Source organism: Terrimicrobium sacchariphilum, from assembly GCF_001613545.1.
Classification (GTDB): domain Bacteria; phylum Verrucomicrobiota; class Verrucomicrobiia; order Chthoniobacterales; family Terrimicrobiaceae; genus Terrimicrobium; species Terrimicrobium sacchariphilum.
Genome location: NZ_BDCO01000003.1, coordinates 626,911 through 742,253, shown reverse-complemented (window position 1 = coordinate 742,253; position 115,343 = coordinate 626,911). Strand labels below are relative to the sequence as shown.

The window sequence follows — 115,343 nt, the reverse complement described above, 5'->3', positions numbered from 1 at the left end:
TCGCTGAGGTAACCTCGCTTGCGAAGCGCTCTGCCATGATCACCTGGCAGGCCGAGGAGCCTATCGGCTCGGCAGCGCTGGCCTCCCTTTTTGCAACCTCGTCCCCCTTCCCTTTCATGAAAACCTACATCTACGAAACCCTCCCCTCTGGCTGCTGCGAAACTCCGAAGCATTACGAGATCAAGCAGGAAGAAGCGGCCCCCGCCCTGACCCGGCACCCCGAGACGGGCGAAGCGATCCGTCGAGTCATGATCGGCGATCAACCGCTGGCCAAGGCGAGCAGCGAGTGCTGCGGAGGGACCGGCTGCTGCTAAGCCACACACGATGACCACCAACGTCGCCAAGCGCCTCGATTTCTTCGAGCGCTATCTCTCCGCCTGGGTGCTCGTCTGCATGGTCGCCGGAGTGACGATCGGCAAGTTCCTGCCCGGTGTCACCGCCGCTGTCAGCCGATGGGAGTTTGGCCAGGGCTCCCACGTCAACATCGCCATCGCCATCCTGATCTGGCTCATGATCTTTCCCATGATGCTGAAGATCGACTTCGGCGGGATTCATGGCGTCTTTCAGAAACCGAGGGGACTCCTCGTCACCTTGTTCGTCAACTGGATCATCAAACCGCTCAGCATGGCTGCGCTGGGCTGGATTTTCATCCAGGGACTTTTTTCCTCCGTCCTCGGCTGGATCGAACCCACCACGGCGGCCAACTACGTGGCAGGCCTCATCATCCTCGCCGCAGCGCCCTGCACGGCCATGGTCTTCGTCTGGAGTTATCTCACCGATGGGGACGGCGCATACACGCTGGCTCAGGTCGCCATCAACGACCTGATCATGGTCTTCGCCTTCGCTCCGATCGTCATGATCCTCGCCGGGGTGAGCGGAGTCCATATCCCGGCGGAGGTCCTCATCACATCGGTGATCGTCTTTATCGTCGTGCCGCTGGCGGCGGGCTGGCTCAGCCGTTTCGCGCTGATCAAGGCAAAGGGTTCGGCGTGGTTCGAGGGCGCATTCCTGCCAAAATTTCGCCCGGTCGCCATCCTCGCCCTGCTTGCCACGCTCACGCTCATCTTTGCTTTCCAGGCCGACAATCTTCTTTCGAACTGGCTGGCCGTCATCCTCCTCGCCATTCCCATCACCATCCAGGTCTACTTCAACTCCGGCCTCACCTACGGCCTGATGCGGCTCTTTGGCGTGCGTCACAATGTCGCCACACCCGGCGCTCTCATCGGTGCAAGCAACTTCTTTGAACTCGCCGTTGCGGTCGCGATCACGCTCTTCGGCCCGACCAGCCCCGCCGCGCTGGCCACCATCGTCGGCGTGCTCGTCGAGGTGCCGGTCATGCTCTCCGTCTGCCGCATCTGCGTCCAAAGCCGCGATTGGTACCAGAGCAAACCCACCCTCTCATGAAACCCACGGTCCTCATCCTCTGCACCGGCAACTCCTGCCGCAGTCACCTCGCCGAAGGCATTCTCCATCATGCCGCCGGTCACCTCGTCAATGTCCAGAGCGCTGGCTCAAAGCCTGCCGGCTACGTCCATCCCAAGGCCATCCAGGTCATGCAGGAAATCGGCATCGACATTTCCGCTCACCGCTCGAAGCACATGGACGAGTTTTTGCAGACGAAAATCGACACAGTGATCACCGTTTGCGGCAATGCCGACCAGGCCTGCCCGATGTTTCCGGGTCAGGTGCATCGTTATCACTGGGGATTCGACGACCCGGCGCATGCCACCGGAACTGATGAAGATATCCTGAAGGAATTCCGGCGTGTCCGGGACGAGATCAAGCTCGTCTTCGAGGCGTACGCAGCCGGTCTTTCCTTCGCCCTCCGCTAGAACGTTTTTCATTATAGGGTCCCGGGACTACCGTCGCCCACTTAACCACAGATCAAGGTGGCTCCCACCCTTGGGAGTACAAGTTTCGGACCTTCAGAAAGCAGGCTGAACTCCTCTTCCCGTAGGAGATTTTGGAAATCTCAAAACACCTTGGAGTAGAGTCATTGATTCAACAGTTTGACCATTATCTCCATTGAATCGAGATCTTTGCAACGGGATGCTTCGGGAGAACACGTGTTTTCCCCCATCCTATGAAATCCCCCTTTGCCTCCTCCCCGGCCATCTACCGCTCGGCATGTGTAGCCTTCAGCCTGCTCGGTCTGTCGCTGACCAACTCCCCGGCGATATCTCTGACGTGGGACCCGAGCGGCAATCAGTCAGGCGTAGGAGGCACAGGAACCTGGGATACGACAAATTCCCAGTGGTTGAGCGCGGGAGTCGATAGCACCTGGCCGGGGGCTGGCAACACCGCTGTATTCAAAGATGCCGTTTCCACAGGAAGCTATACGGTCTCCGTGCAGGGAGGAGGAGTGACAAGCGGCGGCCTGGATTTTCAGAATGGCGGCACATCCACCGTCACCTTGAATGGAGGCGCGGTCACATTCTCGAATGGAGGCTCAGGCGTTACCGTTAAGAACAGTACAAATGCCAGCTCCAATGCCATCATCAATTCCGTCCTCACCGGTAACGAAAGCGTTTCATTTGCGGCGAACTACAACCTTACGCTGGGAGCGGCCAATACCTATACCGGAGCAACGAGGGTCACGGCTGGCAACCTGCGGATCGGTGTCGATAATGCCCTCCCTACTGACACGGCATTGACGATGGCTGGTGGGAACATCCTCATGGGCGGGAAGAACCTCACTGTCGCATCTCTGGCAGGCACAAACTCGTCCAATGTGATCAGAAATCTCACAAACAACTCGACGAGCACGCTAACAGTCAACGGTTCCTCCAGCACATCGTATAGCGGAAATCTGAACAACGGCAATTCGGCCACCCAGATCCTTGCGTTGACCAAGTCCGGCACCAGCACCCTGACCTTGTCAAATACCGCCTCGACATACTCCGGCGCGACCACGATCAATGGCGGCATCCTGAGCATCTCGACTCTCGCCAACGGCGGTGCCAACAGCAGTATCGGCGCTGCCTCGAGTTTAGCCAGCAACTTGATCCTCAATGGCGGCACGCTTCGTTACACGGGAGCAGCGATCAGCACCGATCGTCTCTTCAGCGTAGGCGCGAATGGCGGCACTTTGGACGCATCGGGAAGCGGCGCAGTGACATTTAGCGGAACAAGTGCGATCGGATACAATGGCCAGAGCGGCGAGCGCACGCTCACGCTGACCGGATCCAGCGCAGGCGACAACTCGCTCTCGGTCGTCATCGGTGACAACGGAGGAGCCACCTCGCTGGCCAAGACCGGCACGGGCAAATGGATCCTCGGAGGAGTCAACACCTACACGGGAAATACCGTGGTAAGCAGCGGCACGCTCGTTCTCGCCGACAATGCCGGGATGACATTCGCCATCGGATCCAACGGCGTGAGCAATCAGATCAATGGTACCGGCACCCTGGCTTTGAACGGTGATTTCACTTTTGATCTGACCAGCGCCGCCATTGCCGACGGTAACAGCTGGACCATCGTCACGACCGGAACCCTGGACGAGACCTTTGGCAGCACATTCACCGTCAATGGCTTCACGGAGAATGCCAATGTATGGACGATGAGCAGCGGAAACAATACCTGGACCTTCGCTGAAAATACAGGGGTTCTCAGCTTAAGCGTGGTTCCCGAACCCGGCTCCGTGACTCTCGCGCTGGCGGGACTTGGTCTCCTGTTCCTTGTACAGAGGCTTACGCGGCGCCACGTTTCCTTTCTGTCATAAACCGGCTCCGTCGGTAACAGTCGCGCCAGGTTCGAAAGCGTTTCTTTCCGACCTGGCGCTTTTTTGTAGAAATCGACCAGGGAACCTCCCTCTCACAACGTCGTCAAAAGATTACGTACAAACCCTAGGGAACCAGTTGATCAGGCTCCCACAGGCTCCCTTCCGCCCCTCGTTCCATCAACGGCGAAGGAAACCCGGATACTCCACTCTGGTACATCTTTTTGAAATTTACCATACCGCTGCGATGCAGGCTGCCCTTCTGTTTTTTGCCGGATTGACGCCGCTCCTCGGCGTCTTCGGCGTTATGTTTTTGCTGATCTTCGAGTACCGAAGACGATTCAAAACGCCATTCAGCCAGCATTTACTTCGTCCGCCGGGCGAGTCTCTGCGCCTGAGGATCGACGATCTGAGCGAAAAGCTCATGACCGATGCATTGATCCTGCTTATCTGCTCGATGGTAGTCGGCTTCGGACTCTGGACCGTCTTCAAACATCCTGTCACCGGCGGAGTCACCCTCGCCATCTCTCTCCCTCCCTTTCTCTTCTTTTCGCATCGTCTCTGGCATAGACTTTGTCTGCTCCGCGATTACAACCTCGGCTTTCTCGGTGAACGGGCTGTGGGTGAGGAACTCAACTCTCTCCTCGCCGATGGCTGGAGTGTTTTCCATGACGTGGAATTTGACGAGCATCCCGGGCAGAAGACCTTTAATGTGGACCACGTGGTCGTGGGTCCCGGCGGACTGTTTGCCATTGAGACCAAGACACGTCGAAAACGGGTGCTGAAACCCCACGATCATTCGCCAAATATCGTCGTCTTCGACGGTACCGCCCTGGAGTATCCCTGGGGGCGTGAGGACTTTGGCATCCGGGACGCACGGGAGCGCTCACAGCACCTTTCCCAATGGCTGTCAAAAAGCCTGCAAACGGTATGCTCGTTTCGGCCCGTCCTCGCCCTGCCCGGCTGGTTCGTAAAGCGCACGGGAAAAAGCGACCTGCAGGTCGTGAGTGGACGCGAACTGGGCCAGATCTTCGACGGCCTGAACAAGCGCCCCGTCATGGACCCGGTTACAGTAAGGGCCATCTGCGCCCTGCTGGACCAAAAGTGCCGCGACGTCGGCAAGGACAGGTGATCGCGTAAACGGCCCTAGTGAAAATCGTGAGAGGATGCGGCCACCTCCGGGGGGCGGGCCACGAGCTTTTCGACAGCGGAGGCGAGGACATGAATGACTCCCTTGTGGCGCTGCAGCTTTCCGCGAATGCGTAAAAACCGCTCCTGAGTCACCACCAGCCGGTTTTTCTCAAAAAACGTGGCGTGCAGGATGGCATTGGCTATTCCGGTTTCGTCCTCCAGGCTGACAAAGACCACCCCTTTGCCCGTTCCCGGCCGCTGGCGGCAGATGACCATGCCGGCGATCTCGACCTCCTCGTTGGCAGGACAGACCGGCAGATCGGTCGCAGGCACCGCATCCGGCACCTGATCCCGGAGCAATCGCATCGGGTGCGGTCCGGTGGTCACCCGGGTGTCGGCAAAGTCCATGGTCAGCCGTTCCTCCGGGCTCATCGCCTCAAGCGGCGAGCTTTCCGCCTCCTCAAAGAGCGGAAGTTCGTCCGGAGAAAAGGGAATTTCAATCTTCCAAAGTCCATCGCGTCGATGGGCCACGAGTCCATTCAGCGCGCCGATACGGGCCAGAACACGCAAGGCAGGCGTACCGGGGTGAGCCCGGGCGCGCAGATCTTTCAGGGAGGTGAAGCGCGCTCGCGCATTCTCGTCCGCTATGCGCTGACCGGTTTCCGCAGGCACGCCCCGCACCATGCACAGCCCGAGGCGCAACGCACCATCCTCATCGACGCGGCAAAGCCAGCCCGACTCCAGCACAGAGATGGGCCGCACGCGCACCCCGCGCTGCCGCGCATCCTGCAGGAGCGTATTCTCGCTGTAAAATCCCATGGGCATGTTGTTAAGCAGGCCGCAGTAAAACTCCGGTGCGCGGTGGACCTTCAGCCAGCAGCTCGCATAGGCGATGGTGGCAAAGCTGATGGCGTGGCTCTCCGGAAACCCGTAGACGGCGAAGGACTGGACCGCTTGAATGAGCTGATCCCGCACGTCGGGCTTCACGCCCTTGCATTCCATGGCAGTGCGCAGCTTCACGCAGACCTTGTCCATGCGTTCCTGGCTGCGATGGAAGGACAGGGCTCGCCGCAATTCCTCCGCCTCGCTGCCACTGAAGTCAGCCATCACCATTGCGATCTTGAGCAGTTGTTCCTGGAACAAAGGAACGCCGAGAGTGCGCTTCAGCACCGGCTTGAGCTTGGGGTCGATATAGGTCACTTCTTCCTCCCCGGCTTTGCGAGCCAGGAAAGGGTTCACCATGTTGCCTTGGATCGGTCCGGGCCGGATGATCGCCACCTGCACCACGATGTCGTAAAAGTTCTCGGGCTTCAGCCGGGGCAGCGTTGCCATCTGCGCACGGCTCTCGACCTGGAAAGTGCCGATCGTATCCGCCCGCTGGAGCAGGTCATACACCGCGGGATCATCCTTCGGGAGATGAGCCAGGTCGACCGGCCTGTTTCGCTCCGAGCAAATCGCCAGTGTGTCCTGCATGGCCGACATCATGCCCAAACCGAGAAGATCGACCTTGATGATGCCCATGTCCTCGCAGTCGTCCTTGTCCCACTGTGCGACGACGCGGCCCGGCATCGAGGCATTTTCCAGGGGCACTACGGAGCTGAGCGCCCCCTGGCAGATGATCATGCCGCCCGAGTGCTGGCCGAGATGGCGCGGCAGGCCTTTCATTTGCTCGTAAAGCAGCGCTGCGGTGCGAGCATGCGGATTGTTGCGTCCCACGCCGGAGCGCTCGAGCTGCGACTCAAGGTCGAGCGTATGCGGGAAATCGCCATTGGCGAAGAGACTGGAAAAGCGCTTCAGCGTGCTCTCGGAAAACTCCAGCGCCTTGCCGATCTCGCGCATGGCGCTCCGCCCGCGATAGGTGATGACATTGGCCGTCATGGCCGCACCATGCTTGCCATAGCGCTGATAGACCTCCTGAATGACCTGCTCCCGCCGGGTGCCGCTCGGCAGGTCGAGGTCGATATCCGGCCACGACGTACGCCCCTCGCTCAGGAAGCGCTCGAAGAGAAGATTCGCCCCCACCGGATCGCACACCGTGATGCCCAGGCTGTAGCAGACGGCGCTATTGGCCGCGCTTCCCCGGCCCTGCACGAGGATGTCGTGCTCGCGACAATAGTTCACCAGATCCCAGACGATGAGGAAATACCCGGCAAAGCCCAGCCGGCAGATCAGATCGAGCTCAAACTCGAGCTGACGCCGCACCTTCTCGGAAAGTCCCGAGCCATATTGCCGCCGCGCGCCCTCCATCGTGGTTCGTCGCAAAAACGCCTCCATCGTCTCGCCCTCCGGCACCGGGTATTTGGGAAATTCATATCCGAGATCGTTAAGGCGAAACTCCAGCCGTTCGGCCACGCGCAGCGTATTCTCCAGATACTCCGGGTGATCGGCGAAAAGTCGCCGCATTTCTTCCGGGGCCTTGAGAAACCGTTCGCCATTGGCTGAGAGCAACCGCCCGGCCTTGGACAGCGAGGTGTGATGACGGATACAGGTAAAGACATCCTGAACGCCCCGGCGGGCAGGCTCATGGTACATCACGCCATTCGTCGCCACGATGGGCAGACGGCATCGAGCGGCGACCGCCTCCAGATACTGCTGCCTCCGTTCCTCGCCCCGCAGCAGATGGCGCTGGACCTCCACATAAACATTATCCTGCCCAAAGGCCGCGAGCGCCTTCTCCAAGCGAGCCTCCGAGGCTTTCGCCGCGCGATGTTGGAGGAGGCCGTCGCTCTCACCCGTGAGGGCCAGCAGCCCCGAGGCATAGGCGGGCAGTTCGTCCCAGCGCACGGCGCATTCTGTTTTCGTTCCGCGCAGCTTCGCCTCCGTAATGAGGCGGCTCAGGTTGCGATACCCATTCCGCGTCGCCACGAGCACGGGCAGGATGCAGCCATCCTCCATGGTCAACTCCGCGCCGATCAATGGCTCGATGCCTGTATCTCTGGCCGCCACATGATGCCGCGCCGCGCCGTAGAGCCCGTCCCGGTCGCAGAGCGCCATGGCGGGCAGCTTCAACGCGGCCGCCTGCGCACTCAGTTCCTCTGGACGCGACGCTCCGCGCAGAAAACTCAGCGCGCTGCGGGCGTGCAGCTCAACATACCCGCTCATAGCAGCCCTCCACCCACCATTGACCATCCCGGCGCACGATGCGGTATAGCCCGTCGCCAAGCGCGATGTCCCACTCCTCCTGCTGCCAGGCCGCCGGATCCCACCAATGCCCGGAGAGCCGGTACGGTCCCAGCGCCTCGGTGATGCGCCCATCCGCCAAAGAAGAGGCAATACGAACTGGACAGGAGTTTTTTGTCTCCACGGTCGCAGCAATGGCCGGACGGCAGCGTTGCAGCGGCAGGCCGAGCCATTCGCGGTTCGACTCCCCGGTCTCCTCCGCGTTCCAGGCCACGCGGGGCGCAAGCTGGTAGCTGTCGGGCTTGTGTGTATCCTGAGGAACGGGGAAGCCGACCTCTCTCACCCCGACCAGGGCGCCGATACGCGCCAGCGTGTGTCCGAAGCGGTTCGGATCGCGCAGCCGCGTGCCGAAAAGGCCAAACTGCTGCCGCGTCGGCTCCACCGCCTCGATCTCGAGACTGAGTCCGACCGGCTGCTGAGGAAGAGTCAATTGGTCAAGGTGCGTTTCCAGCGTGCGAAACATCACATCGGCCTCCGAGGTCGGCTCCGGAATGGAAAAGACGCGCTCGTAGGTCTCGCCATCATCCAGGGGCAACCGCAGGATCATCTGCGAGGCCACCACGTAGCGGACCTGCAGACGGGCCGAGAGCTGGTCGACGAAGCGCCGGAGCAAAAACAACAGGGGGGCGGTGGTTTCCACCACATGCTCAAAGTCAAACGCCTCGCGGTAAACCTCAGGCGGTGCGACGAGTTTCAGCGGGCGCTGCGTGCGGCCATTGGCCACGCGCCACATTTCCTCCGCTCCCGCGCCGAGGCGGGCGATCACATCGGCCTTGGGCAGGCGCAGGAACTGCCCGATCGTATGGATGCCCCAATCCTCCAGCACTGCAAGCATGCGGGCATCCGAGGTGAGATGCGAAAGCGGCAGCGGGCCGAGATATTCTCCCCGATCGCGCACCACGCTCACCGCATCCGTCTCGCGCGCGGCGAGGATGGCGACATCTGGCGTGGGAGCGACGCCCACCGTGGCTTTCAACCCCGCCGCCTGCAGGTCCTTCAGTAAATGGTCGCCCTGCGTGTGCCAATCGATCTGGTGCAGCACGCCACGCCAGTCCAGCACCACGATATCCGGCTGCGTGGCCTCGACGAACGGAGAATGCGACAGCGCGATATCCTGCAGCAGGACGGAAAGAGCCGCTTCCTTGGCTGGAAAGATGGAGAAAACCTTCAGTTCCGCACAGCGCGCGAGGGCGAGCGCCACGGGCATGCCCGCCGAGATATCCCGTGCGGCAGCAGGCAGGTTGCGCTCGCAGATGCAGCCGTCCTGCGTGTCGACCACCGCAGCAGGAACGGCCCATAGCTCCTCCCGCCAGCGTAGCGCAGCCTGGAGATGGAACGTCGGCAGATGGACGGCGGCATACATGGCGCGCGTCAGGCGATGTGCAGCGCTCGCTCACCCGGGGCGGCGACACCGCGATATTGGGATTCGGAGAGCAACTCGGCCATCAACTCTTCCCGCGGACGCAGGAGATCGCGCAGGGTCCACTGGCTCCGCGCATGCACGCGCAAACGCGCCGCCGGGATGCAGGGTCGCGCCGTGCAGATGCCCAGGGCGCTTCCCTGTTGCTCCAGCAGGCGCTGAAACCGGTGCCACGTGCTCGCGGGCACCGAGCGCAGTTCCTTCGCCGCGACCATGCGCAGGTCGAGCAGCACCATGGGCAGGTTGCCATCGCGCAAAAGAAGGTCCACCGCCTGAATCGCCCCGGTCAGCTTTTCGCAGCGCACCCAGAGCAGACGGGAAAGAAAATCCTCCGGCACATCGGAGGGGTCAAAGCTGTCGCTCGTATCCACCACTGCCGCAAAGGCCGAAGGCGCGATAAGGGCGTCCAGCATGAGCAGCCCGACGCCTCCCGAGGGACCGGTGATTTCAGTCAAAATTCCCGTCGGGATGGCGGCTCGTTCGACCGGCTTCGGAGCCTGGAGGCCGTGCGTTGCGGCGGGAAACTTCTCCGCCAGCATGCCGCGCAATTGCTCAAAACGGATAATCTTGTCGGACAATGGGTTACAACTTTCACCCTCTTGCCCAAAGGACGGCATGTCAGCTCCCAGCGAGCGGGCCGGAACCTTTGCCGCATCCATCACCTCAACTGTAGGTTCCCGGGCCGTCCGCGCAAGTTCCATAAAGACGCTTTTCACTACACCCGCAGGGGTCGGACATTGCTTGTCCGAGCAGGAGAAAACCGTCGCCGAAAAGATGTCGCCAGCCGCCATTTTCCGCCCTAAAGGAAATCCTCATGCCCACCTATGTCGCCCTGCTCCGCGCCGTGAATGTGGGAGGAACCGGCAAGCTGCCTATGACGGAGCTAAAGGCGCTTTGCGAGGAGGCGGGTTTTCAGGACGTCCGCACCTACATCGCCAGCGGCAACGTGATCTTTCGCAGCCCCTCGGGTGAAAAAGCCGTCCGCTCCGCATTGGAGGAGCGCCTGCTAACCCACATGGGCAAGCCCGTACAGGTCTGCATCCGCACTGCCTCCGAAATGGCAGACATCCTGAAGCGGAATCCCTTCTCCAATGAACCCGGCAATCGCGTAGCAGTCCTTTTCACCGATGCACCCCTGCCCAGCGATCCGGCGGCTGGCGTGACGGGACAGAAAACGGAGCAACTCGCTCTCGGGAAACGCGAGTTGTTCATCTTTTACCCCGACGGCATGGGAACATCACGGCTCCGGCTTCCCGCCGAGAAAACCGGCACCGCGCGCAACATCAATACCGTCGCCAAGCTGGCCGAAATGGCCGCCGCACTCTAGATCACCTCGAGATATTCCCGCGCAGGCAGCGGAGGAAACTTCGCTCCCGGGTGCGTCTGGTACCAATAGGCCACCGAGGCGATGTCATCCTGCAGCGGAAGGTACCGCCCGCCACTCCGCCAGCCGAGCGCCTGAATGGTGACACGCAGGTCTTTGTGAAACCGCACCGGGTCCATGATGTGCCAGCGATACATGCCGAAGCGGGTCTGGGAATTGTACACGCCATCGGGCCGGATCACCTGCGACAGCCCCGCGTACGGCGTGGTGTACTCCTCGTATTGCCGGGTCTCCTTGTTCTCAAAGTTGTACGAGCCACAGAAATAATCCTCCGTGCCCGTGCCGCAGATGGTGGGAAACTCCCGGTCACCATCGAGGTAAAACTTGATCTCCCCCTCGCCCCACCAGCCCGAGTTGTTCACGCCCCAGGCCATGTAGGTGCCGACGTAGTGCCCCCACCCCTCCACGCCATCGAGGATGGTGTAGACCTCCTTGTAGGGCAGTGGATTCACGCGGCGAAATTGCGCATGAAAATACGCCGCCGTCTCCGCGATCTCCTCCAGCGTGTAGTTGATCTGGTAATAGAGCGTCGCCGCGTCATCGGCCAGATTCTCGATCGTGATGCGACAGTGTTTGCGAAAGGGCATCGGCCAGTAGCAGTTGAAGGCGCTGCCGGGATTCACACAGACCGGCTGCGACACCAGCGGCGCGTACTTTCCCCACCCGCAGGCAAAGAAATCGCCCACCGGACACTCGACCGAGGGATGTTCGGACCCATCCCAGTAAATGCGCAGGATGTTCCACCGCCATGAACCGGCCAGCGTCATCCAGATTTGCTGAATCTGCCCCGGCCCATCGACATCCATGATGGTCGTGACGCTTCCCGCCGGGAGAATGATGCGAGGCCGCACCTTCCACCCGCGCCCGAGATCGCGCGCATCGGGATAGTTTTCAACCCAGTGCTGGCCGATTCTCTCCACCTCCGGCTGAGGAATCGCCGAAACCTCCGCCATGCCGCCGCGTCCTTTTTCTCCATAGACATTCTCCGGCGAGATGGACCGGGTTTGCGCTTTGCTCAGAAAGGAGAGGCTGCCGAGGGATTGAGTGAACAAGTTCATGGTTTCTTGGGATTTTTCTTTAAAAGGGAAATCGTCACGGGACGCCCGGGCGCAACCTCGGCTTCGAGAGAGATTGTATTACCATCTCCCAAAACCAGGCTTCGCAGCGAAAGAGTTCCTTCGATCAGGCGCACAGTGAGACGTCCCCGGTCCAAACTGATGATTCCGTATCCGGAGGCGGTGGAGAAGAATGTCTGGAATGACTGTTTCGAAATCTTCGGAGCAAACCAAAGTGTTTTTGTCACCGCCGAGTACCGGAATCCGGATAGCGAGCCGAGCAGGGCAAAGCTGGCGAGAGCCCGGGCGTAGTAGTTGCCGCACTCGTATTCATTCCAGGGATTGCGCACCGCACCGTCGTAGCGGCTGCGCACGGCCTTCACGATCTGGAGCCCTTCACGTACCAAACCGCACTCGATAAGGTGGGACGCCACCTGATACTCGATGCCGGTCCACACCTCATCACTGTAAATAAATGGAAGGGTGGGTTTCCCGCCCCGCGGCCACGAGCAAAGCAGCAAACCCGATTCGCTCCCGATGGCATATCCCGGCCGCTGGCAGTTCGCATGGTCGGATAAGTCTTTACGAAAATTGTACCGATGGATGGAGTACAGGCTCTTGCGAACAAGCTCATCGTCGAGAGGCGTGGATATTCCGTAAATCTGCGCCATCCACGCACCAATTACGCCATCGGAAAGACATCCCTTTCCGTATTGGTAGAGTGGTCCCTCCTTTTTCATCAGACGGAGCTTGGAATCCGACTCTTCCGCCTTGAGGCGTCCGGCGATTTTCTCCAGGAACGACGTGTCGCGCAGTCCGCGGTACTGCACCTTCTGCTCGAAGTACTCGCCGTTGAAGAGCTTTCCCTTCAGGTAACGTGCACTGCGCGAAGCGAGATCGCGGTACTTTTCCGCCCCGGCTGAATCCCCGAGCGCGGCACAGATTTCACTCATGGCGGACAGAGCGCCCGCATAGATTGTCGTGCACATTCCATCAGCGCCCCAGAACTCGATGTCGTAGGTATTATGATGCGGCTCCACCACAGCGCCGATGCGGTCGGGATCCCATTGGTTGATGCAATATTCGATGCTGCGGAGAGCGAGCGGGTATAGTCGTCGCAACCACGCAGTGTCTCCGCTGATCTGCCAGTCGCGATAGAGCTTCATGATGCCGCCAAGCTGCCCGTCGGCTGCGGCATACCAGGTGTGCGGATTAGGGCCGTCTGGCAATGCGGCGCGAAAATTCACGTGTCCTCGCTCATCAATGGACCGCTCCAGTTCCTGCTCGCGCAAGGTGCGCTCGATGGCGGGAAACAAATGTGGAAACGCCTGGGCGTAGTTCCAGACATGTGTACAGCTCCCGTGGCAGCTTCCCTCCATGGTGGCGCTCCCCTCCCAGGCCCAAAGATTGCCGCTGGCCTGCCGGAGCACGGTCGGGGATTTGATAATGGCCAGGTTGGCCGAGACAGCATCCAGCACATAGGGCGGCAGGGAGGAACTAAGCAGCGCATTCTGAAAAGCCACCGTCCTTCGACGCAGTTCCTCATAATGTTCGTGGAGATAATCCACGACATCACGCGCGTCCCGCCAGAGTGAGGAGTAATAGGTGCGCCAACGCGGACTCTCGCCCACCGGATATCCGACCTGCTCGAAGGTCAAGTTGCTGTTGGGAAAATACCAGGTGATGATTACCGGGATTTCCGCCTTTTCCCCGGGACGCAGCCTCACCTTGACTTCCACGGAGCCACCGTTACGCCCCCCTCTCCCCGCGTCCTCCGTGCCATCGTTGGGCTGGAATTTCCCCGTTTCGACCTCCCGCCACAATGCGGAAACTCCGTCGAAAAAGCCGCCCCGTATCCAGGTGGCCTTGATACGCGGTTTGGGTCCGATCACGGTCAGGCTCCCCTCGCCAAAGGTCTCGCTATCCGAAGGCTCGGTGTTGGTAAAATGAACGCCTTTTCCCGGAATCACAGCACACCGGGTCCCTTCATCTTTCGTTGATGCGCCGACCGCCGGGTGAGCAAGATGAAACGAAAACTCACATTCGACAGCCTTCCGGGATGTATTCCGGATGGAATATTCGATCATGGCCGCAGGCACGCTGGAAGCGATCTCATCCAGCGGCACGAATGGACTCCAACCCGTCACCCTGACCTCAACGGGCATGTCTCTATCCGACAAGGTTACTTGCGCAAACGGATACCCGCTCTCAAAACGGCTCTGCCGAAACCTCGGCAATCCCTCGTATCCTCCATGTCGGCAGCCCCGCCCCTGCAAGCCCTGGTCGTAGATTTTCCCTGGCGGAAAGGGTCCTTCGACCAGCCGGGTGACGGGCTTATCTCCCTTGATGTGCAAAAGCGCAAAACCAGCATCGTCCTCCCTGTTCTCATCGGGAAGCGCAGTCGTGGAGGGGCGATTGCGGATCGAAAAATCCTGCAATCCTCCATATCCGTTGAAGCAGATACAGCCTGCGCCGATGCCACCCAGCGGCATTGCCGTCTGGAGAATATTGCGATGGTGAAAAGGAAACAGCGGTTGAGTTCCTTTCTTGGACGAAGCTATGGCCGGAAGGCGACGGGAGGGCATATGTCTCAAAAATGCTGGGTGAAATCTAATACAGATCGAGCGGTCTTGAACATGGAGCCCGCCATGAAATACCTGTAATATCTTACGATCCTCCATGAATCCGTCGGAACTCGCCCATTCCCGCAATCGCCCTTCCGCCTTCCCCGGTATGGGCTTCAAGCGATTCTTCTCTCCGCAGCCGCTCGGCTCAAAGACTGTCAGCGTGCGCGGGATCGGCATTCGAGAGGCTATGCCGGCGTGTCTTGTCGAACGTCCACAGGGAACAGGTGACTACCTGATCATGCTCTTCCATGATGAAGCCCAGATCGGCACCTCCCCGGTCATGCAGCCCACGGACCGCCCGGACACCATGATGGTCTGGCCACCCGGCAAGGGGCAGTTTTATGGCAATCCCCGGCAGGGCTTCGTTCACTCGTGGATTCATTGTGAAGGCCGCCGCATCCGCCAGGCCCTGCGCCAGGCCCGACTTCCGCTGGCGGAACCGTTCCCGGTCGGAAACATCTCGCACTTCCAGCAAACCCTCCTCGATGTCCACGCCGAGGTCGTGTCCTACATGCCGCCCGATGAAATCCTTATCGGAAATCTCCTGGAAAATTGTTTTCGAGAACTCGCCCGCCAGTTGCGGGGAGTCGATTCCGGCATTCAGGTGCCGGAGCGCCTGCTGGCCGTGCATCGTCTCATCGCCGCCGTGCCGGATCACCCCATCACTCTGGAGAAACTCGCCTCCATGGCGGGCATGTCGCCATCGCATTTCTCCGCTCAGTTTCGAAAAACCTTCGGCCTCGCTCCCATGGAATGCCTCATCCAGCATCGAATGCACCGCGCCGCGCATCTGCTTTCCGATCACAACATGACCGTATCGGAAATCGCCCGGCAGGTGGGGTACGAGGATGCCTTTCACTTCTCCAAAACCTTCCGGAAGCACTTTGGATCGAGTCCTCGGGCCATGCGGCAGCACGGGGAAAGGCCTTTGAATTAACGTTTTCGCCGTGGGGTGTCGTATCCCCGGCTTGCCAGAGGGGGCGCAATCGGAGAAAACACACGCCCGATGTCTTCTCTCTCTCTTCTCGTACTCGCCGCAGGCATGGGCAGCCGTTATGGAGGCCTGAAACAGGTCGATCCCATGGGACCATCGGGGGAAACCTTGCTCGACTACTCGGTCTATGACGCCATGCGCGCCGGTTTTGACCGCGTGGTATTCCTGATTCGCCGCGACATTGAGGAGGAGTTCCGGGCCAAGGTCGGCTCGCGCTACGAGGGCCGCATCGATGTGGCCTACGCCTTCCAGCAGCTCGACTCGCTGCCCGGCAGCTTCACTGTACCGGCCGATCGTAAAAAACCCTGGGGCACCGCCCATGCCGTATGGTGCGCCCGCGAGGTGCTTGACGGTCCGTTTGTTTCCATCAATGCCGATGATTTCTACGGTGTCGGTTCGTACGAGGTGCTGGCGAAGTTCCTCCGCGACAAGACGGCGGCCAGCACAGATTACGCGATGGCCGGCTATCGCCTCGATAATACGCTCTCCGATCACGGCTCCGTGGCACGCGGTGTCTGCGAGGTGGATGCGGCCAACAAGCTCACCTCCATCGTCGAGTGGACCGCCATCGAGCACACCGAGGGAAAGATTTTCCAAAAGACCGACAGCGGCGAAAAGACCTTCACCGGCAGCGAGCCCGTCTCGATGAACTTCTGGGGTCTCACACCCGCCGTATTCCCGCAACTCGAGACAATCCTCGGCGACTTCCTTACCGCGAACAGCAGCGACCTGAAGGCAGAGTGCTACATCCCGACCGCCCTCGGCCAGCTCACCGAGCAGGGCAAGGCCACGCTTGAGGTGCTGCCGACGAATGCCCCGTGGTTCGGCGTGACCTACCGCGAGGACAAGCCGCTCGTGACCGAAGCCCTCGCCAGGCTCCACGCGTCGGGCGAGTACCCGACCCCGCTGTGGAAATAACCGCCGCCCGCCGGGCTGTCTCCGAGGCCCGGCTCTACGGCATCCTCGATCTTTCCTACGTCGCCGCCGAGGTCGCGCCCGATATGGCGCGACGCATGATCGACGGCGGAGTGCAGATCCTGCAACTCCGCGCCAAGAACCAGCCTCTGGAGCTCATCGAGCGGCTGGCGAAAGAAGTCGCCGCTCTCACCAGTTCCGCAGGGGTGCCATTCATCATCAACGACCATCCGAACCTCGTGCAATCCACGGGGGCCGATGGCGCGCATGTGGGACAGGATGACCTCGCCGTCGAGGCCACCCGGGGGATCATTGGCAATGTACTCCTCGGAAAATCGACCCACAGCGTCGCCCAGGCGACCGCCGCCGGCGTACAGGATCTGGATTACATCGGGTTCGGCCCGCTCTTTGCCACTCCGACCAAGCCGGACTACACCCCGATAGGCACCGCCGAGATCACCGAGGTGCATCGGTTGGTCCGGCACCCGATCTTCTGCATCGGCGGGGTGAAACTCGAGAATCTCGAGACCGTGCTCGCCGCTGGGGCGAAACGCGTGGTCATCGTTTCCGGCATCCTGCTGGCGGATGATGTCGCTGCATATTGTCGCCGCTGCCGTGCCCTTCTGGACGCCGTGCCGCTGGTCTAGGGAAACTTTCTACCCTGAGAAAGGCGGTTTTTCGGCTTTTTCCACTTGCGCGACGGCGCGAGGCGGCAATTCTCATGGGATGAAATTTCTGCGCCTTTTCCTCCTCACCTTTCTGGCCTGCGCAGCCCTGGCCCAGGCGGAAGTCCAGCGGGAGTACATCGTCGTAAGCGGCGGGCCATCGCTGATCGAGTGGGAAAAGTTCAAGGCGGAACCCCATGACCGCTGGTGGGGCAATTTCATCCGCTCCGCTCGTGTCCGGATTCAGCAACTGCGCGAGCAGTATGGCCCGACCGCCAGGATCACCTGGCTCGTCTATCGTCCTGCCTACGATCGCCGTAGTCAGCAGGACAAAACCGATCTTATCAGCAACATCGTCAGTGTTCGCGACAAGTACAACGTGAACCTCGTCTGGATCAAGTCGGGCCAGGATGTGATCAACTACCTCAATGCCGGTCAGCCTCGCGGTCAGGTCAAGATCGCGACCTTCGACTACTACGGCCACTCCAATCGTGCGTGCTTCATGTTCGACTACAGCAACGAGATCGACAGCGCATCGAAGGGATACCTGCATGAGTCCCAGCTCAGCGCCATCCATCGCGGCCTCTTCACCAAGGATGCCCTCGTGAAAAGCTGGGGATGCTACACCGGCGAGAGCATGAGCAAGCTGTGGCGTGCCGCCACCGGCAAACGCATGATCGGCGCTGTGGGCAAGACCGATTACTCCAAATGTCCGACCAATGGCTGGATTCCCGCTTTGAGCGAAGGCAGCCGCTGGGGCGGCTAGCTCGTCATTCTCAAGTCCCCGGCTGGCGACGCCCCAGCCAGCAGATTCCAAGTGCCAGAGCGCCAGCCATCAGAAATACGGTGGAAGGCTCGGGCACAGCCGTTGGCGTGAGGGTTACCTCCACGGTTTCCCCGCCATCCCACTCCAGGCTGCCAATCCAGAGTGAAACAGATCGTCCATCGAAGGTCACCAAGGAGGGATTGAAACAGGGAAGATCGGATGTCACCGCGATGGAGGCGATTTCCAACTCGGACTCCCCAAACCACTGGATGTCCGACACGAGCATCCGATGATCCTCGGCTCCTCCGCCGGCACCTCCTTCAGGCCCCAGGATGAAGACGATGCTATTGGCCCGCGGCATAATGGCCATATTGTTACCATCGCTTACTGAGGTGCGGTCTGAATCGGTACCAGTCACCAACACGGAAACCGGCCCCCAGTAAAACCCATCCGAAGGTATTTTGCGGGAAATCTCCACGACGGAGCCGATCAGTGTGGCTGCCCTGCCGTGAGGCACCAGCAGCGCCAGCGAGAAAAGTGTCACCAGTAATCGCATAGGGAGGAACGTACGCCCGTTTACAGTGCAAAAACCGCTCGACACACGTCAAATTAAATCCATTGAAAACATATAATCTATCGATATATAAATCACGCACCCCTTTATGAACACCCTCCGCCTTATCTTCCTGGCGCTGCTTTTCTGCCTTCATTCCGCGTCCTCCGCCCCGCAGGAAATCGTCAACGACACCATCTGGCTGGATACTTCGGGGCAGGAAATCATTGCCCAGGGTGGAAGCATGATCAAAGTCGGGAAGGTCTTCTACTGGTATGGCTATGACATCAAAAAGAACGATGTCCGTCTCTATACCTCCTCCGATTTCGTCCACTGGGCCTATCAGGGAATCGTCTATCACGGCAACTCCTGGTACGGGCGGCCAGACGTGCTCTACAATGCTCGTACAGGCCGCTACGTCATGATCACCGAGGGGCCGCGATCGACCGGGCGTAATTGCGTCGTCTTTTTTACCTCCAACAAGGCGGCAGGCCCCTTCGTCCGCCAGGGGATCACCGACATGGTGTTTGGCAATACCATGGGCGATCACTCGGTCTTTAAGGATGCCAATGGCGACGCCTATCTCCTGGCCGTCACCGATCCGACATCCACCAATTACAACGGCGGCATGAAGATCGTGAAGCTCACCTCGGACTACCTCGGCCTGGAATCCGTCGTGGCCGAGTGGAACAACGGAGGCGACCACCGGGAGGCCCCTGCCATTGTCAAAAAGGACGGCTTTTACTACCTCCTCACTTCATGGACCGATGGCTGGCACTCGACCGCTACAAAGTACCAGAAGTCCGCAACGCTGGCGGGAATGGCCTCTGCACCCAAGATCCTGCTGGCGACCAGTCCCTACAGTTCGAACTCCTTCAACACCCAGAACGACTTTATCATGCCGGTGACCGGCGCCCAGGGTACCACGTATGTTTATTGCGGCGACCGCTACAGTCAGCAGACGGGCGAAGGTATCGGCAAAAATGGCTGGTATCCGCTGACCTTCGATTCCGCTGGCACGCCCACCCTCAATGGCGTGCAAAAATGGCGGATCGATACCGAAACGGGTCTTTGGGATATCAAATCGGTCGAAGCCGGAAAGACCTACCGCATCATGAATCAAAACAGCGGCAAGGCGCTCACCGTATCCTCCTCCACCGCCCCTGATGGCACAGGGGTGGAGCAGCGAACCTACAGCGGATTGCTCACGCAGAAGTGGACGTTCTTCCCCATGGGAAACAATCAGTTTCTCGTCCTGAACTCCGATACCGGCAAAGCGCTCGATGTCGCCGGCTCCTCCACCGCCAATGGCGCATTCCTTCAGGTCAATGCAAAGTCCGCCATAACCAGCCAGACATGGGTGGTGGTTCCCACCGGCGGCGCATTTCGCATCACAAACTACAACAGCAGCAAATCCGCCAATGTCTCGGGCAGCTCGACCAGCGACGGGGCAAAGATCGAGCAGTGGACGTATTCCGATTGGGCCAGCCAGAAGTGGATCATCGAAACTCCACCGGCCACGACCTCATTCACCGAAAACAGCATTTACAAAATCGTCAACCGGGGCAGTGGAAAAGCACTCACCGTCACCGGCGGGGGCAGTGCGGATGGAACTCTGATCGAGCAACGCACCTTTGCCGACGCTGACGGCCAGAAATGGGTCTTTCAGCCCTACGGAACGGACCAATACCTCATCCGTAGCGTGCAAAGCGGAAAATTCCTGGATGTCACCAATGCATCCACTGACAACGGCGCGACAATTGAGATCCGCCCCGTGAGTGGAACTGACAGCCAGACGTGGCTCGCGACCAAGTTAAGCTCGGGATATTACCAGCTAACCTGCCTCAAGAGTGGCAAATCCCTCAATGTCTCCGGGAGTTCCACAGCGGATGGGGCCAAGGTCGAGCAGTGGACCTTCGGCAACTGGAACAGCCAGATGTGGTCGATCTCGGCGCTCTAGCCGGACTCCCCCAGAATTATCACCGCTCACTCGCGAGCAGGAGGCTGAATTCCAGAGAGCGCGGGTGAACCCCTTTTCTTTCATCTGCCCGATGGTCGCTCACCATGGTATATAAGGAGATTGCACTCTATCCAGCAAACCGATAGGATACTCGTCCTTTATGAGTCAACAAACGTGTCCGGAGTGTGAAATGAATGACGTATTGCAGCACGCAGACCATTGGGAATGCATGACCTGCGGACACGAATGGGCGCGAGAAGAAGAGGCTCCTGCTGGGCGAATCGTCAAGGACGCCCACGGCAATGTGCTGACCGATGGCGATTGCGTGGTGCTCATCAAGGATTTGCCGCTCAAGGGCGCTCAGGTGCTCAAGGGAGGCACCAAGACCAAGCCCATCCGCCTCGTCGACGGCGATCACGAGATCTCCTGCAAAATCGACGGGATGGCCGTCGGGCTGAAGGCTTGCTTCGTGCGAAAGGCATAGATTGCCCCAACTAGTTCTCCGACCGACAAAACGGTCGATGTCACCGCGATAAATATTGCCAGTTAGCCGCCAGTATTTACGGTGCCGAGCCATGACCCCACGGATATGCGCCCTCGTGCTCGGAGCCAGTGCCGGCCTGGCAATAGCCCAAAACCAGACCTCGATCTTTTCCCCCGTCACGAACTGGAATGGAGCGTACACCCTGTCGGTCCAGCAATATGACATGGGAACGGCTTCCGTGCCGACGCTCCAGTCCTTTGCTTCGGCGTCCTACGGCGACGAATGGGTGGTGCTCGCCGGGCGCACCAACGGGCTCCATGGCTTCACCAACAGCGGCACGGTCAATTTTCCGCCCGCATCGCAAAACACCGAGATCTGGGTGGTTGATCCGGTGACGAAGCAGACGTGGAGCAAATCGCTTTCCTCCTCCGGCCTCAGCGACTCGATCATTAGTAGCCTGTCGGCAACAGCCACCCAGAGTTTCACGCAGGGGAGTACGCTCTTCGTCTCCGGCGGTTACGTCTACGACTCGACCGCGAATAACTTCACCACCTACAACACGCTCACAGCGATCGACGTGGCCGATGTGGTGAGTTGGGTCAAAGGCGAAACCTCCTCTCTGGCCGCGAACAGCGTGCTGCAGACCACCGGAGGGACCAGCAGCAACGGCTCCTACACCGGAGGCTTCTTTGCGGTGACAGGCGGAGAAATGTACCAGACCGGCAGCACGGTGCAGCTCGTCTTCGGACAGGATTTTGAGGGTCCCTACACGCCCGGATCGAATGGCACCTACACGTCGCAGGTCCGCTCATTCACCATCGACTACAATAAAGAAAACGGCACGCTGGGGTATACCGAGACGCAAGTGAGCCCCGGGCCCGGCGATCCCACGCAATTTCGCCGCCGCGATCTGAACGTCGCCCCGTCGCTGTCCAAGAATCCTGAGGGTGGCGCTCCTGTGGCTGGGCTGATCGCGTACTCGGGCGTATTCTACAATGGAGAGGGCGTATGGACCGTGCCGGTGGAAATCGGTGCGGACGGCGTGCCCGTGATGGCCGATCCCAGCAACCCGGCGACCTTCAAACAAGCCATGAGCAACTATGATGCAGCCAAGCTCGGCCTGTATTCGAATGCAACCGGCGAGTTCACGGAATTCTTCTTTGGCGGCATCACCGCCAATACCTACAACCCAACCACCGGGACACTCACATACGACGCGGAGTTTCCCTTCACCTCGCAGATTTCCGCCATCACCCGGGATGAAAACGGCAACTACGCGCAATACTACGCAGGCGGGTTGCCGCAGATCCTCGACTCGGAAGGCAAAGTGATCCTTTTCGGAGCCGAGGCGAAATTCTTTCCGGTTCTCGGCCTGCCGACGTATGACAACGGCGTGATCGATCTCGATGCGCTGACCGACGGCACTTTGCTCGGATATATCTACGGAGGCATCGCCGCAGATGCTCCCAACAACGGCAAAACCGCAGCATCGAACGAGGTCTTCGCAGTTTACTACACCGCAGTACCCGAACCCTCCGCCTTGGCACTGCTCGCACTCGGGCTGCCGCTGGTGTGGCTCCTCCGGCATTCTCGTCAAGCCGTCCGGTAAGGGATCATTTCACTCCCAGCCTCACCCGCGACGACCAATACCAGCGTTGCGGATGAGACCCGAGCCTCTTCCCTGCGATCTCCCGGAGTTGATCGACTCTCAGTTCGGACTCGGTGAAACCAGCCTTGAGCAAAGTCTGCACGTGTCCCTGGCTGAGAAGGAGCCCCACGATGCGGTCGGCATTTCCCTCATCGGTGTGATGGAGGGTGCATTCCCGGACAAAACGGAAACACCCGCTCTCCTGCATGCGAGCCAGGTGACCCGACTTGCCCCATCGCCGGACTTCGGAGGAAACACCTGCCGCTTTTTCGAGCTTGCGGGCGTTCTCCATGCATTCCCGGTAGAGGACGTCCACCTCAGGGGCGGTCGTCACTGGCGGCCAGTCGTAGTCATAGGCCGCAAATATCCCGCCTGTCCGTAAAACACGCGCCACTTCGTCAAAGGTCGGCTGCGGGTCCATCCAGTGCAGGGACTGCGAGCAGGTCACAATATCCGCGGACTCATCCGCCAGCCCCGTCGCATGAGAAAAGCCGAGGCGATATTGCACGCACGGCATCGCCAAAGACCGCGCCTGATTCAGCATGGCTTCGGTCGGATCAACCCCGACCACAGCCTCCGCACGCCCCGACCAATATCGGGTCGATAGCCCGCTCCCGCAGCCGAGGTCCACCACCAGTCGCGGCTGATCCATCTGGAGATACTGCCCCACCAATCCCGCAAGCGCCTCGGGCGGCGATGGCCGAAATTGATCGTAGTGATCGGCAAAGCCGGTGAATCGCTCGATGTTCGCGGTGAAGTCCATGGCTGCCTCCAACCTAGCAGAAAGTGCATGGTACAAAAGACGGCATCCACCGCCAGACTACCCCAGGACCTTGTACCTCGATTGAACAAATCCCGATGGAAACGCCTTTGTGCCGAGGTGCCGAAGCTCGGTATGATCCTCGATCGCTCCAAAGAGCGGCAGCCCGTCTCCGAGTAAAATGGGAATGCGCGTAATCACCAAATCCGCGATCAGCCCCTCGCGGAGAAAGGCCTGAATCACCTGTCCTCCGTCGATGTAGGCATGCTCCCAGCCACGCCCTGCGAGATACTCCGCCACCGCCCTCGGAGGCTGATTAAGAATCGTCACCCTTCCCGCAATATCGGACGGCAAATCTACAGCTGATATAAAACGACTAAGCACCACCACAGGCTTGTCGAAGGGCCACGAGTCGAAGGTGAGAACCTTTTCAAACGTGCGGCGGCCCATGATGATTCCATCCATGCCCGCCAGGAAATCGGCGTAACCGTGGTCTTCATTTTCACCGTCGAGGCGAGCCGCGCTGATTGACTTCTCCTCCAGCCACCCGATATCACCGTCCCTGCGGGCAATAAAGCCATCGAGGCTGGTTGCAATGAACACATGGCCCCTCAAAATATCTTTGTTACCAGCAGATTTCATAACCGAGGCGGGATGTCATGTAGATGCGTGTATCCCATGGGTCAAGCCCCCCTCTTGCTTTTCGAAAAGTGAAGGCATTATCTCTCCGTTACGAAAACAGCCGTTCTCTTTACGGTCTGTCTGACTGGCGCAGCTTTTGCGGAGCCTCCCTCACCAAACCGGAGCAGTTGACCCTGAGCCTCTCCTCAACGCCATCGCTGTCACCAAGCGATGCCTCACGAAAAAATCTCGTCGGAGCCTGGAAAGGCGGCTTTGTTGTCTTTTCAACAAGGTCCCGGCAACTCGCTCTCACGGGAGAACGAGCCCCTGTGGATTTTCCGGGCCCCGGCTATCGCCGCATGCTCGAAAATCCCGAATAACCCCCTGTCGACGCTACAATGTCGACGTAGCCGCCTCGCCGACCTTGCTTTGCCAGCGGGTCAGGAGATGCATCACGACGTTGGCGCCGAAGCGGTATGATGCCTCGAGTGAGTCTCGATTGATATTGCGGAGGTAGACATCGCGCTGGTCGTAGATGGCGGGATTCGTTGCGACATACTGCCCGGCGACATTGCGCCCGAGGTCGATCTTTCCATCCTGATCGAGACCGACCTGCCACATGTCGCCGTAGTCATTGGCCGTGTAGAGGATCGCGACCTCGCCATACATTTTCATGGCATAAATCGGGAGGCGATAGTTGTTCAGACCAGCGGGCATCTGTTTTACGTCCTTAAAGTAGGCTTGTGAATACAGCGGATGGTCAGCAGGAAGCGGCTCGAAATTCTTGTCCACATCGGCCACCACACGGCGCATCTCGCGCTTGAAGGCGAGATCGAAGCGCGACCGCTGTCCCGGCACCGAGCTGTCACCCCAGATACAACCGCCGACCTTGAGATAGGCGCGCAGGTTCTCGACCTCCTTCTCGGTCAACTGAAAGTCACGCGTTCCGGTGAGGAAGATAAATGGCGGGCGAACATTGAGGAGTTCATCGCTATCGAGGCGGATGGCGCGAACGTTGGTGTAGTTGGTCCGTACGCGATCCTTCGTCCAGGAGCTCATAAGATAGAGCAGATTGGGCAGGCTGCCCGCATCGATCTTGCCATTGGAGACTCGCACGGTGGAGTTCCAATTGCCCCCGGAGTATTGACCAATGAAGGCCGTGAAATCGTATTCGGCATGCTTGCCCTTGCCCGGCGTCCCCATCCAGATGCGCTGAGTCTTCGCAAGCTGCGTGAGAACCTCCGGCGTGATCTCGTTCACGGTCGATGGAGCTATGCTCTCCATTTTGGAAATGGCGGCCGGCACCTGGTCGGCGTTCGGCGGAGGAATGTCGATGCTCTTGACAAAAATCGGAGCCTGGGGGTTTTTCTGCTCGCTGAAAATGATGTCTGGCTGATCTTTCGATGGAGCCGGGTTGATCAACTTATCGAGCGACATCTCCTGCTTGAGGGTCGTTTTGTCGGTCGGCGGAGGGCGGACTGCGTCGGCAACCGGCGCGATCGTACCCGTAATCTGCTCCGGCTCGGGTACGACCTTGGTAATAATCACCCCGCCTAGAAGAACGATGATGATGAAGTGGATGACGAGGGAAATGGAGAAGTCGCGCGAGCGGCTGAGCTTGTCGCGAAGTCTCTGAACCAGCGGGGGAAGCTGATCAGTCATGGGCGACGCTTAGCACTCCGGGAATGCTAAGGCAAGCGCCGATTCTTAGCTCGGAAAAAAGCCGGCTACTTTTGCTTGGCCTTGTAAAAATTGATGGCCGTGACCAGATCCACTGCTCGCTGGAGCACGCCATCTCGCAATGGGTTGCCTTTTCCGCGTTCGCGCTGGATGCTCTGGACGGAATCGATCTCGGGGTTGGTATTTGCGACGAGAGCAGCTTCATTCAGCCGCTTGCGTTCGACGTCATAGACGAACTGGCTGACGCCCTTTTCCTTTGATTCACGAAAAATCTGGGCCTGTACCTCGGCAGGCAGGGCAATGGCGACATCGGGTTTCACTCCCTCGGGAAAGATTGGCCCGGCCTCGGGGACGATGACCTGGGCGATGGCCACTCGCAGGACGAGATTGCCCGAGAGTTCATTATCGTAGAACTCTGCGGCACCGCCTTTCGTCGGCGCACCGATGATCATGGCTCCGGCATTCTGGCGCAGCGTGGCGGCCAGTGCCTCGGCAGGGCCGGAGGTGTCGGCATCCGTGAGAACCACGATCACGCCCTGAAAGGCCGGGTCCTGGTTTGACGTAAAGATGCGCTCCTGTTTGGCGCTGGGCTTTTGAACGGTGAAGAGCAGCTTGCCCTTCGCGCAGAACCGCCTGGCCACATCCGCCGCCACCTCGTAGCTGCCGCCGTGCGCCGCCTCGCGCAGGTCGAGAATCACGGCATCGACCTTCTTGGGGTCAAAGCCCGTGAGGACGGCGTCCATCTGCGGAAGCACACCAGCCTCCATCGAGCCGAGCCGGATATAGCCGATATGGCCATCGAGGATCTCGGCGAGAAAGGGAGTGCCTTCATCCTGCTGCCGGGCGCGGGAATCGACCAGCTCCGCCCCTGGATCGAGGCGCCGGAGCAGTCCCTCCAGCAACGCGCGCTGCATAGCGGCCTCGCTGGTTTTTTCCCCGTCGAGAAACTGCCGCTTGATCGCATCGACAGCCTTGGAGACGTCGTCGTCCTTGAGGCTGTTAACCTTCTGCCGGAGGGTCGGGATCGGCGTGGGTGAAGGCGCAGGTGTCGGGCTTTCCGCCGGGGTCGCCGATGGCGTGGGAGCCACTGTTGCGCTCGGAGTGGGTGTGGGAGACTGAGCGAGCAGTGGCGCCGTGGCCACCAACACCAGCGGAAGAGCACGGAGTATCATTTTGCGCCAATGTCACTGCGAAACTGCTTCTGGTCAAAGGCGATTATTTCGCCCGCAGCATAGGCTTTCCGCCGCGCATCCTCCAGGTCACCGCCCAAGGCGCTGACCCCGAGAACCCGACCGCCGTTCGTCACGATGGCCGAGCCGTTATTCTTCGTTCCAGCGTGAAAGACCACCACATCGCTCTGTTCTCCGGCCTTTTCCAGGCCTGTGATTTCCGCGCCCTTGGCGTAGGCCCCCGGGTATCCGCCGGAGGCAAGAATCACACACACTGCCGCACGCTCATCCCATGCGGGCGAGGTTTCCTTCAGTGTGCCATCGACCGTGGCCTCCAACAGGTCGAGCAGATCGGTCTGGAGACGGCGAAGGAGCACCTGGGTCTCGGGGTCGCCGAAGCGACAGTTGAACTCCAGCACCTTCAATCCGTCGGCGGTGATCATGAGGCCCGGGAAGAGCATGCCCTTGAAAGGAATCCCATCAGCCTTGATCCCCGCGACAAAGCGATCGAGCACCTCGGTTTTTACCTTTGCGCGCAGCTCTGGCGAGAGGGTACGCGATGGCGAGATGGTACCCATTCCGCCCGTGTTCAATCCCTGGTCGCCATCAAGGGCTCGCTTGTGGTCCTTGGCATCCGGAAAGAGCACGTAGGAGTCGCCATCGATGAGAGCGTGGATCGAGCACTCGACCCCGGTAAGGAACTCCTCGATCACCACTTTTTTGCCCGCCTCACCGAAAACGAGGAGATCCATCGAGCGATAAACCGCCTCCTCGGCCTCCTCGCGAGTCATGGCAATGACCACGCCTTTGCCCAGCGCCAGGCCGTCGGCTTTTACCACGAGCGGGTATTTTGCCGTCTTGCACCATTCCTGCGCTTCCAGGCTGGAGGTGAACTCCCGCGACTCCGCCGTGGGAATGCCATGGCGTTTCATGAACTCCTTGGCGAAGGTCTTGGAGGATTCGAGCTGGGCGGCGGCCTGTGGTGGGCCGAAGACGCGCAGCCCCCTGGCCTGAAAGGCATCGACGATGCCTGCAGCGAGCGAGTCGTCGGGTCCGACGACGGTAAATCCGATACCCTCGCGCTCGGCAAACTCCACCAACCGGGGAATATCCTCCGCGCCGATGGCGACATTTTCACCGATCTCCGCCGTACCCGCGTTGCCGGGTGCGACGTAGATATTCGTCACGCGAGGCGACTGCTTGAGCTTCCATGCCAGGGCGTGCTCACGCCCTCCTGATCCGATGATGAGAATTTTCACGGTGCGAAAACGAGAATGGTAGGTCCGGGGAGATTGGCTGCGTTGAGAAGGACGGATGGCCCGGTGAGACGATGAACTCCGCCACGTCCGGCGATCCAGGACTCGATGGCCCCAGGAGTTCCCATGGGAACGACGACCTTGGGGTGAAGCTGGTTGATGATGAGGACGCGTTCCTCGTCTGTGAGGTAGGAAGGCTGGCCGACCGGGAGGAAGAGAACGTCAATCTGACCGAGCTGAGCGACCTCCTCACCGGTGAGCGGACCAGGGAGATTGCCAGCAAAACAGAACCGAATGCCCTCCATGGCCCAGGAGAAGACGAGGTTCATATTCTCGCCCTTGGTCGCGTCGGTGTAGGTCGGCACGCCCCGGAAGCGGATGCCCGAGGCATTATTGAGACCCGTCCCGATGGCTCCACGGAAAGCGGTGGGCGTGTTGGTGATGGAGTCCTCGGAGTTAAAGGCAGGTTTCTCCATGGTGACGAGGAGGACGTCAGGAGCAAGGTTGCGAGGGAGATTGGGACCACCCGTCCCGTCGGCATGAGGATTGACGAGGACTTTCAGCCCGATACTGGACGTAAAGAGAAACGTCTGGTTGCCGAGCCAGTCGATGCGGACCTGCCGGGGCGTCGAGGATGGCGCATAGTCACGGCTGCCGCCGCCACATCCAGCCAGGAGCAAACAGAGAAAAAATCCGGCGACACGTCTCATGAAAGCGCAGGAGGATAGAGGCTGTTCTCGCAGGAGGCAAGACAGGCGGCAGGTCTGGCGCAAGAAGGAAATTTTTCATTTGGATGATTTTATCCCTCCAAGGACTTGCCTCCCTTCGTATGCTACGGTGTGTCTTCTGTGATTCGAGTACGCGGCGCCCGCCAAAACAACCTCCAAGGCCTCGATGTAGATCTGCCACTCGGTCAGTTGATCGTGGTGACCGGCCCCAGCGGTAGCGGCAAATCGAGCTTTGCCTTCGATACCCTCTATGCCGAGGGCCAGCGGCGGTATGTGGAAACCTTCAGCCCATACACGCGACAGTTCCTCGACCGCATGGACAAGCCGCAGGCGGACCTCATCGAGGGCATCCCCCCCGCGATCGCAATCGAGCAGGCGAATTCCGTCAAGACCACCCGGTCGACGGTCGGCACGATCACGGAGATCAACGACTATCTGAAACTCTTCTTTCCCCGTGCGGCCCATGCCTTCTGCCCGGAATGCCAGCGGGAAATCCGCACCGAAACGCCCACCTCGATCCTTGAGCAGATTTACTCGACGATGGCGGGCCAGCAGGTGCTCGTAACCTTCGGAATTCCGGTGCCTCCGGGCACGAAACCGGCTGATTTCTTCGATTTCCTCCGCCAGCAGGGCTACCTGCGAGTCTGGCTTTACGGCAAGGTGGTTCGCACCGACGAGGCGCCAGGCATGCCGCGTCTGCCCGCAGTGGTCCCGGTGATCCAGGATCGCATCGCCGTCACGGAGGAAAACCGGAGTCGTCTCTCCGAGGCCATCGAGGCCTCGCTGCGTCTCGGAGCAGGCAAGATTGACGTCCACCCTGTGGAGGGCGGCAATACACTTCCCTACTCGTCGGGGTGGCATTGCGCCCACTGCGATATCACGATCCGCCCGCCGAGTCCGGGACTCTTCACTTTCAACAACCCGCTCGGCGCCTGTCCGGATTGCCGCGGATTTGGCCGGGTGATCGGTATCGACTGGACCCGCGTGATGCCGGACAAGTCGCTCTCCATCGCGGCGGGCGTGGTGCGACCGTTCCAGAGCGGTCAGTCCAAGGAATGCCAGCGCGACCTCATGCGGGCTGCGGCCAAGCGGGATGTCGACGTCCATATCGCCTTCGACGAACTGCCCGAGGCGGACCAGAAGTGGGTCCTTGAGGGCGATGGCGGTAACCCCGAGGAATCCTGGCAGCACGGCGGCTGGTACGGCGTGCAGGGTTTCTTCAACTGGCTGGAGTCAAAAACCTACAAGATGCACATCCGTGTGCTGCTCAGCCGGTATCGCAGCTACCAGCCCTGCCCGACCTGCAAGGGCGGCCGTTTCCAGCCCGAGACACTGAATTATCGCCTGGAACCCGCCCATCGCACTCTGCCCGAGATCGCCTCCACGCCGGTGCGTGATCTGCGCAAGATCATGGCCGAGGTAAATCTGCCCACGGGTGATCCGAGTTCTCTGCTGCTGCGGGACCAGATCGCCTCACGGCTGAACTACCTCGATAGCGTCGGCCTTGGATATCTGACGCTGGATCGCCCCACCCGCACGCTCTCCGGTGGAGAGATCGAACGCGTAAATCTCACGACCTGCCTGGGGGCGTCATTGGTCAATACCCTCTTCGTCATGGACGAGCCGAGCGTGGGCCTGCACCCGCGCGACACCAGCCGTCTCGTCGAGATCATGCACGCTTTACGGGACAAGGGAAACACCCTCGTCGTGGTGGAGCATGAGGAGGCGATCATTCGCGCCGCCGACCATCTCGTGGATATCGGCCCCGGTCGCGGCAGCACAGGCGGCAAACTCATGTACTCCGGCCCGCTGACGAAGCTGCAAGGGCAGGAGTCGCTGACCGGCGATTATCTCTCGGGCAAGAAGACGATCCCGATTCCGGCCAAACGCCGCAAGTCAGTGAAATCGCTCCGCATGAAAGGCATCCGGCATCACAACCTCCAGGGGCTGGATGTCGACATCCCGCTGGGCGTATTCTGCGCCATTACGGGCGTCTCCGGATCAGGCAAGAGCTCGCTCATTCACGACGTGCTCTACCGCAACCTCGTCGCAGAAACACCCGACGAAACAGACGGGCCGGGTTACGTGCGCTCGCTCAAGGGCGATGAGGATCTTGGCGACATCGTCATGGTGGATCAATCGCCACTGGCTCGGAGTCCTCGCTCAACCCCCGCCGTGTACCTCGGCGTTTATGACGGCGTCCGGGAGCTTTTCGGCACGCTGCCAGAGTCGCTCGGCGCCGGGCTTTCGCCGTCGTCGTTCTCCTTCAACTCAGGCAATGGCCGCTGTGAACGCTGCGCCGGTCTCGGCTTTGAAAAGGTCGAGATGCAATTTCTCAGCGACCTTTTCCTGCGATGCCCCGAGTGCGAGGGCAAGCGCTTCCAGCCCCACGTGCTCAAGGTGGAATACAAGGGCAAGTCGATACACGATGTGCTGGAGATGACCGTGCGCGATGCCATCGGTTTTTTCGCAGGCCATGCCCGTATCGTACAGCCTCTGCAACTCCTGGCCGATGTGGGCCTCGATTACCTGCGTCTCGGCCAGCCGGTGAATGCCCTCAGCGGTGGAGAATCCCAGCGCCTGAAGCTTGCCAGCCATCTCGCGGAACGGCGCGAGACTGGCGCACTGCTCATTTTTGACGAACCGACGACGGGATTGCACTTCGACGATGTGGCGCAGTTGCTTCGCGTCTTCCAGCGCCTGGTCGACGAGGGCGACAGCGTGATCGTGATCGAGCACAACCTTGAGGTCATCAAATCCGCCGACTGGGTGGTCGACCTCGGCCCCGAGGCGGGCGACCAGGGCGGCAAACTCGTAGCCGCAGGTACTCCAGAGGACGTGGCAAAATGCGCCGACTCGCATACGGGACGCTTTCTGGCCCAGTTGCTGAACAGCAAGAAAGGCCAGAAGGTTCCCGTCGCCCGGGCCACCACGCCGAAGAAGGCTCTCGACGTCATCCGCGTACAGGGTGCCCGCGAGCACAACCTCAAGAACATCACCGTCGAGATTCCGCGCGAAAAGATCGTCGTCGTGACCGGCCTGAGCGGATCGGGAAAATCCACCCTCGCCTTTGACATTCTTTTCGCCGAGGGCCAGAGGCGCTTTCTCGACAGCATGTCGGCCTATGCCCGGCAGTTCGTCGAGCAGATGGAAAAGCCCGATGTGGATTCCATCGAGGGGCTTCCACCCAGCGTGGCCATCGAGCAGCGAGTGACACGCGGAGGAGGCAAGTCGACCGTCGCCACGGTCACGGAGATCTATCACTTCCTGCGCCTGCTCTTTGCCAAACTCGGCACCCAGCATTGCCCGGACTGCCATGTGCCGGTGGAGAAGCAAACGCTCTCGGCCATCGTCACGACGGTGCAGGGCTTTGCCAAAAAGGGCAAGACGCTGGTCTTTGCTCCCCTGATCAAGGCACGCAAGGGCTTCCACTCCAAGATCGCCCTCTGGGCGGAGCGGCAGGGCATCGACACCCTGCTCGTCGATGGAAAGCTCGTGCGGGTGACAAATTTCAACAAGCTCGAGCGCTTCAAAGAACATACCATCGACGCATTGGTCGGTGAGCTGGATTCCTCCAATGCCTCGGAGATTCCCGCCATCGTACGCCGCGCCATCGAACTCGGCAAGGGGTCCGCCCGCGTGCGGGATTCGAAAGGCGAGTATCACATCCTGAGCTCCGAAATGAACTGCCCGTCGTGCGCCCGTGCCTTCGAGCCGCTCGATCCGAGATTATTCTCCTTCAACTCGCCGCATGGCTGGTGCACGCACTGCCGGGGATTCGGAGTGGTCTGGGAGTCGTTTTCCAAGAAGGAATTCGATTCCGAACTCGAGGCCGAACTCGCAGAGGAACGCAGCCATGAAAATCTCGAGGAAACCGAGGCGCGCCCCTGCCCGATCTGCCAGGGAACCCGGCTCAACGAGGTGGCACGCGCGGTGCATCTGCAAGGCCACACCATCGAGGGCATCACAGGCTCCTCGGCCACGGACGCATTGGAATTGGTTGGGAAATTCAAATTCCGCGGCTCCGCCGAGCAGATCTCGCACGACATCCTCGCGGAGATTTCGCAGCGCCTGAAATTCCTCAGCCAGGTCGGCCTCGATTATCTCACGCTCGATCGCGCTGCAAATACACTGAGCGGCGGAGAGTCGCAACGTATCCGCCTTGCGGCTCAGCTCGGATCGAATCTGCGTGGCGTGCTCTACGTTCTCGACGAGCCTACCATCGGCCTGCATGCCCGGGATAACTCGCGGCTGCTCGATGCCCTGGAAGCTCTGGCGGGGAATGGCAATTCCCTCGTCATTGTCGAGCACGATGAGGAAACCATGCGTCGCGCCGATCACATCATCGACTTGGGCCCGAGAGCGGGAAGCAGGGGGGGCGAGATCGTGGCAGCGGGACCGCTCAAGACCATACTCGCCGACAAGAAATCCCTGACCGGCCAGACCCTGCGCGAACCGATGCGGCATCCTTCACGCGGCGAGCGACGTGCGCTGGATGTCGCGCCGGGTTGGGTGGAATTGCGCGGCGGCAATCTTCACAATCTCAAGGACGTGAGCGTGAAGTTCCCTCTCAACCGCCTTTCTGTCGTCTCGGGCATCTCCGGCTCGGGCAAAAGCACGCTGGTCCGCGGCATCGTGCTGCCTGCGGTCAAGGACGCGCTTTCGCGCTCGTCGCGCCGGAAGCTCCCACTCGATCAGCCGTGGGGTTCGATCACGGGATGCAACGAACTCGGTGCGGTCCTCGAGGTGGATCAGTCGCCCATTGGCAAGAGCTCACGCTCCACGCCTGCGACCTACATCAAGGTCTTCGACGAAATCCGCAGCCTTTACGCCAACCTTCCCGCCTCCCGCATGCGAGGATATTCCGCGAGCCGGTTTTCTTTTAACACCGAGGGCGGGCGTTGTGAAGCCTGCCAGGGACAGGGCGTGATCAAGCTCGAGATGAACTTCCTCCCTGCCGCCTACATGCCGTGTCAGGAATGTCTCGGCAAGCGGTACAACTCCGCCACCCTGGAAATCGAGTACAACGGCAAGTCGATCGGCGACGTCATGGAGATGACGGTGGAGCAGGCCGCGGAATTCTTCGGGTCGCATCCGAAAATCCGCCGCGCACTCAGTCTCCTCAACGAGACCGGCCTGGGGTATCTCAAGCTCGGCCAGCCCTCGCCTACTCTCAGCGGAGGCGAGGCGCAGCGTATCAAGCTGGTCACCCAGCTCACCCGTCGCGCCACATCCACGGCCGAGGAGATCAAGACGACGCGCCGGGGCAAGTCGACGCTCTACATCCTCGAGGAACCCACCATCGGCCTCCACGCACATGATGTCAGCCAGCTCATCCAGGTCCTGCATCGTCTGGTCGATGAAGGCGGCACCGTCATCGTGATCGAGCATCACCTCGACGTCATTGCGGAGGCAGACTATGTCGTCGACGTCGGCCCCGAGGCAGGGGCCAAGGGCGGAAAGGTGATTGCCTCCGGCACGCCGGAAGAAGTCTCCTTCAGCAAGGAAAGCCGCACCGCCCCCTTCATCAAAGAGGCTCTTGTGCAGGGAGGCGACAAACCTGCACCAGTTAAAAAGACAAAGAAAAAGGCTGTGGCGATCTGAGGATCACCACAGCCTTAGAAATACAGAGCTAAATCAACCTAGAGAGTGGGAGCAGTACGGACCTTGCTCTCCCAGCGGGTGAGCAGGTGGATGACCAGGTTCGTACCAAACTTGTAGGTCATCGTGAGCGCATCCACACCCAGGTTGCGGATGTACACGTCGCGCTGATCCCAGATAGCCGGATTAAGAGCCACGTACAGACCAGCCGCGTTCCTGCGAAAATCGATCTTGCCGTTCTCATCCAGACCGACCTGCCACATATCGCCATAATCATTGGCGGTGTAGATGATGGCTACCTCACCGTAGATCTTCATCGCGTAGATCGGGAGCGAGTAGTAGTTCAGGCCGGGAGGCACGTCCTTAACCTCGGGAAAGTACGGGCTCTGCGTAAAGATCGGATGATTCGCAGGTAGAGGCTCGAAGTCCTTGTCCACGTCGGGAATCACGCGCTTCATCTCACGGCGGAAGGCAATGTCAAAACGCGAGCGGAGACCCGGCACCGAACTGTCACCCCAGATGCAACCGCCCATGCGGACGTATTTCTGGAGATTCTCGACTTCCTTCGGAGTCAGGACGAAATCACGCGTGCCCGTAAGGAAAATGAAGGGCGGCTTGACGGCGAAAATCTCATCGCTATCGAGCTTGATCGCTTTGACGTTCTTGTAGTTCGTCTTGATCTTGTCTTTCGACCAAAAGCTCATCAAATACAGCAGGTTCGGCAGACTTCCCGTTTCGATCTTGCCTCCGCTGACCCGGATGGTGGAATTCCAATTCCCGCCATTGTACTGGCCGATGTAGGCGGTGAATTCAAACTCCCGGCTACGACTACCCGTTCCGGAACCCTGTCCCTTGCCCCAGCCACCCGTGAAGGCCTTGATCTGGGAAGCAACCGCAGTCGGCATGCCCTCCGCGCCGCCCGCAGGAGCAGGGGCCGGAGCCGGAGCGCTCGGCGCGTTCGTCGGAGTCGTCACCGGAGCGACCACAGTGGTGGCCATCGAGAAATTCAGCGGGTTGACCGCGGTGGTGGTGATGGTGTTCAGCGTGGACGAGGTCGGCGTGGCAACAGACGTCACGTTAAAGGTGGTTTGCTGCTGTTGCTGTTGCGGCGGCGGCGGAACATTCTGAGCATCGGAGGCTTGGACGAATCCGCCTTCCCCACCCTCGAAATCCGGTGGTTCCTGAACGGCCTTGAACAACACTGTGCCTCCGAAAACGGCGACCAGAATCACGTGCAGGGTAAACGAAATCGCAAAGTCCCGCGAGTTGCTGAACTTATCGATAAATTTTTGAAGGACCGGGGGTAGCTGACCTGCCATGGGAATGGATAACCGTAACGATTCAGAGGCGGCGTCGCAATGCTTTTCGTGCAATCCCACCCCGCTGCAGACGACCTCGACTTGAGAATACGCTCACCTCCGGCTATGAATAGAACATGGGCGATCTGAACAGCCTGAAACTTCGCTGGCTTCACGGCCAGCTTCTCGACGCAGCCTCGCGTCACCTCGCAACCTTTTCCCATGTCCCCCACTCCGCCGCCTGGCAGCCTGCGGTCAACGCCTATCGGTGCGACAGGTGTGTCCGCATCTGCGTCGACCTGGCCGGAGTGGACAAATCGGAAATCGACCTGACCATCGAGCCGGGCCGTCTGCGCATCCGGGGACGCAGATCGTTGCCGGAACCCGCTGCGCCGCATGGGAAAGCCGTGCAGGTGCTGGCGATGGAAATCGACTACGGGCCGTTCGAGCGTGATGTCCTCCTCCCGGCGGGGGTCGACGTCAGCCGGGTGACGGCGGAACAGAAAAATGGCCTCCTTTGGATCGATCTGCCCCTGTCATGAGCACATTTCCTCCTCTTGATCTTCTCTCCAGCGCTGGGGACCAGCCTTCCGGCCAGGAACCGGGAACCGGTAATAACGCAAACGCGGGCAAACCCGCCATTCCGGATACGCTCTCGCTGCTGCCTTTGCGCGGCGGGGTGTTTTTCCCGGGAGCCGTGATGCCGCTCACCATCGAGCGCGAAGCCACGCTGAAGATGCTCGACGAGACCCTGCCTGAGTCAAAGGTGCTCGGGGTCATCGCCCAACGCAGCGAACAGACCGTGGAGCCATCGCCCGCCGACGTCTACGGGATCGGCACTGCCGTGCAGGTGCTGAAATACATCCGCCAGAGCGAGCAGTCTGCCATCGTGATCGTGCAGGGATTGCAGCGTTTCGCGGTGCAGAAATATGTCCTGACCTTTCCCTATCTGCGTGCCGAGGTGCGGTTGCTGGAATCCATTCTTCCCGTTGTCGGGGACAAGGAGGCGGAGGCGGCGACGAACAATCTGAAACAAACCGGGATGGAACTCCTGAGCCTGAATCCGGAAGCACCCGAGCAGTTTCGCCAGATCCTCCAAAGCATCACGGACCCGGGCACGCTGGCCGACTTTCTGAGCGTCAATCTCACCCTCGATCTCCCGGCCAAGCAGGCCCTGCTCGAGGAACTCGACGTCAAAAAACGGGTCGCCGCCGTCCAGAGCGGGCTATCCGCCCAGCTCGAGATCGCCCGCATCCAGCAGCGGCTCCATCAGGACGTACAGGCACAGTTCACCGACGCCCAGCGCCGCGCCTACCTGCGCGAGCAGGTGAAGGCGATCCAGCGTGAGCTCGGCGAGGATGAGACCGGCGCACAGGAACAGACGGACGAACTCCGCCAGAAGCTCGATGAAGCCAACCTGCCTGCCGAGGTCAAGGAACAGACCGACCGCGAGTTGAAGCGGCTCTCGTCGATTCCGAACGCCAGTCCCGAATTTTCCGTGATCGTGAGTTACCTCGAAACGGTGGCGGAATTGCCGTGGAGCAAATTCAGCGAGGACAATCTCGATCTCAACCGGGCGCAGGAGATCCTCGATCGCGACCACTTTGGCCTGACCAAGGTGAAGCGCCGCATCATCGAGTACCTCGCCGTGCGGAAACTCAACCCGACCGGGCGCGGCCCGATCCTGTGCTTCCTCGGGCCTCCGGGCGTGGGCAAGACCAGCCTCGGCCAGTCCATCGCCGACGCGCTCGGGCGGAAGTTTGTCCGCATCAGCCTCGGCGGTATCCGCGATGAGGCGGAGATTCGCGGTCACCGCCGCACCTACATCGGGTCGATGCCGGGCCGCATCATTCAGGAGCTTCGCCGCGCGGGCACCCGCAATCCGGTGATCATGCTCGATGAACTCGACAAGGTCGGCACGGATTTCCGGGGCGACCCGGCCAGCGCCCTGCTGGAGGTCCTCGATCCTCGCCAGAACCATGCTTTTGTGGATCGGTATCTCGACGTGCCCTTTGACCTCTCGCAGGTGATTTTCATCGCTACGGCAAACTATGTTGAGGGCATTCCCGCCCCGCTGCGGGATCGCATGGAGACGATCGAGATTCCCGGCTATACGGCCCGCGAGAAACAGAACATCGCGGCCAAATACCTGGTGCGCCGCCAGCTCGAGGAAAACGGCCTTACGCCGGAGCAATGCGCATGGGAGGATGCCGCGCTCGCCTTTGTCATCGACAACTACACCCGCGAGGCTGGAGTGCGCGACCTTGAGCGGCAGGTCGGCTCGGTCTGCCGGGCCGTCGCTGCGGAGGTGGCGCGTGGCAGGCAGGAGCGCATCACGGTCACGCCCGAGCTCGTACAGGAGTTGCTCGGCCCGCCGCGCTTCGTTCGCGAGGAACATCTGAAAACCAACGCGCCCGGCGTGGTGACGGGACTAGCCTATACCCCGGTGGGCGGCGAGGTGCTGTACATCGAAGCGGCGAAGTTTCCCGGACGTGGCGGTGTCACGCTCACCGGCCAGCTCGGCGATGTGATGAAGGAATCCGTGCAGGCCGCGATGAGCCTCGTGCGTTCGCGCGCAACGCAACTCGGGATCAATCCGACGCTTTTCCAGGAAAACGACATCCACGTGCACGTCCCGGCCGGGGCGGTGCCAAAGGACGGCCCGTCGGCGGGTATCGCGATGTTTACCGCGATTGCCTCGCTATTCCTCGACAAGCCGGTGCGTTCCGATGTCGCGATGACCGGCGAGGTCACCTTGCGCGGACTGGTGTTGCCGATCGGAGGGTTGAAGGAAAAGAGCCTCGCGGCGCTGCGGGCGGGCATCAAGCGGGTGCTTATTCCGGAGTTGAACCGCAAGGATCTGTCGGACATTCCCGAGGAAGTGCGCGAAGCGATCGAGTTCGTTCCCGTCTCGACCGTCGACCAGGTACTGGAAGGGGCGCTGCAGTAGCGCCGCCTAGCCGCGAAGGTGAACGAAGAGCACCACCGCAAGCACGTTGAGCAGACCCGCAAAGACCATGATGAGACCGGCGACCGCGCCCTCCTCTTCACCAATCTCGCGAGCCTTGGCCACGCCTGCACCGTGAGCGCCCATGCCGAAGAAGGCACCTCGGGCAAACGAGGAGCGTAGCGGCAGCCAGCTCATCACGCCTTCGCCAATCGCGGCACCAAAAAGACCGGTGATGGCGGTGAAAGCCGCCGTGAGCTCCGGCAAACCGCCGAGATCCTGAGATACCGTCATAGCGAAAGGCGTGGTGATCGAGCGGGGCAGCAGACTCGCCTGCATCTCGGGCGAGAGATGAAACAGCCATGCCAAGGCCCAGGCTGAGCCAAATGAGATGGCGCTTCCCGCCACCGTGCCGATGAGAAGCAGCACCCAGTATTTGCGAATCAGGGCGCGGTTTTCATGAATCGGAATGGCGAACGCCACCGTGGTCGGCCCGATGAGGGAAACGAGCCAGCTCGTGCCACGCAGATAGTCGCGATAGGCGGTATGAAAAACCACGATCAAAACGCCGCAGAGCACCCAGGTCACAAGCAGGGGCGACAGCCACCAGACGCGGCACGCACGGTAAAGCCGCAAGGCGGCGAGATAAATCCCGAGCGTAACCGCCGCCCAAAGGACGGCCTGGAGTTCAGCGTTCACGGATGGGCTGAAGTCGGAACCCGATCTCCACCACGACGGCCGTGCCGATCATGACGAGGGGGGTGCCAATCAGCACGGCGACAATAAGCTTCAGCCCGGTCATGCTGATGAGTTCGCGATGGTTCACCACCGCCAGCATGGCTGGAGTCAGGAAAAGCAGAAGGTGAGCGAGCAACCCGCGCGCACCGCGACGAAACCAGCGAACCGAAATCCAGCGCAATTCCAGCGCGGCCAGCAGCGCCCCCATGCCCAGCACACTGCCAGGGATCGGAATGGAAAACTGCCGGACCACCGCCTCGCCCAGCGCCCAGATGGCGATGAAGAGGAGGGCCTGCAGCCACCAGTTCCGGCTCAGATGCCAGCGAGCGGTGCGGCAGGTCTTGAAAATCGCGAGCTTCATGACGTGGGTCATTCTGCCCTATTCCCACTCATTCAAAAAATGAATTGATGGAATACTTATTATTCCATATGGGAATTTCATGGAGCTACGCCACCTGAGAATTTTTGCCGAGGTGGTGAAACAAGGCGGATTTTCCGCTGCGGCCAAGACCCTGGGCAGCACACAATCCACCGTGAGCAAGGTGATCCAGCAACTGGAGCATGATTGCGGAATGCCGCTCCTCGACCGCCTGCCCCATGGCATAAAACCGACAGACGCCGGGGAGGCGGTGCTTCAACGCGCCCGCACCATGCTGGCCGAGCAGGAGCGGCTGGAAAGCGAGCTCGCCGCCCGGCGCGGGCTGGAGACGGGCTGCCTGCGCATCGGGGTGCCGCCGCTGGGCAGCGCGACGATCTTTGCCCCACTGATTGCCAAATACCGGAAACAACATCCCGGCATCCGCATTGATTTGCTCGAAGAAGGCAGTAACCGGCTGGAAAGCGCAGTGCAGTCCGGCGAGATCGAGGTGGGCGGCACGCTGCTTCCCGCCCCCGAGTCCTTCGCATGGCAGCCGGTGCGGGAGGAACCCATGATGGCGCTGCTTCCTGCCGGGCACCCGCTCTGGGGGCGCAAAAGCATCGAGTTCTTCGAGCTGGATGGGGACCCGTGCATCCTCTTCGAGCGAGGTTTCGCGCTGAATGCCATCATCGCCTCCGCCTGCCGGAAAAAGGGCATCGAACTCCATGAGGTCGCGCGGAGTTCGCAGGCCGAGTTTATCATCGCCCTCGTGGCGGCGGGACTCGGTATTGCCTTGCTCCCGCGCATCATCGCCACCTCGCACGGCGGGGTGAAAGCCGTACTGATCGAGGATAGCGACCTTCTCTGGCGGCTCGGTTTGATCTGGCGGCAAGGCCCACCTCTCTCCCGTCAGGCACAGAACTGGGTGGACCTGGTGCGCAAGCATTCGTCGCCTGCGGCGTAATTCGCAATCCTTCCGGAAAACAAAACAGCCCCGAGTTGCCTCGGGGCTGCCTGTTAGGTTTTTCGCTTAAGAGCGAGGCGCCGGACTTAGTAGTCCATGCCGCCCATGCCGCCGGGAGCCGGGGCTGCGGGCTTCTCCTTCTCCGGGAGCTCGGTGACGAGCGCCTCGGTGGTAAGGAGCAGACCGCTGATGGAGGCGGCGTGCTGGAGAGCACTGCGGGTCACCTTGGCCGGGTCGACGACGCCTGCCTTGATGAGGTCCTCGTAGTCGCCAGTCGCGACGTTGTAACCGTCGTTGCCCTTGCGCTTCTTGACTTCCTGCACGATGAGAGCGCCTTCCTTACCGGCGTTGTCGGCCAGCGTGCGGAGGGGCTGCTCGATGGCGCGGCGAACGATGTTCGCGCCGATCGCTTCGTCACCCTCGAGGGTGAGCGAGTCGAGAGCCTTCTGAGCGCGGATGAGAGCGACACCGCCGCCAGGGACGATGCCTTCTTCCACCGCAGCGCGGGTGGCGTGAAGGGCGTCTTCGACGCGGGCCTTCTTCTCCTTCATCTCGGTCTCGGTGGCTGCACCGACGTTGATGACGGCGACGCCGCCGGCGAGCTTGGCGAGGCGCTCCTGGAGCTTCTCGCGATCGTAGTCGCTGGTGGTCTCCTCGATCTGGCGGCGGATCTGCGTCACGCGGCCCTGGATGTCGGAGTTCTTGCCTTCACCCTCGATGATCGTGGTGTTTTCCTTGTCGATGGCGACGCGCTTGGCACGGCCGAGGTCTTCGATCGAGACGTTCTCGAGCTTGATGCCGAGGTCTTCCGTGAGGAGACGGCCGCCGGTGAGGACGGCGATGTCTTCGAGGATGGCCTTGCGGCGATCACCGAAGCCAGGAGCCTTGACGGCTGCGACCTGGAGCGTGCCACGGAGCTTGTTGACGACGAGCGTGGCGAGAGCTTCGCCCTCGACGTCTTCCGCGATGATAAGGAGCGGCTTGCCGCTCTTGGCCACCTTCTCGAGAAGCGGGAGCAGGTCCTTGAGACTGCTGATCTTCTTCTCGTGAATGAGGATGTAGGCGTTCTCGAGGATGGCCTCGAGGCTCTCCGCGTTCGTCACGAAGTACGGCGAGAGATAGCCCTTGTCGAACTGCATGCCCTCGACCACGTCGAGCGAGGTCTCGATGCTCTTGGCTTCTTCAACCGTGATCGTTCCGTCCTTGCCGACCTTGTCCATCGCGTCAGCGATGATCCGGCCGATGGTGGCGTCCCAGTTGGCCGAAACGGTGGCAACCTGGGCGATCTCGGAGCTGTCCTTGACCTTCTTGGCGATCTTGCCGAGCTCGGCAACGATCGTCTCGACGGCCTTGTTGATGCCGCGCTGGAGGCTGGTCGGGTTGGCGCCGGCGGTCACGTTCTTGAGGCCTTCGCGATAGATCGCTTCGGCGAGAACGGTGGCCGTGGTGGTACCGTCACCGGCGATGTCGGAGGTCTTGGAAGCAACCTCGCGAACGAGCTGGGCGCCCATGTTCTCGTAGGGATCCTCGAGCTCGATTTCCTTGGCGACGGTCACGCCGTCCTTGGTGATGGTCGGGCTGCCGAATTTCTTGTCGAGGATGACGTTGCGGCCGGAAGGTCCAAGCGTGGCCTTGACGGTCTTGGCGAGTTTCTCGACGCCGCGGAGCAGGGACTGACGAGCGGCTTCGTCGAAAGAGAGTTGTTTAGCTGCCATAATAGGTGCTGGTAATACTAGGGTTGGTTATTGGTGAGGCTTAGCCAATGATGCCGAGGATGTCGTCCTCGCGCATGATCAGGTAGCTTTCGCCGTCGATTTTGACTTCGGTTCCGCCGTACTTGGAGATGAGGACCTTGTCGCCCTTCTTCACGGTGAACTCCACGAGCTTTCCGTCCTCATCGCGCTTGCCGGTGCCGAGGGCAACGACTTCGCCTTCCTGAGGCTTCTCTTTGGCGGTGTCGGGAATGATGATTCCGCCCTTCTTGACTTCCTTCTCCTCGAGCGGGTGCACGAGCACGCGGTCGCCGAGAGGTTTGATGTTAACGTTGGCCATGTATGTAGGTTCGTTTTTGTTGTTTTTTAACAGAATCCCGCTCCGGACAGTCCCGGAGCGGGAGGGTTTGTTAAAGGGTTATGATTGGACTCAGTTCTTTTTCTTGTCCTCGTCCACCATCTCGAATTCCGCGTCGACGACGTCGGCATCCTTCTTGGCTTCGGGCTGGGGACCAGCGGCTCCGCCGTCAGCCTCGGGCTGAGGGCCAGCCTGGGCCGAGGCCTTTTTGTAAAGCTCGGCGCTGACTTCCTGGAACTTCGTCTGGAGCGTGTCGAATGCCTTCTGGATGGCGTCGTTGTCGCTGCCCTTGAGAGCCTCGCGGACGGCAGTGATGGCGTCCTCGATGTCCTTCTTCTGGGCGCCGTCGAGCTTGTCGCCGAGGTCCTTGAGCTGCTTCTCGCACTGGTAGGCGAGGTTATCTGCGTTGTTGCGCAGTTCGATGCCTTCCTTGGCCTTGCGGTCTTCTTCCGCGTGGCTCTCGGCTTCCTTCTGCATCTTGTCGACTTCGTCCTTGGAAAGTCCGCTCGATCCGGTGATGGAGATTTTCTGCTCCTTGCCGCTGCCGAGGTCCTTGGCGGAGACGTTCAGAATGCCGTTGGCGTCGATATCAAAGGTCACTTCGATCTGCGGCGTGCCACGCGGGGCCGGCGGGATGCCGTCGAGGTGGAACGTGCCGAGCTGCTTGTTATCGCGGCTGAGCGGACGCTCACCCTGGAGCACCTTGATCTCCACGCCGGGCTGGTTGTCGCTGTAGGTCGAGAAGATCTGCGACTTGCGGGTCGGGATCGTCGTGTTGCGCGGGATCATCGCCGTGGCGATGCCGCCGGCCGTCTCGATGGCGAGCGTGAGCGGAGTCACGTCGAGCAGGAGAACGTCCTTCACGTCACCCTTGAGCACGCCGCCCTGGATGGCTGCGCCGATGGCGACGACTTCATCCGGGTTCACACCCTTGTGCGGTTCCTTGCCCACGAGCTCGCGAGCGGTCTCGACGACCTTCGGCATGCGGGTCATGCCACCCACGAGAACGAGTTCGTCAATCGTGCTGGCGCTCCACTTCGCGTCGTTCAAGCAATCCTTCACGGGCTTGATCGTGCGCTCAAAGAGATCGTCGGTGAGCTGCTCGAGCTTCGAGCGGGTCAGCTTCTTCTGGATGTGCTTCGGACCGGTCTGGTCGGCCGTGATGAACGGCAGGTTGATCTCAAACTCCTGGGTCGACGAGAGCGCGATCTTGGCCTTTTCGGCCTCCTCCTTGATACGCTGCACGGCGTCGGGCTGCTTGGTGAGGTCAATACCGGTCTCGGCCTTGAACTCATTGATGATCCAATCCATGAGACGGTTGTCCCAGTCGTCACCACCGAGGTGGGTGTCGCCATTGGTCGCAGCCACCTGGAAGACGCCGTCGCCGATTTCCAGAGCGGAAATATCGAACGTGCCGCCGCCGAGGTCATACACGGCGATTTTCTCATCGGACTTCTTGTCGAGGCCGTACGCGAGCGAGGCCGCGGTCGGCTCGTTGATGATGCGGAGCACCTCGAGGCCGGCAATCTTGCCAGCGTCCTTGGTGGCGTTGCGCTGCGAGTCGTTGAAGTACGCGGGAACCGTGATGACGGCCTGCGTGATCTTCTCGCCGAGCTTGGCTTCGGCGTCGGCTTTCAGCTTCGCGAGGATCATCGCGGAAACTTCCGGCGGGCTGTAGCGCTTGGTCTCGCCGCCAACCTGCACTTCGATATGCGCGTCGCCGTTCGAGGCCTCAACGACCTTGTAAGGCACGCGGCTGAGTTCATCGCGCACTTCCGCGAACTTGCGTCCCATGAAGCGCTTGACCGAGAAAACCGTATTCTGCGGATTCGTCACCGCCTGCCGCTTGGCAGCCTGACCGACGATACGCTCACCGCTTTTTGTGAAAGCGACGACGGAAGGCGTCGTGCGCGCACCTTCCGAATTTTCCAATACAACGGGCTCTCCACCCTCCATGACGGACATACAGGAGTTCGTGGTGCCCAGATCAATACCCAAAATCTTAGACATGCCTACCTTTGAGCACGGATCGTTCCAAGAAAACGCATTTCACACATCCCACTCTCGAGTAATATGTTACAGAAATTCACAAGTTATTCAGAAGCGCCAAATTGCGCCATAATGACTCATTTTCGTGTCACACTGTCACACAAAGGTGAGACACAACGCTCCTCGCGCCGGGCTTGCCTCCCCGATGATCTCCTAGAAAAGAAAGCCATGTCCGGGGAACATCGAATGAATACGCCGGAAGGCAAGCGCCTCCTGTCCGCCCTGCGCGGCGCGGACTACGCCCACGCGGGAGAAGAAACCGCCATCGAAATGGCTCTGGCGGACTGGCCGAAAAGTCCCCGACGGCGGATTCTCGACGCGGGTTGCGGACGCGGCGGCACGGCGCATTTCCTCCAAACCAACGGATGGGGCCTCGTCACCGGAGTGGATCGGGACGCTGCCTCGGTCGACCACGCACGGGATAAATACCCGGACGGTACTTTTGCGACAGCAGACCTGACCGATGCGCAAAGCCTGCCGGACGGGCCGTTCGACGGCATCACGATGTTCAATGTGCTGTATGCCATTTCCGATCAGGCGGCGGCATTGAAAGCCCTCCGCACGGTCGCGGCCCCGGGGGCGCAGCTTATGATCTTCGATTACACCGGGACAAGCGGCTACGAGAAGGCCGTCGCCTCGCTTCACCCGGAGTTTGGCCTGTGGCACCCGCCTGTCATGGCCAAAATGTCCGCCACGCTTCAGGCATCGGGATGGAATCTTGTCACGACGCATTCCCTCAACCGCGAGTACGAACGGTGGTATGCCGATCTCGTGTCCCGCTTTACGACGCGGCAGGCAGCTCTGGCCTCGGTGGCCGATGAGGCGATGATCGCCTATGCACGGGGATTCTACGCGAACCTGCTCCATCTCCTCCGCGAGGGAGCGCTCGGCGGAGCGATCTTCCACGCCGAGGCGGCTTGAGGTTCCGCGCTATCCGGCGCGCTCGGCGAGAAATGGCTCCGACGAAAGCACGGCATCCTCATCGGCCTGCCAGGTGCAATCCTCGCAATGGAGGTCTTTGACGCCGACCGCCCACAATGGCGCGTTCCCCCCGGCCATGACCGACCAATCGTGATTTGCCACGGGACGAAGCTCCACGTTTCCGCCCCATTGCTCGTATAGAGCGCCCCGATGCAGCGTGTTGGAAACACGGACAAGCCGTACGTGCTCAATGGCGCCGGGCTCCTCGGCAAAGAAAAGCATACCGTTTTCCCCCTCGGCCTGGATGTCGCGGAAGCTCAGGTTGCGAATACGGAAAAGCGGCAGGTCGTGGCCGAAGCGCACCGCGGAGACGTGAATTGGCTCTCCCCGCCCCCACCAGTTCCCATGAAAGAGCCGGGTCTGGATGGTGCAGTCCTCCACTGTGACGTCCTCGACATCCGCCTGCCGGGCGTAGATGCCGATGCCGCGGTTGGACTCCCGGATATCGAGCCGCTTGAGGCGGATGTTCCGCACAGGATTCTCCCCGTAGCCGATGCGCACCGCCGACGACCGGCTGGTGAAGACGCAGTCGGAAACCTCGATATCCTCGCCTACGCCCTCGATCCCGCTCAGGCCAAAGGCAATCTCACGCTCCCCGCCATGGTTCCGAAATCCTGTGATCGCCACACAGTCGTCGCCGCTCACGATCCGGCAATGGCGGATCGCAGCATGACGGCAGGTGGTCAGGTGAATACCATCGTTATTGGGATGGCGCAGGTCGTTGGCAATGTTCAACCCCTCAAAAACAAGATGCTCGGAGTCCGCGCAATGGATCGTCCAGTACGAGGCTCCGATGATCGTGAGCTTTTCCATCCGCACATCGCGGCACCGGGCCAGGACGATCATGTTGCCCGGCCTCGGCTTCGGCCGGAACGGGCCGTGGACAGCGTCTTTGGTTCCATGGGATAACGCGTTGCGCCTCTGCCAGGTATCGTGCGCCGAGTAGTCGTCATGCCCGCCGTGCAATTCCCCCTCGTGAAAATGCAGCGCACCATTACCATCCAGGATACCTTCTCCGGTGAGCGTGATGCCCTCGGCATCCTGCGCGTAAAGCAATCCCACGCTGCATTCTCCAACCAGATGGTCGCTCAGGTCTGAACTGGCGAGGAGACGCGCTCCCGCGTCCACCTGTAGAGTCGTATGACTGAAAAGTTCAAAGGTCCCGGTGACAAATGTTCCCGGTGGCACGAGCACCACGCCTCCCCCGGCATCGCGGCAGGTAATCGCCGCGGCCTGAATGGCCTGCGTGTTGATGGTCACTCCGTCGGGAATCGCGCCAAAATCCGTGATCGGGAAGGTCTTCATCGAGATAGTTTTCCCATCTTGAGGCCTCGGCGGAGATCGCGCCAAGAGCATCGTACTCTCATTATAGCACAAAGACCTGAGGCGGGAGCTGATACACTTTTTTACAACTCCTTCCTTTGACAAACGCCGAAAATGAATTTGCGTTCAGTATTGTGAATACGGATTCACCCACACCTCCTTCCCGCCGGATTTCGGTCGTTCGACAGAAGGCCAAGGATGAGCAGCGCCGGTGGATCGTGAATGCGGCAGAGGAGGTTTTCAGCGAGAGCGGCTATCATGATGCCTCGTTGACCATGATCGCCCGGCGAGCCGAGATCGCGGTCGGTACGATCTACCTGTATTTCCGCGATAAGTCCGATCTCTACGGCTGCGTGCTGCTGGAGCGGATGACGCAGATGGTGAAAGCCTTTGAATCCGCTCTCACCTCGTCGGAAAGTGCCGCGGAGTGCCTGCGCCGCGGCATTCATGCGCAGTTTGCCTTTCACGATGCGAACCGGACATTTTTCGAAATTTTCCTCCATCAGCATCAAGTCCAGCAGTCGCCACTCCACAAGGAGCACTGGGAGGAAATGGAGGCACTGAAACTCCATAATCTCGGCGTGATCGAGGATTGCATCCTTCGCGGGCAATCCCGGGTTGAATTGAAACCGGGGAGTCCGCGCCTGCTGGCCGTGGCGTACTTGGGCATCACCCTGCAAATGACCCGCCAGTTCATCCGCGAAAACACGGACGCCCTCCTGATCGACTCCGCCGATTTTGCCGCCGATTGCTTCCTGTACGGCGCTGCCTCTCTCCCTCAATGAAGATTCGTATCCCCACTCTCCTTGTCCTCTGCGCCAGCCTGGCCGCGTGCGGTAAACCCGCCGGCCCCAGTTCTCCGGCCAATCCGCCGATCCCGGTCGAGGTTTCAGCAGCAGCTCTCCGCGGCATGCCAGTCGAGATGAAGGCCATCGGCACGGTGGAGCCGATCGCGAGCGTGCAGCTAAAGTCCAAGGTTGCCGGAGAAATCCTGAAGGTGCATTTCGCCGATGGCGCACAGGTGAAGGCAGGCGAACCGCTTTTCAGCATCGATCCACGTGCATTCCAGGCTGCGCTCGACCGGGCCAAGGCCAACCTGGAGATCGCCGAGGCCACAGCCTCCAATGCCACCGAGCAGGCACAGCGTTACACGACGCTCATTCAGCGCGGTGTCGCGTCCAAGGAGCAGACGTCGCAATTCCTCTCCAATGCCAAATCGCTTAAAGCCGAGCTGGCCGCACGGCAGGCCGACATCAATGAGGCGCAGCTTTCCCTCGATTGGACGGAGGTCACTGCCCCCATCAACGGGCGGGCCGGCGCAGCCCTCCTGAAGCCGGGAAATATCGTGCAGGCCAATAGCGACACCCTCGCGGTGATCAATCAGATGCAGCCAATCTATGTCACCTTCTCTCTACCGGAAAACACCCTGGCCGAGGTGAGGGAGTGGATGGCCAAAAACAAACCCGTCGTCACCGCCTACGATCCTGACAACGGCAGATTGCTCGGGACGGGAACACTGGATTTCATCGACAACGCGGTCGATCGCGCCACCGGCATGGTGGCATTCAAAGCAACGTTTCCGAATGAAAATGAAACGCTCTGGCCCGGCCAGTTCGTTGACGTCACGCTGGAGCTGGCCATTCAGCCCCAGGCGCTCGTCGTTCCATCCACTGCGGTCATGGAGGGACAGCAAGGCTCGCAGGTCTTTGTCGTGACGGGCGACACCGTCACCCTGAGAAAGGTGAAGGTGGAGCGAACGGTCGGAAACCTTTCCATCATCCGAAAAGGACTCGAACCCGGTGAACGCGTGGTCACGGTCGGACAACTCCGCCTCAACCCCGGCTCGAAAGTCGATATCAAGAAGCAGCAAAAGGCCGAGGAGGTGCCGGCTGTCGACAAGACCCCGGAGTAGCCTATGAGCATCACCGATCCCTTCGTACGCCGCCCCATCATGACGACGCTCGTGATGGCGAGCATCCTCGGCTTTGGCTCGCTGGCCTACCTCCAAATGCCAGTAAGTGATTTGCCGAGCGTCGACTTTCCGACGATCAGCGTCTCAGCCAGCCTGCCGGGAGCCAGCCCGGAAACGATGGCCTCAGCGGTGGCGCTGCCTTTGGAAAAGGAATTTTCCACCATTGCCGGCATCGAATCGATGACCTCGAGCAGCGCGCAGGGAACGACCACGGTTACCATCCAGTTTGATCTCTCACGTAATATCGACGCCGCGGCCCAGGACGTGCAGTCGGCCATCTCGCAGGCCCAGGGCAATCTGCCCACCGACATGCCGACACCTCCGTCGTTTCGCAAGGTCAACCCGGCGGAGCAGCCAATTCTCCTCCTTGCCGCCTACTCCGACACCCTCCCGTACAGCAAGGTCGACGAATACGCAGACACCCTGATCGCCCAGCGCCTCTCGACCGTGCTGGGAGTTGCCCAGGTGGATCTGTATGGTTCGCAAAAATATGCCGTGCGCGTGAAGGTCGATCCTCGCGAGCTGGCTGCGCGGGGAATCGGCATTGACGAGGTGGAGAACGCCATCAAGGAAGCCAACTCCAAGGAAGCCACCGGCGAGCTCGATACCGGGTCCAAGTCGCGCACGATCGAGACGACCGCACAACTCACCAACGCGGCGCAGTTTCGCGAGCTCATCGTCACCTACCGCAACGGCTATCCCGTACGGCTCAAGCAGATCGCAACGGTGCTCGACGACGTCGAAAACGACAAGAACTTCGGTTGGTACAACGACAAGCGTGGCGTCGTGCTCGCCGTCCAACGACAGCCCGGAGCGAACACCGTCGCGGTGATCGACCGCATCCTGGAACTCCTCCCTGCCTACAAAGCCCAGCTCCCGGGCGGCATGCACCTCGACATTCTCTACGACCGCTCGACCTCCATCCGCGAATCGCTGCACGACGTGGAGTTCACCCTCGTTCTGGCGGTCATCCTCGTCGTCCTGGTCATTTTCATCTTCCTGCGCAACCTTCGCGCGACCCTCATTCCGAGTGCAGCCATCCCGCTGTCGATCATCGGTACGTTCGGGATCATTCACCTCCTAGGCTTCAGCGTGAACAACTTCTCGCTGATGGCGTTGATTCTTGCTGTGGGCTTCGTGGTCGACGATGCGATCGTCGTCCTGGAGAATATCGTGCGTCACCTTGAAAAAGGGATGTCGCCGATGGAAGCGGCGCTGAAAGGCGGCCGGGAGATTGGCTTTACCATTCTCTCCATGACCCTTTCTCTGGCGGCGGTATTCATTCCTGTGCTTTTCATGGGCGGCATTCTCGGGCGACTGCTCAATGAGTTCGCCGTCACCATCGCCGTTGCCATCCTCATCTCCGGCGTGGTTTCACTTTCGCTTACTCCGATGCTTTGCAGCCGGTTCCTGAAACAAGCGCATAGCGAAAGCCGGAACCCCATCTTCCGCTTCTCGGAGGCAGCCTTCGCGAAACTGCAGAACACGTATCGCCGCACGCTGGGAATCGCCCTCAAGCATCACCTGATCGTTTCCCTCCTGGCTCTCGCCATGGCGGCTGGCACGGCATGGCTTTTCATCATCGTTCCCAAGGGCTTCCTGCCCAATGAGGACTCCAGCCGCATCATGATCACGACGGAAGCCGAGCAAGGCGTCGCCTTTGAAAAGCTCGTCGAGATGCAGCAGGAGGCAGCTGCGATCGTGGCAAAGAATCCCGCGGTCGAGGGCTTCATGTCGCGCATCGGCGGCGGCTCGGCCTCCGCTGGAAACAATGGGCGCATGTTTGTGACCCTCAAACCCCGTAGCGAACGGCCACCGGTCGATACCGTGGTGCGCCAGATGCGAAGGGAACTGGCAGGAATTCCGGGACTGAAGGTCTTTCCCCAGAATCCGCCCACCATTCGCATCGGCGGCATGCAAACCAAGAGCCTTTATCAGTTCACGCTCTTCGGTCCCGACCTGAAGCAGCTCTACAGCGCGTCGGAAAAGATGGAGAACCTGATGAGGGATATCCCGGGTATCGTCGACGTAACGACCGATCTACAAATCACCAACCCGCAAGTCCTCGTCGATATCAACCGCGACAAAGCCTCCACTCTGGGAGTAAGCGCGGCGCAAATCGAGCGCGCACTGGGGGGAGCCTTTGGTTCCCGCCAGATTTCAACCATCTACACGCCCAATAACCAATATCGCGTCATCATCGAGGCCAAGGATGATTTCAAGCGCGAAGCGGAGGATCTTTCACGTCTCTACGTGCGATCCAGCCAAGGCCAGTTGGTTGCCCTCTCGGCTGTGGCGAAATTCAAGACCCAGGTCGGCCCGCTGACCGTCCAGCATCTCGGCCAGTTGCCTGCTGTCACAATCTCTTTTGACCTCGCGAAGGGGTACTCGCTCAGCAATGTCGTGCCGCGCATCCAGCAACTCGCCAGGACGGAACTGGGCGAAAGTATTGGCACGCAGTTCCAGGGAACAGCTCAGGCCTTCCAGTCCTCCCTCGGCAACCTGGGACTGCTTCTGATCATGGCGATCATCGTGATCTATATCATTCTCGGCATCCTTTATGAGAGCTTCGTCCATCCACTGACGATTCTGTCGGGCCTGCCGTCCGCAGGCTTCGGCGCGCTGCTGACGCTGCTGCTCTTCGGCATGGAGCTGAACGTCTACGGCTTCGTCGGATTGCTGATGCTCATCGGCATCGTGAAGAAGAACGCCATCATGATGATCGACTTCGCCCTGGAGGCGCAGCGCACAGACAAGATGCCGCCGGAGCGCGCGATCTTCGAGGCGTGCGTGGTGCGCTTCCGCCCGATCATGATGACCACGATGGCGGCAATGATGGGCACGCTGCCGATCGCTCTCGGACTCGGCGCAGGCGGCGACGTGCGCCAGCCGCTGGGTTTATCGGTGGTCGGCGGGTTGATCCTGTCCCAGGTGGTGACGCTCTACATCACTCCCATCATCTATCTGTACCTTGAACGGGTGCAGGGATGGTTCGGAAAACGGCAGCCGAAAAATCCGGCGACGCCCAAGCCCGGCAAGCTGGCGGAGGCGCACTAAAGCGAACTCGTATAGCTCCGTGAGCGGGCCTTGATTCGCTCAAGGAAACTCTCCGCCACTGGAGCGAGCGATCCACGCCAGAAGGCGCCGATGGCCAGCGAGGGAAATCCCGCGAGCGGCAGAACACGGATGTCCTTTGCCGCCATCAGGTCCGGCGTCTGCACCGCGAGTCCGGCTCCCAAGGCACTGCGCACATAAATAGTGACCAGATCCTGGGAACTCGTCTCCATCGCGGTCCGCCAGACCAGCCCTCGCCGGGTCAGTTCTTTTTGGAAAAGACGCGGAAGGAGTTCATGCGGAGGCAGGCTGACCAGGCCGATCTCCCCGGCCGCGCCTGCCTTGAGCAAATCGGCGGCCTTGTGAAACCGCGTCTCGGGCGAAACGAGCAGGCAAAGGGGAAGTTCGGCAAGTACGACGGTGCGGAAACCCTGGGGCAATTTCGACTCCAGCACGGTGATCGCGATATCGGCCTCGTCCTCCTCGATCAGACGCTCCGCTCCGCGCTGGTCGATTTCCTGCAAGCCCACCTTCAGCCCAGGAAAATCGCGCCTCAATTCCGCCAGGATAGCCGGGACATGGCCGCGCATCACCTCGGTCAGACCCGCCAGCCGAAGCGTATCGGTATGAAAACCGCGCACCTCCTCGGCCACCTCGCCCAACCGCCCGAAGAAGGGCCGCGCAAACTCGTACAGCCTCTTCCCCGCCGCCGTGAGCCGGAAGGGACGCCGCTCGAAAAGCCGCACGCCGAGATCCGCCTCCAGCGATGCCACCTGCGCACTCACAGCGGGCTGCTGGATTCCGTAGGGAATATGACGGCAGGCCGCCACGATCCCCTCGTACCGGGCGACGTAATAGAAGAGCTCCAGATGGTGGACGTTCATTTATTGATTAAATCAATATTACTTCATTATTTATCGATTATGTAAATTCAAATCCCGGGCGCATGATCGCCCCATGAAATCACTCTTTCAGAAACCCGGGATGAGCGGCCTGCTCACCGCCCAGGCCCAGGTCGCCTTCAATGACAATGCGATCAAGCTCGTGCTGATCGGTCTGGTGCAGATGCTCCTCCCGCAGGATGGCGCAGCCCGGGTGGTCAGCGCGCTGGCGCTGCTGCTGGTCGCGCCCTTCGTGATTTTTGCCCCGCTGAGCGGCTGGCTGGCGGACAGCTTTCCAAACCGCAAGGTCATGTCGGCCTGCCTCTGGTTTCAACTCGCGGTGATGGGCTTCCTGCTCGTCGGCACCTCGTTCAACTCGCTCGTCATCGCGCTCGGCGCGTTCTTTCTGCTCGGCCTGCAATCCGCCCTCATGGGTCCGGCCCGGCGAGGGTTGGCCAAGGAAGTCGCGGGCGACCAGGTCGGCGAGGCGGTTGGCTGGATGGAGATGACGTGTGTGGCAGCGATCCTCGTCGGCAGCGTCGCGGGAGGCCAGTTGATCGACGGCTTCGCCTCCCATGTGACGCCGTGGATTTCCGCCACGATCTCGACGGTGATCCTGGCGGCGGGCTGCCTGCTCGCGCTCTGGATTTTCCGCAAGGTTCCCTCTCGCAAGGCAGCGAACCCGACGCCCTTCCGTTGGAAGCTGCTCTGGTCGCATGGCAATCTCTTCAAGCTGCTCCGCCGCGATCGCGGCATCTGGCAGGCCGCGCTGGGCGACGCGGTGTTCTATCTGGCGGGCGGCATGCTGATGCTTTCGCTCTCGCAGGTGGGGCGCGAGTTGAATCCCGACGGCCACGGCGCGGCCCGTGCCACGGGCATCATGCTCGCGGTCCTCGGCCTCGGCATCGCGGTCGGCAGCATCGCCGCCGCCCGGGCCAACCGCCACTCGGTCAACGTCGGCCTCGCCCCCGTGGGCGCTCTCGGCCTGGCCATCATGCTCGGCGTGCTGGCGTTCACTCCGGCGGGCCTCGCTTTCCACGTCGTGCTCGGTGTGCTGGGCGTGTTTGGCGGCTTGTTCCTCGTGCCGCTCGGCGCGTATCTGGTCGACCGTTCGCCGGATGCGGATCGCGGCAGCATTCTCGCCGCCTCCAGCATGCTCTCGAGCATTGCCGGCGTGGTCGCGGTGGGCGTGTATTCCCTTACCTCGGGATGGCTCGGCCTCAGGCCGTCGAGCCAGTTCCTCGTCATCGGCGGCGGATTCCTACTCGTGTCGTTCCTCTGCCTGCACCTGGCGCGCCGTGACTTTCTGCGCCTGATGACGCTCCTGATTTCGCGCGGCCACTACCGCGTGATCGCCCGCCATGCGGATCGCATTCCGGCGAAAGGCGGCGTGCTCCTCGTCTGCAATCACGTGAGCTACGTCGACACGCTCATCCTGTCGATCTCCTGCAAGCGTCCGATTCGCTTCATGGCCTATGATGCCTTTTTCAAAACCCCGCTGCTGGGTTCCATCCTCCGTCTCTTCGGCGCGGTGCCGATCTCGGCCACCAAGGCGAAGGATGCGATTCGCACCGCCTCCGAGCACCTCACCGCCGGGGAAGTCGTCTGCATCTTTCCCGAGGGTCAGCTCACCCGCACAGGCTGCCTGATGGAACTCAAGAGCGGCTTCGAGCTCATCGCCCGCCGCGCCAAAACTCCCGTCGTCGTGGCTCATCTCGATGGGCTGTGGGGATCGATCTACACCTTCGCGGGAGGCAAATACTTCTTCAAACGCCCCGAGAGCCTGCGCCGTCGCACGGTTCGCGTCGCCTTCTCCCAGCCGCTCGCGGCGGAGGAAGCCACGACGGAGCGTGTCCGCGAGATCCTGCTTGAGCAGGGAGCCGAGAGCTTTCTTTTACGCGACCAGGGCGTACTCGGCCAGCGTCTGGCGAAGAGCCTCCGCCGGAACTTCTGGCAGGATGTCGTGATCGATCCCGTCGGCGGAAAAACGATGGAACGCGGCACCCTCCTCGTGGCCGCCCAGGCGCTCGCCTCGTCGTGGAAGCGCTCGATCCGCGAGGACCGCGTCGGCATTCTCCTGCCTCCGGGAGTCGGTGGCGCGCTGGCCAACCTCGGCGTGATCTTCGCCGGGAAAGTACCGGTCAACCTGAACCCGACCCTTTCGTCCGCCGCGCTCAGTTCCTGCATCGAGCAGGCGGGTCTCACCACCACGATCACGGCGCATCCCGTCCAGCAGCGGTTTCCCAAGCTGCCTTGGACATGCGATGTCCGATATGTCGAGGATTGCCTGCGCGGGCTGAAGTGGACGGACTATGCCCGGGGCGTCATCCGCGCCATAACCGGACACGTCGACCGTACTGCCACGGAGGAAGCCCTCCTCCTTTTCACCAGCGGCACGAGCGGCCTGCCCAAGGGAGTCGCCCTGACCCATCGCAATGTGCTCGGTAACATGGCCCAGGCGGTGGACACAGGCTTCCTCCAGCCCGGCGACCGCATCCTGAGCGGGCTGCCGTTGTTCCACAGCTTCGGCCTGACCATGGGCCTGCTCTTCCCCATTCTGGCGCAGCGCTCGGTCGTTACTGCGCCCTCTCCGCTCGATGCCGACAAGCTCGCTCAGGCCGCCCGTGAGGGTTTGCCGACCGTGCTGCTCTCCACGCCGACCTTCCTCCGCAGCTACATCAAGCGCATCCCGCGCGATGCCTTCGGAACCCTGCGCCTGGTCGTGACCGGAGCGGAGAAGCTGCCCAGGGAAACCGCGGCAGCCTTCCGCGAGCGCTTCGGCTGCGAGGTGATGGAGGGTTACGGGCTGACGGAAACCTCCCCCGTCGCCTGCCTGAACATGCCTGCTCCGGCGCGCGGCATCGGGGCGGATTCCATCCAGATCGGCAACCGCTTTGGCAGTGTGGGCCGCCTGCTGCCCGGCCTCGCCGCACGCTTCCTCGACCCGGAAACCGAGCTGCCCATCCCGGGAGCTACCGAAGGCGTCCTCGCGCTCAAGGGGATCAATGTCGCCGACGGGTATCTTACGGGCTGCGAAGGCGGGAAATTCCGCGATGGGTGGTTCATCACGGGCGACGTGGCCCGGGTTGATGTCGAGGGATTCCTCTTCATCTCCGGCCGCCTCAGCCGGTTCTCCAAGATCGGCGGAGAAATGGTCTCCCATCTCGCCATCGAGGAGGTGCTCGCCCCAATCATCCCGGCCCGTGCCACCGGTCCCACCCTCTGCGTACTGGGCCGCCCCCATGCGGAAAAAGGCGAGGAGATCGTGCTGATCTCGACCAGCCCCATTGAGCGGGAAACGATCTCCACCACGCTCCGCAGCGCCGGCTTGCCCAACCTCTGGACGCCCCGCGAGGTGATCGTCGTGCCGTCCATTCCCCTGCTGGGCTCGGGCAAGCTCGACCTTGCCTCATGCCGCGAGCTGGTGAAAACTGGGAGCATCGCGTGAGCACGACCTACATCCTCGACGGCATCTGGGGGTGGCACGATCGGTGGGAGCCGATGCGCCGCCACATCGAGAAGACGGTCGGCCCGTGTCGGATTTGGAAATACAACAACTCCGGTCGCGTGTCGCTGGAGACCGTGGCGGCCGAACTCGCAGCGGAGCTTTCCGCCCGGGGCGAAACCTTCAACCTTGTCGGCTACAGCATGGGCGGACTCGTGGCTCGTGAAACGATCCGCCAGTCCCCCGCCCTCCCGCTGCACCGCGCGGCCCTGTTGCATTCCCCGCATGGCGGGTCGCTGGTGGCGCACCTCCTGCCCGTACTGCCCGCGTGCCGGGAGATGCGGCCCGGCAGCGCTTTCCTGCGCCGCCTCGACGCCCACGAATGGCTCCGCCCCACCATGGTGACCTGGTGCGCCGCCGACCTGATGGTCTTCCCCGGAAAATCCGCCTGCTGGAAAAAGGCGAGCCATGTGCTGGAATCCCGCGTCCCTGCCCACGCGTGGCCGGTCGTGTCACGCGGCATCCGGGAAAAGGTCGCTCATTTCCTTTCCGAAAGTTAGCTCCGACCAGCCTCCGGGCGGGGTGACAGAAGTTTTTACCCTCTTCGTTGGACATTTGCCGGGCCGTTAATGCAAAAGGAAAGAGGATGCACGACACGCTCTTACAGGACCTGGCTATTGTGATGATCGCGGCGGCGCTGGCGACAGTGCTTTTCCGCCAGTTCCGACAGCCCGTCGTGCTCGGCTACATCCTGGCAGGCGTGCTGGTCGGTCCGCATACTCCGCCCTTTGCCCTTATCGCCGACGAGCACCGCATCGAGACCCTGGCCGAGCTCGGCGTGATCTTCCTCATGTTTGCGCTGGGGTTGGAATTCAGTTTCCGCAAGCTCCAGAAGGTCGGTGCGACAGCCGTTATCGGTGCGACCATGGAGATCCTCCTCATGATCCTCGTCGGGTACGAACTCGGCCGGGTCTTTGGTTGGAGCCAGATGGACAGTATCTTCCTCGGGGCGATCCTCTCCATCTCCTCGACCACCATCATCATCAAGGCCCTCGAGGGGCTGGGCAAAAAGAACGACCATTTTGCCTCGCTGATCATCGGCATTCTCATCGTCGAGGACATCCTTGCCATCGTCATGATCGCGTTGCTCTCAGGCTTCGCGCGGACAGGCGAGGTCTCGGCTCCGGAGATCGGAATGACGATCCTGAGTCTCGGGTCGTTCCTGGGAATCCTACTCGTTCTCGGCCTGATCATCGTACCGCGTCTGCTGAACTACGTAGCGAAGTTCAAGAGCGACGAGATGATGCTCGTGACCGTGATCGGCCTGTGCTTCGGCGTCGCGCTGATCACTGTGAAACTCGGCTACAGCGTGGCGCTCGGCGCCTTCCTCATCGGCGCCATCATTGCGGAATCGCGTCACATCTACCGCATCGAGACGCTCATGCTCCCGGTGCGGGATCTTTTCAGCGCGGTCTTCTTCGTCTCGATCGGCCTGATGATCGACCCGACGCTCATCCTCAAATATGCGTGGCCCATCCTGATCATCTCGATGGTCGTCATCATGGGCAAGGTCATCGCCTGTTCGCTGGGTACCTTTGTGGCGGGCAATGACGCTCGGACCTCCCTGCGTGTCGGCATGAGTCTGGCGCAGATCGGCGAATTTTCCTTCATCATCGCCGCCCTCGGTCTATCCCTGCGGGTCACGAGCGACTTCATCTATCCGATCGCCGTGGCGGTGTCGTCGATCACCACGCTCACGACGCCCTACCTGATCCAGGCCTCCGATGGATTGGTCGGCTGGTTTGATCGGATCGCCCCCAAACCACTCGTCAAAGGTATGGAGGCGTATTCGCTCTGGGTGGGCAGTCTCACTGCGCGGAGCGGACGCAACATGGAGCGCAAGATCCTGACCAAGCTCGGCATGCAGATCGGGATCAACCTGCTGATGGTCACCGGCATTTTCATCGCGGCGGCCTTTCTGTATCGCACCGTGGTCTCGCAATGGGATCACTTCCCCGGCGGAGTCGATGGAGCCAAAGCTGCCTGCTGGCTGGCGGCCATGCTGATCAGCTTCCCGCTGCTTATCGCCGTCTGGCGCAAGCTGGAGGTGGTGGCAATGCTGATCTCCGAGATCAGCGTCAATACCGCCAAGGCAGGGGCAAGCGCCGCAGGCATCCAGGCCATCATCACCGGGGTCATTACGACAGCGGCTACGATCGGCCTCATCCTGCTGATCCTGCTGCTCAGTTCCGCCGTCCTGCCGTCGCGCAATCTTCTCCTCCTCGCCCTGATCGTCGCGGCGATCACCGGATTTTTCCTTTATCGGGGATCGGTTCGTCTGTATTCCCGCGCTCAATCCGCTCTGCACGACACCTTTGCGGAGGAGGCCGAACCCCTGCCCCTGTCGCCCCATCACGCTCCGGCCCTGCCATCGATGTTGCGCAATGCCAAGCTCGAGACCGTCGCCCTGCCCGGCGGCTCGCCATGGGAAGGCAAGCAGATCCGGGAACTTCAGATTCGGAGTCTCACGGGCGCGAGTATTGTCGGCATCGATCGCGCCGGGGATAGCATCATCAACCCTCCGCCGGATGAGGAACTCACCGCCAAGGACGAAATCCTCCTCATCGGACGGCCCGAGCAACTCGAGGCCGCCCGCCAGTTACTCAGTTCGCTCGAGGAAAAATCCGCCGCCTAGCAGCACGGCAACCAGCCCGTTGCGGCATCGCCAACCGGATGCCGACATCGTTTCGGTCCATCGCTAGCCCCCGCTCGAATTGCATGGAGCGCCCGCGCTTTTCCTACGGGAGAGTCTCGTCACGAAATACCGGCGAGCGGGATCTTCCACGAAGTGATAGAGGCAGGCCGCTGCGAGAAAAAGGGCGCAAAGGTGGACGGCGAAGACCGCACAGCGCAAGCCGATAGATGATTCCGCGAAACGCTCCACGGGAAGGACTACCTTCAGGATCCGCTGCATCGGGGCATGAATGAGGTAGAGAGAGTAGGAAATCGTGCCGAGATAAACCCAGGGAGACGCGGCGAGAACACGTGCGGAGAGACTGCGGGATTCCCCGAGACCAAGGAGGCCGAAGACGAGGGAGGAAAGGGTGAGAATGCCTGTGCCCATTGTGCCAGCGGGAAACCAGCACGCCAGGCCAAGGAGGAGTATGGAAAACATGACCAGTGCGTCAGCAAGTCGGGGATGCCCGCAGAGAGCGCGCAGGAGATGATAGAGCATTGCTCCGGCAAAAAATTCGGTCGAGACGCGGATCAAGGCATGCGGAAGATCGCCATCTGGCGTGGCGAGGCGGAGAGTGGCAATCGCCCCAAAGATAATGACGATCGCCGTAAAAGCACGACGGAGCGGCGAAAGATCTCCGAGACGGTGATGGCAGAGGAGAGCGAGAGGAAAAACTGCGAGGTAGGCGAACCATTCTGCACTGACGGACCATGCGGGATAGTTCCATGAAAGCACCGGCGCTCCCCACGCCTGCAACATGAAAGCTTCGCGCCAGAGAGAACTCGGGGGATACATCTCCGTAGACATCGGCACACCCGCGAAGTTTGCCGCGAGGACGAGTCCAATCATGAAAAAGAATGCTGCCAGATAGGCTGGGTAAATGCGGGCAAGGCGCCGACCGAGAAAATCACGGTAGTCCCTCCAGCGAAAGGGGCGAACGGCCGCGTAAACGTGCATCATGATGAGGCCGCTCAGGAGGAAGAAGAGATCGACTCCGTAATTTCCCGCAGCAATGAGGGGCCGAACCAATACAAGCGGCGGAAACAGAATCTCCCACACGTCCTGGAAGTGCAAGCTGATAACCCAGATGGCAGCAAGGGCGCGAATGCCAGTGAGAGCTGGAAGATCTGCTTTGAGCACGTTCGGAGAAAACAGGAATTGTGTGCCTCGTTACCTAGGGCGAATCGCAAATCAACGAAAGCCATAACATGAAGGCATACGGAAGATCATGGGGAGGCACCCACAGACATCGCCCGCAATGCGGCAGCAGGGCTCCCGGCGACATTCCACCTAGTAGTACACGGTCGGCTGACGGTAGCCGCGAGGCGTTTTGATGCGCCACTTGCCGTCGCCGACGCTCAGAACCTCCACCCTTACGCGAGCGAGACCCTGATGGTAAAAACCAAGCTTCTTGGCCACGGGGGTGGTGACGTCGATGACCCTGTCGCCGATGTACGGCCCACGATCGTTAAGGCGGATAACCACTGAACGCCCATTCTGGAGATTCGTCACCCGTACCGTACAGGGCAATGGCAGCGTCTTGTGTGCACCGCTGCTGCTCCAGAACCACAGCGACTCACCGAGCGCGGTCTTGCCGGGGAAAATCAGGAAGCCCTCGTGGTAGTGTGAGGCGACTCCCTCCTCGACATATCCCACCGCCTCCTGAGGGCTTAGGGGTTCGTAATGATGTCCCCTCACCGTGTAGGGCTTGCACTTATACCCGCTGTATTGCGGGCTGGAACACCCAGCCAGCGCCAGGAACCCCAGCACACATGCCGTCCACCGATATGCTCGAGCCATATTCCTTCGGTAGCAATTTCACCGCCCTGCGGCAAGCTGCGGGCGATCTTTGCCGTTTCTTCACTACAGCGCGTCTGATACCAATGATACGGAATGAGCACACCCCACCTCCCTGCCCCCGATCGCTACGACTCCATGCAGTATCGCCGCTGCGGCCGGAGCGGACTCAAGTTGCCCGCTCTGTCCCTGGGACTGTGGCACAACTTTGGCGGAGTCGATACACTTGAGAACGCCGGGCAGATGATCCTCCGCGCCTTCGACCTCGGGGTGACACACTTTGATCTCGCCAACAACTACGGCCCACCGCCGGGAAGTGCCGAGGAAACGTTCGGCAGCGTGCTTCATAGCAAACTCGCCGCTCACCGTGATGAGCTCATCATCTCGACCAAGGCTGGATACCGGATGTGGCCCGGACCCTATGGTGAATGGGGGTCGCGTAAATACCTGCTCTCCAGCCTCGACCAGAGCCTGAAGCGCATGCGCCTCGACTACGTCGACATTTTCTACCATCACCGGCCCGATCCCGATACACCGCTAGAAGAGAGCCTCGGAGCTCTGGTGCAAGCCGTGCGCTCCGGACGGGCGCTTTATGCCGGTGTGTCCAACTACCCGGCCTCTCTCGCCGCCCAGGCGGCAGATTACCTGCGTGAGGAAAAGGTGCCGCTCCTGATTCACCAGCCGAGCTACAGTATGCTCAACCGCTGGATCGAGGACGGTCTCACCTCTGTCCTTGAAGAAAAGGGCGTGGGCTGCATCCCCTTTTCCCCCCTTGCCCAAGGCCTCCTGACCAACCGCTATCTCGCAGGCATCCCGATGGATTCGCGAGCGGCGCGCCCGACAGGATTCCTTCAATCCAGCGCCGTCACCGAAGAAAAAATCTCCCGCATCCGCAAGCTCAACGACCTCGCGGTCGAGCGAGGCCAAACGCTGGCTCAAATGGCGGTGGCATGGATTCTCCGCCTGCCGGTGGTCACCTCCGTGCTTGTCGGCGCCAGCCGGGTGGCTCAACTGGAGGACACTGTGGCGTCCCTGCAGAAGCTGGAGTTTTCCGCCGACGAACTCTCCCGGATCGAAACCATCCTGCGGGAACCGTAATAACGGCTCCCTCGCGAGGTCACGGGTTGCCCGTGACCTTTCCGTAGTCGAGTCCGGCGTGCTTGGCGAAGGCTTGAAACTCCGCTTCGTGACTGAGCAGGACCGCCCGCAGCACGGCAGAGTCATCAGCCAGCCCCTTGCCTGGAATGTCGTCCGGGATGATGTCGACGTCGTTTAGCAGATACCCGAGACCGAAAACCGTCTCGGTAATGGCCTGGAGATCGCCCGAGGGATAAACTCCGTCGAGAACATCCTCGGCATAGCGAGAAAGAAAACGCGCCTGCTCAGCGAGATGGGGGAAGTCGGGGCTGTTCAGCGTCTCCGCCTTGACCTTGAGAAAAGGGATCTGCCGACGGAAGGCATTCATGCGCCCGGCCGTAACGGTCTGACCGCCGCGAAGAACAAACTCGTGGAAGCTGCTGCTCATCAGACCTGCTTAAGCGGTCGGCGGCAACTCGACAAGCCTCCGTTCACGCTGGCAACTTTCCCGGACCCATGCCAGATTACGCCAAATGACTCGTCTGGCGAATCTCCCCGGGTTCCTGCTATTTCTTCTCGCGGCGGCATCTCTCCACGCCTCACCCATCGTCCGCGAACCAGGGGCGATTTATCTCTCTGATTTCGGAGACAAAACGCTCCGCGTCAACATGACGCAGGCAGCCAAAAGCTACTTCGACATGGGCATGACACGGTATGCCGGCACCCTACGCTACCCGCAACAGGTCCAGGTCGTGGCGGTCGCGGATACAGGCTGCCGGGTGCGTGGCAATGCCCAGCAGGGCGGCGTGGTCGCGTGGGTTTCGTTCGACGATCTGTCCGGCTTGCCAAAAGACTTCCTCGCTACCATGAAAAAGGCAGAAGAACGCCGACTCATGGTGGAAGCTCTCATCGCAAAGAAAGAGGTCGCCATCGGCATGACCTCCGACGAAGTGCGCCGCAGCCTGGGCAAACCTGCAAAAACTACCAAACGAGCCAACAAGGAAGGCCTGGAGGAGCTCTGGGAATACGTGAAGTATGATCTCATTCCCCAGACGACCTACACCCCGGGAGTCACCCAGACCGTCATTCCACCCAATAAGCCCGGCCAACCGGCCAATGTCGTGACGCAGACTGTCATGATCGGAAATACCATCTACGTGAAGGTGCCGGTAGGCACCCTGAAAGTCGCCTTCAAAGATAATCTCGTAGACTCGCTGGATCAGACGGAAGGAACTTTAGTGGGAGCCGGACAAGTTTCGATTGTCACACCGCCACTGAACGTATATTGGTAACCGTTCTTATCCCAACGGCGGGGTAGCCAAGTGGTAAGGCCGGGCTCTGCAAAAGCCCCATGCGTCGGTTCGATTCCGACCCCCGCCTCCATCTTATTCTTTTCAGATAAGGAAGTTCTGAGATCCCTCCCAGAGGGTATCCTTCACTCCAATCTCTTGAACTTGGAGTCGCTTCACAGCGGTTTTCAGGAAAATTTCCGAACTTCTCAGAATGAAACGGGTCACCAGCCAGCGGGAAAAGGTCATGCAAATCCCGCCCTGGCTTGCCGGTGACGGTCAGCCTGAATATCAACCTGATTGGCAAAGCGTTAAAGACTGTACACCTATGGCTGAGCTCCCCAGGAAAACTTCAATTTGGTACGCCAAGAAAGCGCTTTTTGCAGCCTCCCTACTTGCACCAAAAGGGTGACTACCCTATTTTCCGGCGCAACCACCCCCGATCCCCCAGACATCTCGAAAAATATCTTCTAGAGAATCCTCGGGAACAGGGAGAACCCCAATACGCGTCCGCTCCGTTAACCCGTAGAATCACCGCCTCCAGATACCGATGCATTTTATTGACTGGCTCATCGTCATTGTTCCCGTGACCGGGATTCTCTGGTTATCCGTGTACTCGAAGCGCTACGTGCGGGGCGTCGCTGATTTTCTCGCGGCAGGCCGTACGGCCGGGCGCTACGTGCTCTCGGCGGGAGACATGACGTCAGGCCTGGGCATCATCACCCTGGTCGCGCTGGTGGAGGCCAAGTACCAGGTGGGCTACGCGCTCACCTTCTGGGAGTATTTGACTGTTCCCGTGGGCATCATCATGGGCCTTACGGGATTCTGCGTATATCGGTTTCGCGAGACACGCTCGCTTTCCATCGGCCAGTTCCTGGAAATCCGTTACAGCCGCTCTTTCCGCATCATAGCGGCGGGCCTGCGCACAATCTCCGAGATGCTCACCAATGCGATCGGGCCAGCGGTCGCGGCGAATTTCTTCATCTATTTCCTTGGCCTGCCCCACAAGGTCATGATCGCAGGCATCCCGCTGCCGACCTTCGGTCTGCTCGTCGGCTTCTCTTTGTGCCTGTGCATGGTGGTCATCTGGCCGGGAGGACGCATCTCGCTGTTGATCTCCGACGCCTTTCAGGGGCTCATGAGCTACCCGATCTTTGTCATCATCGCCGGGTATATCTTCCTGAAGTTTGGATGGAATGACGCCATCGCTCCCGTGATGATGGATCGAGCGCCGGGCGAGAGTTTCATCAATCCCTTCGACATCGAGAAGCTGCGCGACTTCAACATCTTCGCCCTCTTCGTCACGATCATGGGCAGCATCCTCAATCGTGCGAGCTGGATCGGCAACGATACCTCCAACTGCGGTCGCACCCCCCACGAGCAAAAGATGGCCGGCATCCTCGGCACGTGGCGCTCGCTGTACTCCAACCTCATGCTGCTCCTCGTGGCGGTGATGGTCATCGCCCTCATGGCGCATCAGAAATTCGCCGACCAGGCTCACGGCATCCGCCAGCAACTCAGCCAGAAGGTCGCCGAGGAGGCTGTCGCCGATCCCAAGACCCGTTCGCTTCTCGATGCACGCCTGAGCGCCATTCCCGTTCACCGCCAGGAGATCGGCGTCGACGCGCCGCTTTCCCGCGAAGAGAACATCGACACGCCCTTCATGACCGCCGCCCACGAGACTCTCGCGGGGACGCCGGAAGGAAACCTCCAGTTCCAGAAGTTCCGTACCCTTTATCATCAAATGATGCTGCCGGTCGCGCTGCATAACATCCTGCCCATCGGGCTGATGGGACTCTTCTGCCTGCTGGTCATCATGCTGATGCTCTCAACGGACGACTCGCGCGTCTTCAACGCCTCCTCGACCATCGTGCAGGACGTGATCATGCCGTTTCGAAAAACGCCGTTTACGCCCAAGCAGCACCTGCTGGTCATCCGGCTGGTCTCGACGGGCGTCTGCGTCTTTTTCTTCATCGTCTCGCTGTTCTTCGTCCAGATCGACTACATCCAGATGTTCACCACGATCATGACCGCCATCTGGCTCGGCGGCGCCGGTCCCATCATGATCTTCGGCCTCTACAGCCGCTTTGGCACCACCACCGGGGCATTTTGCTCGCTGATCTTTGGCTCGGGACTTTCCATCGTCGGGCTCTTCCTCCAGCGCAACTGGGCCGAAACCGTCTACCCCTGGCTGCAATCGAATGGATGGGATCTCGCCGTCGGCAATCTGCTCCACACGGTCTCCCAGCCCTTCAATCCCTACATCGTCTGGGAGATGAATCCCGTGAAGTTCCCCATCAACTCCTACGAGTTGTACTTCATGTCGATGGTTATCGGCATCGCCGCTTACGTCATCGGTTCATTCCTCACGCAGAAGCAACCCTACAACCTCGATCGCCTCCTCCATCGCGGCGTTTACGACGTGGCGGGCGAGTTCAAAGCGCCCTTCAAGTGGACGTTCCGCAATGCGCTCCAGAAGCTCATCGGCATCACTCCCGAGTACACCCTCGGCGACAAGGTGATCGCCTGGTCCGTGGTGGGATATGCCATCGTCTATAAGTTCGGCCTCTGTTTCGTCGCCGTTCTGATCTGGAATGCCATCTCCCCCTGGCCGCAGGAATGGTGGAGCACCTATTTCTTCATCACCAGCCTCCTCGTGACGGGCATCGTCGGTATCATCTCTACTTTCTGGTTCTTCATCGGAGGCGTCATCGACATCCGTCGGCTCTTCCGCGATCTCGCCTCACGTGTCGACAACCCGCTCGACAACGGCATGGTCGATGGTCACGTCTCCCTTGCCGACAAGGCCATCTTCGAGCAGCGCACTCACGAAAAACAGGACGACTAGAGCGTCAAGAACCCGACCTGATCGATACCTGGGAGTCTGGACTGGCGCCCAACATGCCATGGTGGCCAAATGGACCGGGTTCAGGGTGAATGAATCAAGACGAGAGGGTGATCACAATGGAACGGTCCACTTATTGCGGCATTAAGTGGATCAAACCAAGCAATGGAAACCCTAAATAAAAGAGACTTTCTTTTGGGGTAGAAAAGTCTATCGACGCGCACCTTTTCGGGAAAAGGTGTGGGGCTTAAGTGGCGCTTGTGGGAGTTTACGCGTCAGATATCGCCCCCCAACGATGATGGACAGGAGATAAGAACGAAATCGGAGCAATAAAGCCCACTGCGCAGGCGGGGAAGAAGCTCAGAGGTTATCGCTTCGGAGGTGCGACTAGACAAATGCGTCTATTCAGGGAACTCAATCCAGATTCCAGCACTTCTCGGCGGCAGGGACAGAAAGCGTCCTTCCCGAACGGAGATAATCTCTCCTGAAAGCCATCACTTATAGGACCCACAGACAGACGATCGCGTTGTCTCTGGAAACGGTCTCCCCGGCATCGTTTCCAGTCTGGAAACTTCTGGAAAGAACCCCCAAAAGAGCTCAAGGCGAGACGTGAAGAGATCTCTCTTCACCCCCTTAAATCTCGATTTATCAGACTTAAGGGGAAATGGGCAGGAGTGGATTCGAACCACTGAAGGCGTAAGCCAGCGGATTTACAGTCCGCCCCGTTTGGCCACTTCGGTACCTACCCGTTTGGGAAAGCCTCCGCGCTGAAGGTTACTACCTCGCCTGTCCGGCGAAGCGCGGTTGGATGGTAATAGACTCTATTATGATCTTTGCCAATGGAAAATCGTTACTATCTGTCGGTTGATTGCTGATTGCCTCCAAAACGTCCAATCCCTCGAGGACTTCCCCGAAAACGGTGTTTTTTCCGTCGAGTTTCGGGAGGGACGTGAGAGCAAAATAGATTTGGCTGCCATTGGAGGCCTTCGCCGGGTTGACGTTGTCGGGCAGACGGGAAGTACCTACGGAGCCACGGACGTTATTGCGTTTGATCTCGGCAGGCACGGTGTAACCCGGGCCGCCTGTGCCGGAGCGGTCATTATCGCCGTGACGGCTGTACGGGTCGCCAGTCTGCACGAGGGCGCCTGGGAAGGCCCGGTGAAAACGCATTCCGCGGTAGAAATTGCGGCGGCAAAGGTCTTTGAAATTTGCCACGGTGAGGGGCGCATCCTGGTCGTAGAGGCCGATCACGACTTGCTGACGCTGCTTTTCCTTACCGATACGGATCTGCATGACCGCAACCTCAGGTCCCAGGGTTTGGGCGTGAGAGGCGGTGAGAAAGCCAACGACGAGCGCGGCAACGATCAGATGGAGCTTCATTCGAGAGTAAGGGGGAATTCAGTCTTTTCCACGCGGCCAAGGCAAGCCCCAGTTTCATCCAGCACTGAGAAAACCTTCTCTTCGGATCGAGTAGAGACATAACCGAGGGCACAAAAAGGCGGGGACGCAGGTGCGATGCTGGTGAGGCGCGCCGTGTTTGCCCCTTGGGAATCGGCCAATTTCCACGGGCGGCGTCCAGACGGAAGGGAAATGTCCCCGTGGAAGAGAGTGAGGATCTCGTTGACTCTTCCAACACTGCGCAGGCGGGAAACCACTTCCTGCCCGACATAGCAGCCCTTATGAAAATCCACAGCAGTGGCATCTAGCCGCGCCTCCTGAGGAAGGGTATCCTCATCGATTTCCGCTCCCCAGGCCGGAATGCCACGGAGGATGCGCAGGCGCTCCACCTCGTCGGCGGAAAACTCCTGAAGGCCTGCGGGCGGCGTGGAGACATCTACGCCTGATTCGCCAAGGCGACTGATCCGCAATCCGTCGCTGGTCGTCCCGATAACATGCCAACCACGAGGGGACTCCATGAGTTCAAAGCTCACGTCGTCGGCGATGGCATATCGCTCGAGGCGGGCGAGCAGGGTCTCCGAGAGCGCGGAGACAGTCTCGATGATGTGAGCATCATCATCCTCCCATATCTGCACGGGAGCACAGATTTTTCCCTTGGCCGTCAACACGAGAGCGCCCAGCGCCGATCCCGGCTGGAGCTTGCGGAGATCGTTGCTCGTCTGGCCGTTGAGATAGCGCAGGCGATCGGCACCCGTCACACGGATGCGACCGAGTCCTGAAAGTGCGAAATACCCTTGCGGGACTGAAAAGCTCGCCTCGTCGGCCATGCTAGCTCTTCGGTCCAAAGAGCGGGAAAATCCCCTTCTTGGGCTGAGCAGCCGCCGGGGCGGTCGCGCCATGATCTGCCTGCGCGCCACCGGATGGGAATGTCCCCTCGGGAATCTCGTGGTCGGAATTGGGAAAGCCGTACTGGCGGGCAAGAACGGTGAAGTCCTCCTCGGCCCAGCCGCTTTGAAGGCCGGACATCGCCGAACCGGCAAATGCCGTGGATGCCGGAAGATCAATGCCGTACTCGGAGGCCATGTTCAGCGCGATCTGCACGTCCTTGAACATATGCTTGAGCGCGAAACTTGGCTCGAAGTTGCCCTTGATCATGCCGGGTAGCTTCATGTTGCCGAGAGCGGAATTGGCGCCGTGTAACTGGAATGCCTCACCGAGTTTGTACAGCGGGATGCCGCTGCGGTCGATGATGGCGAGCGCCTCGGAGTACGCGGCCGTGGAAACCGCGATGATGACATTCATCGCGATCTTGAGAGCCGCGGCCTGGCCGATCTCCCCGACAGGAAGGATCGCCTTGGCATTCACCTCGAGCTGCGGGCGGACTTTTTCCAAGGCGCCAGCGTCTCCGCCGATATAGAAAACAATCTGACCGGCGGCTGCGGCATCGCGACTCCCGGTAAACGGGGCATCGAGGTACTTGGCATGACGCTCCTGCACAACGTGCGAAGCTGCCACCGTCTCAGCCGGGGAGACCGTGGTGTGATTGATCACCACGTGCTCCGGCCCGAGCGCCGGAGCCATCGCCTTGACCGTTTCGAGCAAGGCGGCTCCGTCGGAAACAAAGATTTGGATTTGCTTGGCGGACTCAGCCACCTCCGCCGCCGATGAGAGGAAGTTGGGCTCCGGTCGCGGTGAGCGACTCCACACCCACACCTGATAACCGGCCTTGCGGAGATTTGCTGCCACGCGGGAGCCGATCAGCCCGAGGCCGATGACTCCTACGTTGGGTTTCGCCGAGCGAGCCATTGCTTACGGATTGATGCCTCCGGGGGCCTTGGCTGGATCCACTGTAGGAACTGTAACCGCATCAGCCGGGGCGGCCGGTGCTTCCGGAGCAGGCGGGAGGTTGTTTTCCACCTTGGCACCGTCGCGAAGTCCCTTGATCAGGTTCTGGACCGCTTCACGCTGCTTGTTGCGCTTGAGATAGTTCGTCAGGTCACCCTTCACCTCGTCAAACGAGAGCACCCGGGCCGGCTTGGTATCGGTCACCTTGATAACGTGCCAGCCGAATTGCGTACGCACGGGCTGACTCACCTGACCGACTTTCTGGCTGAAGGCGGCTTCGGCAAACTCCGGAACCATGCGGTCTTTGGTGAAGAAATCGAGATCACCACCGGAATCCTTGGCGCCGGGCTCTTCGGAGTACTGCTTGGCGAGGGCGGCAAAATCAGCGCCCTTCTTCGAGGCGAGAGCGGCGACCTTGGCAGCCTCGGCCTGCTTCTGCTTCACGACATCTTCGGGAGCATTTTCATCGACACGGATAAGGATGTGGCTGGCGCGCACGGAGGCGTCTTCCTTAAACTCCTGCTTGTTGTCGTTGTAGAACTTCTGGGCGTCTTCCGGGGTCACGGCGACCTTGTCGGCGACCTGGCTCTCCACCCAGCGCTGCTGCTGGAGCATTTTCTTGATCGTCTCGTTCACCTTTTCCGGCGACTGGCCGACCTGGGCGAGTTGCTTGTTGAAGTCTTCCTCGGTCGGGAATTGCTTCTTGATCTTGGCCACCTCGGCGTCGACGTCAGCCTGGCTGATCTCCACGCTAGCCGCCTGCTTGGCGATGAGCTTGTCAACGATCAGCTCATCGAGGAGCTGATGATAGCCCTCGATTTTTTGGGCATCGGTGAGGCTGGCGGCATCAACCCCGGAGGATTTCACCGCAGTCTCAAAGGCTTCCTGAAGCTCCTTGAGCGAAATCGGCTCCCCATTTACGACGGCAACCGGGTCCTTCAGACCGAGGGGCGAAACCGGGGCGCTCGCATCCGCGGGAGTCGCGGAGGCAGCCGGGGCGGGGCTGGCAGCCGCTGCAACCGGGGTGGCGGAAGGTGCTGCGGCGGGTTCGGAGGCCGCAGGCTGGGACGGCTTGCAGGAGGTCATGGCGAGCGTGGCGGCGGCGGCCGTAGCCGAGCACAACACGAGGGAGAGGGATTTCTTCATTGAAATGGAGTTCAGTTTGTTTGGCATGCCCAGAAAATCAAGGCGAGTGGAAAATTGAATTTTCCGATTTACACCGTGAGACAGTGGAGCAATTCTATTCGTTCAATCTGCTCACGTGGCGGAACTGGCAGACGCGTACGCCTCAGGAGCGTATGGGGAAACCCTTGGAGGTTCGAATCCTCTCGTGAGCACCACTCCCAGCCGAGAAATTCGGCGGGAGCCCGCCTGCCGGAGGCATCGAAACTCGATGGCGATCCAACCTACGCTTCCACAACAGAATCCCGGCTTTGTCCGCAAGACCTTCTCGGCCATCGCGGGCCGATACGACCTCGCCAATCACCTCCTGAGCGGCGGATTTGATTTTCTCTGGCGCGCCAAGGCCGCCAATCTCGTCGCCGCCACCCGACCGACTCGCATCCTCGATCTCGCGACCGGCAGCGGCGATTTGGCGAAAGCCCTCGCCTCGGCCAATCCCAGGGCAGAAATCGTGGGCGCGGATTTTTGCCTGCCTATGCTCGAGGTCGCGCGGGGGAAAAATGTTCCGGCACTCATCCAGGCAGATGGTTTGAACCTTCCCTTTCGCGACGGAACCTTCGACGCACTCACGGTGGCTTTTGGCCTGCGCAACATGGCCTCCTGGGAAGGCGCCCTGCGCGAAATGAACCGTGTGCTTCGCCCCGGCGGGTTCCTGCTGGTGATGGATTTCTCGATGCCTCCGGTCGCGCCGATTCGCTCTGCCTATCGCCTCTATTTGCACAATGTGCTGCCACGCTTTGCCGCTGCCATCACGGGCAACAAGGAGGCGTACGAATATCTCGGCACCTCGATCGAGAGCTTCCCGCGTGATGAGCAGATGTTTTCCCTGCTCCAGCGCTGTGGTTATCACGGCATGGCCCAGCACCGGCTCTGCCTGGGTATCGCGAGCATCTACACGGCAATCAAAGCCTGACCGGCGCGGCTAGATGTCGTTGGGCCGGGCAACCATGATCCCGGCATCGCTCTTGAAGCGATTCAGGTAGGCGCTCAGCCGGGTATCCACGATCACCTCGCGGGCGTTTTTGGAAGCGTGCATGAAACGTAGCACGCCGCTCTTGTCGCGATAGGCCAGCCCGACATGGGAGGTGTAGCCGTACGGCCAGGTGGTCACGATGCAGATGACGTCCCCGTTTTTCAGATACTTCTCTGCCGCGGGAACCTTCGCTTTTGGCACATAATAAATACCGCGCCGGGAAAGCTGATCCTCGATACGGGCAAGCTCGGGCACAAGCCTGGGATTGGCCCTCAGTTGCTTGCTGGATTTCCAGTCGGCGGACATTTCGCGCATCTCGCGATTGAGCTTGCGGGCCCCCGGCAGATCGGGCGTCACGTCCTTGACGAGTCCGCGGCTTTGATTATCGGCCAGCCATTGCTCCAGATAATGCAGGCGGGAGGTGAAGATGCCATTGCAGCGCCCGCCGCGGTAGCGATCCAGCTCGATCATGCGCAGCATGTCGGCGGCAGAGGGATTGGCTGAGACCTTGAGCGCACGGGCTGAGGCGAGCGAAATCTCAAAGAACGTCCAGCAGTCCATCCCGTTCATGTTCACGCAAGGCGTCTCGATGCGGTCGTCCAGCTCGAGGGTGTAGTTTTTGTACGGCGTACCGACCAGAGCGAGGCCGGCGCGGGTGGTTCGCTCGCCGATGGGCAGGCTGGCCCAGCCCTCGTTCTGCCCTTTTCGAATGAGGTCGTAATACTTGTCCTTGCCGACAAAAACCACGTTCTCCGGGAGGGAGGCGGCTTGTACCGCCGCGACACCGGCCAACAGGAAAAGAGCCGCCACCTTGCGCATTGTCGCACTGATACGGCGGAAAGGCGGATTTCGCAACTGGCGGAATTTCTTCTCGCGGGAGAGTCTTTTTGCTATTGAGCCGCGAATGGACACACCGCCGCCCATCACACCGGGATCGCCCTCCATTCCCCCCACCCCTCCGGCTTCCAGTTCGGACCGGCAGTGGAAGGTGATCATCCACCTCTGCGGTCTTGCAGGCCTGATCGTCCCGAGCTGCGGCAATATCGTGGCTCCGCTCGTGGTGTGGCTGCTCAAAAAGCCGGAATCTCCCGCCATCGACGCAACGGGACGAGCCGTGATGAATTTCCAGATCTCCTACACGATCTATCTCTGGGTTAGCGGCATCGTGATGGTGGTCCTCGGCTGGCTCATCATCCCGTTGATTCTCCCGGTTGCGGTCTTTGTCGCCTGGCTGGTCTTCACCATTCTCGGCGCGATCAAGGCGAGCAACGGAGAGGAGTACACCCCGCCCTTTACGCTGAAACTCCTCTAGGCGCTCCGATGCGAGTGCTCGTCGTGGAAGACGATCCCGGCATCATTGAGGTGCTGGACTATGCTCTGCGCCGGGAAGGCCATGACGTGACCTGCGTATCATCCGGCCTCGAGGCGGTGCGCCGCGCGGGCGAGGCGGAGTTCATCCTACTCGACGTCGGGCTGCCGGATATTGATGGATTTGAAGTCTGCCGCCGGATCCGCCGCACGCTGGAAACTCCGCTCATGTTTCTCACCTCGCGGTGCGAGGAGGTCGACCGCGTGGTGGGATTGGAACTCGGCGGCGATGATTATCTGGCAAAACCCTTCAGCACGCGCGAGCTCACCGCCCGGATCAAGGCGGTGGCAAGGCGCTTCGAGCGTGCCGCAGATCCACCACCTGCCGCGCTCTCGGTGGATCCCGCCACGCATCGCGCCTCCTTCCTGGGCAAATCGCTCGACCTCACGCGCATCGAGTTTGCCCTGCTGGCCGCCCTGCAGGCGGAGCCGGGACGAGTCTTTACCCGTGATCAACTTCTGAACCGCGCATGGCCGGATGGCGGACTCGTCACAGACCGAACGGTGGATGCGCACATCAAGACTCTGCGCAAGAAATTGACCGATCCTGATCTGATCGAGACCGTGCGAGGAGTCGGCTACCGCCTGCGCGAGGAATCCACATGACGTCCGGGCAGCCGGTTTCCAGATTCTGGCGTGCGGTCTATTTTATTCAGCGCCTTATCTCGCGTCTCGCGCCTCCGCTGCACAGCCTGCATTGGAAGATCCTCGCCCTGCTGCTGGTGGCGATCTTTCTGCCGGCGCTCTATTTTCTCTGGCAGGTGCGCCTCGGCATCGAGCGCAGCCATGTGCGCTCCACGGAACGCGGCATGATCGACACGGCGCTCGTCGTGGCAGAGTCACTCGCCTCTTCGGGCAGCGATTCGCTTTCCGATCTCCCGACCGTTCGCGAGATCAACGCCCGCGTCTTCCGTGACTTCTCGCCGGACCTGCGGATCGTGATCTACGACGACGGCGGCAATGTCGTCTGGGATACAACCGGGGCATTTCCCAAAGGCTTGGCTCGGGCGGACGAACGGGACGTACGCAAGGCTTTGAAAGGCGAATACGGCAGCCGATGGATCCGCGATCCTGATCGCAAGACAGTCGTCCTTTTCAGCACGCTTCCAGTCTACCGTCACGGCAACATCATCGGAGCGGTCAGCGTGATCAAGACGACAGCCGATGTCCGCAAATCCATTCTAAGGTCGTTCCAAGATCTTGCCATCCCGGCCGCGATCGCCTTCTGCATGGCGGTTTTCACCTCCTATCTTCTCTCGAGCTACCTCACCGGAGTCATCACTGATCTGGCAGGACGCGCGGAGCGTATTGCGGATGGCGAGGCCGGAGTAAAGTTGGAAACCTGGACCAAGAGCGAACTCGGAGATCTCGCCCGTGCCTTTGAGCGCATGCGTCTGAAACTCGAGGGAAAATCCTATGTCGAGGAAATGGTCGCGACCTTCTCTCATGAGCTGAAAACTCCGCTCGCCGCCATTCGCGGGGCAGCCGAGGTGCTGGAAGACAGTCCGGACGAGTCAACACGCCAGAAATTCCTCCGCAACATCCAGGCCGAGGTCGACCGGCTCACCCAGATCGTTTCCAATCTCCTCGCCCTGTCTCGCATCGAAACCCAGCCAGCGGAAACAGCAGAGACCTCGCTCAACTCGGTCGCTGCCGAGGTCGCCGAGCATTACGCCCGACGGGCCGAGGCGGCAGGCATCGTCTTTGAATCGCACATCGGAGAGGAAGCCACCCGCATCGCTGTGCCGGCCGACCAGCTCCGCCGCGTAATAGAGGCGCTGCTCGACAATGCGTTGCAATTCACGCCTCGAGGGAAACACGTGCGGTTTTCCCTCCACGGATCACGCATCGAGGTCGCCGACGAAGGCGCCGGAATTCCCACCGAACTGCAGCCCAAGGTCTTCGACCGCTTCGTCACGACCGTGAACCCAGCCACGGGACGGCGGGGGACCGGGCTTGGCCTGGCCATCGTGAAGTCCATCGTCCAAAAGCACCATGGTGCGGTGACGTTCCTGAGCGAATCAGGCAAAGGATCGCTCTTCGCGGTGAAATTCCCGGAGATTTCATAATCTCTTCATCATCGCTTCACACGGGCCTGCCAGTCTCCGGCCATGCGCTGGATTTCACTGCTGCTCGCAAGCGCCGCCCTCGCCGCGGCGGAACCGCCCCCTCTTAACGAAGCGCGTGTCACGCTCAGCTATCCGGAGCTGAAAGCCCTGCTGGATGCCGCGCGCAAGGAGCCGCCACCGGCCGCGCCGCTCGCCTTCAGCATTCTTTCCGCCGACTACCAGCTCACGCTGGAAAAAGACCGGGTCACCGGCACCGCGACCTTCGAGATCCAGAATTTCTCAGACCACCCCGAGCTTGTTCCGCTACTCGGCTCCGCCGCCCGCGTCGAGCGGGTGGAACCCAAGGACGCTGTGCTCTCCGTGCTGAGCGGGCGATTGAAGTATTTGCTAGAGGGAAAATCCCGCGTCCGGCTGGTGCTTGTTTTTACCGCCGCGACGCGGGACACCTCAGGGCGCTGGGCGCTTGATCTGTCCATCCCGGAGTCTGCCCTTAGCTCGCTGACGATCCGAGGCGCCGACGCCTCGGAAACCATCACGGTCGCAGGCCTCGGCGCTCCGACTCCCGAGGGCGAAGCTCTTCGCTGGCAACTCGGGGCAGCCGAAAAAATCACTGTCACCCGCGAAATGACACCCAAGATCGTTCGCGAAACGCCTCTCCCTACCAAACGCGTCGAGGCTCCCACCATCATCCGTCAGCTCAACGTCGAGATGCGTGCCGTGCGGGATGGGTCCTATCTCGCCAAGACGGGCTGGATCATTCGCCACGACAACGCCGTCGACCTGACGCTGGCCATGCCCCAGGACGCGGAGATCCTGACCTGCCGGGTGAATGGCTCCAACGCTGCCCCTTTGGAAAAAGATGCGAGCCACATCGTTCTGCCGATCCCTCCGCCGTCCAGCCAGGGCGAATCGCAGATCGAACTCACCTACACCGCGCGAGGAAAGGCTTTCGATCCGGTGCGCGGGGAGTTCTCCGTCACCCTGCCCGGAGCGCCCTTCCTCATCGAGAAGCTGGGGTGGGATCTGGAAATACCGAAGCCCTACGAGACCGTCGCCATCCAGGGCAATGTCGACTTTGAACCCTCCCCGCGCCCTGACCTCGTGCGGCTGAAGCGCGAACTCGGCCGAGGCGACGCCGCCACCGTCCAGCTGTTTTACCAAAAACCCGAAAAACCTGCCAAATCATGACAACCAAACGCTTATTCGCGATCCTCTTCATCTTCTGCTGTACCGCCGTGGGGTGGTTCATCCTCGGCGGAGCGCTGGACCTGCGGACCGGACAATCCTCCTCCGCCAGTTGGGATCGAGTCTCCGATACCTGGGGACCCGTCATGAGGCAGCCCCACCCGACAGCGTATTACCAGGCTCCCACCGAGGCCAATGGACGCGCCGCGCTGAGACCCGTTTCGAGCGCGATCCACGTCAGCCTCGGCTATGAGCCCAAACGCAAGGGATTGCTCTGGGCTCGTACTTACACGGTGGGCTTCCGAGGTGAGTATACCTTCACCAACCCGACGCCCATCCCGCAGACGATCTTCGTCCAGTTCTCTCTGCCCTCGGCAGACGCGAGCTACAACAACTTTGCCTACACGCTCAATGGCAAACCCACGCAGGCCACCATCAACGGCACCGCGCCCATCACGGAGGCCGTCACCCTGGCGCCGGAGGAGAAAGCTGTCCTCGTCGTCGCCTACGACAGTCGGGGGCTCGACTCATGGGGCTATCAGTTCGGCAGTGAGACCCGCGTACAGAAGTTCAATCTCCAGATGGCGACCGATTTCCGGTCCATCGACTTCCCGGAAGGCACCGGGTCTCCGACGAACCGGGAGCAGACCGCCAAAGGCTGGACGCTCACCTGGGATTACCCCGACCAGATCGGCGCGCGCCCGATCGGCATGGACATGCCAAAGGTCCTGAATCCCGGCCCGACGGCGGCGCGGATCAGCTTCTTTGCTCCGGTATCGCTTCTGTTCTTCTTCGCGATCCTCGTCATCCTCTGCCTGCTGCTGAAGGTCGACCTGCATCCGATGAATTACTTCTTCCTCGCGGCGGGCTGCTTCGCCTTTCAGTTGCTCTTCGCCTATCTCGTGGACCTCATTCCCATCGGCGCAGCCTTCCTGCTCTCCGCGATCGTCTCGCTGGTGCTGGTCTCCGGATATCTGTTTCTCGCGAAGGGGCGAAAGTTTGCCAGCCTCGCGGCGACGGCGCAGTTCGCCTACATGGTCCTCTTCAGCTACAGCTTCTTCTTTGACGGCATCACGGGGCTGACCATCACCATCGGCGCGATCATCACCCTCGCCATCCTCATGGTCGTCACCGCCAAGGTGAACTGGTCGGAGAAATTTGCCGCCCGGGCGACGGCCGCAGTGACTCCTCCGCCCATGCCCAAGGCTGCCACCGAATCCTACTAGGGAACCCGTGACGCGCCGGGACTTTCTCTCACTTGCCGCGAAGGCCATAGCCGGAACGTCCCTGGGGTTCGCCCTGGGGCCGTTCCTGGCGGCGGCGCACTGCGTGGTCACGCGCACCAGTGTGACGCTGCGCGGGCTGCCCCGGGAATTCGACGGCTTCCGCATCGCGCTTCTCACCGACCTGCACCACAGCGAGTGGATTCCCCGCTCCTATCTGCGGCAAATCGTCGACCGGACGAATCTGCAGGACGTCGACCTCATCGCGCTCACCGGCGATCTCATTCACTGCGGCAGGCCGTGGATTCCCGGCTGCGTCAGCGAGCTTTCCCGTCTGCAGGCCCGGCGCGGGGTCGTATCCGTTCTTGGGAATCACGATCACGCGGATTACGCAGCAGCCCCCCTGCGACACGCTCTCCGCTCCGCCGGCATCTACGACCTGACCAACGATGGCATCGACCTGCGCAGACGAGGCGCGGAGTTTCGCATCGGTGGCGTGGGCGACCTTTGGAGGGACCGGCAGCGCCCTCGCAAGGCGCTCTCAGGCGCGATGTCGGCGGAGTCGGCTCTCCTCCTGAGTCACAATCCCGATTACGCCGAGACCCTGCGCGATGAGCGCGTGGGCCTCATGCTCAGCGGCCATACCCATGGTGGGCAGGTCATCATCCCCGGCATCGGCGCGCCGCACCTTCCCTCTCGCTACGGACAAAAGTACCGGGAAGGTCTTTGCCAGGGTCCCATTGTGCGCGTCTACGTCTCGCGCGGCTCAGGATCGTCCTTTCCACCCGTGCGCATCGCCTGCCCTCCGGAAATCGCGATCATCACCCTGCGCAGTCTCCCTGAATCAAGGACTTGAAAGTCCGCAAAACCATGCCATGTTATTCCCAACACGGGGGCGTATTGGTTTCGACGTGAAGTTTGATGCCCGGCCCGCATGCCGAGGATGATTCGTTGGCCTCGTTAAAAATCGGATCAAACAAATAAACGCAGATTACGAAGATCTCGCTCTCGCGGCCTAACGTGCCGTGACGTGTTTCCGGTGACGCCTGCTAGGCGGAAATACGACGACAGCAGGCTAGCTCAAGGCTGGGGCGACCGCGGCCAAGAGTGAATTCGATTTCGTGGACGCTCAGGAGCGGGTAGCGCGACGACCCGTAGCATCGCTCCAAAACCTTTGGTCGTCTAAGCATGTAGAAAGTCGCGCTGAACGCTTCAGGGACAGGGGTTCGACTCCCCTCGCCTCCAGTTTTCTATGATCTGAAAAAGCCCCCTTGTAAGAAATTGCACGAAGTTATCGTGTTCTTTAACGATTTACAAAGTCACGGATTTACTAGTATGGGGACTGAGGGGGGCACTTCATCAAGTGCATTGGTATCCCCTTCGGGGAATTAGCAACGATCACGTTAACCTAATTCATCCGCCCCTTCCTCTGGAGGAATGCCGTCTGAAGAAGGCCTTGTCAAGCCGAATCTCTATATATTGGGGTTCGGCTGTTATGGGTGACCTTATATAGTGGATATAGGTCGTGTCCACGAAACTTGGCGGCCCAGTAAGTTTTGCGTCACTCATGTCGCATCGAGTCAATTTTGAAATCAACGGCAAATGGAGTTGTTTGCCACATCATCTTGCGATGCTTTTTCCGCGAATGTTTGTCTCTCCAAAGCTCTACACTTCTCCCTGAAGATTTGAACCCTTTGGATGGCTTCGCCCCGCTGATTAGATGTTTTAGTTTCTTCATTTCTGATAGGCGAAGGTGTCAACTGACCAGCTCGTCTTGGGATGCCACTATTCTCGTCAACTAGAAGCTACCCGCATTCCAAACGCCGAGGGTTCTCTCAGGTCCGAGATAGATTCTTGCAAGCCCTCCCCTCCGCGTGATCGATCCATGCGGTCACACACAGCCTTTTCTCGGCATCCACGACCTGCATCGCCTATGAAATGCGCAGCGACGCCCGGCAGTCGCTGCCGAAATATTCCGTCGATTACTTCGGTTCCGAAGCTTCGGAAGTCCCCGCATCCCTCCTCAAGGCTACCGACGCGGTGTGCTCACCGACGCCGCTGAACACATCAATCAGTGAAAACTTCACTCTGCCGGGATTAGATCGACGAGCATTTTCTCCGGCTGAGGAGTTCGCCGCCGAGTTGCATCTCCGCCCAACCCAGCTTTGCCGGGTGTTCCAGCAATTCAACCAATCCAGACAATTTAAGTAACTGACCCACAATAAGATGCTGCGGGCCTCCGAATCGCTCCTCGCCGAAAGAATGCCGGTCAAGCAGACCGCCCTCGAGGTGTGCTATGAAGCACATACCATTTCTCGCGTCTCTTCAAAAAACACTTCGGCCACTCCCCGCTATACTTCGCCCGGTTCTCATGGCGCGAGATGTCTGGATAACGGTCAGACCACCAGCTTTCCCTGCAGGGAGAGCGTCTTGCTTTCGGCAGGCAGGCCGAGCTCTCCGGCCAGAAGCTGGTGATGGACCAGCCTCACCCCCTCGCTGCCAATATCCGCCGGGGAGGAGGCAATATGCATCACCCCCGGCGGACACTCGAAGGAATTGAGAAAGGCAAAACCGGAAACTCTTTCATTGAGCGCCATCCAGACGCTGGCGTGAATGGTCAGAACCCCGTCGACCCGAAACCTCCGCTGCCACCGCCGTAGGGCGTCATGATCGTCGATGTTCCCGGCGTAAGGCGGAATCCCGTTCTTTCCCGCGAGTGATGCCGCATACGCGCCAAGCCAGCGATGACCGGTGCGGGACTCCAGCGAGGGGGCGACGGCAAAGCCAACCCGGCGCGCGCCCTGGTCCCGGAGCCAGTTCACAGCCCTCGTCACTCCGTCAAAGTAATCCATGGCGACACTGTTCATCGTCGGATGATGCGCGAGCGCGCCCAGCGAAACGGGCGCAAAGAAAGCCCAATCCCATCCCTCCAAATCCTGTGGCACCTGAGAGGTCCCGAGCAACACACCCTGCACCCCGCGGTGAAACCACAGGCGAGCGAGGCGACGCCTGCCCCCGATCTGACCCGGGAGATTTTGCGCCTCGATGGAATATCCCAGCCGCTCGGCTTCCGTGCGAGCTCCCGCGAGAACGCGCAGCCCATACTCGTCCTCGTCACACAAAAGATAACCCAGCACACTGCCATGGCGGCGACCTCGCCGTTCCCGATAGGCCGCCAGGGCCGAGAGCGCGGGATCAGGCCGATAGCCGAGAGCGTGAATCGCCGCCTCTACCTTCTCCCTCGTGCCCGGCGACACTCGAAACCCGCCGCGCACAACACGCGAAACGGTCATGTGGCTGACGCCCGCCAGTCGGGCAACGTCATAAAGGGTTGGGCGATTCTTGGCCTCCATGATGTTACTGTGAACATTTCAAGCCCATTGCGCAACACGAGGCTGCGGGGAATCCTGATGCCATGAACAAGCCTCCCTTCAGTGTTTCCGGCGTCATTCCTTCGCTTGCCCAGGTCGCGGACTTTGGCCCGCCGCGCAGTGAGATCGGCATCGGCTGCCTCATGCCGTGGCTGGGCAAACTGTACGTGCTAAATTACGTCTCCCACCGTCGGCACACCGGCACGGGCGCGGGGCTACGAGTGATCGAGGACGATTTCTCCATGACAGTGCATCCCGCCGCGGTCGACGGAACTTACGCCAACCGCTTCGTCCACGCGCCGTCGAGCCAGTTGATCATCGGGCCGCACCTCATCGACACGCAGCACACCGTGCGCACCGTGCGCGAACTCATCGACATCCGGCTCTGCGGCACGGCCACGCACCTGACTGATCCCGAGAATCTCGTCTACATGCTCGGCATGGAGGGCGAGCTTTTCGAACTCAACGTCCATACCCTTGAGGTGAAGCTCATCTTTGACCTCACTGCGGCGCTCTCCACTCCCGGCGAATATTCCTGTCACTACAAGGACTGCTATACCGAGGGCGGGCGCCTCGTCGTGGTCAACAATGACTACAGCGAACCAGACTTCCTCGGGAAGCAGAGCGAGGGAACGCTGGCCGAGTACGATGGAGAAAAATGGACCGTCATCGAGCGCAAACCCTACGTAGGCCTCGGAGGACTCGGGCCGTACGGCGGCAATGTCTTCGCCACCGGCTGGGATCGCGCCTCGGCGATTCTCAAGGTCTTCACCGGAGCCGACAAGACCTGGCGCACCTACCGTCTGCCCAAGGCCTCCCACTGCTGGGACCACAAGTGGCAGACCGAATGGCCGCGCATCCGCTCCGTCGATCACGAGCGCCTGCTCATGGATCATCATGGCATGTTTTACGAACTCTCCCCATGGGCTTACGGCAATCGCGTGTGGGGCATCCGCCCCATCTCCACCCACCTCTGGGTCCATGGCGATTTCTGCTCATGGAAAGGCATGCTCATCATCGGCGCGGACAACACCAGTCACGAGGGAGGCGGCAATCTGCAATGCGCCGAGCCTCAGTCCGGCCTCTGGTTCGGTCGCACCGACGATCTGTGGAATCTCGGCAAGCCAAAGGGCTGGGGCGGCCCATGGTGGGAGGATGCGGTAAAGGCGGGCGAACCCTCCGATCCGTACCTGATGACTGGCTTCGACAAAAAGGTCCTGCACCTTTCCCAGGAAAGCGCCCATGCAGTAACCTTCAACGTCGAGGTCGACTTCCTTGGCTGCGGGGTATGGAAATCCTACGCACGCATCGAGGTTCCAGCCGGGAGTTATGTCCCGCACGTCTTCCCGGACGGGTTTTCCGCGCATTGGGTACGTGTCACGGCCTCAGCCGACTGCCGCGCAACAGCGCAGTTGCACTACACGTAGATGCCTTACTGCACCTGCACCGAGGATGTCGTCGTCTTGTTCTCGGTCAGCTGCTGGCGTTTATCGAAGAACGCGAGCGCCATACGCTTGCGTTCCTCGAGCACGACGGCCACCTGCTGATCGACAGGCGGCAAGGGGGTGAGAATCGAACCACCCGGAGGCATCCAGGCGCGCCTGGTGAAATTATCGAAAACCGATCCACCAGGCAGGGCACGGGGGCAGTCGGATACGTAGAGGCGCTGGCCATTCGGAGCGAGCGCAACCATTTCCACATGACCGTAGGAACCGCCGGGCGTGCCGCGATTACGTTTCCCCATACGGGCATCACCCAGATAGACGAGTACGCTGCCTAGAGGAGCCTTAAAAGGTGAAACACAAGCCACCGGCTTCCATCCGGCATCGGCGAGGATTTTCTCCCAGTCCTGACCGTTTCCCTGCTTAAGACCTGCTCCGAGACCGGATTTGTTCAGGATCGAGTAGATGCCACGTCCGCACCACCCGGAGGCGATGTTATCGTTTGCACTCTCGACAGCGGCAGCGACGAGCTTCGTCCGGGAAAGCTGGCCCGCCTGCGCCGTGGTGGCGATGGCGATCATTGCGACTAGGGCCAGACTCCGGAGAAGCATCGGGGAGACTTTATGCAGGGAGTCGGGTCCGCCAAGGGTTTTTTCGCCGAAAATCACTCCTCGGCCCGCACCAAATCCGGCAGGGCCACGCGGTAGGCCGGGAAGAGCGGCGTCCATCCCGCGGCTTTGAGCTTCGCGTTGGAAACACGCTTGTTGCTTGCGCCGCGTCGACGGACCACATCGCCCTGCGCTGGAGCGGGCAGTGCTCCGCCGAGGAAGTCGGCGATCCACTGGTATACATCCCGCTGGGTGGCCGGTTGGTCATCGGCTACATTGTAAATACCAGGAGCGCAACGATGCGCGTAAAGATGGAAGAGGGCCCTCGCTGCGTCATCGCGATGGATCTGGTTGATCCAGCGACTCCCCTCCCCGTCGAGGGCGGCCTCCTTTGCGAGGTAGCGCTTGAGCAAAACCGAGCGCTTCGGACCGTACAGTCCGGCCAGCCGCGCTACGTACCCACCCGAAGCGAGGGCGACCCCCTCGGCATCGCGGAGGATGCGCCCAGTATCCCGGGGCGGATCGGAAGGACTGTCCTCCGTCACCCATTCGCCGTCTCTCTGAGCATAGACCGATGTACTGCTGACAAAGAGCGAGCGACGGGGTTTGGCGGCAGCGAGGGAATTGAGAAATCCCTCCAGATAGGCCATGCGATAGGCTTCAACGTCCCCCCCCCGCGTGCTTACAGCGTAGATCAGGGCGTCAGCGCCACGCCAGGGAGCATCGAGCAAAAACTCCTGCGTAAGATCCTGGGAGCGAACCTCATAAGGTTTTCCCGCCAACCGCCGCACTGAATCCTCCCGAGCGAAGGCAAGCACCTCCCAGCCTGAGCAAAAAAACAAATCGGCTGCGGCTTCTCCAAGGAAACCGCAGCCGGCTATGATTACCTTCGGCAAAAAATTGCTTAAGGAAGGTTCAGGTTGAAACGAATCTTGAGCTTCGCGCGCTTGGCGTTGTTCTTCGCTTTGCGACGAGCTTTCTGCGTGGGCGTTTCAAACGCGCGCAGACGACGGACTTCGTCGAGAATGCCTTCGGAGTCCAACTTCGACTTGAGGCGCTTAAGGGCGCGGTCGATTGGCTCTCCTTTACGGACTGTCACTTCTGGCATATCTTCACCTTCCTTTCTTTTGGGGCCTGAGACGGTAACGGCTGATTTTCCGGGAGTCAAACATCTCCTTTCCTGTTTGCTGATTTCTGTGATATTCCGTATTGCGTTCCCCCGCATGAAGACAGCTTGGCAAAGATGGCGGTGCCTCCTCGGTACCGGGCTTATTCTCGCAACTTCCGGCATCCAGGCAGGAGAAATCGCAAAAGAACTCTCCGACAGCTATCTTCAACAGGTTAAAGACGGCAAGTTAGTCGTTGTCACGGAGGACATTGCAGGAAAACCGTGGCCTCGCGTGCGACTTTATCGCCGGGTAGCCGCCAAACCCGAGGAAGTGGCCGCAGTTTTCACAAACTACCCCGGCGCAACGAAATACATTCCCAATCTGCTCAAGTCCGAGATTTCCAAGCAGGTGAGCCCTTGTGTGGCCGAAGTCGACTACGGCGTCGATATCCCCATCCTGCCCGACGAGTATTATACCGCCCGCAACTCCCTGAGCCTGACGAATGGAGTTTATCGCATCGACTGGAAGCTGCTCCGGGCCACCCAGACGAAGGATAGCGAAGGCTGTCTTCGCATCGAGCCTTACGGAGAGGAATCCCTGATCTGCTATCGTAACCTGGTCACCCCGGGTTCCATGATGGCACCGCTACTCCGTGGCAAGGCCATTGACCAGATGCGTGAAACCGTCACGGCGATCGCCAAGGAGGTTGAAAACCAGAAAAAGACCTCTCCCGCTCAATTGGCCAAGGAGGTCGAGGCACTCCGCGCCGCCCTGGGCTCCGGGTCTCAATAAAGCGGATGCCTACGCCTGTTTTCCTCACGGAAGCTCGACCGCTGGTCAAGAAGGCCGCGGAATGGCTGGCCGGTCAGGCCTCCAGCAAACCATGGGATCTGAGCACTGTGGCCGTCCTGCTGCCTACGGCAGGAGCGGGACGGAGGCTGAGAGACGAGTTATCGCTGCTGGCCGAGGATCATGGCGCCGGACTCTTTCCGCCCCGTATCTCTACCCCGTTTGGCTTCATTGACGCCCTGCTTCCCAAGGTGGCGACACCCTCCGAGCGCCTCGCAGCCTGGAGTCGAGCGATCAGCAATGAGGCCCATGCGGTGAGCGATTTGCTGCCGGGGTTTCGGCTCCCCATCCCCGCCCGCGACTCGGCCCGGCTCGCACAGACGTTCCTCGATCTCTGCTCATCGCTCGCGGAGGCGGCCCTTACCCCGCTTTCGGAAAAGCTGCCCGAGCTGTTGTCCAACGACGCCGAGCGCTGGGAGGCGGTGGCAACCCTCTACCGCGGCTACCTCTCATTTCTCCAGAATGCAGACCCGAACGAGGCCCGCATTGCCGCCATTGCTGAGGCATCGCCACCATCCGGGCTGGATCATATCGTCATCGCCAATGTCGCAGATCTCCCACGCCTGCACCGGTTGATCTTCAATCATCTCGAGGAGTGCGGCGTTCGCATCACCGTCCTCGTCGATGCTCCGGGGGAACCCGAGATCACCTTTGATGCCTGGGGAACCCCGGCGGCCAAGGACTGGGAGGAAATGACCATCCCGATCCGTGCAGGCGACATCATCGTGACCGCCGATGCCTATTCCGAAGCCGAGGAGGCAGCCCGATTGATCGCCTCGGCTCCCGGAGCGGGTCTTTGCCTGGCGGATGAATCCCTCAAAGCCCAGGCGCGCAGCGCGTTTGCGCGGCGCAATCGTGAGGTCTTTGATCCCCAGGGGGAACCTCTCGCCGCCGCCGAGATCGCGGTCCTCACCGATGCGTGGGTGGAGTTCTGCACGAGCGAGCTCGTCTCAGCCCTCGCTCCAGTGGTGCAATCTCCCGCGTTTCTCGCCGCGCTGAATCGCACCGCCAGCCTCGTACCCGCACACAGCCTCGAGGCCTACGACCTCGTGCGCACAGAGATGTTGATCGACTACTGGCAGGATGTCGCAGGGTACTTCCAACGCCCGATCGAGGAAGAGCCTGAGATGCTTCGCAAGCGGGCTCACTTTGTTCAAACCGTCGAGACGTTGCGCAAGGAATTCGCCGCGGCATCCGACCTCGTGGAGGGCCTGGAGCAGTTTGTAGCTTTTCTTTACGGTGAAGCGAAGCTGGAGTCCCATTCCCGCGAGGCCCAATCCCTGCGCGGCTATATCAACGCCCTCCGCGAGGCACGGACTCACGCTCATGAAAACGGCGATTTACTTCGTGAGTGCATCCGTGAGGCCGCGCGCCGCATCGCTCTTTACGACGCCCACTCTGCAGATGCCGTGGAACTCAATGGCTGGCTGGAAGCTCCCTGGCTCGCAGAGGAGCACCTGGTACTCACCGGCTGCACGGAGGGCGCCCTCCCCTCATCCACCAATGGGCACGCCTTTCTGCCCGACAGCGCGAGGGAGACTCTGGGTCTCTCAACGAACCGCTCACGCTACGCGCGCGACGCCTTTTTCCTCCACAACATCCTACGTTCCCGCCCTCCCGGAGCAGTCAAGTTTCTCTATGGACGCATGAATGCGGGGGGCGAACCAGCCAAGCCCTCGCGGCTGCTCCTGCGTTGCCCGCCAGAGGAACTCGCCACTCGCGTGGCGCGGGTCTTTCATTCCGTCCCAACCTTGCGCCATTCGCCTCGGCGGCGACGCGAGTGGAGACTGCAGGTGCCCAGGGCAGCGACGATGACGAAGCTCCCCGTGACGGGATTTGGCGACTATCTCGCCTGCCCGATGCGGTATTACTTCAAGCATGTGCTCGGCATGGGAGCCATCGATCCGCAGGCCGGTGAGATGAATGCCTCGATGTTTGGTTTGTTGTTTCACACGGTCGTTGATCGCTTCGCCAAGGACCAGGTCGCCCGCGAGAGTGACGATCCCCGCATCATCGAGCGCTTCCTTCACGACGCGCTCGACCGGGAGGTGGTACGACTGCATGGTCTGCACCCTTCGCTACCCGTACGAGTGCAGCAGGAAAGCCTGCGCGTACGCCTGTCGCGAATGGCGCAGATCCAGGCTGGGGAGCGGGCCGCCGGGTGGCAGATTCTTCACTCCGAGTACCGGTTTGGCCCCAAGGGGGAGAAATCTCCGGAGTGGTTCGGTCTGCCGATCTCCGCAAGCCTGGACCGAATCGAGGTGCATATCCGCACCGGCCAGCGGCGTATCCTGGATTACAAGACCTTCGCCCGTGACAAGTCGCCTGATGAGGCGCATTTCTCCTCGCGCTGTCCCGCGGAACTCCTGCCAGGCGAAGAAGTTATTCGCGATGGCAAGCCGCGCTACTGGACGAATCTTCAACTCCCCCTCTACCGCGAACTCTCGCTCTTCAAGTGGCGCGACGATCTCGCACCTCCGGTCGTCGGATATTTCCTGCTCCCGGAACGAGTGGAGGACGCAAAGATCGCGATGTTTGATCTCGACGAGGAGACCATCAGCAACGCGACGCTTTGTACGGAAGCCATCGCCGAGCGTATCGCGCGCGGGATATTCTGGCCGCCCCGCGAGCCGCTTTACGACGACTATGACTCGCTTTTCCTCGGAGAAGCCCCGGAAGATGTTCTCTCCGAGGAATCTCTGGAATGGCTGCAAGGGAGGCCCGAATGAACCCTCTGCGCCATCAGCGAATCATCGCCAACGCGGGATCGGGCAAGACATACCGCCTCACCAGCCGTTTCATCGAACTGCTGGCCCGGGGCGTTCCCGCCGAGAAAATCATCGCCCTCACCTTTACCCGCAAGGCGGCGGGAGAGTTTCTGGACGCCATCTTTGAGCGACTGCTCAAGGCCTCATCTTCCGACATGGGGGCACGCGAACTCGCCGGTGCCGTCGGTTTTCCCGCTCTGAAGCAGGCGGATTTCCACCGCCTGCTCGAGGACATGGTGCGCAAGCTGCCGCAACTCGCGCTCGGCACGCTCGACGGATTCTTTGCCCGGGTGGTCCGCGTGTTTCCGCTGGAGTGCGGCTTGGCGGGAGAAATCACCGTGCTCGACCCGCAGTTTCTCGACGTGACGCGTCGCGGCGTGCTTGCAGCTGTCTTCCGCGCGCATGCGGCAAATGACAAATCTTTCGCGGAACTCCTTGAGCTTCTCCGTCAGGAAAGCCGAAACCGGCAGTCGCGTACGGTGATCGAAACCGTCGACCGCCAGGTCGCGACTCTGCATGAAAAATATCTGCAGACTCCCGCCCAGCATGTATGGGGCGACCCTAGTGACATCTGGGGCGAACATCCACCCTTTCAAAACTCCGGTCACCTCTCTGCCCGGGTGGAGCTTTTTGCCGACGAACTGGAGGAAATCCACTCCGACATGGAGGATAAGCACCGCGAAGGCTGGCGGGAACTCCTCGACGAAATCGGGCGATTGAAAGCCGGCCATGTCGTGCCGAAGGAGTGCCTCGGATTTGCCCTCAAGGCTCTCTCCGCGCCGCCATCCAAAAAAGCCGAGGAGTGTTTCGACCTGAAGCTCAGCCGCAAAACCTTCGCATTTCCCGAGACCCTGCGTCCGCTCGTCGAGGATATCGCAAAATCCATTCTTTCCATCGATCTGCAAACTCGCATCACGCGCTCGCGGGCCCTGCACGCGCTGGTTGAGAAATTTGAGCGAACGTACCAGCGTACGGTCCGCCAGGCAGGCAAGCTGACCTTCCTCGACATCACCGGGATGCTCGCCTCGGGTGATACCGGCGCATGGTCCGGGCAATCTCTGCGTCCTCACGTGCGCCAGGCCATCGATTATCGTCTCGATGCGTCCTACGACCACTGGCTCCTGGATGAGTTTCAGGATACAAGCCGCCTCCAGTGGCTAGCCATCCGCGATCTCATCGACGAGGTGATTCAAAGCGAGAGCGGTCGACGCTCATTTTTTTACGTCGGTGACACCAAGCAGGCAATCTACTCCTGGCGCGGTGGCGACTCCCGGCTCTTCGATGACATCGCGCGGTATTACAATGCCTCGGGCGAGGACCGGATCGACGTCTCGGAATCGCTAAACACCTCTTACCGCTCGGTCCCCGAGATCCTGGAAAGTGTCAATACGCTTTTCTCTCCCGGCAATCTATCCGACCAGGCGGGAATCATCGAGTTTCCCGCCGCCACCCTCAGCCGGTGGCAGGCCTCATGGCGGCAGCACCACGCGTCCAACCCCCAGGCGGGCCGCGGCTGTGTGACATGGCAGACATTTGCCACGGATGAAGGCAGCTCCTTTCTCGATCAGCAGGCGGCCCGCCTTGCCGCGGAGATCAACCCAATAGAGAAAGGCTGGACCTGCGCCGTCCTCGTGCAGACCAACTCCCGTATCGCCAGCGTGGTGAACGCCCTGCGCGCTGAGGGCCTGCCTGCGGCAGCCGAGGGACGCTTCTTTCCCTGTGCGGACAATGAACTGGCCGGAGCCCTCCTGGCGCTCGTCCACTGGCTGGCGCATCCACATGATACGCTGGCGGAAAAACACGTTCTCATGTCGCCCTTTGCCACGCTTTGGCATGAGGGAGCAGAGCACTTCCGACTCGCGGCGTTGCACCTTATCCGCACGCAGGGTTTTGCCGAGGCCGTGCGGCAATGGGTCAATCAGGCCGCCCCATCCCGCGGCGAATATCTCCAAAGCCGCTTCGAGACGCTCATCGAGGCGGCGGTGGAGTTTGAAGCCGTCACCGGCGGCACAGGCACGCTGGATGAGTTTGTCACCTACGCGCAGGGGTTCACGGACACAGAAATCGGATCGGGAGACACGATCCGGGTAATGACGATCCATGCGTCAAAGGGGCTCGACTTTGACATGGTCATCCTGCCGGAGGTGCAGGGAGTCTCACTGCCCAGCCGCCGCGACGATAGCTCGATCCACCTGCACGTCAATGATCACGGCGATGTCGACTGGGGTCTCGATCTGCCCAACAAGGATGTCTGCGAGGCCGATCCCGTGCTGAGCGAAGCCTACGAGCAGGACGTGGCAGAGGATTGTTACGAGAACCTCTGCCTCTACTATGTCGCCCTCACACGTGCGAAACGCGGGCTTTATTTGCTCACCACGGCGCAAAAAGACAGTACGACGAGCCGGGACTTCAACCGTTTGCTTCACCTGACCTTTCCGCGAAAGTCGGGCCGATACGTTCTGGGCAACGAAGAATGGCACGCCGCCGGAAAACCGGTGACAATTTCCGCTCCGGCTGAGCCTGCTGGCTTTGATGCCTCCGTCTCGCCTATCCGTACGGCACGAACAGCCTCCCACCCCTCAGAAACGCACTCCTCGACATTACCCGGACGCGCGATCCTTGCCGCCCAGGCCTCGGCTGATCTCGGCGTGGAAATCCATGCGGCCCTCGCCGAAGTGGAATGGCTCCCAGGACCCACTCCCGACCTCGACAGCGTCTCGCCAGAGGCGGCCATGCTTCTGCGGGAGTTTCTTGAAAACCCGGAGAACGCGGTCCATTTCGAAAAGCCGACTCGGAAATCGACTCTCTGGCGGGAGAAAGCTTTCGATGTCGTGCTGCCCGATGGGCGGCGGGTAGCCGGCGTGTTTGACCGGGTCGTTGTGCAAGCCGATCAGGCCCTGTTGCTGGACTTCAAGACCGACGACGCCGAGCCGGCGGAATTGGAGAAACGCCACGGGAAACAAATTGCCGTTTACCGTGAATGTCTCGCCGCCCTCACCGGTTTGCCCGAGTCCGCCATTGAGGCCCGGCTGGTTCCCGTGAGGTAAAAAAACATTTGTAGCGGCATAGAATTTGCTTTTTTCTCGGAAGCGCCGATGGTGCGTTCGCCGCGCCTGCCTTTGACCGTGACGAAACTGAACCGCTTTTTACTGCCCATATTTCTTGCTTCGACGCTCGCAATCGCGAGAGCCGAGGAATCCGCCGTCCCGGTGAATCCCGAGATCCCGTTGCCAGCTTCCATCCCGGGAGCCGGACCGACATCCTCGGATCTGGAAATCCTCGTCAGCGTGGCCGATCAGCAACTGGCCCTGGTTTCTGGGGGCGAGGTCGTCAAAAAATACACCATCTCGACCTCACGTTATGGTGTCGGCGACAGCTACAATTCGTACCGTACGCCGCTCGGAAAACTCCGGGTTTGCAGCAAGCTCGGTGGCGGCCTCCCGGAGGGTTCTGTTTTCAAGCACCGCCAGCCGACTGGTGAAATCCTTCCGATCAATGCCGCTGGCCGCGACCCCATTGTGACCCGCATCCTTTGGCTGGAGGGAACAGAAGGTCAGAATGCCAACGCCCGCGAGCGCGGCATCTACATTCATGGCACCCCGGTGGAGAAACAACTCGGCCGCCCGGTCAGCTATGGCTGTATCCGCATGCGGTCCCGCGATGTCGTAGACCTTTATACCTCTGTCCCTATCGGTGTGACGGTGACCATCACGATGGATCACCTCCCCGGAAAAAAGAGCAGCCCGTTTGACGGACCGCTGGCTCTGCTCGCCAGCCTCTCCGGCAAGCAGCCGACCATTCGCTGATCGAGCGCCCAGCTACCGGGCGAAGAACGGCCGGAGCTTTGGCTCGTTGCGATATCGGCGCAATGCCGGATCATTGATCACGTAGCCAAAGACAGCTGGTGTCATCGCCCTGCTGGCCTCAGTCAGAAGCTCGGCCGCGCGATCAAAGTTCCCCCGGCGCATGGCCACGTATGCCGCTGGGACGAGCTTTTGCACGTTATCCGTCGCTCCGACATCTGGTGGCAGCTGGGCGTCGCTCATCGTCTCCCGCTCCATGATCTGAGCCGTCACATCCATGACGAGGTGGCTGTCGACCAAACTGAGACGGGCTTGTGCAGCACGCACCTCCGCGAGAGCTTCGTCGCGTTTGCCTGCATAGCGGAGGATCGATGCCAGCTCAAAGTGCGGGTACGGATTGGCCGGATCGGCGGCAATGGAGCGGCGCAGATATTCCTCCGCGCGCTTGACGGGATTTCCCATGACAAACTTGTCCCGTCGGGCGGCTTTCTGACTCTCAATCACCGCGAGTAGTGCCAGCGAATCGGACACCCTCTGGCGTTTGGCGATCGATTCGGTAGCCTTTACGGAGGCCAGTTCATCATCCCCCTTCTCCAAGGCTGCAAGTGCCACCAGATAATTCATCGAAACGACGGATGGCCACTGGGTCTGCAAGTTCTTGAGTTCCTCCAGGCTCTCATCGACTTGTCCCGCGCGCATTTTGATCAGTGTGGCATTGAGTTTGCTTGAAAATGTCGGGTCGAGATCGGCGCCATCGAAACTGGCCTCCTTGTTGGCCAGCCTTCGACCTTCAGCCACACCGGAGTCGTATGACAAAGAATGTATCCACACGACCAGAATCACCCCCGCGATCACGACGTAAACGAGCTTCAGGTCGATGAAGAGCACCTTCTTCGCTGCCTTTAGAATCGCCTTGCCCATGGCTGCCGCCTGCTCCTCGGGAGCGGGAGGTCGCTTGGCAGGGTCGACCTCCTCGGGGGGTTCCTCCTCCCTCCCCTCCGGAGCCTCCCATTTCTCCTCCTCAGTCCGATGGTCGTTCTCCCGAGTTGCCTGACGGGTCGGCTCAAACCGCGCCTTTGGCTTGGTCTTGGCGACTCCGGTTGGCTTGCGAATGGTGGAGAGATTCTCGATCGCCGTGGATTCCTCTTCTGGAGCCGTCTTGGCACTCTTGGCCGCAGGCAAGCCCTTGCGCTCTGTCGCACTCGCATCTGCCGAGGTTTCTCCTTTGCCCTCCGGTACTCCCTTTGTGGACGGCTGCTGCTTTTCTTTGCTCCCCTTTTGTTCGCTCATACCCGGAATCGGTTGAAGTTAACTGATTTGCTGAAAAGTTCAGTAGACCTGCCTGATTGACAAAATCCAGCGCAAAAAACCAGATGCATTGAGCAACCGAGGGCGAGGAAATGAGGTTGGGAAGGGGGCGGGAAAAGTGATATTCTGGATGGCTGTGACAGATTCAGCGATCAATCCGCCTCCGTTGGCAGACATCGCCCGACTGACCACCGCGATAGGACGCGGGTTGATGCAGGCCGGAGCGACGACGGACGTGGTTCATTCCAGCATTATCGATGCAGCCAAAGGGCTAGGCTGCACCGACGCAGAAGTATACGCCCAGCACGCAGCACTTATCGTAACCCTCCGTCGTGGCAGCGAATCCTACACCCATATGGGCAAGGTCGGCGAACACGGCACCAACCTCCGTATAGCCAGTTCCCTGCGTAAACTGGTGGAGCATATCCAGGATGGAACACTCGACCTCGCCGCAGCGAAGAGGGTCCTCAAGGACGTCCCAACCACTACCAGGAAATATCCGGTATGGGTCGTGGCGCTCGCCACAGGACTGGCCTGCGCCGGGTTCGGTCGATTGATCCTCTCGGACTGGCGTGTGGAGTGGATGGTCTTCATCCCGACCTGCCTCGGTACAGCGGTGGGACAGTGGCTCCGGCACACCATGCTGCACAAGCACCTGAACTTTTACATGATGGTGACATCGGTCGCTTTCACCTCGGCCTTTATCGCCGGGCTGGGCAGCCGGTTGGTGCACTCCTCGAAATGGGAGTTGGCCACCGTCGCAGCCACGCTGCTTCTGGTGCCGGGGACGGCCATGTTCAATGCGCAACTCGACATCCTGCATGGGAAGCCCAGTCTCGCGGCCGCCCGCGTGGTGCGCATCATGTTCATCCTGCTCTTCCTCAGCCTCGGCCTCATCCTGGCCCAGCGAATCATCAGCCTCATCCCACTGCCATGAGCAACGACGAAATCATCCGCCACATCATTCACCAGGCGTTCTTTGGCGGCGTCTCCGCCTTCGGGTTCGCCGTGCTCTTCAACTGCACTCCTCGCATCCTGTGGGTGGGCTTCATCTCGGGAATGCTGGCACTGGCCACTCGCACATTCTGCCAGGATATCTTCCACCTGGGCCTGCCAGCGGCGTCGTTTTTCGGCAGCCTGCTGATCGCTTCGCTCAATCGCTGGTGGTGGGAGGACGCGCTTTCCCTGCGCGGTCCCGTGCTGGCGATCGTGGGCAGCATCCCGATGGTACCCGGCAGCCTTGCCGCCAAGGGCCTGTACGCAATCTTCCTGATGATCAATAACAATCAGGTCCCCGGCTCGCTCCCTCCCGTGGAGCTGGCCTTGGAAAACCTGATCATCGGCGCGACGACCCTCGTGGGTATCGGAACCGCCCTGGCGATTCCCGCCTTCTTCCCCGACTTCCCGGACAAAAACGAGGAAGAAGCCTGATCCGACCCGCTTAAGGAAAAATACCCCGCGCCTGTCTGGCGGCGAGTACGCGCTCGACCCCGAGCGATACCGCCGCCGTACGGTGCGGGATGCGGCGTTCCTTGGAACGCTTGACCATCGCAGTAAATGCCGTCTCCAGGATGCGATAAAGCCGGTCGGTGATTTCCACGTCGGACCAGAAGAAGTTCTGCAGGTCCTGCACCCACTCGAAGTACGACACAATCACACCGCCGGCATTGCAGAGGATGTCGGGTATAACAAACAACTCGTCCCAGCGCTGATCGAGGATCTTGTCGGCATCGGGCGTCGTGGGACCATTCGCCGCCTCGGCCAGGATGCGGCATTTTAATCGGCCCGCGTTTTCCTCCGTGATGACTCGCTCCACGGCGGCAGGCACGAGCACGTCGCACGGGAGAGTAAGAAATTCGTTGGGATCGACCCGTTCACCCTGCTCGAAGCCCTCGAGCACTCCATGGACGGCGACATGGCGATCCGCCGCGGCGACATCAAGGCCGTTTGGATCGTAAAGGGCCACAGTATGGTCGCTCAAACCGACCACCTTCATCCCGGATTTGTAAGCCAGACCGGCTGCGGTGACAGAACCGACATTGCCGAAACCCTGCACGATGGCGGTACACTCCGAAGGCGTGATCTTGAGCATGTTGAGTGCCCGCTCGATGAGATAAATGACTCCTCGACCAGTCGCCTCTCGACGACCCTGCACGCCGCCGAGCGACACAGGCTTACCTGTCACGATCTCGCCGAGAGCACATCCCATATGCACGGAGTATGTGTCCATGAACCAGGCCATCACCTGCTCGTTGGTGCCCATGTCCGGCGCCATGACATCCATCTGAGGTCCCACGAAGGGAATCATCTCCTGCATGTAGCGGCGGGAGAGCACCTCGAGTTCCCTGCGGCTCAGACTGCGAGGATCAACTCGGATACCTCCCTTTGCGCCGCCGTAGGGCAACCCCGCCAGCGCGCATTTCCAGCTCATCCAGACCGCGAGAGCGGCGGATTCGCCGATGGTCAGGTCTGGGGAGTACCGTGTTCCTCCCTTGGTCGGGCCAATCGAGAGATGGTGCTGCACCCGATAACCGTGAAAGACGTGCACCTCGCCGTTGTCCCGCTCAATGGGTAGGGCGACGGAGACGGCTCGCTTCGGATAGATCAACCGCCGTCGCGTCCCCTCTGGTATCTGCAAGTGATCAGCGATCACTTCAAATTGTTGCATCGCCATTTGAAACACCGGATCTGAGTAGATCGGGTCCGAGGGAGAGTCACCGTTCGCCATCTGCGAGGTGATTTTACGCCCGACTCGGGCGGGATGCAACCGCTTGCCGGAAAAAGAACATCCTTTCCCGGCGATCATCTCTGTTGTCCGCCCCCAGCCATTGGGGCCCGGCCAAGGGCGGACAAGAAGAGATGCGGAGTGTCCTTAGTTGCTGCCGTTTTGGGTCACCGCGGTGGCCTCGCCGTCCTTGTAGTACAGCGTGACGTCGGTGATCTCGGTCAGCTTGAGATTTTCCCAGGTGATGCTGTTGCCCTTGCTGTCGACGACCTTGAGATCCCACTCATCGGCTTTCTCTTTCGGGCTGAAAGTGATGTCGAGGTCCTCGCCGTCGGGCAGCTTGTCTTTGCCGAGAACGTCCTCTTCCCAATCATTGGAGGAATGGGGAGAAACGTAGAGCTCGTGGATCTCGACACCCGTCTTGTTATGAACGGTGAAATCCTGATCGCCCGCGCGAACGGACGAGACCTGGGTGAACATCGCCACGGAGGCAACTGTGAGGGAAAAAAGGATGCGTTTCATGATTGGCTCGCTTCTCTGCCAGCTTCTCAACCCGTTGCAAGACTAATTATAAAAACCGCCAAAAAAACCTAATGCTTTAGGTAGTTAACTATTTGAAATGAGAATGATTCCCAACAAAATCGGCACCGGAAGGGTGAACACAGCTGCCAGAATAACCGCCGAACGATTACGATGAAACGCCCATAGCACCCAGGCTCCGGCCCCCGCCAGCAGCAGCCACAGAGGGTACGACCACAGGAGTCCGACAAATAGCCAGGGCTGCCACATCTTGGTCGACCCCGGAGAGTCGAAGGCCATGACGGACAATCCCGCCATGGGCAGCCAGGGGATAAGGGTAAGCAATTGGAGCAGCTGCAGGATCAAAAGCGTGATCCAGGGCCAGCGAGGACGCCGGACCGAGTTCATGCCCCGAGCAGTCTCCGCTGCCGACGCAGATGCAACAGCCAGACTCCCGCAGCGACGGTCACGCCCGCGAGAATGAGCAAGACGATCCCCAGCAAAGGACGCACGGCGATCCAAGTGATGGCGATCGTTCCGATGGACAGCGCCAGAGCAAGCAGGAACATCACTAACGCGACGCCCGCACCGATCAGATCGCCCGCGAGAGGCAGGATGCTGGCGATCACGGGAAGAGGGCTGGAAATGGCCAGCAGCCCGACGAACATCAAGACAAACCCCACGCCCCTCAGGATCCACGTCCATGTCGTATTGGCGGCGCGCTCTCCAGCGAACATTTCCTTCGCGCTGACATTGCCGAGATAAAGCGTCTCGATGGATCCCAGGTCGCGTACGGAGAAGGGTTCAAAGGAGTCGCTGACCTGTCGGGCCAGCACGCTGACGTCGCCTAGGGGAACGATCTCAAACGCGACGCGCATATCCCCCACGGCGGGCTTCTGCGGGTCGTTGCCGACGTAATACGCCCCGGCCACGACCGATACCTTGCCCAGCCGCTCGAGCTCGGAGGTGGCGGAGAGGTTCTCTCCCTTCACCGGCAGCTTCTCAAACTTGTCTGCCTGCGAGAGCAGTTCGTCGGTCAGGAGAAAATCTCCGAGCGTCACCTCCTGGGGTAAGAAGTCCTCCGTGGCGATTGGCAGGGTGTCCGGATTCTGATGGCCGTTCTTTTCCTGAAAATCCGCGGAATCAATCAGCGACGAAGACCAGACCTTTTTATAAGAGTAGGTCTTTGTCTCCTCCTCGCCTCCGCCAGATGTTTTTCTGGTATCGGTGGAGGACTCCTCCTTCCACTGGTACATCTCGACCGAGCGGCGGAGGCGGAGCGCCTGAGCCGAAACACCGAGGAGCGAATCCGTCGCCGGACCGGAAGCCGCTGCGGGGCCGGAAACGTGGACGAGCCGGCCGTTGTTAGCCGGGTCCACGGGAGCGGCTGCCGCATCGATGACTTCCTTTTCCCCGATGGCCAGAGTCCTCGAGCGATTTACGGCTCGCACTTCATTCCAGCTTAGCAATCCGAAAGCGACAGCCACCAGGACCACGCCTCCGACCACACCGGCGATCGCCGAGCTAATACGTTCAAACCAGGACTTGCTGCGGGTCGTCGTGACTACATCGGCCATGGCCCGAGGAGAACCCTGCCGGATCGACAGGGTCAAGCTTTATGCCGAGCAAAGCTATTAATAAGACGAAGCGCGGGCCTGTTCCAAAAGAAGCTTCAGATCGGCCACCGAAGTCGCAGAGGTCTTGGCGACGAAACCGCGGGCGTGGGCAAAGTGAACTAACTCATGACCGCTTAGCCTGGTGAAATCAAATCCCCGATGGTCATTATGGCGGGAAAGCCCGTAGCCGGTTCCGCGTCGATCCGGATAAACCAGGGCCGCAATTTCCAGCCCCTTTGACTGGATGTAACGGTCGAGGCCAAAGGATGGCTCGTCCACGCTCGGAGTCGTACGCGGCATGTACAAAACCCGCAATGCAGCCCCCTCCGCCACCGGAATCTCCCAGACCTCGGCATGACGTCCGATGAAGTCCAAACGCTCGCGCAACGAATGCACGTACTCGAGCAGATCCTCGCCCACCATGCGCATCACCTGCCAGATGGCATCAGTAGACTCAAACCGGGTTCCCAGGGCAAATCGCCGCAGAAGCGTGATATCAACCGGGGAGATGAGCCGATCCAGGGTGTCCCGGGAAACACCGAGCCACTTTGCCGTCTCGTGCGGGCCGCGGGAATCAAACCACTCCGCGGCTTCCAGCCAGTCACAAAAAACCTTCGCGTCCTCGTGCAGTCCCAGATGCTCCAGGACCAGGGAGAGCGAACAGATCGGCGGATGATCCGCGGGGAATTGATGGTGATCGAAGTTATGCCGATCAGGGGCATGTTCATGCCCCACATCGACTACGGCGATGCCCGGGTCGGCCAGTTCGTCCGTCGTCGGTTCACGCCGGATGATCGGCGCCTGGGTCAGGGCGACGAGAACGCAGCAGGCCAGGAACTCGTCTTTATGCGCACCGCCGGGATGCGTGAGAATCGTGTGAATTTTTTGCACTGACCGCCGAGGCTACCTCGGCTTTCCGCTCTGGCAAACTTTCTGGCACACCCTCGTTCTTGATGAGACGCCGAAGCTCCGCCCGGATTTCCCTCCGTGACTTGCGAAAACTCACCTCGTTTTTGCTGCCAGATTTGTCCTGTGGCATACCCTTGAAACCCTCCCTGAAATATTTCCCTCCACAACTAAAACCATTGTAACGTTCCCGTGACAATCGCATTTCGCGAAGTTTGCGAAGAAAAGCATTTGCCAATCGCGCCGCGCTCGTGAATATACACGATATGCGCACATCATCGTTGACGCCCACGCATGAACGGATCGCCCGAGCCATCCTGAATCTGGAGCGACGACATGAGCCGGCATTTGTCAGCGACCTCGTGCGCAATCTGGGATACGCCGCCGAAAGCAGTCTCACCGCCACGCTGCACCTCATGGAGCGCAAGGGCTTTCTCCTCCTGCAAGGCGGTGGAGCGCGCGGTCGATCCCGAGTCGCCCGGCTCACCACTCAGGGCCGCATGGCCATCGGCGCGGGAGGCATCCCACTCCTTGGCTTCATTCCCGCAGGTCCGCTCACCGAGGCGCTGCAGCAGGCGGATGATTTCGTGGAGCCCGAGGAGCTTTTCCCCTATCGCGATGGAGACTTCCTCCTGCGCGTGAAGGGCGATTCCATGATCGGAGACGGCATCCTCGATGGAGACAAGGTGCTTTTGCGCCCGGGCGTCGAAGCCCGCCAGGGAGAAATCGCCGCCGTCCTCGTCGGCGAATCCTACGAGTCGACGCTCAAGCACATCTACGTCGACAAGGAAACGGTTACCCTTCGCGCGAGTAATCCGAAGTACCCGGACCTTTCCATGCCCGCCGAGTCGGTTTCCATTGCCGGGGTCTTCCGCGGTCTGATCCGGCAGAGCGCGGCGTAAGTGCGGCGCTTTCCTCGCTTTCCGCAACGCGAGATAGTGTCAACATCCCACGTCCCGGGTGTCAGGCTCTACCGCGCTGCCGCCATTTCCAGACCCCGACGATCCCGGTGAGCAAAGGAACTCCCAAAAGCACGGGAAAAGCCCATTTTGCCATATCGGGACGCGCGGACCAAGCGCCGGAGGCATCGAGGATCGCCAGGTAAATCAGGAATCCAAAAAACCATATCGCGCAGGGCGGAAGCCAATAATCCACCACGGTGAGGATCCGCGCTTCATCCGGATATCTAGCGTCGTATCTGATCCGTACCGCGGTGCCGATCCCGAGGGGAGAACTCCGGCCGACGCCACACACCACACGACGGAGCCTTCCGTTTCCATCGACGAACTCGACCTTCGGAGTAAGCATCCGCTCCACCGAATCATCAATTCCCTCATAAGCGATGATCGTGCCTTTTGCCTCGAGTGAATAGAAAAGGAAAACCACCCCCTCCACCAGCATGGCAAAGCCGGGCAGCATCGCGGGCGTGGCGCAAAACCAGATGACGGAAGGATCAACCAAAACGCGGAAACTCTAGCAGGTGACCCGGCTGACGGAAAAACGAAAAGCGGGACCCGCCCCAAGATCCCGCCTTTCGCCTGTTTGCTAAAACTTCCAGCCTAGGCCGGTGGAGATCATCTGGCTCAAGTAATCCTGACGACCGAAGTCCGTATTGTAATACACGAAGGCGTTGAAATCCTCGCCGAACTGCGCGCTCACGCCCGCGCCGGCAAATACGCTGTCGCGCCCCGGCACAGTGGTCATGTAGTCAAAGGACTCCCCGGCCCCGCCATCGAGACTGGCGCCGATGGCGGTCGAGTTTTGCAGATACTCGTGCTGCCAGAACATCCGCACCTCGGGGATCAGGACGACATGGGATCCGGCATTCCAGGTGTAGGCAATACGTCCGCCAACATTGGTGCGCAGACTGTTGGCATTCTGTTGCTCAAGCCGCAGGTCGAGGCTGTCGGCGCCGGTTTCCGAAAACGGAGCGATGCCTGCATACGTGTATTGTGCGCTCACGAGCGGCCCAAAGGTAAAGCCGCCCACCTGCCAGTCATGCCCGGCATCGAGATAAGTCGAGAACTGCCCGCCATCCGGGTTCGCCCGGGCTGTGCGGTCGATCGTGCTAAATTGGATGGCGCGCTTGGCGATATAGCCATTGTATCCGCCGCTCACGATGGCGTCGCTGTAGAAGCCGCCATTCTGATAGGTCGCGTAGCCGCCGAAGAGCGCAGAGTTCACGGACGACATGCTGCCATTGCCGTACTTCGCATACGTCCCCTGGTATCCGCCGAAGACACCGGTGGCGAAGTTCTCGCTCCAGGCGTAATCCGCACCGACCAGGAATCCGCCGCTCTGGAAGCGGTAGTTCGGGATCTGGCTCACGCTGGTCACCTTGGAGAAGATGCCATTGCCAAGCGCCCACACGCCCCATTTGTTGTCCGGCGAGGGAGTAAGCAAGTCTTTGCCATCCTTCGCATCGAGGACATTCTTGCCATTGCGATCGTTGACAAGAGGAGCCTCGATGCCGATGGCCTGAAAGCCGCGCGCTCCAAGACGCACCGCACTGAGGCGTTGGGCAACAAATTGATTTTGCGCCGTTGCCTGCTCGATCGTCGTATCGGTCAGCGTCTCGTAGTAGCCGGGGGCAATCGCGTCAAACGCCGCCGGATACTGCTCCGCAGTCTGGAGATCGAGCGCAATGCTCACCGCCTCCCGATCTCCGCTCGTCGCAGGGATGTAGCTATCGAGCGCATGGGCCACGTTCCGCTGGTTCTGCGTCTCCGCGACAAGAGTGTAGCTGGTCGGCGCCACCAACAACGTGCCTGTCGTTGCATTGCTCAGAAACCGTCCGCGGAAGATTTCCGGATCGGGCATCGTGATGGAATCAAAGCTTCCCATGATGTTGCCCGCTTGCAGGAAGTTGAACTGCTGCCCGTAGGCGAACTGAAAGCCATTGTAGCTCTGCACGGCCAGAGTACCTCCGAGGCTGGCTGTTCCGGTGACGACCAGTTGGTCAAAGACACTCGAGCTCGCCACCTCGATCTGCAAATCACCCGTGCCGGTCTGCGTAAAGTTGCCCGCGATGGTCAACGTCCCCGGCGAATTGCCCGGCGCCACGGTTCCCTGGTTCAGCACATCGCCGATGATCGTTCCTGCTCCTTTAAGGATCGCGCCAAACTGCACGATCAGTTGTTTGAGGCTGAGCACTCCGTTGACCGAGAGCGTTCCGTCCTGCACGTAGCCATTGCCATTGGCCAGCACATAGCCGAGCAGGTTGAGCTGACCCGCACCCAGCTTGATCAGTGCGTCGGGCAAAAACAAAGTCCCGCCGGAAATGGAGGCCAGCCCCTGCGGCACGTTGAGCTGCCCGGAGGTAACCTGGAGCAGCCCCAGAATGTCGAGATTTGAGCCATTTCCAAAAGTGAGCGAATTCACCTGCTGGTTGCCCGCGAGAGACTGGACATTGCCGTTAACGAGAAAATCTGCATTCCGGGGAGTCCAGTCGGGAGCGTAGTTGTTGATGACATTACTCTGGGCACTGCCACTGTAGCGGACGGTGAGCGTCGACGTTCCGTCACCATTATCCCGGACAACGAAGATACCGCCTAAACCGGAGACCATGTTGGCGGTGAAGAGCGACGCATCGACCGCTGAGGTGCTGTCGAAGGTAAGCAGATCATAGGTCGTGTTTCCCTGGAAACCACCATCGGTAAAGCTGAATACCCCCGTCCCACCCTGCGAGAGCAGAGAGCTGATTGAGACATACGGGGTCGAGGCGGTGACCGAGCCCAGTGAAAACCGGAAGGTTCCGCCGCTCTGCCAATTGAGAGCCTGGACCGATAGCGTCGTGCCGCTATCAAGCGCGACCATTCCATTGCCGCCCAAGGTCAGCGCGCCAGTGCCGAGAGCCGCAGCGTTGGCGGTTTCGAGCACTCCTGCATTGACGGTGGTGCCGCCGCTGTAAAGGTTCGCCGAGGTGATGCGTACCGTCCCTGCCCCTTGCTTGGTCAGCCCGCCAGTTCCCGTGATGCTTCCGGAAAGCGTGGTATTGCCACCCGCGCCAAAGATCAGATTTTTCGCCCCGAGCACGATGCTCCCCGCGTTGGACAAGTCTCCGACCGTGGTCGCACTGCCGCTCAGCGCCGAGATATTGAACGTTCCGTTCGTATCCACCGATAGCGCCCCGGTTGAGAGGAGTGAACCATTGCCGGACAGGGCCAGCGTACCGCTCTTCACCGTCGTGCCTCCGCTGTAGGTATTGGCTCCGGAGATGGTCTGCGTGGACGAGTTGCCACCGTCCATGATCAATGCACCCGTCCCGCTTACCGCGCCGCCAAAGGTGTTTGCCGCATTGGCTCCTCCGAGTGTCAGGGAACCGCCATTCAGCACGATGGAGCCGGTGCTGCCGATGAGCTGGGCCACCGTCAAATCGACACCCGCGATTGTCGCCTGCCCGAATTGCGCTCCGAGGTAGGCATTGGAGCTCAGCGCCATGTTGCTGGCAAATACGAGTTCGCCGCCAAAAACATCAACTTGTCCCGCGAAGGTGTTATTCCCGCTGAGCACCTGGGTGCCCGCGCCCAATTTCACGAGGAAACCATAAAGCGAGCCGGTGATATTTCCCGCAAAGGTCGAGGAGCCAGACGCTAGGTCGATGCCCATCGCATTCCCATTATCCAGGATGACCTGGGAGCCGGCGACGCCACTGAGACCTCCAATCAGGAGCTGAGTCGTATCTACGGAAAGCCTCGCTCCGTTGGCAATCGTCACCGCACCCGTTCCCAGGGCGGAATCGTTCTGCGCGGAGATCGTTCCTGCCGAGATGGTGGTGCCGCCCGCGTAGTTATTTTCGCCGGAAAGAACGAGCGTCCCGGCCTGACGTTTATCCAACTGACCGTCCGTGATCTTTGCTCTGATGGTCGCCGTCGCGCCGCCAAAAACCTCGATTGCGCCATCTCCCGCCAATTGGAGATTTCCCGTGCCTGTCCCGGCAATCGTATAGCCGTCGACCTGGAAACTCATCGCCGGAGTCGTGACCGTCGCGCCGTCGGCGATCGTCACGGTACCCGCCGCGCCCTTGAAGACAGCCCCCACAGAGCCGTTCCACGCCGCATTCGCATTGCCGCTCGAGCTGGTCCAGTTTGTCGTGCCCGTATCCCAGACCCCCGAGCCGCCTTCGATGGTCCCATTGGGTGTCGTCTGGCTGTCATCCCAATACTGCCACTCGGCGGCGGTGACGACGAGATTGATCTGCCCCGGTGTACTGAGATCGATCTGGTACTCGAAAGGCATGGCGACACTGCCAAAGGCCAATCCGTCGTTCGTCAAAGAGCCGTAATTGAACAGGCGATAGGTGCCCGCCCCGAAACCCGTGACGGCAGTAACATTGAGAACACCGTCGAGATTCAGCAATCCGCCCACGTCGATCCGGTCGCTCGAGGGATTGCCCAGCTCAAAGTTCAGGAGGGAGGCATTGCTTAGGTCCAGAGAGCCAAGGGTGAGAACTCCCGGGCTGTTTCCCGCCGCGATGATGCCGCCATCTTCCACGGTCACCGCGCCCGAGAGTGTTCCCGAGCCTCCGAGCGTCGCACCCGACCGCACCGAGGTGCTTCCGCTGAGTGTGGAGTTCACCTTCAATATTCCCGCCTGGATGTCGGTGCTGGCAACCGAGGTCAGGCTTTTGTCGAGAGTCCACGTGCCGAAACCGAGCTTGGAAAGCGCGCCGCGAAAAGTGATCGCACCTGTGACAGCGTCGGAGAGCAACTGCGAGCCCGTGCCGTCCAGTTTCAAGGCTGCCGAGGCACTCGTGCCCATGTTGAGGGCTCCATTGATCTTTGACCCGGAGAAGAGCGTGGCTGTATGGGCCTGATTCGCCATTAGCACTCCACCGTTAATGGTTCCCTTGTTGATCAAGGTCGCAGCCGTGGTGGAAAACCGCACTCCGGCAATATTCGACCCCGAGGTCGCCGTGTTCGAAATGGTGCCTTCATTTAAAACGGTGCCGCCCGCGTCCAGCCATACCCCGCGAAGACGACCGCTGATCGTCGACGTGTCGAGATTATTGACTGTTACCGCCGCATCGCTTCCCTGGATGCCATTCTGGCCGCCATTGCCCGTCGTTTGAATCGTGCTGTTACCGCTATTGGTGATGGTGCCCCCATCGACCAGAGTCACGCCATTGTAGCGTCCGGTGATGGTGCTGCCTGTAAGATTGTCCACCGTACCGGCGCCACCCTCGATCCAGATGGCATCGTAATCTGTGGAAATGGTAAGTATCTGGCCTCCCTCTTCATTCTTGATCGACCCTCCGCCCTTCAGCCACGCGCCGTTTCCTCCTTTGCCCTGGATCGTTCCGCCGGTATTTGTCACCGACCCTGCAGCACCCGCCTCAAAGTACGCCCCATCTCCATTCGTTGATGAGATCGAGCCGGTGTTCAGCACGGTCCCGCCGTTCAAGCCTGTGACACCTGCGAAGAAGCCCGAAACGATCGTACCGCGATTATCGATCGTGCCGCCGTTGGACATTGCGAGGGCCTTGTTCACAGTGATGCCGGAATTCACTTGAATGACAGCGGTCGATCCCGATGCCGCGGCAGCGTCTCCGAAGCCTCCAGGATTTCCAAGCCCACTATTGTTGGCAACGATGAGCCGCCCCCCGGTGACCAGCGTGCCGCCAGTATATGTATTGACTCCGCTCAAGGTCAGGGAACCGCTCCCAGTCTTGGTCAGCCCCCCGGAGCCGGAAATGACGCCTGAAAGAGTCATATTGCGCTCGGAGCCGTCGAGACTTCCGGCGACCGTGAGCCCGCTGTTCAGCGTGATGTTGTTCGCAATCGAGCGATCCCCGCTATCCGGGGTGATCGTACCGCCGTCGACCACAAAGGCTCCCGTGCCAAGCGCACCATTATTGGCGAGAGCCACCGTGCCCGCCTTCAGGTTGACAGAAAAGTTGCTGGAGTTGTTGCCTGCGATGCGCATGGTTCCAGCGCCATCCTTCACGAGGACGCCGTTGTCCAACTGCACTACAGCGTTGAGATCATAGGTCGCAGAACCGTCTGCTATCGTGAAAGTCCGCGGATTTCCACCTAGTTTGAACAATCCGGAGCCATCGATCAATGCGCTCGCAGCCGAGGCATTCGTCGTCAGCCCGCCCTCCAAAAAGAGAAAACTTCTGTCCAGGAAAACATGTCCTCCTGTCATGGTGAGGGAGGAATAGAACATACGATTGCCGCTCCCGCTTCCCCGGAGCAAGCCGTCCTGATAAATGGTGAGACCGGACGAGGCGGCCTGCTGATCTCCGGTAATTGCCAGTTCCGCGCTGTCAGCAGCACCGGGACTTGAGCTGTTGCCAAGCACCACATCGCCCGCATAGCCATACACCCACGCCGCCGTATCGATCACGACCTTGCCGCCGCGCACGATGAGGCCATTAAAGGTGTTGCTGGCAGTATTGGAGAGCGTGAGTGTCCCCGCTCCGATCTTGGTCAACGCACCCGTCCCACCGATTACGGAGGAGATGCCGATATTGTAGCCGTTCGTATCGATCGTGCCCCCGCCATTCCCGATGGTCACATCTCCCGCCTCAAAGGACCGCAGAAAGTCCGACTGGTTTTCTCTGGCCTGCAGGATACCTCCGTCAAAATCAATCGTTCCCTGGCCATCGGTTTCCTGAATGTACGCAACCTGGAGAATCCCGCCGGAATACAAATGCACGTGCCCTTTCGAGCCCGCATTGACACCTCCCACGGTCAGCGTCGAGGCCAGATCGACCCTGCCTCCATCTTCAACTTTCAGGAAACCTTCACCTCCCGACGTCCCTATAGCCAACTGGTCAAGCGAGGAAAACAGGGATCCCGCGCCGAACACGGTGAGGCTGCCATTTCCGCCAGCGCCAATGCCCACAGCCAGATTTTGCGCGACTATTACCTGCCCTCCGTCGATGACCGACAGTGTTCCGTTTTCCCGGGCGCCCACGTAGAGCGATGTCGTCGTCAATCGCCCATCACCGCTCACAATCAGCCCTCCATCTCCTGTCCCGACCCCCGAAAATACTGCAATGTTCAACCTATTTGCCGTTGCTCCCGCAGCGTCGATCCGGACCGTGCTAAAATTGTTTATGTATGTTTCGGAAGAACTGTCACTGGTAGGAACTGCGCCCGAACTCCAGTTGGACGGCGTGAACCAGAAACCATTATCCGCTCCCGAATAGAAAACATCCTGAGCCCAAGAAGGGGAAACCCTTCCCAAGGTAAGGGTCAACAGCAGGCAAAAGCAGACAATTCGGGCGCGAGCAGTCATGGCGAGGGGCCACAAGACGAGCGCTGCTCCCTCAAAACAACGATTTTGGGACGAATCGCTCAAAATCGCTGACGAATGCCCGCGCAACCTATTTCATTCCCGAGATTCTTTGGACTGCCGACCAGAAGGTCCGACCCACAGGAACACACGCTCCGTCGAGGAGGATCAACTCACGTTGCCGACCATCGGCCAATCGCAGTTCCCTGATATCTCCTGGACGAATCAGGATGCTGCGATGAATCTGAAGGAAGTGACCGGTCGGCGCGAGGTCCGCCCATTGCTTCAAGGTGCGCAACATCATAAGGGATGATCCATCGACCAGATGGACGGAGGAATAGTTGCCTTTGCTTTCGATCCTGCGGACTTCGCTCCACGGAACAAATCGAGCAGTGGAGGCTCCCTTGAGAAAAACGAGGTCGTGCTCCTTCGCCGGAGCTGGCGCGGGAGCAGGCAGACGCCGAAGGGTCTCGGCGAGGCGCTCGGCGCGCACCGGCTTGAGCAGGTAATCCATGGCGTTGCATTCAAATCCCCTCACGGCGTAGCGGTCATGCGCTGTGATAAAAACGATACGCGGGCCGTCCCCCCCCACCTGCGCCACGTAGTCGAAGCCCGATTCACCTGCCAGTTGGATGTCGAGGAAGCATATCTCCGGGCGGTGGCGAGCAGTCAATTCCAGAGCAGCATCCACATCGGGAGCATCCCCGACCACCTCAACCTCGGGAAAAAGCGAGAGCAGTTTTCGAATCTCGAGGCGGGCGGGAGCCTCATCATCGACGATCAGCGCCTTCATGAGGGAATGATCATCTTGACTCCCACACGCCCCTCCCCGGTCTCGATCGTCAGCGAAGCCCGGCCAGAATAGACCAGAGCAAGCCGATGCCGGACGTTCTGCAACCCTATGCCCCGCCCGCCATCCGGTTCAGGGTTCCATAGGCCAGAGTTTTGCACCTCCAGCACCAGGTTGGATTCCGCGACATGCGCCATGACCGTAATCTCGCACACGCCTTTCATTTTCTCCAATCCGTGACGGATGGAATTTTCCACCAATGGCTGGAGGATAAACACCGGCACTTTCTTCCCGACAGCGTCAGGATCGATTTCCACCCGAGTCTGTAAACGCGCTCCGAATCGATGCTGCTCGATGCGGAGATACTCCTGCACACTGCGCACCTCCTCCGACAGCGTCACCATCTCGACCTCATCGGCCGCGAGCGTGGAGCGCAGATAGCCGGAGAGATCGGTCAGCATATCCCGCGCGACGGCCTCGGTCAAAGGGAGCGCGGCACGCACGGAGTTGAGCGCATTGAAGATGAAATGGGGATTGATCTGGTAGCGGAGTGCGGCGAGCCGCATCCGCTCCGCATAGAGTGAAGCCTGCAGCGCACGCTCGCGCTCGATCATGGCATGGCGCTCCACCTCGCGCCGCTGTGTCGTCAAAGCGGAGATCAGGAACCCCGTCGCGGCAAGTCCCCAGCTGAATGCCTGGACAAACCAGATCGCGGCCACCAGCTCTTCCGGTTTGAGGACGTGAGCATTCCAGCCGAGGGTCACGTAGATCATCGCAACCATCATGCCCAGCACGGCGCTGACTTCTGCCCACCCAAAGCGCACCGCCGCATAAATCACCGGAGGAAATACCAGGAAGGTGAAATTGATTCCCAACCCGCTAAAGGCCGCGCCAAAAGCCGTGAGGCTCAGCGCTAACATCGAGGCAAGCGTGCAGGCAAACTCTCCGCTCGCTCCACGCCAGTTCCAGGTCCGACGATAGAGCGACCATACCAGCGGCGCGATGAGGAGCATGCCTGCGGCATTGGCGAGATTCCAATTGCCGAGCGCGTTCCAAATTTCGGCCGCGGGCATTTGCCCGCGCAGGATCAGGTAGACAGGAAACAGCAGGGCGGTCACCCACGAGCCAATGAGCGACACTCCCAGAAGCGTCGCAGTCGGCTTCAGCTGGTTCAGACGGAGAGTGACATTCCCGCCATGAATGGCCCGGATCGCCCCGGCCGCCACCGCCGCCTCGATCATGTTGATCGCAGCACCGACGAGGGATGTTTCCCACGCAGCACCGAGAAGCAAACACACCGGGATGGCATCGAGCAGAATCACCGGGGCATAACGGATTCCCAGCAAAAGCACCCCCGCCAGATTCACTCCGCTGGCCAGCCAGAAGATGTGATGCGCCCAGGCTGGCAGGCCCTCGGGCCAGAAAAACTTCCCGTACCAGAAAACGAACAGCACCGCCGCGTTCGATGCGGCGGAAAAGGCGAGCGCCTTGATGAGCACTCGCACCGACGTTCCTCTCTGGACGATCACGGCCATGCCCGCCGTTTTCGCAAGACCGCCCTATACTCGTCAACCTCCGGCGCTACGGTCGCGGCATTGGCGAGTCTTGTTTTGCCTTGTCCTGCAACGAACGAGAGCCAGCCTACGGAGAAGCAGCGCCGATTTTCGTAGCCTCAGGCACCTCGATCAGCCTGCCCGACTTGACGTCGTAGACATAGCCATGGATCGGGATGTAGCTCGGCACGAGCGGATGATTGCGCACCCGCGCCACGTCCACGATCACGCTGGACGTTTCATCCGGGAAAGTCAGCCAGTCAATGAAATCGCCTTCGGTGGCCCCAGGCCCGTGGCCCACATCTTTCCAACCCTCGGCACCGATCTCGGCGGTGTCCAGACTCTTCCTTAGCAGCCCGCGAATGATATCGTCGGTAAACAATGCCATGCCGCAATCCGTGTGATGAATGACAAACCACTCCTGGGTCCCGAGCAGTTTATGAGAAATAACCAGCGAGCGGATCGCATCATCACTCGCACGTCCGCCCGCATTGCGAATCACATGAGCATCACCCTCGCTCAATCCCGCGTATTTTGCAGGGTCAAGCCGGGCGTCCATGCACGTAAGGATGGCAAATTGCCGCGCAGGGGGAAGGGCAAGATTGGCTTTGTCTCCGAAGGATTCGGCATAGACGGCATTGGCATCGAGAACTTCACTTAAGATCTTGCTCATACATAATGACGATATTTCTAGTCGTTATTTGTGTCAACACAGTTTTTTTTGCGCTCCTGTCAGAGCTTTATCTTTTCCTCGGTCGGTCACGGGCTATGGTCCCGCATCCCCCATCCGCAGATGAACCCGCCAACACCTCCCAGCCATATTTCGCTTTCGTCCGAAAGGGTTCAGTCGCTCGCCGATCTATGGACGCGGATATCCCTGAGCCCTGCCTCGGCCACGGAAAGCGCGCTGCGCGACTTAATGGAGTGGATCGTCCGCGAGGTCGATGCAGATAATGCGATCTGGGTTGCCGCCGCACGGGTGCAGGACACGGCAACCGCAGAGGAGGACCCCTTCTTCGGCTGGCGGTTGAGGGTAAGGCTGCCGCTTCGCCCGGAACCGCCGTCATACCAAGAGATCCTGAACCGATACTACAAGCCCGAGCACTACGGAAAGCTCACGCCGACATTTCACCTCCGCTCGCATGCAAACAAAATCGACCATGTGGGAATGACCGGGCGCGCATCCCTGGCGGAAACAGGAACGTTCCGGGCACACAGCCTGCGCAGTGGTGAGTGGATCGACTTCGACGCCTTTCGCAAGACAACGCACTACAAGCTGTATTTTCAGATTCCCGGCATCCTGGACCGAATGACCATCGGATTGCCGGTCACTGAACGATGCGAGTCTTTTTTCATGATCGACCGCTACAGGCGTAAAGGAAAGTCGCCCAAGAGGATCTTTACGCGCGAGGAAACCAGCCTCGCCGGATTCGCCGCCCGCAGCGTACCCGCGCTGCATCGCCGTCTCCTGCTGGGCAATGGGCTGCTGGCTGGCGACAAGCTCTTCAGCCCGGCGGAGCAGCGCATACTCTCGCTCCTCCTGGATGGGCGGAGTGAAAAAGAGATCGCTGATGCCATGGGCCAGAAGACGCCCACCACCCACAAGTACGTGATGACGATTTACAACCGCTACGGAGTCAAGAGCCGCGCCAGCCTCCTGGCTCTGTGGCTCGGCGGCTCGTCCCGCGACTCTCTCCCGTAAACCCACCCTTCCCGGTCGGTCGCAGCCAGTCCCCCTCTATTTAGGGGAGTATTCACAATGCCGTGAGGCGGTATTTTGTGCGGATGGGACAAGTCCGTACAATCCTCCTCACCCTGATAATGCTGGCCGGGATCGTCTTTCCGGCCGCAGGGCATGCTTCACTGCTCTTTTATGCCTCGTCCAACAACATGGTGGGGACACCCAGCAACATTCTCAAGGTTTTCAACGACGGCACCTCGTCGGTTTGGAATATCACCTGGGACCGGGCGTTTGAACTCTATGATCCCCGCGGCATCGCCATCGACTCGGCAGGCAACGTCTACGTCAACGATAGCCAGTACATCCTCAAGATCGATCCCTCCGGCAATGGCACAGTATTCGCCACCAAACCGAGTGACTCTTATGGATACGGCGTCACCGTCGATGCCCTCGGCAATGTTTATTCCGTGGGCGCCGTCGGCTTTTACTATGGCATCTATAAATATGATGCATCGGGACAGCTCATTGATACCTGGACGCTCCAGGGCCAGTCTTTGTCCAACCTGGCCATCGGTCACGACGGGTACATCTACTCCGGCGACACCTTCGCTGGTGCGGTCTATCGCTTCGATCCCGCCGATGGATCACATACCGTTTATGCCTCGGTCGACTCGGCGGGAGATGTCGCCTTTGCTCCCGATGGTACTCTTTACGTCGGAAGCTACAAAGCGGTCTACCAGGTCGCCGACGATGTCGTTTCTGTCGCATTGAACCGCCGCGTGTATCAATCCTACGGCCTCGGGGTTGACGCAGACGGCACGCTCTACATCGGCAATAACCGTTCAAACTGGGACAATGAAATCCTCTCTCACCAACCGGGAAGCAGCACCGCAAGCTACACGATCTTCGCCGATCTGACCGAGGAGCAAACCATCACAGGCATCGCCATGGTTCCTGAACCATCGACCGTCACCCTCCTCGTGATCGCAGGCGCCTTTGTCGTATTTGTCGCTCGTTCACGCTCGCGCTTCAAACCTCGCCCCTGGGCAGAATAAACGCTGGAGGTTCATTTCTGAGTTTTGTTGACGGTCGAATGGCGCGCGGGGGCCGTCAGCATATCTCAGTAGCAGGCTCCATGATGAGCGATAAAGTCATCAAGGGCCGCGAGCACAGGCGTTCTCGCCACAAAGGAAATCAGTTCCGGTGGCAGCTCTCCATGCACGTCGACTGCGGCCAGCCCGGGATGCTTTGCGATATGATGATGGGCGCTGAGGCTGCCAGTCCCTACCGCATCGGTATTGCCGAGAACGAGATCCTCGATTCCCTCCTCGAGATTCGCGATAAATGAGAGTTCAGCTTTCCTGGGGAGAAATCTCCGGGCATGCCAATCCGCGGCAGACCCGGGGACGGCAGACATTCTCGTCACATCCCGGATGCCGCGAATCACCTCTGTATCAGCAGCCCGGACCAAAAGAGTCCGCCTCACCTCGCTGTAGGGACGCGACCACGTGACGCCGTCATTGCAGGCCGGTCGCATCGAAATGCCGCTCGCAGCGACATCCGCCGCCTGCCTGCCCGGCAACTCCCAGAGTCGGTAAAAATCGTGAAACTCCACCACCGGCTCCAGTCCGTGAAGCGAGGCGAAAAGGGTGAGAAAAGCAATATCCCGCCCGTACGCCCGGTCGCCTTCTCTCCAGGAAAAGGGCGCAAAGCCCGGAAATGCCGCGATCCGCAGCCTGCCGCTGCTCAGTGTGGATAATGATGTGTGTGTAAAAAACTGCATAGTGTGTCGACTTGAGCAAAACCCCGGCGAGAACCCCTTTCCCTCCGGAAAACCAAAGCGTGCTCAGCGACAACACCTCTCCGCCATCAGGACACCCACAGCCCGGCGCAATGCCGATATGGCCGGGCTGTGGAGTGACTTCGTCATGATGGCAAAAGGTAGGGAGGTGGAAGCGGGAATCGAACCTGCGTTTGCAGCTTTTGCAGAGCTGTGCCTTACCACTTGGCTATTCCACCGTTAATATACGATCAAAGTAGTCGTCTTTTAAAAAACGTCAAGTTTTGAATGAATTTTTATTCCGAGAGCGTGCAGACGCACGTTGCCCTGGCGCACTTCCTCCGCTTGTTCCAAGCCTAGCTTTCCGCCATGGTCGCAATATGCCCCCGATCGCGTTGTTCATCGCACTCCTTCTGCTCGCCACTCCTCTGGCCCAAGGGGAGACCGACTCCTCCCGCAGCCAACCCGTAGTGAGCGTGGATTTTGAAAATGGAGTCCTGTCACCCGATTGGAAGAGCGAGGGATCGGGCAATGCGACGCTTGTTCCCGAGGGCTTTGGAGCCAAATCGCTCTTGGTCACCTTGCCCGATCAAGGCAGCCGGTTTGTCCATATCCCGCTGTCGGCCGAGAGCGTCCGGGGTCGGCGGATCGCGCTTTCCGCCCATGTGAGGGGCGAGAATGTCACGAGGCCACGCGAACCGTGGAACGGCGTCAAGGTCATGCTGAAAACCGTGGCTCCCGGCGGCACGGATTATCAAGGCCTGATGGATCTTTACGGGACATTCAACTGGAAGTCCTGCGGACTCATCACGACCATCCCGGCAGACGTGACGGAGGCGACCCTGATGCTGGGCATCCAGGATGCAAGCGGAAAGGCGTGGTTTGATGACGTCTCGCTCTTGGTCCTGGGGAAGCTTCGCTCGCGACCAGCTTCGCCGCCCGCCCTCCTTCCCCCGGAAAAGCTCGACCGCCGGACGGACCTGCCCCGGCTGCGTGGAGTGATGTATGGCCCCCAAGGCCGCGAGGAGGACATCCGCAAGCTGGCCGAGTGGGGAGCCAATCTCATCCGGTGGCAATTCTACTGGTACGATGGCACTTTCCCGGAAAAGCGACTGGACCTCGCGCTGTATGACCAATGGCTGGAAGCCACCATGGCGGAAGTGGATCGCATGCTCCCGCTCTGCGAGCAGCTCGGCATCCGCGTCCTCATCGACCTCCACACTCCGCCGGGAGCGACGGAATCCCGGCAGTCGGCGATCTTTCAAAAAGCGGAGTATCAGAAGAAATTCCTCGAGGTCTGGGAAAAGCTCGCCCGCCATTACAAGGACAAGCCCGCGATCTGGGGATATGACCTGCTTAACGAACCGGCGGAGGGTTCCGTTGCACCCGGGCTGCTCGACTGGCATTCCCTCGCCGATCTGACCGCCCACCGCGTTCGGGAAATCGACCCGCACCGCGCCATCATCGTCGAACCCGGCCCGTACGGCGGCTGGGGCAATCTTCCCTTCTTTGAACCAATCGCTGTACCGGGAATAGTCTATAGCATCCACATGTACGACCCGCTGGCCTTCACCCATCAGGGCGTGCTCGATGGCTACCCGGTGGGCGTGGAGTATCCCGGCATGATCCGGGGCGTCCTGTGGAACAAGGAGAAGCTGCGCGAAATCCTCGCCCCCGTCCGCGAGTTTCAAAAGGACTACAACGTGCCGATCTTCGTCGGAGAATTCAGCGCCATTCGCTGGGCGCCCGGCGATAGCGCCGCCTGCTATCTCCGCGACTGCATCGAGATTTTCGAGGAATACGGCTGGGACTGGGCCTACCACGCCTTCCGCGAGTGGCATGGCTGGAACGTCGAGGTCGGTTCCGTCAAGGATGACACGAGTCCGGCGCCTGTGCCGACCACCCGGGAAAAGGAACTTCGCGCCGGGCTGTCAAAGAACCAGTCCGCGCGGGCAGTGAACCCTTAGTGCGTAATCACCAACACCGGGCAGGAAGTCCGGAGCGCTGATGTGTTGTCCTCCGTAGAGCGCTTGAATTACTCTGCATCGGTTTGGCAATGAGATCGAAAGGACCGACCGAATTCCAGGAACGCGTCTATGCGACCGTGCGACGTATTCCTACCGGCAAGGTGGCCAGCTATGCCGTGGTGGCAAGCGCGATCGACTGTCGCTCTCCGCGAGCCGTCGGGCAGGCAATGCGCCTTTGCCCGTACGACGATGTGCCTTGCCACCGGGTCGTGGCCGCCGGAGGACTCCTGGGCGGCTTCGGAGGCCAGGATTTCGGCAAGGTGCTCCTGCGTAAAAAACAGATGCTTCTGGCGGAAGGCGTCACCTTCCGCTCAGACGAGCAAATCGACGAGGCACATATTCTTCCCGACTCGCCGGGTGTACGGCGGCTATTGCGAGGCTAACGAGCCGATGATGCTCTCAGTCGATCGCTCTCAGCAAAAACTCCCAATCTTGCCTCCCCAAATTGTTCCGGAAGCGAGATTCGACATGCCGCAGGGGAATCATGTAATTTCACGGGATGCTGACCCGAGTCTTTTCCGCCGCCATTCAGGGCGTCGACGCTGTTGAAGTCGAAGTCGAGGTCAACACCGGCCCTGGCGCTCCGCAAATTGTGGTCGTAGGGCTTCCGGATGTCGCCGTGAAGGAGAGCAAGGATCGCGTCACGACGGCCATTTCGAATAGCGGCTACCGCTGGCCGCGCGAGCGCACCACGATCAATCTCGCTCCCGCCGACATTAAAAAGGAAGGCCCCAGTTTTGACCTGCCCATCGCGCTCGGCATGATCGCGGCGGCGTTGGATGAGGATGTGCCTCGCTTCGCCCGCTGCCTCGTCGCCGGGGAGCTGGCGCTGACCGGCGAAGTCCGTCCCGTCAAGGGTGCGCT

93 protein-coding genes, 4 tRNA genes and 1 other RNA gene (2 of these 98 only partly in view) are annotated in these 115,343 nt (G+C 60.3%); 52 read left to right on the top strand and 46 right to left on the bottom strand.

Annotated features, from left to right (window positions below; translation table 11 throughout):
- From arsA to TSACC_RS20850, 5 genes are all read left to right on the top strand, one after another.
- Nucleotides 1–314, top strand: partial view of an arsenical pump-driving ATPase gene (gene arsA, locus TSACC_RS20870; protein ID WP_075081373.1) — the end only. 1,669 nt of this gene lie to the left of the window's left edge; the window shows 314 of its 1,983 coding nt (coding positions 1,670–1,983); the start codon falls outside the window, past its left edge; its stop codon occupies nucleotides 312–314.
- A gap of 10 nt (nucleotides 315–324) precedes the next feature.
- Nucleotides 325–1,404, top strand: a complete 1,080-nt coding sequence (arsB, locus tag TSACC_RS20865; protein ID WP_075081372.1) for an ACR3 family arsenite efflux transporter — start codon at nucleotides 325–327, stop codon at nucleotides 1,402–1,404.
- Nucleotides 1,401–1,832, top strand: coding sequence for an arsenate reductase ArsC (locus TSACC_RS20860; RefSeq protein ID WP_075081371.1), 432 nt, complete (start codon nucleotides 1,401–1,403; stop codon nucleotides 1,830–1,832). The genes arsB and TSACC_RS20860 overlap by 4 nt, the downstream gene beginning before the upstream one ends.
- Nucleotides 1,833–2,083: 251 nt before the next feature.
- Nucleotides 2,084–3,721: a beta strand repeat-containing protein gene (locus TSACC_RS20855; protein ID WP_075081370.1), complete on the top strand. Its 1,638-nt coding sequence runs from the start codon at nucleotides 2,084–2,086 to the stop codon at nucleotides 3,719–3,721.
- A gap of 244 nt (nucleotides 3,722–3,965) precedes the next feature.
- The gene (locus TSACC_RS20850; RefSeq protein ID WP_075081369.1) at nucleotides 3,966–4,850 is read left to right on the top strand and encodes a nuclease-related domain-containing protein; all 885 of its coding nucleotides are present in this window, start codon (nucleotides 3,966–3,968) and stop codon (nucleotides 4,848–4,850) included.
- A 14-nt stretch (nucleotides 4,851–4,864) separates the two neighbouring features.
- Here TSACC_RS20850 and TSACC_RS20845 read toward each other — a convergent pair whose 3' ends face one another.
- Genes TSACC_RS20845 through TSACC_RS20835 form a run of 3 tightly spaced genes read right to left on the bottom strand, consistent with a single transcriptional unit; the run spans nucleotide 4,865 to nucleotide 10,027 of the window.
- On the bottom strand, nucleotides 4,865–7,951 hold the full coding sequence (locus tag TSACC_RS20845; RefSeq protein ID WP_075081368.1) for a DNA polymerase III subunit alpha: 3,087 nt from the start codon (nucleotides 7,949–7,951) through the stop codon (nucleotides 4,865–4,867).
- Nucleotides 7,935–9,392, bottom strand: a complete 1,458-nt coding sequence (locus TSACC_RS20840) for a DNA polymerase Y family protein (RefSeq protein ID WP_075081367.1) — start codon at nucleotides 9,390–9,392, stop codon at nucleotides 7,935–7,937. The genes TSACC_RS20845 and TSACC_RS20840 overlap by 17 nt, the downstream gene beginning before the upstream one ends.
- 8 nt (nucleotides 9,393–9,400) lie before the next feature.
- Entirely contained in the window at nucleotides 9,401–10,027 is a 627-nt protein-coding gene (locus tag TSACC_RS20835) for a hypothetical protein (RefSeq protein WP_153811567.1), read from the bottom strand.
- A 236-nt stretch (nucleotides 10,028–10,263) separates the two neighbouring features.
- Between TSACC_RS20835 and TSACC_RS20830 the strand changes: the two genes are divergently transcribed.
- Nucleotides 10,264–10,776: a DUF1697 domain-containing protein gene (locus TSACC_RS20830; protein WP_075081365.1), complete on the top strand. Its 513-nt coding sequence runs from the start codon at nucleotides 10,264–10,266 to the stop codon at nucleotides 10,774–10,776.
- On the opposite strand, the gene TSACC_RS20825 is transcribed toward TSACC_RS20830, so the two are convergent.
- Both TSACC_RS20825 and TSACC_RS20820 read right to left on the bottom strand, forming a co-directional pair.
- Nucleotides 10,773–11,891 (bottom strand): glycoside hydrolase family 172 protein, encoded by a 1,119-nt coding sequence (locus TSACC_RS20825; RefSeq protein WP_075081364.1) that lies wholly within the window; start codon nucleotides 11,889–11,891, stop codon nucleotides 10,773–10,775. The two genes, TSACC_RS20830 and TSACC_RS20825, sit on opposite strands and share 4 nt — an antisense overlap.
- Nucleotides 11,888–14,473: a GH116 family glycosyl hydrolase gene (locus TSACC_RS20820; protein WP_169809733.1), complete on the bottom strand. Its 2,586-nt coding sequence runs from the start codon at nucleotides 14,471–14,473 to the stop codon at nucleotides 11,888–11,890. Before TSACC_RS20820 ends, TSACC_RS20825 begins: the two co-directional genes overlap by 4 nt.
- Before the next feature lie 94 nt (nucleotides 14,474–14,567).
- Here TSACC_RS20820 and TSACC_RS20815 point away from each other — a divergent pair, with 94 nt between their 5' ends.
- The 4 genes from TSACC_RS20815 (at nucleotide 14,568) to TSACC_RS20800 (ending at nucleotide 17,855) form a co-directional block, all read left to right on the top strand.
- Nucleotides 14,568–15,452 carry a helix-turn-helix transcriptional regulator gene (locus TSACC_RS20815; protein WP_075081362.1) on the top strand — a complete coding sequence of 295 codons (885 nt, stop codon included), beginning with the start codon at nucleotides 14,568–14,570 and terminating at the stop codon, nucleotides 15,450–15,452.
- Nucleotides 15,453–15,521: 69 nt separating this feature from the next.
- Nucleotides 15,522–16,427 (top strand): nucleotidyltransferase family protein, encoded by a 906-nt coding sequence (locus tag TSACC_RS20810; RefSeq protein WP_075081361.1) that lies wholly within the window; start codon nucleotides 15,522–15,524, stop codon nucleotides 16,425–16,427.
- The gene (thiE, locus tag TSACC_RS20805) at nucleotides 16,418–17,071 is read left to right on the top strand and encodes a thiamine phosphate synthase (protein WP_202816023.1); all 654 of its coding nucleotides are present in this window, start codon (nucleotides 16,418–16,420) and stop codon (nucleotides 17,069–17,071) included. The genes TSACC_RS20810 and thiE overlap by 10 nt, the downstream gene beginning before the upstream one ends.
- Before the next feature lie 79 nt (nucleotides 17,072–17,150).
- Entirely contained in the window at nucleotides 17,151–17,855 is a 705-nt protein-coding gene (locus TSACC_RS20800) for a hypothetical protein (RefSeq protein ID WP_075081360.1), read from the top strand.
- 10 nt (nucleotides 17,856–17,865) lie between these two features.
- Here the strand turns inward: TSACC_RS20800 and TSACC_RS20795 are convergent, their stop codons facing one another.
- Complete coding sequence (locus tag TSACC_RS20795; RefSeq protein ID WP_084400735.1) at nucleotides 17,866–18,411, bottom strand: PEP-CTERM sorting domain-containing protein; 546 nt, start codon at nucleotides 18,409–18,411, stop codon at nucleotides 17,866–17,868.
- Nucleotides 18,412–18,517: 106 nt separating this feature from the next.
- Between TSACC_RS20795 and TSACC_RS20790 the strand changes: the two genes are divergently transcribed.
- The 3 genes from TSACC_RS20790 (at nucleotide 18,518) to TSACC_RS20780 (ending at nucleotide 22,461) form a co-directional block, all read left to right on the top strand.
- Nucleotides 18,518–20,368, top strand: a complete 1,851-nt coding sequence (locus TSACC_RS20790) for an RICIN domain-containing protein (RefSeq protein WP_075081358.1) — start codon at nucleotides 18,518–18,520, stop codon at nucleotides 20,366–20,368.
- A gap of 160 nt (nucleotides 20,369–20,528) precedes the next feature.
- Nucleotides 20,529–20,852, top strand: a complete 324-nt coding sequence (locus tag TSACC_RS20785; RefSeq protein ID WP_075081357.1) for a zinc ribbon domain-containing protein YjdM — start codon at nucleotides 20,529–20,531, stop codon at nucleotides 20,850–20,852.
- A 91-nt stretch (nucleotides 20,853–20,943) separates the two neighbouring features.
- The gene (locus TSACC_RS20780; RefSeq protein ID WP_084400734.1) at nucleotides 20,944–22,461 is read left to right on the top strand and encodes a PEP-CTERM sorting domain-containing protein; all 1,518 of its coding nucleotides are present in this window, start codon (nucleotides 20,944–20,946) and stop codon (nucleotides 22,459–22,461) included.
- Nucleotides 22,462–22,465: 4 nt separating this feature from the next.
- On the opposite strand, the gene TSACC_RS20775 is transcribed toward TSACC_RS20780, so the two are convergent.
- The 6 genes from TSACC_RS20775 to TSACC_RS20745 form a co-directional block, all read right to left on the bottom strand.
- Nucleotides 22,466–23,263 (bottom strand): class I SAM-dependent methyltransferase, encoded by a 798-nt coding sequence (locus tag TSACC_RS20775; protein WP_075081355.1) that lies wholly within the window; start codon nucleotides 23,261–23,263, stop codon nucleotides 22,466–22,468.
- 57 nt (nucleotides 23,264–23,320) lie between these two features.
- Nucleotides 23,321–23,878, bottom strand: coding sequence for a dihydrofolate reductase family protein (locus TSACC_RS20770; protein ID WP_075081478.1), 558 nt, complete (start codon nucleotides 23,876–23,878; stop codon nucleotides 23,321–23,323).
- Between the two features lie 396 nt (nucleotides 23,879–24,274).
- Complete coding sequence (locus tag TSACC_RS20760; protein ID WP_075081353.1) at nucleotides 24,275–25,543, bottom strand: DUF4159 domain-containing protein; 1,269 nt, start codon at nucleotides 25,541–25,543, stop codon at nucleotides 24,275–24,277.
- Nucleotides 25,544–25,608: 65 nt separating this feature from the next.
- Nucleotides 25,609–26,733 carry a S41 family peptidase gene (locus tag TSACC_RS22595; RefSeq protein WP_075081352.1) on the bottom strand — a complete coding sequence of 375 codons (1,125 nt, stop codon included), beginning with the start codon at nucleotides 26,731–26,733 and terminating at the stop codon, nucleotides 25,609–25,611.
- Entirely contained in the window at nucleotides 26,730–27,989 is a 1,260-nt protein-coding gene (purD, locus tag TSACC_RS20750; protein ID WP_075081351.1) for a phosphoribosylamine--glycine ligase, read from the bottom strand. Before purD ends, TSACC_RS22595 begins: the two co-directional genes overlap by 4 nt.
- Nucleotides 27,986–28,696 (bottom strand): MBL fold metallo-hydrolase, encoded by a 711-nt coding sequence (locus TSACC_RS20745; RefSeq protein ID WP_075081350.1) that lies wholly within the window; start codon nucleotides 28,694–28,696, stop codon nucleotides 27,986–27,988. Before TSACC_RS20745 ends, purD begins: the two co-directional genes overlap by 4 nt.
- A 129-nt stretch (nucleotides 28,697–28,825) precedes the next feature.
- Between TSACC_RS20745 and uvrA the strand changes: the two genes are divergently transcribed.
- Nucleotides 28,826–34,318: an excinuclease ABC subunit UvrA gene (gene uvrA, locus TSACC_RS20740; RefSeq protein WP_075081477.1), complete on the top strand. Its 5,493-nt coding sequence runs from the start codon at nucleotides 28,826–28,828 to the stop codon at nucleotides 34,316–34,318.
- Between the two features lie 38 nt (nucleotides 34,319–34,356).
- Here the strand turns inward: uvrA and TSACC_RS20735 are convergent, their stop codons facing one another.
- Nucleotides 34,357–35,634, bottom strand: a complete 1,278-nt coding sequence (locus tag TSACC_RS20735) for a DUF4159 domain-containing protein (protein ID WP_075081349.1) — start codon at nucleotides 35,632–35,634, stop codon at nucleotides 34,357–34,359.
- A 116-nt stretch (nucleotides 35,635–35,750) separates the two neighbouring features.
- On the opposite strand from TSACC_RS20735, the gene TSACC_RS20730 reads away from it, so the two are divergent.
- On the top strand, nucleotides 35,751–36,155 hold the full coding sequence (locus tag TSACC_RS20730; RefSeq protein ID WP_075081348.1) for an Hsp20/alpha crystallin family protein: 405 nt from the start codon (nucleotides 35,751–35,753) through the stop codon (nucleotides 36,153–36,155).
- Nucleotides 36,152–38,563 (top strand): endopeptidase La, encoded by a 2,412-nt coding sequence (gene lon / locus TSACC_RS20725; RefSeq protein WP_075081347.1) that lies wholly within the window; start codon nucleotides 36,152–36,154, stop codon nucleotides 38,561–38,563. The genes TSACC_RS20730 and lon overlap by 4 nt, the downstream gene beginning before the upstream one ends.
- Nucleotides 38,564–38,569: 6 nt before the next feature.
- Here lon and TSACC_RS20720 read toward each other — a convergent pair whose 3' ends face one another.
- Both TSACC_RS20720 and TSACC_RS20715 read right to left on the bottom strand, forming a co-directional pair.
- Nucleotides 38,570–39,259: an LrgB family protein gene (locus TSACC_RS20720; protein WP_075081346.1), complete on the bottom strand. Its 690-nt coding sequence runs from the start codon at nucleotides 39,257–39,259 to the stop codon at nucleotides 38,570–38,572.
- Nucleotides 39,249–39,659 carry a CidA/LrgA family protein gene (locus tag TSACC_RS20715; protein WP_075081345.1) on the bottom strand — a complete coding sequence of 137 codons (411 nt, stop codon included), beginning with the start codon at nucleotides 39,657–39,659 and terminating at the stop codon, nucleotides 39,249–39,251. Before TSACC_RS20715 ends, TSACC_RS20720 begins: the two co-directional genes overlap by 11 nt.
- Before the next feature lie 79 nt (nucleotides 39,660–39,738).
- Between TSACC_RS20715 and TSACC_RS20710 the strand changes: the two genes are divergently transcribed.
- A complete protein-coding gene (locus tag TSACC_RS20710; RefSeq protein ID WP_075081344.1) occupies nucleotides 39,739–40,620 on the top strand; it encodes a LysR family transcriptional regulator in 882 nt (293 codons plus the stop codon).
- Nucleotides 40,621–40,706: 86 nt separating this feature from the next.
- On the opposite strand, the gene groL is transcribed toward TSACC_RS20710, so the two are convergent.
- From groL to dnaK, 3 genes are all read right to left on the bottom strand, one after another.
- Nucleotides 40,707–42,335 (bottom strand): chaperonin GroEL, encoded by a 1,629-nt coding sequence (gene groL, locus TSACC_RS20705; protein ID WP_075081343.1) that lies wholly within the window; start codon nucleotides 42,333–42,335, stop codon nucleotides 40,707–40,709.
- 40 nt (nucleotides 42,336–42,375) lie between these two features.
- Nucleotides 42,376–42,672 carry a co-chaperone GroES gene (gene groES / locus TSACC_RS20700; protein ID WP_075081342.1) on the bottom strand — a complete coding sequence of 99 codons (297 nt, stop codon included), beginning with the start codon at nucleotides 42,670–42,672 and terminating at the stop codon, nucleotides 42,376–42,378.
- A gap of 90 nt (nucleotides 42,673–42,762) precedes the next feature.
- Nucleotides 42,763–44,700 (bottom strand): molecular chaperone DnaK, encoded by a 1,938-nt coding sequence (dnaK, locus tag TSACC_RS20695; protein WP_075081341.1) that lies wholly within the window; start codon nucleotides 44,698–44,700, stop codon nucleotides 42,763–42,765.
- Nucleotides 44,701–44,925: 225 nt separating this feature from the next.
- On the opposite strand from dnaK, the gene TSACC_RS20690 reads away from it, so the two are divergent.
- The gene (locus TSACC_RS20690) at nucleotides 44,926–45,660 is read left to right on the top strand and encodes a class I SAM-dependent methyltransferase (RefSeq protein WP_075081340.1); all 735 of its coding nucleotides are present in this window, start codon (nucleotides 44,926–44,928) and stop codon (nucleotides 45,658–45,660) included.
- A 9-nt stretch (nucleotides 45,661–45,669) separates the two neighbouring features.
- On the opposite strand, the gene TSACC_RS20685 is transcribed toward TSACC_RS20690, so the two are convergent.
- A complete protein-coding gene (locus TSACC_RS20685; protein ID WP_075081339.1) occupies nucleotides 45,670–47,025 on the bottom strand; it encodes a glycoside hydrolase family 28 protein in 1,356 nt (451 codons plus the stop codon).
- Between the two features lie 152 nt (nucleotides 47,026–47,177).
- Between TSACC_RS20685 and TSACC_RS20680 the strand changes: the two genes are divergently transcribed.
- Genes TSACC_RS20680 through TSACC_RS20670 form a run of 3 tightly spaced genes read left to right on the top strand, consistent with a single transcriptional unit; the run spans nucleotide 47,178 to nucleotide 52,072 of the window.
- Entirely contained in the window at nucleotides 47,178–47,828 is a 651-nt protein-coding gene (locus TSACC_RS20680; protein ID WP_075081338.1) for a TetR/AcrR family transcriptional regulator, read from the top strand.
- On the top strand, nucleotides 47,825–48,955 hold the full coding sequence (locus TSACC_RS20675) for an efflux RND transporter periplasmic adaptor subunit (RefSeq protein ID WP_075081337.1): 1,131 nt from the start codon (nucleotides 47,825–47,827) through the stop codon (nucleotides 48,953–48,955). Before TSACC_RS20680 ends, TSACC_RS20675 begins: the two co-directional genes overlap by 4 nt.
- A 3-nt stretch (nucleotides 48,956–48,958) precedes the next feature.
- Nucleotides 48,959–52,072, top strand: a complete 3,114-nt coding sequence (locus TSACC_RS20670) for an efflux RND transporter permease subunit (RefSeq protein ID WP_075081336.1) — start codon at nucleotides 48,959–48,961, stop codon at nucleotides 52,070–52,072.
- Here TSACC_RS20670 and TSACC_RS20665 read toward each other — a convergent pair.
- Nucleotides 52,069–52,953 carry a LysR family transcriptional regulator gene (locus TSACC_RS20665; protein WP_075081335.1) on the bottom strand — a complete coding sequence of 295 codons (885 nt, stop codon included), beginning with the start codon at nucleotides 52,951–52,953 and terminating at the stop codon, nucleotides 52,069–52,071. The genes TSACC_RS20670 and TSACC_RS20665 overlap by 4 nt on opposite strands.
- Before the next feature lie 73 nt (nucleotides 52,954–53,026).
- On the opposite strand from TSACC_RS20665, the gene TSACC_RS20660 reads away from it, so the two are divergent.
- The 3 genes from TSACC_RS20660 (at nucleotide 53,027) to TSACC_RS20650 (ending at nucleotide 59,090) form a co-directional block, all read left to right on the top strand.
- The gene (locus tag TSACC_RS20660; protein ID WP_084400729.1) at nucleotides 53,027–56,398 is read left to right on the top strand and encodes an MFS transporter; all 3,372 of its coding nucleotides are present in this window, start codon (nucleotides 53,027–53,029) and stop codon (nucleotides 56,396–56,398) included.
- Nucleotides 56,395–56,955, top strand: coding sequence for an alpha/beta hydrolase family protein (locus tag TSACC_RS21540; RefSeq protein WP_075081333.1), 561 nt, complete (start codon nucleotides 56,395–56,397; stop codon nucleotides 56,953–56,955). Before TSACC_RS20660 ends, TSACC_RS21540 begins: the two co-directional genes overlap by 4 nt.
- 86 nt (nucleotides 56,956–57,041) lie before the next feature.
- A complete protein-coding gene (locus TSACC_RS20650; RefSeq protein WP_075081332.1) occupies nucleotides 57,042–59,090 on the top strand; it encodes a monovalent cation:proton antiporter family protein in 2,049 nt (682 codons plus the stop codon).
- Nucleotides 59,091–59,153: 63 nt separating this feature from the next.
- Here TSACC_RS20650 and TSACC_RS20645 read toward each other — a convergent pair whose 3' ends face one another.
- The gene (locus TSACC_RS20645; protein WP_075081331.1) at nucleotides 59,154–60,272 is read right to left on the bottom strand and encodes an acyltransferase family protein; all 1,119 of its coding nucleotides are present in this window, start codon (nucleotides 60,270–60,272) and stop codon (nucleotides 59,154–59,156) included.
- A 150-nt stretch (nucleotides 60,273–60,422) separates the two neighbouring features.
- Nucleotides 60,423–60,932, bottom strand: coding sequence for a septal ring lytic transglycosylase RlpA family protein (locus tag TSACC_RS20640; RefSeq protein ID WP_084400726.1), 510 nt, complete (start codon nucleotides 60,930–60,932; stop codon nucleotides 60,423–60,425).
- 93 nt (nucleotides 60,933–61,025) lie between these two features.
- On the opposite strand from TSACC_RS20640, the gene mgrA reads away from it, so the two are divergent.
- Nucleotides 61,026–62,027, top strand: coding sequence for an L-glyceraldehyde 3-phosphate reductase (gene mgrA / locus TSACC_RS20635; RefSeq protein ID WP_075081329.1), 1,002 nt, complete (start codon nucleotides 61,026–61,028; stop codon nucleotides 62,025–62,027).
- Between the two features lie 19 nt (nucleotides 62,028–62,046).
- Here mgrA and TSACC_RS20630 read toward each other — a convergent pair whose 3' ends face one another.
- The gene (locus TSACC_RS20630; protein WP_075081328.1) at nucleotides 62,047–62,454 is read right to left on the bottom strand and encodes a YkvA family protein; all 408 of its coding nucleotides are present in this window, start codon (nucleotides 62,452–62,454) and stop codon (nucleotides 62,047–62,049) included.
- A gap of 85 nt (nucleotides 62,455–62,539) precedes the next feature.
- On the opposite strand from TSACC_RS20630, the gene TSACC_RS20625 reads away from it, so the two are divergent.
- The 4 genes from TSACC_RS20625 to TSACC_RS20615 all read left to right on the top strand — a co-directional run bounded on the left by TSACC_RS20625 (nucleotide 62,540) and on the right by TSACC_RS20615 (nucleotide 66,143).
- On the top strand, nucleotides 62,540–63,298 hold the full coding sequence (locus tag TSACC_RS20625; RefSeq protein ID WP_075081327.1) for a hypothetical protein: 759 nt from the start codon (nucleotides 62,540–62,542) through the stop codon (nucleotides 63,296–63,298).
- Nucleotides 63,299–63,314: 16 nt separating this feature from the next.
- A tRNA-Cys gene (locus tag TSACC_RS20620) sits at nucleotides 63,315–63,389 on the top strand.
- 120 nt (nucleotides 63,390–63,509) lie between these two features.
- Nucleotides 63,510–63,707, top strand: a complete 198-nt coding sequence (locus TSACC_RS22015) for a hypothetical protein (RefSeq protein ID WP_153811565.1) — start codon at nucleotides 63,510–63,512, stop codon at nucleotides 63,705–63,707.
- A gap of 138 nt (nucleotides 63,708–63,845) precedes the next feature.
- Nucleotides 63,846–66,143, top strand: a complete 2,298-nt coding sequence (locus TSACC_RS20615; RefSeq protein WP_075081326.1) for a sodium:solute symporter family protein — start codon at nucleotides 63,846–63,848, stop codon at nucleotides 66,141–66,143.
- Nucleotides 66,144–66,805: 662 nt separating this feature from the next.
- On the opposite strand, the gene TSACC_RS20610 is transcribed toward TSACC_RS20615, so the two are convergent.
- From TSACC_RS20610 to TSACC_RS20590, 5 genes are all read right to left on the bottom strand, one after another.
- Nucleotides 66,806–66,888: transfer RNA gene (locus TSACC_RS20610), tRNA-Tyr, on the bottom strand.
- Nucleotides 66,889–66,917: 29 nt separating this feature from the next.
- On the bottom strand, nucleotides 66,918–67,520 hold the full coding sequence (locus TSACC_RS20605) for a peptidylprolyl isomerase (RefSeq protein WP_202816021.1): 603 nt from the start codon (nucleotides 67,518–67,520) through the stop codon (nucleotides 66,918–66,920).
- Nucleotides 67,517–68,365 (bottom strand): CAF17-like 4Fe-4S cluster assembly/insertion protein YgfZ, encoded by an 849-nt coding sequence (gene ygfZ / locus TSACC_RS20600; RefSeq protein ID WP_075081325.1) that lies wholly within the window; start codon nucleotides 68,363–68,365, stop codon nucleotides 67,517–67,519. Before ygfZ ends, TSACC_RS20605 begins: the two co-directional genes overlap by 4 nt.
- A gap of 1 nt (nucleotide 68,366) precedes the next feature.
- Nucleotides 68,367–69,344 (bottom strand): NAD(P)-dependent oxidoreductase, encoded by a 978-nt coding sequence (locus TSACC_RS20595; RefSeq protein ID WP_075081324.1) that lies wholly within the window; start codon nucleotides 69,342–69,344, stop codon nucleotides 68,367–68,369.
- 3 nt (nucleotides 69,345–69,347) lie between these two features.
- On the bottom strand, nucleotides 69,348–70,529 hold the full coding sequence (locus tag TSACC_RS20590; protein ID WP_153811564.1) for a peptidylprolyl isomerase: 1,182 nt from the start codon (nucleotides 70,527–70,529) through the stop codon (nucleotides 69,348–69,350).
- A 109-nt stretch (nucleotides 70,530–70,638) separates the two neighbouring features.
- Between TSACC_RS20590 and TSACC_RS20585 the strand changes: the two genes are divergently transcribed.
- Both TSACC_RS20585 and TSACC_RS20580 read left to right on the top strand, forming a co-directional pair.
- Nucleotides 70,639–70,723, top strand: a tRNA-Leu gene (locus TSACC_RS20585).
- A 53-nt stretch (nucleotides 70,724–70,776) separates the two neighbouring features.
- On the top strand, nucleotides 70,777–71,478 hold the full coding sequence (locus tag TSACC_RS20580) for a ubiquinone/menaquinone biosynthesis methyltransferase (RefSeq protein ID WP_075081322.1): 702 nt from the start codon (nucleotides 70,777–70,779) through the stop codon (nucleotides 71,476–71,478).
- Nucleotides 71,479–71,487: 9 nt separating this feature from the next.
- Here TSACC_RS20580 and TSACC_RS20575 read toward each other — a convergent pair whose 3' ends face one another.
- On the bottom strand, nucleotides 71,488–72,534 hold the full coding sequence (locus TSACC_RS20575) for an N-acetylmuramoyl-L-alanine amidase-like domain-containing protein (protein WP_153811563.1): 1,047 nt from the start codon (nucleotides 72,532–72,534) through the stop codon (nucleotides 71,488–71,490).
- Between TSACC_RS20575 and TSACC_RS20570 the strand changes: the two genes are divergently transcribed.
- From TSACC_RS20570 to TSACC_RS22010, 8 genes are all read left to right on the top strand, one after another.
- Nucleotides 72,527–72,850 carry a DUF4870 domain-containing protein gene (locus TSACC_RS20570; RefSeq protein WP_169809731.1) on the top strand — a complete coding sequence of 108 codons (324 nt, stop codon included), beginning with the start codon at nucleotides 72,527–72,529 and terminating at the stop codon, nucleotides 72,848–72,850. The two genes, TSACC_RS20575 and TSACC_RS20570, sit on opposite strands and share 8 nt — an antisense overlap.
- An 8-nt stretch (nucleotides 72,851–72,858) precedes the next feature.
- Entirely contained in the window at nucleotides 72,859–73,512 is a 654-nt protein-coding gene (locus tag TSACC_RS20565) for a winged helix-turn-helix domain-containing protein (protein WP_075081319.1), read from the top strand.
- Nucleotides 73,509–74,975 (top strand): ATP-binding protein, encoded by a 1,467-nt coding sequence (locus tag TSACC_RS20560; RefSeq protein ID WP_075081318.1) that lies wholly within the window; start codon nucleotides 73,509–73,511, stop codon nucleotides 74,973–74,975. The genes TSACC_RS20565 and TSACC_RS20560 overlap by 4 nt, the downstream gene beginning before the upstream one ends.
- A gap of 42 nt (nucleotides 74,976–75,017) precedes the next feature.
- Entirely contained in the window at nucleotides 75,018–76,163 is a 1,146-nt protein-coding gene (locus tag TSACC_RS20555; protein ID WP_075081317.1) for a hypothetical protein, read from the top strand.
- On the top strand, nucleotides 76,160–77,386 hold the full coding sequence (locus tag TSACC_RS20550; protein WP_075081316.1) for a hypothetical protein: 1,227 nt from the start codon (nucleotides 76,160–76,162) through the stop codon (nucleotides 77,384–77,386). Before TSACC_RS20555 ends, TSACC_RS20550 begins: the two co-directional genes overlap by 4 nt.
- Before the next feature lie 7 nt (nucleotides 77,387–77,393).
- Nucleotides 77,394–78,239: a metallophosphoesterase gene (locus tag TSACC_RS20545; RefSeq protein WP_169809730.1), complete on the top strand. Its 846-nt coding sequence runs from the start codon at nucleotides 77,394–77,396 to the stop codon at nucleotides 78,237–78,239.
- A gap of 35 nt (nucleotides 78,240–78,274) precedes the next feature.
- Nucleotides 78,275–78,631: a transfer-messenger RNA gene (gene ssrA, locus TSACC_RS20540) on the top strand.
- A gap of 690 nt (nucleotides 78,632–79,321) precedes the next feature.
- Nucleotides 79,322–79,594, top strand: a complete 273-nt coding sequence (locus TSACC_RS22010; protein ID WP_153811562.1) for a hypothetical protein — start codon at nucleotides 79,322–79,324, stop codon at nucleotides 79,592–79,594.
- Nucleotides 79,595–79,779: 185 nt separating this feature from the next.
- Here the strand turns inward: TSACC_RS22010 and TSACC_RS20530 are convergent, their stop codons facing one another.
- Nucleotides 79,780–80,736 carry a LacI family DNA-binding transcriptional regulator gene (locus TSACC_RS20530; protein WP_075081314.1) on the bottom strand — a complete coding sequence of 319 codons (957 nt, stop codon included), beginning with the start codon at nucleotides 80,734–80,736 and terminating at the stop codon, nucleotides 79,780–79,782.
- 62 nt (nucleotides 80,737–80,798) lie between these two features.
- On the opposite strand from TSACC_RS20530, the gene TSACC_RS20525 reads away from it, so the two are divergent.
- Complete coding sequence (locus TSACC_RS20525; RefSeq protein WP_075081313.1) at nucleotides 80,799–82,181, top strand: hypothetical protein; 1,383 nt, start codon at nucleotides 80,799–80,801, stop codon at nucleotides 82,179–82,181.
- A gap of 5 nt (nucleotides 82,182–82,186) precedes the next feature.
- On the opposite strand, the gene TSACC_RS20520 is transcribed toward TSACC_RS20525, so the two are convergent.
- Genes TSACC_RS20520 through rpsU form a run of 3 tightly spaced genes read right to left on the bottom strand, consistent with a single transcriptional unit; the run spans nucleotide 82,187 to nucleotide 83,912 of the window.
- On the bottom strand, nucleotides 82,187–82,807 hold the full coding sequence (locus tag TSACC_RS20520; protein WP_153811561.1) for a CHAP domain-containing protein: 621 nt from the start codon (nucleotides 82,805–82,807) through the stop codon (nucleotides 82,187–82,189).
- A 53-nt stretch (nucleotides 82,808–82,860) separates the two neighbouring features.
- A complete protein-coding gene (locus TSACC_RS20515; RefSeq protein ID WP_075081311.1) occupies nucleotides 82,861–83,700 on the bottom strand; it encodes an NAD-dependent epimerase/dehydratase family protein in 840 nt (279 codons plus the stop codon).
- An 8-nt stretch (nucleotides 83,701–83,708) separates the two neighbouring features.
- A complete protein-coding gene (gene rpsU, locus TSACC_RS20510) occupies nucleotides 83,709–83,912 on the bottom strand; it encodes a 30S ribosomal protein S21 (RefSeq protein WP_075081310.1) in 204 nt (67 codons plus the stop codon).
- 115 nt (nucleotides 83,913–84,027) lie between these two features.
- On the opposite strand from rpsU, the gene TSACC_RS20505 reads away from it, so the two are divergent.
- From TSACC_RS20505 to TSACC_RS20490, 4 genes are read left to right on the top strand one after another with little or no spacing between them, the layout of a single operon-like run.
- Nucleotides 84,028–84,705 (top strand): hypothetical protein, encoded by a 678-nt coding sequence (locus TSACC_RS20505; RefSeq protein WP_075081309.1) that lies wholly within the window; start codon nucleotides 84,028–84,030, stop codon nucleotides 84,703–84,705.
- Between the two features lie 5 nt (nucleotides 84,706–84,710).
- Nucleotides 84,711–87,491 carry a PD-(D/E)XK nuclease family protein gene (locus TSACC_RS20500; protein ID WP_075081308.1) on the top strand — a complete coding sequence of 927 codons (2,781 nt, stop codon included), beginning with the start codon at nucleotides 84,711–84,713 and terminating at the stop codon, nucleotides 87,489–87,491.
- Complete coding sequence (locus TSACC_RS20495; protein WP_075081307.1) at nucleotides 87,488–90,577, top strand: UvrD-helicase domain-containing protein; 3,090 nt, start codon at nucleotides 87,488–87,490, stop codon at nucleotides 90,575–90,577. Before TSACC_RS20500 ends, TSACC_RS20495 begins: the two co-directional genes overlap by 4 nt.
- 48 nt (nucleotides 90,578–90,625) lie before the next feature.
- On the top strand, nucleotides 90,626–91,336 hold the full coding sequence (locus TSACC_RS20490; protein ID WP_075081306.1) for a L,D-transpeptidase: 711 nt from the start codon (nucleotides 90,626–90,628) through the stop codon (nucleotides 91,334–91,336).
- Between the two features lie 12 nt (nucleotides 91,337–91,348).
- Here the strand turns inward: TSACC_RS20490 and TSACC_RS20485 are convergent, their stop codons facing one another.
- Nucleotides 91,349–92,623, bottom strand: coding sequence for a tetratricopeptide repeat protein (locus TSACC_RS20485; protein ID WP_075081305.1), 1,275 nt, complete (start codon nucleotides 92,621–92,623; stop codon nucleotides 91,349–91,351).
- 148 nt (nucleotides 92,624–92,771) lie between these two features.
- On the opposite strand from TSACC_RS20485, the gene TSACC_RS20480 reads away from it, so the two are divergent.
- On the top strand, nucleotides 92,772–93,578 hold the full coding sequence (locus TSACC_RS20480; protein WP_075081304.1) for a threonine/serine exporter family protein: 807 nt from the start codon (nucleotides 92,772–92,774) through the stop codon (nucleotides 93,576–93,578).
- Nucleotides 93,575–94,072 carry a threonine/serine exporter family protein gene (locus TSACC_RS20475; protein ID WP_075081303.1) on the top strand — a complete coding sequence of 166 codons (498 nt, stop codon included), beginning with the start codon at nucleotides 93,575–93,577 and terminating at the stop codon, nucleotides 94,070–94,072. The genes TSACC_RS20480 and TSACC_RS20475 overlap by 4 nt, the downstream gene beginning before the upstream one ends.
- Before the next feature lie 10 nt (nucleotides 94,073–94,082).
- Here the strand turns inward: TSACC_RS20475 and TSACC_RS20470 are convergent, their stop codons facing one another.
- The 5 genes from TSACC_RS20470 to TSACC_RS20450 form a co-directional block, all read right to left on the bottom strand.
- On the bottom strand, nucleotides 94,083–95,369 hold the full coding sequence (locus TSACC_RS20470; protein WP_075081474.1) for a Glu/Leu/Phe/Val family dehydrogenase: 1,287 nt from the start codon (nucleotides 95,367–95,369) through the stop codon (nucleotides 94,083–94,085).
- A gap of 144 nt (nucleotides 95,370–95,513) precedes the next feature.
- On the bottom strand, nucleotides 95,514–95,888 hold the full coding sequence (locus TSACC_RS20465; protein WP_075081302.1) for a hypothetical protein: 375 nt from the start codon (nucleotides 95,886–95,888) through the stop codon (nucleotides 95,514–95,516).
- A gap of 84 nt (nucleotides 95,889–95,972) precedes the next feature.
- Nucleotides 95,973–96,293 (bottom strand): hypothetical protein, encoded by a 321-nt coding sequence (locus tag TSACC_RS20460; protein ID WP_075081301.1) that lies wholly within the window; start codon nucleotides 96,291–96,293, stop codon nucleotides 95,973–95,975.
- The gene (locus TSACC_RS20455; protein ID WP_075081300.1) at nucleotides 96,290–97,462 is read right to left on the bottom strand and encodes a TMEM43 family protein; all 1,173 of its coding nucleotides are present in this window, start codon (nucleotides 97,460–97,462) and stop codon (nucleotides 96,290–96,292) included. The genes TSACC_RS20460 and TSACC_RS20455 overlap by 4 nt, the downstream gene beginning before the upstream one ends.
- 57 nt (nucleotides 97,463–97,519) lie before the next feature.
- Nucleotides 97,520–98,392, bottom strand: a complete 873-nt coding sequence (locus TSACC_RS20450) for an MYG1 family protein (RefSeq protein ID WP_202816018.1) — start codon at nucleotides 98,390–98,392, stop codon at nucleotides 97,520–97,522.
- A 281-nt stretch (nucleotides 98,393–98,673) separates the two neighbouring features.
- Here TSACC_RS20450 and TSACC_RS20445 point away from each other — a divergent pair, with 281 nt between their 5' ends.
- Entirely contained in the window at nucleotides 98,674–99,309 is a 636-nt protein-coding gene (locus tag TSACC_RS20445; RefSeq protein WP_075081299.1) for a LexA family protein, read from the top strand.
- A 61-nt stretch (nucleotides 99,310–99,370) separates the two neighbouring features.
- Here the strand turns inward: TSACC_RS20445 and TSACC_RS20440 are convergent, their stop codons facing one another.
- The 5 genes from TSACC_RS20440 to TSACC_RS20420 all read right to left on the bottom strand — a co-directional run bounded on the left by TSACC_RS20440 (nucleotide 99,371) and on the right by TSACC_RS20420 (nucleotide 109,664).
- Nucleotides 99,371–99,868, bottom strand: a complete 498-nt coding sequence (locus TSACC_RS20440; protein WP_075081298.1) for a DUF3592 domain-containing protein — start codon at nucleotides 99,866–99,868, stop codon at nucleotides 99,371–99,373.
- A gap of 84 nt (nucleotides 99,869–99,952) precedes the next feature.
- A complete protein-coding gene (locus TSACC_RS20435; protein ID WP_237764043.1) occupies nucleotides 99,953–106,348 on the bottom strand; it encodes an autotransporter domain-containing protein in 6,396 nt (2,131 codons plus the stop codon).
- A 391-nt stretch (nucleotides 106,349–106,739) separates the two neighbouring features.
- The gene (locus TSACC_RS20430; protein ID WP_075081296.1) at nucleotides 106,740–107,441 is read right to left on the bottom strand and encodes a LytR/AlgR family response regulator transcription factor; all 702 of its coding nucleotides are present in this window, start codon (nucleotides 107,439–107,441) and stop codon (nucleotides 106,740–106,742) included.
- A complete protein-coding gene (locus TSACC_RS20425; protein WP_075081295.1) occupies nucleotides 107,438–108,973 on the bottom strand; it encodes a sensor histidine kinase in 1,536 nt (511 codons plus the stop codon). Before TSACC_RS20425 ends, TSACC_RS20430 begins: the two co-directional genes overlap by 4 nt.
- A 106-nt stretch (nucleotides 108,974–109,079) precedes the next feature.
- Nucleotides 109,080–109,664: a beta-class carbonic anhydrase gene (locus tag TSACC_RS20420; RefSeq protein WP_075081294.1), complete on the bottom strand. Its 585-nt coding sequence runs from the start codon at nucleotides 109,662–109,664 to the stop codon at nucleotides 109,080–109,082.
- Nucleotides 109,665–109,694: 30 nt separating this feature from the next.
- Here TSACC_RS20420 and TSACC_RS20415 point away from each other — a divergent pair, with 30 nt between their 5' ends.
- Together TSACC_RS20415 and TSACC_RS20410 are read left to right on the top strand one after the other, a co-directional pair.
- Nucleotides 109,695–110,693, top strand: a complete 999-nt coding sequence (locus TSACC_RS20415; protein WP_169809728.1) for a helix-turn-helix transcriptional regulator — start codon at nucleotides 109,695–109,697, stop codon at nucleotides 110,691–110,693.
- A gap of 83 nt (nucleotides 110,694–110,776) precedes the next feature.
- Complete coding sequence (locus TSACC_RS20410; protein WP_153811558.1) at nucleotides 110,777–111,727, top strand: Vgb family protein; 951 nt, start codon at nucleotides 110,777–110,779, stop codon at nucleotides 111,725–111,727.
- Nucleotides 111,728–111,792: 65 nt separating this feature from the next.
- Here TSACC_RS20410 and TSACC_RS20405 read toward each other — a convergent pair whose 3' ends face one another.
- Together TSACC_RS20405 and TSACC_RS20400 are read right to left on the bottom strand one after the other, a co-directional pair.
- Nucleotides 111,793–112,455, bottom strand: a complete 663-nt coding sequence (locus tag TSACC_RS20405) for a substrate-binding periplasmic protein (RefSeq protein WP_075081291.1) — start codon at nucleotides 112,453–112,455, stop codon at nucleotides 111,793–111,795.
- 164 nt (nucleotides 112,456–112,619) lie between these two features.
- Nucleotides 112,620–112,691 (bottom strand) — tRNA-Cys (locus TSACC_RS20400).
- 141 nt (nucleotides 112,692–112,832) lie between these two features.
- Here TSACC_RS20400 and TSACC_RS20395 point away from each other — a divergent pair.
- The 3 genes from TSACC_RS20395 to TSACC_RS20385 all read left to right on the top strand — a co-directional run.
- Nucleotides 112,833–114,419: a glycoside hydrolase family 5 protein gene (locus TSACC_RS20395; protein ID WP_084400719.1), complete on the top strand. Its 1,587-nt coding sequence runs from the start codon at nucleotides 112,833–112,835 to the stop codon at nucleotides 114,417–114,419.
- An 89-nt stretch (nucleotides 114,420–114,508) separates the two neighbouring features.
- Entirely contained in the window at nucleotides 114,509–114,862 is a 354-nt protein-coding gene (locus tag TSACC_RS20390) for an MGMT family protein (RefSeq protein WP_075081289.1), read from the top strand.
- 116 nt (nucleotides 114,863–114,978) lie between these two features.
- A protein-coding gene (locus tag TSACC_RS20385) for a YifB family Mg chelatase-like AAA ATPase (RefSeq protein ID WP_075081288.1) crosses the window boundary here: on the top strand, nucleotides 114,979–115,343 show its beginning. The gene runs 1,171 nt beyond the window's last position; 365 of the gene's 1,536 nt are visible here — the first part of the coding sequence; its start codon is at nucleotides 114,979–114,981; its stop codon lies off the right edge, out of view.

Excerpts from the sequence above, each read along its gene's own strand:
- arsB (WP_075081372.1), top strand. The coding sequence starts at position 325 with ATGACCACCAACGTCGCCAAGCGCCTCGATTTCTTCGAGCGCTATCTC.
- TSACC_RS20860 (WP_075081371.1), top strand. The coding sequence starts at position 1,401 with ATGAAACCCACGGTCCTCATCCTCTGCACCGGCAACTCCTGCCGCAGT.
- TSACC_RS20855 (WP_075081370.1), top strand. The coding sequence starts at position 2,084 with ATGAAATCCCCCTTTGCCTCCTCCCCGGCCATCTACCGCTCGGCATGT.
- TSACC_RS20850 (WP_075081369.1), top strand. The coding sequence starts at position 3,966 with ATGCAGGCTGCCCTTCTGTTTTTTGCCGGATTGACGCCGCTCCTCGGC.
- TSACC_RS20845 (WP_075081368.1), bottom strand. The coding sequence starts at position 7,951 with ATGAGCGGGTATGTTGAGCTGCACGCCCGCAGCGCGCTGAGTTTTCTG.
- TSACC_RS20840 (WP_075081367.1), bottom strand. The coding sequence starts at position 9,392 with ATGTATGCCGCCGTCCATCTGCCGACGTTCCATCTCCAGGCTGCGCTA.
- TSACC_RS20830 (WP_075081365.1), top strand. The coding sequence starts at position 10,264 with ATGCCCACCTATGTCGCCCTGCTCCGCGCCGTGAATGTGGGAGGAACC.
- TSACC_RS20825 (WP_075081364.1), bottom strand. The coding sequence starts at position 11,891 with ATGAACTTGTTCACTCAATCCCTCGGCAGCCTCTCCTTTCTGAGCAAA.
- TSACC_RS20820 (WP_169809733.1), bottom strand. The coding sequence starts at position 14,473 with ATGCCCTCCCGTCGCCTTCCGGCCATAGCTTCGTCCAAGAAAGGAACT.
- TSACC_RS20815 (WP_075081362.1), top strand. The coding sequence starts at position 14,568 with ATGAATCCGTCGGAACTCGCCCATTCCCGCAATCGCCCTTCCGCCTTC.
- TSACC_RS20810 (WP_075081361.1), top strand. The coding sequence starts at position 15,522 with ATGTCTTCTCTCTCTCTTCTCGTACTCGCCGCAGGCATGGGCAGCCGT.
- TSACC_RS20800 (WP_075081360.1), top strand. The coding sequence starts at position 17,151 with ATGAAATTTCTGCGCCTTTTCCTCCTCACCTTTCTGGCCTGCGCAGCC.
- TSACC_RS20795 (WP_084400735.1), bottom strand. The coding sequence starts at position 18,411 with ATGCGATTACTGGTGACACTTTTCTCGCTGGCGCTGCTGGTGCCTCAC.
- TSACC_RS20790 (WP_075081358.1), top strand. The coding sequence starts at position 18,518 with ATGAACACCCTCCGCCTTATCTTCCTGGCGCTGCTTTTCTGCCTTCAT.
- TSACC_RS20785 (WP_075081357.1), top strand. The coding sequence starts at position 20,529 with ATGAGTCAACAAACGTGTCCGGAGTGTGAAATGAATGACGTATTGCAG.
- TSACC_RS20780 (WP_084400734.1), top strand. The coding sequence starts at position 20,944 with ATGACCCCACGGATATGCGCCCTCGTGCTCGGAGCCAGTGCCGGCCTG.
- TSACC_RS20775 (WP_075081355.1), bottom strand. The coding sequence starts at position 23,263 with ATGGACTTCACCGCGAACATCGAGCGATTCACCGGCTTTGCCGATCAC.
- TSACC_RS20760 (WP_075081353.1), bottom strand. The coding sequence starts at position 25,543 with ATGACTGATCAGCTTCCCCCGCTGGTTCAGAGACTTCGCGACAAGCTC.
- TSACC_RS22595 (WP_075081352.1), bottom strand. The coding sequence starts at position 26,733 with ATGATACTCCGTGCTCTTCCGCTGGTGTTGGTGGCCACGGCGCCACTG.
- TSACC_RS20745 (WP_075081350.1), bottom strand. The coding sequence starts at position 28,696 with ATGAGACGTGTCGCCGGATTTTTTCTCTGTTTGCTCCTGGCTGGATGT.
- TSACC_RS20735 (WP_075081349.1), bottom strand. The coding sequence starts at position 35,634 with ATGGCAGGTCAGCTACCCCCGGTCCTTCAAAAATTTATCGATAAGTTC.
- TSACC_RS20730 (WP_075081348.1), top strand. The coding sequence starts at position 35,751 with ATGGGCGATCTGAACAGCCTGAAACTTCGCTGGCTTCACGGCCAGCTT.
- lon (WP_075081347.1), top strand. The coding sequence starts at position 36,152 with ATGAGCACATTTCCTCCTCTTGATCTTCTCTCCAGCGCTGGGGACCAG.
- TSACC_RS20715 (WP_075081345.1), bottom strand. The coding sequence starts at position 39,659 with ATGAAGCTCGCGATTTTCAAGACCTGCCGCACCGCTCGCTGGCATCTG.
- TSACC_RS20710 (WP_075081344.1), top strand. The coding sequence starts at position 39,739 with ATGGAGCTACGCCACCTGAGAATTTTTGCCGAGGTGGTGAAACAAGGC.
- groL (WP_075081343.1), bottom strand. The coding sequence starts at position 42,335 with ATGGCAGCTAAACAACTCTCTTTCGACGAAGCCGCTCGTCAGTCCCTG.
- groES (WP_075081342.1), bottom strand. The coding sequence starts at position 42,672 with ATGGCCAACGTTAACATCAAACCTCTCGGCGACCGCGTGCTCGTGCAC.
- dnaK (WP_075081341.1), bottom strand. The coding sequence starts at position 44,700 with ATGTCTAAGATTTTGGGTATTGATCTGGGCACCACGAACTCCTGTATG.
- TSACC_RS20690 (WP_075081340.1), top strand. The coding sequence starts at position 44,926 with ATGAATACGCCGGAAGGCAAGCGCCTCCTGTCCGCCCTGCGCGGCGCG.
- TSACC_RS20685 (WP_075081339.1), bottom strand. The coding sequence starts at position 47,025 with ATGAAGACCTTCCCGATCACGGATTTTGGCGCGATTCCCGACGGAGTG.
- TSACC_RS20675 (WP_075081337.1), top strand. The coding sequence starts at position 47,825 with ATGAAGATTCGTATCCCCACTCTCCTTGTCCTCTGCGCCAGCCTGGCC.
- TSACC_RS20670 (WP_075081336.1), top strand. The coding sequence starts at position 48,959 with ATGAGCATCACCGATCCCTTCGTACGCCGCCCCATCATGACGACGCTC.
- TSACC_RS20665 (WP_075081335.1), bottom strand. The coding sequence starts at position 52,953 with ATGAACGTCCACCATCTGGAGCTCTTCTATTACGTCGCCCGGTACGAG.
- TSACC_RS20660 (WP_084400729.1), top strand. The coding sequence starts at position 53,027 with ATGAAATCACTCTTTCAGAAACCCGGGATGAGCGGCCTGCTCACCGCC.
- TSACC_RS20650 (WP_075081332.1), top strand. The coding sequence starts at position 57,042 with ATGCACGACACGCTCTTACAGGACCTGGCTATTGTGATGATCGCGGCG.
- TSACC_RS20640 (WP_084400726.1), bottom strand. The coding sequence starts at position 60,932 with ATGGCTCGAGCATATCGGTGGACGGCATGTGTGCTGGGGTTCCTGGCG.
- mgrA (WP_075081329.1), top strand. The coding sequence starts at position 61,026 with ATGAGCACACCCCACCTCCCTGCCCCCGATCGCTACGACTCCATGCAG.
- TSACC_RS20630 (WP_075081328.1), bottom strand. The coding sequence starts at position 62,454 with ATGAGCAGCAGCTTCCACGAGTTTGTTCTTCGCGGCGGTCAGACCGTT.
- TSACC_RS20625 (WP_075081327.1), top strand. The coding sequence starts at position 62,540 with ATGACTCGTCTGGCGAATCTCCCCGGGTTCCTGCTATTTCTTCTCGCG.
- TSACC_RS22015 (WP_153811565.1), top strand. The coding sequence starts at position 63,510 with ATGAAACGGGTCACCAGCCAGCGGGAAAAGGTCATGCAAATCCCGCCC.
- TSACC_RS20615 (WP_075081326.1), top strand. The coding sequence starts at position 63,846 with ATGCATTTTATTGACTGGCTCATCGTCATTGTTCCCGTGACCGGGATT.
- TSACC_RS20605 (WP_202816021.1), bottom strand. The coding sequence starts at position 67,520 with ATGAAGCTCCATCTGATCGTTGCCGCGCTCGTCGTTGGCTTTCTCACC.
- ygfZ (WP_075081325.1), bottom strand. The coding sequence starts at position 68,365 with ATGGCCGACGAGGCGAGCTTTTCAGTCCCGCAAGGGTATTTCGCACTT.
- TSACC_RS20595 (WP_075081324.1), bottom strand. The coding sequence starts at position 69,344 with ATGGCTCGCTCGGCGAAACCCAACGTAGGAGTCATCGGCCTCGGGCTG.
- TSACC_RS20590 (WP_153811564.1), bottom strand. The coding sequence starts at position 70,529 with ATGAAGAAATCCCTCTCCCTCGTGTTGTGCTCGGCTACGGCCGCCGCC.
- TSACC_RS20580 (WP_075081322.1), top strand. The coding sequence starts at position 70,777 with ATGGCGATCCAACCTACGCTTCCACAACAGAATCCCGGCTTTGTCCGC.
- TSACC_RS20575 (WP_153811563.1), bottom strand. The coding sequence starts at position 72,534 with ATGATCACCTTCCACTGCCGGTCCGAACTGGAAGCCGGAGGGGTGGGG.
- TSACC_RS20565 (WP_075081319.1), top strand. The coding sequence starts at position 72,859 with ATGCGAGTGCTCGTCGTGGAAGACGATCCCGGCATCATTGAGGTGCTG.
- TSACC_RS20560 (WP_075081318.1), top strand. The coding sequence starts at position 73,509 with ATGACGTCCGGGCAGCCGGTTTCCAGATTCTGGCGTGCGGTCTATTTT.
- TSACC_RS20555 (WP_075081317.1), top strand. The coding sequence starts at position 75,018 with ATGCGCTGGATTTCACTGCTGCTCGCAAGCGCCGCCCTCGCCGCGGCG.
- TSACC_RS20550 (WP_075081316.1), top strand. The coding sequence starts at position 76,160 with ATGACAACCAAACGCTTATTCGCGATCCTCTTCATCTTCTGCTGTACC.
- TSACC_RS22010 (WP_153811562.1), top strand. The coding sequence starts at position 79,322 with ATGCGCAGCGACGCCCGGCAGTCGCTGCCGAAATATTCCGTCGATTAC.
- TSACC_RS20530 (WP_075081314.1), bottom strand. The coding sequence starts at position 80,736 with ATGGAGGCCAAGAATCGCCCAACCCTTTATGACGTTGCCCGACTGGCG.
- TSACC_RS20525 (WP_075081313.1), top strand. The coding sequence starts at position 80,799 with ATGAACAAGCCTCCCTTCAGTGTTTCCGGCGTCATTCCTTCGCTTGCC.
- TSACC_RS20520 (WP_153811561.1), bottom strand. The coding sequence starts at position 82,807 with ATGCTTCTCCGGAGTCTGGCCCTAGTCGCAATGATCGCCATCGCCACC.
- rpsU (WP_075081310.1), bottom strand. The coding sequence starts at position 83,912 with ATGCCAGAAGTGACAGTCCGTAAAGGAGAGCCAATCGACCGCGCCCTT.
- TSACC_RS20505 (WP_075081309.1), top strand. The coding sequence starts at position 84,028 with ATGAAGACAGCTTGGCAAAGATGGCGGTGCCTCCTCGGTACCGGGCTT.
- TSACC_RS20500 (WP_075081308.1), top strand. The coding sequence starts at position 84,711 with ATGCCTACGCCTGTTTTCCTCACGGAAGCTCGACCGCTGGTCAAGAAG.
- TSACC_RS20495 (WP_075081307.1), top strand. The coding sequence starts at position 87,488 with ATGAACCCTCTGCGCCATCAGCGAATCATCGCCAACGCGGGATCGGGC.
- TSACC_RS20490 (WP_075081306.1), top strand. The coding sequence starts at position 90,626 with ATGGTGCGTTCGCCGCGCCTGCCTTTGACCGTGACGAAACTGAACCGC.
- TSACC_RS20485 (WP_075081305.1), bottom strand. The coding sequence starts at position 92,623 with ATGAGCGAACAAAAGGGGAGCAAAGAAAAGCAGCAGCCGTCCACAAAG.
- TSACC_RS20480 (WP_075081304.1), top strand. The coding sequence starts at position 92,772 with ATGGCTGTGACAGATTCAGCGATCAATCCGCCTCCGTTGGCAGACATC.
- TSACC_RS20475 (WP_075081303.1), top strand. The coding sequence starts at position 93,575 with ATGAGCAACGACGAAATCATCCGCCACATCATTCACCAGGCGTTCTTT.
- TSACC_RS20470 (WP_075081474.1), bottom strand. The coding sequence starts at position 95,369 with ATGGCGAACGGTGACTCTCCCTCGGACCCGATCTACTCAGATCCGGTG.
- TSACC_RS20465 (WP_075081302.1), bottom strand. The coding sequence starts at position 95,888 with ATGAAACGCATCCTTTTTTCCCTCACAGTTGCCTCCGTGGCGATGTTC.
- TSACC_RS20460 (WP_075081301.1), bottom strand. The coding sequence starts at position 96,293 with ATGAACTCGGTCCGGCGTCCTCGCTGGCCCTGGATCACGCTTTTGATC.
- TSACC_RS20455 (WP_075081300.1), bottom strand. The coding sequence starts at position 97,462 with ATGGCCGATGTAGTCACGACGACCCGCAGCAAGTCCTGGTTTGAACGT.
- TSACC_RS20445 (WP_075081299.1), top strand. The coding sequence starts at position 98,674 with ATGCGCACATCATCGTTGACGCCCACGCATGAACGGATCGCCCGAGCC.
- TSACC_RS20430 (WP_075081296.1), bottom strand. The coding sequence starts at position 107,441 with ATGAAGGCGCTGATCGTCGATGATGAGGCTCCCGCCCGCCTCGAGATT.
- TSACC_RS20425 (WP_075081295.1), bottom strand. The coding sequence starts at position 108,973 with ATGGCCGTGATCGTCCAGAGAGGAACGTCGGTGCGAGTGCTCATCAAG.
- TSACC_RS20420 (WP_075081294.1), bottom strand. The coding sequence starts at position 109,664 with ATGAGCAAGATCTTAAGTGAAGTTCTCGATGCCAATGCCGTCTATGCC.
- TSACC_RS20410 (WP_153811558.1), top strand. The coding sequence starts at position 110,777 with ATGGGACAAGTCCGTACAATCCTCCTCACCCTGATAATGCTGGCCGGG.
- TSACC_RS20405 (WP_075081291.1), bottom strand. The coding sequence starts at position 112,455 with ATGCAGTTTTTTACACACACATCATTATCCACACTGAGCAGCGGCAGG.
- TSACC_RS20395 (WP_084400719.1), top strand. The coding sequence starts at position 112,833 with ATGCCCCCGATCGCGTTGTTCATCGCACTCCTTCTGCTCGCCACTCCT.
- TSACC_RS20390 (WP_075081289.1), top strand. The coding sequence starts at position 114,509 with ATGAGATCGAAAGGACCGACCGAATTCCAGGAACGCGTCTATGCGACC.